This window comes from Monashia sp. NPDC004114, assembly GCF_053603855.1.
Genome location: NZ_JBSGGK010000012.1, coordinates 1 through 115343, shown reverse-complemented (window position 1 = coordinate 115343; position 115343 = coordinate 1). Strand labels below are relative to the sequence as shown.

Sequence of the window (115343 nt, the reverse complement as noted above, 5' to 3'; positions counted from 1 at the left end):
ATCACCTGCGGCGCACTGGAGTTCGTGAAGTAGGCCGCCCCGTCCGGGCCGATCGCGACGTCGTTGAGGAAGACGTTGTCACCCGGGGCTCTGAGAGCCGCGAGCAGCTCGCCGGACGGCGAGTAGACCCACAGGTCCGGGCGGCCCGGCTGCCCGATCCCGTTCGGCCCACCGGCGACGTACACCCGGCCTGCGGAGTCGGTCGTGACGCCGCGGGCGGTCCAGCGGCCGTCGGTGCCGTCGCCGCCGACCCACTCGCTCGTCTGCGTGGCCCCCGCGATGCCGCGGTGGATCTCGCCACCGGTCGTCTCGCTGACGTAGAAGACGCCACGCCGCTCGTCGGCGCCGATGCCCTCGAACTTCGACCCGCCCTCGTCCCCACTGAGGACGTAGCGGTCCGGCCGGCCCTCGCCGGACGCGGTCGCGGCGGGTGCCAGCACGGCGAGCGTGGTCGCCGCGGTGAGCACGGACAGGGTGGCGATGGTGCGCTTCATGTGGGACTCCTCGGGTCGGTGCCGTGGGTGATTCACGGGGTCGTCTCCCACTGTCGTGCGCGGCCCTGACCTTCCGCGTCGGGCAACCGTCCACTTCTGACTAGCCGATCGGATGATGCCGCCGTCGCCTGCCGTCCCTAGGCTGGCGGGTCATGGAGTCCGTCGGCATCCTCGCTCCCGCCCGGCTCGACCGGTGGCTGCAGGTCGTGCTCCTCGTGCTCCTCGTCACGTGCGCGGCGCGGTACCTCATGCGCCACCCCTTCGACGTCACAGCGGTGCTCATCCTCCTCGGGGCCGCAGCCCTGGGCGTCGCCTACTCCACCCGTCACCTGGTTGCGGACCGGCCGGCCTGGCCGACCGTCTGGGTGGTGTTCGTCGTCGTCCTCTGGATGGCTCTGACCCTCGTCGCGCCCTCCTTCGCATGGACGGCGGTGCCCGTCGCGTTCGCCGTGCTCCAGGTACTTCCCTTTCCGTATGCCGTCGGCGTCGTCGTGCTCATGACCGCGGTCGTCAGCGTGGCGTGGGCCCGGATCACCGAGGACGTCGACCCGACGGTCTTCGTCGGCCCGGTCGGCATTGCCCTGGTCACAGTGCTGTCGTACCGCGCCCTGGAGCGCGAGGCCCGAACTCGTCAGACCCTGATCGACGATCTCACCGAGGCGCAGGCGGATCTCGCTGCGGCACAACGACGCTCGGGCGCGCTCGCGGAGCGCACCCGGCTGTCTCGCGAGATCCACGACTCCGTGGGGCAGGAGCTGTCGAGCATCGCGCTGCTGCTCAACGCAGCGGAGCAGGAGTGGGACCGGCGCCCCGACGAGGCGCGGCGGCACGTGCACACGGCCGGCGACGCTGCACGGGAAGGGCTCGAGGAGGTGCGCCAGGTGGTCCGCGGCCTGGCACCGGCCGGGCTGGAGACGGACGGCGCCGACACTGCCTCGGCGCTGCCGGACGCGGTGCGACGAGTGGCAGAGACGACCACTCACGGTATCGACGTCCAGGTGCGGGTGCACGGGGTCCCGGTCCCAGTGCCGTCCGACGTCGCAGGTGCCATCGTCCGGTCGGCGAGGGGTGCGCTGGCGAACGTCGTCGAGCACTCCGGTGCGAGCCGCGCCGTGGTCAGCCTGACCTACAACCCCGACGAGGTCCTGCTCGACGTGCGCGACGACGGGAAGGGCTTCGATCCCGCACACCCTCGGGACCGCGGCGACCGTGGTCGTGGGCTGGACGGCATACGGGACCGGGCGACCGGGCTGGGAGGCCGGGCCACCGTCGAGAGCAGCCCCGGCGAGGGAACCGCGGTCTCCGTGGCCTTCCCGCTGGACGGTGAGCGATGAGCGCAGCGCAGGCGACCGTCCGCGTCGTCCTCGTCGACGACCACCCCGTCGTGCGAGCCGGCCTGCGGGCGCTCGTCGAGGGGCAGGACGACCTGACCGTGGTCGGTGAGGCGAGCGACCTCGACGGCGCGCTGCGCGTCGTCCAGCAGGAGCGACCCGACGTCGTCCTCATGGACCTCAACCTCGGCGCCGGCGTGGGCGGTGCGGAGGTGACGGCGCGGCTTCGCGCGCTGCCACACCCGCCCGACATCCTCGTGCTGACGACGTACGACACCGAGGCCGACGTGCTGCGGGCGCTGGACGCCGGTGCCGTCGGGTACCTGCTCAAGGACGCGCCACCCGACCAGCTCTTCGCCGGCATCCGCTCCACCGCCCGCGGCGAGACGGTGCTCGCGCCCTCGGTCGCGGCCACGCTCGTGCGGCGCGCGGGCTCGCCGGGCCCTGTCGTGACCGAGCGGGAGGTCGAGGTCCTGGAGCTGCTGGCACGTGGCCTCGGCAACCGGGAGATGGCCCGCGAGCTGTTGGTCTCGGAGGCGACGGTCAAGTCCCATCTGTCGCACATCTACACCAAGCTCGGCGTCGACACTCGCGCCGGCGCCGTGGCGGCCGCGATCGAGCGGCGCATCATCCGCCCGTAGGGACCCGGCGCTCACTCGACCGGGCCTCCCGACGGGGCGAGACGGCATACCCGGAGAGCGTCAGCGACGTCACCGGTGGCTGTGGAGCGGACGGCGCGCAGCGCATCGGCGCGACCGCGAGGCCGCGCCGATGCGATGGTGGAGGTGGCTGCACCAAGGCGCTGTCGTCAGCGGGCCGCGCCGACGAGCTCTGGCTCCGGCTCAATGGCCAGCGGCGCCGCAGGCGCGACGTCGTCGTCGATCATCGCGGCCTCGTCGAAGGGGAGACGCCCGGCAAGCACCAGATCCGCCTTGGCCTTGTCGATCTCACCGACCCAGGTGCCGATGAGCACGGTCGCGATGGCGTTGCCGGCGAAGTTCGTCAGCGCCCGGGCCTCGCTCATGAGCCGGTCGATGCCGACGATGATGCCGACGCCCGGCACGAGGTCTGGACGGTGCGACTGGAGGCCACCCGCGAGCGTGGCGAGCCCGGCACCGCTGACCCCCGCGGCGCCCTTGCTCGCGATGATCATGAACACGAGGAGCGAGATCTGCTGGCCGATCGTGAACGGCTTGTCCATCGCCTCGGCGATGAACAGGCTCGCCATCGTCAGGTAGATCGCGGTGCCGTCGAGGTTGAAGGAGTACCCCGTCGGGACGGTGATGCCGACGACCGGGCGGGACACGCCGAGGTGCTCCATCTTCGCGATGAGGCGCGGCAGGGCCGACTCCGACGACGAGGTCGACAGGATGAGCAGGAACTCGCGGCCCAGGTACTTCAGCAGGGAGAAGACGTTGATCCCCGTGACCGTCCGCAGGATCGCGCCGAGGAAGCCGAACACGAAGATCGCGCACGTCACATAGAAGGCGAGCATGAGCAGCCCGAGGCTCTTGAGCGAACCGAGACCGGTCGCGCCCACGAGCGCGGCCATGGCACCGAAGGCGCCGACCGGGGCGGCCCACATGATCATCGACATCAGCCGGAAGACGAGCTTCTCCAGGTACTTGACCGCCGTCAGGATCGGCTCACCGGACGGCCCCATCTTCTGCAGCGCGAAGCCGACGAGCAGGGCGATGACGAGGACCTGAAGGACCGAGCCGGAGGTGAGGGCCGAGACGAGCGTGTCGGGGATGAGCCCGAGGAGGAAGTCGACGGTCGTCTCCGCACCGCCGCCGGCCGCGCTCTGGCCGGCGGCAGCCGTCGCCTCCGTCAGGCCGAGACCGGCGCCGGGCTTGATGATGTTGCCGACGACGAGACCGATCGCGAGCGCGACGGTCGACATCGTGACGAAGTAGGCGAGCGCCAGACCGCCCACCTTGCCGACCTGAGCGGCCTTGCGGACGGATCCGATGCCGAGCACGATCGTGCAGAAGATGATCGGCGTGATCATCATCTTGATGACGTTGACGAACCCCGTGCCCAGGGGCTTGAGGCTCTTGCCGAGCTCGGGAAACAACGCCCCGACGACGATGCCGGCGACCATCGCGACGATGACGGCGACGTAGAGGTAATGGGTGCGGTCGCGCTTCTGCCGAGTCCCAGATGCCGGGGGCTTCTGGGCGTCGACGGCGCTGTCGGCGGTGTGGCTCACGGTGACCTCCGTTGGCGAGGCCCGGGCCGGTGCCGGGCTGGTGGATGCCCCGAGCCTGGTCGCGGGAGTGACTAGGGTCACGATTGTGTTCATTGAGTTCTCGCCGCGGCGGTGGAGTGTCGCGGCGCAGACCTTTGCACTCCAGGTCGGCATCGCGGTCATCGTCGTCGCAGCCGGTCTCGCCGGCGCCTTCGTCCAGGCCCAGCGGGCGGGCGACCAGGAAGCGACGGCCAGGGCGCTGGCCGTCGCGGAGACGGTCTCGGCGACCCCCGAGGTGGTCAGTGCCGTCCAGGGCCCGGACCCCACGACAGAGCTGCAGCCCTACGCGGAGCGCGTCCGCCTCGAGTCCGGCACCGACTTCGTCGTCATCATGAGCCCCTCGGCGGTCCGCTTCACGCACCCCGACCCCAGCCAGATCGGCGGAAAGTTCCTGGGCCACACGGCCGAGGCGCTCGCCGGCGGTGTGGTCGTCGAGGACTACACCGGAACTCTGGGGCCGTCGTCGCGCGTCGTGGTCCCGGTGAAGGACGGCGCTCGCGTCGTCGCCCTCGTCTCGGTGGGCATCCGCAAGGCGGCGGTCGGCGAGCGCGTCCGCGCCCAGCTGCCCGGCATCCTGCTCGCCGGGTTGGTCGCCGCGCTGCTGTCCGGCCTCGGCACCGCGCTCGTCGCCCGCCGCATCCGGCGTCAGACGCACGGCCTCGGCGAGCGGCAGCTGCGCGAGATGTACGAGTACTACGACGCCGTCCTCCACGCTGTCACCGAGGGACTCGTCATCACCGACGTCGACGGCACGCTGCGGCTGGCCAACGACGAGGCCGTCCGCCTTCTCGGGCTCGCACCGGACGCGGTGGGACGCGAGGTCGCCGACCTCGGGCTCGCGCCGGCACTCGCCGCAGCCCTGACCGACGACGAGCCCCACGAGGACGAGCTCCATGTGACTGCCGCGCGCGTGCTCGTGCTCAACCGAGGTCCGGCCATGTGGCGCGGGCGCCGGCTCGGTCACGTGGCGACCCTGCGCGACCGCACCGACCTCGAGGCCCTGACGGGAGAGCTCGACTCGGCGCGCGGGCTCACCGAGGCCCTGCGTTCGCAGGCGCACGAGTCGGCCAACCGGCTCCACACCATCGTCAGCCTCATCGAGCTCGGCCACACCGACCGGGCGCTCGAGTTCGCGACCGACGAGCTCAGGGTGTCCCAGGTGCTGACCGACCGGGTGGTCGACTCCGTCGACGAGCCCGCCCTGACGGCGCTCCTGCTCGGCAAGGCGGCCGAGGCCCACGAGCGCGGGATCGCCTTCGAGATCGAGCCGGGGGCACACTGGCCACGCGACGTCGCGCCGACCCGCGACGTGGTCACCATCGTGGGCAACCTCATCGACAACGCCCTCGACGCGGTCGCGAGCGACGGAGCCGTGCTGGGCGCAGAGCGACGGGTCGTCTTCGGCTCCCGGGTCGACCACGGGTATGCCGTCCTCGACGTCTCCGACAACGGGCCGGGCCTGCCGCCCGGTGCCGTCGCCGACGCCTTCCGGCGCGGCTGGTCGACCAAGGAACAGGGCAGTGCCGGGAGGCGTGGCATCGGCCTGGCGCTCGTGGCCCAGACCGTCGACCGGCTGGGCGGCTCGCTCGAGGTCTCGGGGCCGCCGGGAGCGACGTTCACGGTGCGGCTGCCCGTGCGGGGGTCGTCGTGACCGGGCCGAAGGTACTTCGGGTCCTCGTCGTCGAGGACGAGCCGGTCGCGGCCGACGCGCACACGGCATACGTCTCGCGAGTCGACGGCTTCGCCGTCGCGGCCACGGTCGGCACCACCCAGGCTGCGCTGAAAGCGTTGCAGGACAAGCAGATCGACGTAGTCCTCCTCGACATGAACCTCCCGGACCGGCACGGTCTCGACGTCGTCCGCGCGATGCGCGCTGCCGGGCACCGGGCGGATGTCATCGCTGTCACGTCCGCGCGGGACCTCGAGGTCGTGCGGGCAGCGGTGTCGCTGGGGGTCGTGCAGTACGTCCTCAAGCCGTTCGTGTTCGCGACGCTGCGCGACCGGCTGCTTGCGTACCGGGCCTACCGCGACCAGGTCAGCGGCGGTGCGCAGCTGGGCACCCAGGCCGAGGTCGACGAGGTGTTCGCCGGCGCTCACGCCGCCACGGAGCCACGGCTGCCCAAGGGCATGGGCGAGGAGCTCCTCGCACGGGTGTCGAAGCTGCTCCGCGAGTCGTCGAGCGGGCGGTCGGCGTCGGAGATCGGCGAGGCCCTGGGGGTCAGTCGGGTGACCGCGCGGCGGTACGCCGAGCACCTCTGCGACACCAAGCTGGCCGTGCGGCGTTCGAGGTATGCCGGCGCCGGCCGCCCCGAGGTCGAGTACCTCTGGAGCCGCTGACCTTCCCCGGTTCGAGGACGCGTTCGAGCCGCGCCCAGGGCTTCCAGCCACCCGTGGACGAGTGGCTTCGAGTCTCGAGGCTGGCGTCGCGCTCCCCGGATGGCTGGGTCAGGCGGGAGCCTCCTCGGCGAGCCACCGGCGGATGGCAGCGCCGTCCTCGTCGAGCCTCGGCGGTGCGTCGTGGTCGCGGCGGGTGACCTCGGCACCGTCGCCGTCGAAGAACCGCAACGGTGGCCCAGGCAACGTGAGGCGGCCGAGGGTCGGGTGGTCGACCTCGATGACCAGGCCCTGGCTCGCGGTCTGGTCCCACGCGTACACCTCGTCGAGGCTGCGCACCTTGCCCGCGGGCACGCCGACCTCGGCGAGCCGAGCGAGCAGCGGCTCGGCGTCCCATTCGGCGAAGGCCCGCTCGACCACCTCGATGACCGTGGGGCGGTTCGCCACCCGGAGCGCGTTGGTGGCGAGCCCGTCGGCCGCGGGGTCCAGCCCGAACGCCGAGCAGAACCGGTGCCACAGCCCCTGGCTCCCGACCGCGATCTGCACCGACCCGTCGCGGCAGTGGAAGAGGCCGTACGGAGCGATCGAGGGATGGTGGTTACCGGCCGACCGGCCGACCTCGCCGGCCACGGTCCACCGCGTCCCCTGGAACGCGTGGACGCCGACGACGGCTGCGAGCAGCGACGTGCGGACGACGCCACCGCGTCCCGTGCGGTTGCGCTCGTGCAGCGCGGCGACGACCCCATAGGCGCCGTACATCCCGGACAGCAGGTCCGCGATGGGCACGCCGACCCGCTGCGGGTCGTCCGGGCCGGAACCGGTCAGTGACATGAGTCCGGCCTCGCCCTGCGCGATCTGGTCGTAACCGGCCCGCCCGCCCTCCGGTCCGTCGTGGCCGAACCCGGTGATCGACAGGACGACGAGGCGAGGGTTGCGCTGCATGAGCTCGTCGATGCCGAGGCCAAGCCGCTCGAGGACCCCGGTGCGGAAGTTCTCGACGAGCACGTCGGCGCGGTCGACGAGGGCGAGCAGCACGTCCTTGTCGGCGGGCTCCTTGAGGTCGAGGGTGATCGACTCCTTGTTGCGGTTCGCCGACAGGAAGTACGTGGCCTCGCGGGCGTCGTCCGGACCGACGAACGGCGGCCCCCAGCCGCGGGTGTCGTCGCCGTGCCCTGGTGCCTCGACCTTGATGACGCGGGCGCCGAGGTCGGCGAGCATCATCGTCGAGTGCGGGCCGGCGAGCGCTCGGGAGAGGTCGACGACGAGTACGTCCGAGAGGGGTCCGGTCACGCGGTCAGTATGCCGTCCGCCCCGTCCCCGAGCACCGCCCCGCCCCCTCCCACTCCGTCCCCCACCCTCCAGTCGAGTGGGCGCCCCGTCCCACCCGTCACAGGGCCTCGCCGCCTCCACTACCCCGACACCTCCAGTCGAGTGGGCGCCCCGTCCCACCCGTCACAGGGCATCGCCGCCTCCACGACCCCGACACCTCCAGTCGAGTGGGCACTCCGTCCCTCTGGTCACTCGATGTCGTGGGGCTGGTGGGACGGCGCGCCCACTCGACCTGGGATGGGTGGGGCTGGTGGGACGGGGCGCCCACTCGACCTGGGATCGGTGGGGCTGGTGGGACGGGGCGCCCACTCGACCTGGGTTCGGTGGGGCTGGTGGGACGGCGCGCCCACTCGACCTGGGTCAGGCCGGCTCGATGGACGCGGACGTGCGCTGGGTACGCAGCGCGGCCCGATGCACCTCGACCAGACCCACGTAGACCTCGGCGTTGCGCCGGATCCGGGTCAGCCCGTCGTCGTCGATCTCGCGGCGCACCTTGCCCGGTACCCCGGCGACCAGGGACCGAGGCGGGACCACCACACCTTCGGGGACAACCGCGCCGGCCGCGACGAGGCTGCCGGCCCCGATCCGCGCACCGTTGAGCACGACGGAGCCCATGCCGACCAGGCAGTCGTCCTCGATGGTGCATCCGTGGAGCACGGCTCGATGGCCGACCGACACCCCAGCCCCGATCGTCGTCGGATGCGTCGAGTCGGTGTGCACGATGACGCCGTCCTGCAGGTTGCTGCGCTCGCCGACGACGATCGGGTCAAAGTCGGCGCGAAGCACCGCGGTGTACCAGACGCTCGAGCCCGCGCGGAGCTCGACATCGCCAAGGATCTGCGCACTGGGCGCAACCCAGGCAAGCGGATCGACGCGAGGGACCTTGTCTCCCAATGGAACCAGCATCTTTACTCCCTCAGTCGGCCTGTGGTGAGGTGCGTGCGACGCCCGCACGTAGCGCCAGTGCGTCGTGGACGAGGCCGGTCGCGAGGGCCGCTCCGACCCCCTCACCGGCGCGGATCCGAAGGTCGAGCAGAGGCTCGAGCCCAAGCTCGCGCAGCACGAGAAGGTGCGCACGCTCGCGCGACCGCTGCCCCGCGACGAGGTGAGCGGCCACGGCGGGTTCGAGACGCGCCGCGGCGAGTGCGCAGACCGAGGTCGCCAGCCCGTCGAGCACGACCACACCGCCGGCGCCCGCGACGCCGAGCACGACACCGGTCAGGACTGCGAGCTCGCCGCCACCGAGGCGACGGAGCGCATCGTCGGGGCCGCATCGACCGACCCGCGTGACGGCCCGGGTGACGACGTCGAGCTTGCGCTCCATCATCGCGGAGTCAGCCGACGACCCCCGTCCGACGACCTCGGCCGGCCGCACGTCGAGCAGCGCGGCAGCGACGGCGGACGCGACGGTCGTGTTGCCGACGCCGACCTCCCCGACTGCGACGGGGCCGGCCGCAGCCAGGGCGGCACCGCGCTCGCTGCCGAGAGTCAGCAGGGCGGCATACGTCGCTGGATCGAGGGCGTCTGTCGTGACGAGATCTCCTCTGCCACAACCGATCCCAGCGTCGATGAGCTCGATGTCCAGCCCGGCGGCGCGCGCCGCGACGGCGCCCATCGATGTCCCCTCGCGCGTCGCGCGGGCGATGTCGGCAGTCACGGAGGGGTCGAAGGCGGTGACGCCGTATGCCGTCACGGCGTGGTCCGCGGCCGCGATGACGAGCGTGCCGCGTCCCGGCGCCACGGGCAGCGCGGTGATGCGGTCCAGCACCGTGTCGAGGACGCCCAGCGAGCCGGGGACGGTGAGCAGGTCGTCCGCGCGGTCTCGTGCGGCGACGACATCTGTCTGGTGCGGGGCTCGCAGGTGCGAGACCGGCGCGTCGCGCTCGGTCCACCGCTCGCGCATGACGACAGCCTCGAGGGGCAGACGCTTCGACCAGCCGGCACGCTCGAGGCCCGGCTCGGGCGGCCGCTCGTCGGGCCAGCCGAGGCAGAGCCAGCCGAGGGTCTCGACACCGTCGGGCAGGCCGAGCAGGTCGGCGAGCTCGGACGGCTCGAAGAGGGTCACCCAGCCGAGGCCGAGACCGTGGGCCCTCGCGGTGAGCCACATGTTCTCGATCGCGGCGGCGCACGACCAGAGGTCGGTGTCCGGGAACGTGGCCCGTCCGAGCACACCCGCCGCCGGGGTGCGCCGGTCGCACGCGACGACGAGCCCGATCGGCGCCTCTCTGATCCCCTCGAGGCGCAGGTCGAGCAGTCCGCGCGCGGAGTCCTCGGTCATGCCCGCGGCCTGGCGCAGGCGCGCCCGGTCGGCCATGAGGGCCGCAGCGTCCCGGGTCGCCGGGTCGGTCACGACGACGAAGCGCCACGGCTGGCTGTGCCCCACGGACGGGCCACGGTGGCCGGCCGTGAGCACCGCGGTGAGCACGTCCTCGGGCACCGGGTCTGGCCGGAACCGCCGGATGTCGCGCCGCGCACCGATGACCCGGTCGAGCGAGTCGAGGTCGTCGGCCAGCGCCCACGCATCCGGCGCCTGGGCCCGTTCGGCCGCCGACGAGGGGTCACCGATCGTCGGGACGGGCCTGCGGAAGCTCACGGACCGACTCTAGCCAGGCCACCGGCATACCCCCGGAACCAGCCAGGGTCAGGCAGGGGTCAGGCAGGGGTCGGGCCAGGCCTCGAGGCCCGAGTCAGGCCTCGACGTCGTCGAGCCCGGCGATGACGATCTCGAGCAGGCGCGCGAGCTCGTGACGCTCCCCTGAGTCGAGGCCGCGCAGGGTGTCGCTCTCGACGACGTTCGACTCGCGCACCGCAGCGCTGAACAGGGCCCATCCGTCCTTGGTCAGCGACACGAGGGTGCGCGTGCGGTTGGTCTCGTCGGGGGTGCGCTTGACCAGGCCGCGCAGGGCCATCTTGTCGAGACGGTGGGTCATCGACGACGGCGCAACGTTGGACAGGTCGGCCAGCTGGCTCGGGGTCAGGCACGTGTCGCCCGCCTTGGCGAGGGCGGCGAGGACGGACCACTCACCCTGGGTGAGGTCGAGGTCGGCGAACTGACGGACGTACCACTGGTCGAGCTTCTTGGTCACGGCATACACGGCGGTGATGACGCGCTGGACCGACTCCTCACCGCCGGCCGCGACATAGGTGGCCACATCGGCCGCGTGCTCCTGCTGCGCCGTCTGCCGTCGTCTCGCCACGAAACCACATTGTTCCACCCGCGTCGGCCGTGCTAGCGTTTCGACGTCGAACTTCGTGTTCGAAATATTCGAGGTCGAAGCCGCGTTGTGCTGCTTCGGCCTCTGCTGCTTCCGAAAGGGTGTGAACCACATGCGTACCAAGCTGCTCATCGTCGCGTCGTCAATCGGCATGCTCGGATGGGGCACGGTACTCCCGTACCAGTACGCGTATGCCGCCAACACCCGAGGGTGGGGCGCGCTCGCCGCCGCCCTCGCCAGCACGCTCTTCTCCGTCGGCGCGCTCGTCGCGGCACCCTTCGCGGGCCGGCTGAGCGACCGCTTCAACCCGGTCACCGTCGCCGTGACCGCCAAGGTCCTCGCCGCCGCCGGCGTCGGCAGCCTCGTCTGGGCCGACACCGCGAACGCCTTCCTGGTTGGCATGTTCGTGTTCGGCTTCGGCCTGACTGCGTCGGGGCCGGCCGCGTCGGTCCTGGTGCTGCGGTGGGCCGGAAGCACCGACCGGCGAAAGGTCTTCGCCTACAAGTTCACCGGTGAGGCGATCGGCATGGCGCTCGGCGCCTTCGTGGCCGGGCAGCTCGTCGACCTCTCCCGCCCCGACGGCATGGTCTTCGCGTTCGTCGCCGCCGGCCTCGGCTTCGCGATCTCCGCCGGGCTGATCTGGGTGGCCGGCGTCGGCGCGCCCACCCTGGTGGAGGCCGACGTCGCGCCCGACGAGGCGGAGTCCCGCGTCGGCACACTCGAGGCGCTCCGGCGCATCTTCGCCATCCCAGCTCTGAGGTGGACCGCCCTGGTCGCGGTGACGCTCGCGCTCGGCTTCTACGCCCAGTTCGAGTCAGGCCTACCCGCTTACGCGCTCACGGTCCTCGACGTCGACGAGTCGGCGATCGGCCTCGCGGCGGCGGTCAACTGCATCGTCATCGTGGCCCTGCAGGTCGTCGTCGTGCGGCTGACGGCCCGGCGAGCAGCCGGTTCGCTGCTCATGGTCGTCGGCGGCATCTGGACCCTCTCCTGGATGGTGCTGTCCGCCGCGCAGCTCATGAGCCCGGCGGTCGCCTCCGCGATGTTCGTCACGACGTTCGGCATCTTCGCGGTGGGCGAGACGATGTACGCTCCCGTCCTCAACCCGCTCACGGCGAGCCTGGCGCCCAAGGGCCTGGTGGGCACGACGCTCGGCACGTTCACGGCGATCCAGACGACGTTCTCCGCGCTCGGGCCGCTCGTCGCGGGTGCGCTGCTCGGGCTGGGCCTGTCGGGTGGCTTCCTCGCGCTGCACCTCGGGCTCAGTGTCGCCGCGGTGTATGCCGCGTGGCGCCTACGCGCCGCGATGCGCACCCGGCCTGTGGCGGAGCCGAGCCGGACCGACGCGCCGGAGCCCGCTCCGGACTCGTCGCCGGTCGCTGTCGCGGCCTGACCGTGGCCCCGCCTGACCGCGGCCCCGCCTGACCGCGGCCCCGACTGACCACAGCCGCCGACCGCCCTCGTCGACTGACCGCGCGACCTGCCGCAACACACCGGCCAGTCGCCAACCCACCCGGTTATTTCCGGCGAAGTTTGCGACTGCTCGGTGTGTTGCGGGGTCAGGTCATGGCTGGTCAGGTCAGGGGTGGGCGAGGAGTGCCACGGGCGTGAGCAGCACCCGGCCGGCCATTCCCACCGTTCGCCCCAGCGTCGTGACGTAGTCGGTGCGAAGCGGCTCGGTCCCGTCCAGCCGCCACAGCACCTGGGCGTTGGTCCAGGCGGCGTCGCGGGCCCGCGCGATGCTGAACGAGCCGATCAGGTTGGCGAGTGGCGCTGCATACCGGTCGAGCTCGAGATCGAGGCCGTCGAAGAAGGACTGCCGCACCTGCTCCTGCACGGTGTCCAGCACCTCGGTCATGCGCTGGTAGTCCGCCTGCACGCCGGCACTGTCGAGGGTGAGCCCCAGCTGGCGGCAGGCCCGGACGAGGGCGATCGACAGGTCGTGGTTGATGTGCGCGTTGACCCCGGCGACCGCGAACTGGATCGACAGGATCCCGGGCGTGTGCCGGCTCTCGAAGACCGGTGCCCAGGCCGGGTCCGGGTCGGGCGAGGCGACGGCATCGAGGTAGAGGCCGGCGAAGACGCAGTCCAGCCGGTCGATGAAGGCGCGGTCGGTGAAGTCTCCGGCGGCGATCCGTTCGCGGACGAGCTCGGTGACCCGCTGGTAGACGACATGGAAGGAGCGCACCCCGTCCCCCTCGGGCAGGGTCGCGCCCACGTCGGCCAGCCTGGCGATGACGGCGTCGACCGAGGCGAGCTGGCCGGGCGCCACCGGCTCCGGCCGGCCGCCGGCGAGACGGCCGCGGATCGCGTCGACGATGTCGGAGAACCAGCCCATGGCTTGGACGGTAGCCGCTCAGCGCGCCTGGAACGCCTCGATCCGGTCGATGGCCTCGCCGACCGCGGTGCTGCCGGCCGCGAAGCTCAGCCGTACCGAGCGCCCGCCCGCTCGGTCGTCGAAGTCGCCGCCCGGGGTGATCGCCACCCCGGCCTGCTCGAGAAGCGCTCGCGCGTATGCCGCCGAGCCGCCCCAGCGGTCGAGCTGCGGTCCCAGGTCGGCCCAGTAGTAGAACGCGCCGTCGGGGGGCGCGGACTCACCCCAACCGAGACGGGCTGCGTTGTCCAGCAACAGTTTTCGCGTACGAGCGAACTCCGCGACCGCCTCGTCGCACTCGTGGTACGACTCCTGCGCAAAGGCCGACACGGCGGCATACTGGGCGGGCGCGGGAGGGCAGAGCGCGACGTTGCCGGCCAGCGCGTCGACGGGACGGACGAGGTCTTCCGGCAGCAGCATCCAGCCGAGCCGCCAGCCGGTCATGCCCCAGTACTTGCTGAACGACGAGATGACGACGGCCGTGTCGTCGGTCTCCCACGCGCTGACGCCGCGGGGGTCCGGGGCGCCCGGCTCGGGATAGGTGACGCCGTGGTAGATCTCGTCGCTGACGAGCCGCACGCCGTTCGCGGCGCACCACTGCGTCAGCGCAGCGAGCTCGGCGCGGTCGACCATCGTGCCGGTAGGGTTCGCCGGTGAGGCGACGATGAGCCCGCGCAGCGCCCCCTCCGACTGGGCCGCGTCGAGCAGCTCGGGTGTCGGTTGGAAGCGCGTCCCCGGCCCGCAGTCGATCTCGACGACCTCGCAGCCGAGCGCCGTGAGGATGTTCCGGTATGCCGGGTAGCCCGGTCGGGCGAGCGCGACGCGGTCGCCCGACTCGAAGGCGGCGAGGAAGGCGAGGACGAACCCTCCCGACGAGCCGGTGGTGATGGCCACGCGGGCGGGGTCGACGTCGACGGCATACCAGCGCGCGTAGTGCGCAGCGATCTCGGCCCGCAGCTCTCGGATGCCCAGGGCCGAGGTGTAGGTCAGTGCGCGGCCCGACTCGTGCAGGCGAGCGGCCGCCTCCGACACGAGCGTCGGGGCGCCCCCGGAGGGCTCGCCGGCACAGAGGGAGACGACGTCGCGACCCTGCCCGCGGAGCACTGCGACGTGGTCGAGGACGTCCATCACCTCGAACGGCGGCACCTGCGACCGCCGGGACGGGTGGAGGGAGGCGTTGCGAAGGGTCACCGGCACAGTGTCCCGCAGCGCGCGCCGGTCAGCAGACGGCCCGCCAGCACGTGCCGAGCGACGGCGGCCGGCCAGAAAGCCCCAGCAGGGCGGCGATCCGCGCAACGCGCTGTTCACATGCTGGGACTAACGTAGGGCCGCATGACGATCGCGTACCACGCAGACTCTTCCGCCCTCGTCGACAAAGAGATCCTGACCTGGGAGACCTTCGGCACGGCGACCCGTGAGCTGGCGACCATCGTGGCCGGCTCGAGCTTCCGCCCACAGATCATCGTCGCCGTCGCGCGCGGCGGCCTCATCCCCGGTGGCGGACTGTCCTACGCCCTGGGCATCAAGCTCACCGACGCCATCAACGTCGAGTTCTACACCGATGTCGAGGAGACGCTGCCGGACCCGGTCCTGCTCGCGCCGCACCTGGACATGGAGAGCATCTCCGGCCGGTACATCCTCGTCGTCGACGACGTCGCCGACTCCGGCCGCACCCTGGCCCTGGTGCTCCGGCTGCTTCGCGATGCGGGAGCGGAGGCCCGCAGTGCGGTGCTCTACAGCAAACCGGGGTCCGAGGTGACGCCGGACTACGTGTGGCGAGAGACCGACAAGTGGGTCGTCTTCCCGTGGTCGGCCGAGCCGCCGGTCCTGGCCGCATCGGTGCCGGAGAACATCACCCGCGCCTGAGCAGTGTGGCCCGGGACCATGTCCGGCGCCCCAGGCCACTGGTAGAAACCGATCATGCCCAGCGCCTTCACGTGCTCCATGGTCGAGACCTCACGCCTGCGTCAGAACGTCTGGACCAGCGGCCCCGACGACGGCGTCCCGCTTTTGCTCCTGCACGGCAACCTGTCGACCGGTGGCTTCTGGCGCTACGTCGCTGCAGAGCTCGGTGGCGACGTGAGGGTCATCGCTCCCGACCTGCGCGGCTTCGGCCGGACCGACGCTGTCCCGGTCGACGCGACGCGCGGGCTCGGTGACATGGTCGAGGACGTGCACGCCCTGCTCGACACCCTCGGGTTCGCGGGCCGGCGCTCGGTCAACGCGGTCGGGTGGTCGATGGGCGCTGGGGTGGTCGAGCAGCTCATGCTGGAGCACCCGGACGACCTGGCGAGCGTCACGCTCATCGCACCCCTGTCGCCCTATGGCTTCGGCGGCACCACCGACGCCGTCGGCACCCGGGCGTTCGCCGACGGCGCGAGCACCGGCGGTGGCGGCGCGAACCCCGACTTTGTGCGGCGCCTGGCCGCGGGCGACGCCTCGGAGGACGACCCGCAGAGCAGCCCGCGCGTCGTCATGCGCACCTTCTACGGCGGCGGCGCGAACAGCGAGAACATCGACGAGGACTTCCTCGTGGACGAGCTGCTCCTGACCCGGACCGGCGACGACTTCTACCCCGGCGACTCGACACCCTCACAGCACTGGCCGGGCCTGGCACCGGGCGGTCGCGGCGTCCTCAACACGATGGCCCCGACCCACTACGACGCGTCGGCCATCGTCGACCTCGACCACAAGCCGCCGGTCCTGTGGCTGCACGGCACCGTGGACCAGGTCGTCAGCGATGCCTCGCTGTTCGACCTCGCCACACTCGGCTCGCTCGGCGCCATCCCCGGTTGGCCGGGCGCCGACGTGCTGCCCTCCCAGCCGATGGTCGGCCAGATGCGCGCGATCCTCGAGGCGTATGCCGCGAACGGCGGCGTCACGAAGGAGGTGGCGCTGGAAGGCATCGGACACGGCATACCGCTGGAGGTCCCGGCCACCGTCGCCGAGGAGGTCACCGCGCTGCTCGTCCGCTGAGGCCGCCCGGCGATGGCCGGCCTCGGGAGGCGTTGTCGCCGTCAGTGCGACGAGAACGCTCCTCGACCCCTGGCCGTGACGGTCCTACAACCACCGGGCCGGGTGCTCGACCAGCCGGTGCAGCTCGCGCAGTGCGGCACCGGTGGCACTCGGAGCAGGGTCGCCGTTCGCGCGCTCGATCTGTGGCGGCAGCCAGCGGCTGGACAGGACGCGGGTGCGCAGCTGTGGCTCGACGAGGGGGCGCACCTGGTCGGCGATCTGGCCGAGGTGGCCGCCGAGCACGATGACCGGCACATCGAGCACGTTGACGACCCCGCCGAGCGCGATGCCCAGCGCCCACGCCGCGCGCTCGAGGGCGCGGCTGGCATCGGGCTCGCCGGACCGGATCCGCTCGAGGAGCTCGGCCGCACCCGCGTCGTGGGGAAGGCCGGCCGCGTCGACGAGGGCCTGCCGACCGGCATACCTCTCGAGACATCCCGTCGACCCGCACGGGCACGGCGGCCCGTCGGGGTCGACGCACACGTGCCCGATCTCGCCGGCCCAGCCGTGGCGCCCCGACATCACCCTGCCGTCCACGACCACCGCTCCACCGATGCCGATCTCACCCGAGAGGTAGATGAAGTCGGCCAGCTGTCCCGGCCGTCCTGGCGAGGTGTAGGCGACCGTGAGCGCGGCGAGGTCCGCTTCGTTGCCGACGCGCAGATCGACGTGCCTCGGCGCGCCGAGAGCACCGAGATGGTCCGCCGGGCGCACGTCGGACCAGCCGAGGTTGGGGGCGCGCAGGAGCGTGCCGTCGCCCACCGAGACGATGCCCGGAAGGGCGAGGCCGGCGCCGACGAGGCTGGTCCCGGGCTCGAGTCCGGCCGTCGCGTCGCCGGCCAGGCGGCCGAGCCGGGCCAGCACCGGCCCGGGCTCGCTGCCGACGAAGTCGCCCGGCTCGACCGCGCTGGACAGGACGGCCCCGTCGAGGCCGACCACCTTGACCGCGAGATAGCTGGCGTTCACCTGCAGGCCGAGGGCCGCCACCCGGCGCCCCGGCGCCAGTGGCGTGGCCGGGCGGCCGGGGCCGGACGAAACCACCTGATCGAGCTCGACGAGTATGCCGCCCGCGACGAGGTCGTCGACGAGCCGGGACACGGTCGAGCGGGTCATCGAGGTCAGGCCCGCCACATCGGCTCGCGACGGCGGGTCGGCCGCGCCGAGCACGGTCTTCAGGACGAGCGCGAGGTTCGACTCGCGCAGCGATGCCTGACGAGCACTCGCGGGCAGGGCTGTCATGGCGCACCTGCGCCGCGGTCCGGCGGCGCGGCACTGCCACGCACGGACAGGTGAGGCGCGATGAGCTGCTGCTCGCCGGGCTGCCCGCCGAGCTGGGCCATCGCGAGCTCCACGGCACGGCGGCCGACGTCGCCGGCGGGGATCGAGACGGCGTCGAGGGCGACCGACTGCGCTTCGGCGATGTCGTCGGGACACAGCGCGACGACGGACATGCGGCTGGGCACCTCCAGCCCCCGGGCACGCAGCGATCCGATGAGCGCGGGCAGCGCCGCCTCGTTGTGGACGACAAGGCCCGTGACGTGGGGCTCGTCGCGAAGCAGCTCGTCCACCATCGACTCGACGTCGCGGTGGCCGGCGGAAAGTGCGTGCACCGAGCCCCGAACGCCGGCCGCCACGACGGCATCCTCGAAGCCGGAGCGGAAGCGCAGCGCATAGCTCGTGCCGCGCTCGTAGACCGCGGGTGTGGCACCGAACAACGCGATGTCGGTGTGGCCCAGCTCGACAAGCCGGTCGACGCACATCCGGGCCGCTGCGGCGAAATCAAGGTCTACACAAGCGAACTCGCCTGGCGAGTCGGGCACGCCGATCAGAACGACCGGGAAGCCCGAGCCGCGCAGGCTCTCGAGTCGCGGCTCGTCGGCCTCGACGTCCATGACGATGAGCGCGTCCGCCATCGACCCCTGGACCACGCGGCTGACGGCCTCGGGCCCCTCGTCCTTGGTGAGGAGCAGGACGTCGTAGTCGAACCGCCGGCACTCCAGGGTGATCGCCGCGACGAACTGCATGATGACCGGCACGTTGACGTCGGTGCGCAGCGGCACGACGAGGCCCACGATCTTGGTGCTCGCGCTGGCGAGGGCGCGGGCTCCGGCGTTCGGGCGGTAGCCGAGCCTGGCGATGCCGGCCTCGACCCGGGCGCGGGTCTCCGCGGAGATGGCGCGCTTGCCGCTCAGCACGTACGACACGGTGCTCGGTGCGACCCCGGCCTCGCGGGCCACATCGGCGATCGTCGGCATGCGATCACCATAGGCGAGCGACGGCGCGCCGGCGGTCGGTGCCAGCGTGGGTCTCACGGTCGGCCTCCTTCGGGTCGGGTGCGCGCAGGTGCACCATCGCACAATAAGTCTTTTCGCGAAACTATTGACGCCCTCCGGTCGGGGATGGGACAGTCGAAGCGCTTCGACACTCCCCACCTCAACCGTAGTGGAGAACTCGCGGCTGACGAGTCGAAGCGCTTCGACAACACTCGACCAAGGAGCAACAATGAGGTTTTCCTTCCCCCGGGCGGCCCTGGCGGCAGCGGCCGCCGGCGTCCTGGCCCTCACCGCCTGCAGCGGCGGCTCGTCCGGAGCGGGAGGCGACGACTCGAGCGCCACCACGCTGCGCCTCTGGCACTACGAGAGCGCCAACGGCGCCATGGGTGTGGCCTGGGACAAGGCCATCGAGATCTTCAAGAAGGAGCACCCGGGCGTCACCGTCGAGTTCGAGCGCAAGGCGTTCGAGCAGATCCAGCAGAACGCCGGCATGATCCTCAACTCCGACCAGGCACCCGACGTCATGGAGTACAACAAGGGCAACGCGACCGCCGGCCTGCTCGCGAGCCAGGGACTGCTCACCGACCTCACCGACATCGCCAAGGACCGCGGCTGGGACAAGAAGCTCAGCCCCAGCCTGCAGACGACGGCCAAGTACGACGACAAGGGCGTCATGGGCGGCAACACGTGGTACGGCGTGCCGAACTACGGCGAGTACGTGATGGTCTACTACGACAAGAACCTCTTCACCAAGTACGGGGTCAAGCTGCCGACCACGTTCGCCGAGCTCGAGACCGCGCTGGCCGCCTTCAAGGCCAAGGGGGTTGCAGGGCTGGGGATGTCCGGCGCCGAGTACCCCGCCGGCCAGCTCTACTACCAGCTGGCCCTGTCCAAGGCGGACCGCACCTTCGTCAACAGCTACCAGCTCTACAAGGGCGCGGTCGACTTCCACTCCGACCCGCTCAAGTACGGAGCAGAGACCTTCGACAAGTGGGTCAAGGCGGGCTACATCGCCAAGGACACCGCGAGCGCCAAGGCCGAGGACATGGGCACCGCGTTCATCGCCGGCAAGACTCCGATGATCGTCTCCGGCAGCTGGTGGTTCGGCCGGTTCACCGACGAGATCAAGGCGTTCGACTGGGGCACGATGCTCTTCCCCGGCAACACTCTCGACGCCGGCTCGTCAGGCAACCTCTGGGTCGTCCCGACGAACTCCAAGGCCAAGTCGCTCGCCTACGACTTCATCGACATCACCATGCGACCCGAGGTGCAGAACCTCCTCGGTGAGAAGGGCGGCCTGCCCGTGGCCGGTGACCCGTCGACCATCAAGGACGCCCGCACCCGCCAGATGACGGAGAACTTCGCGACGCTCCTCAAGCAGGACGGCCTCGCCTTCTACCCCGACTGGCCCGTCCCCGGCTACTACGACGTCATCGTGGCGAGCCTGCAGGGGCTCATCAACCAGTCGCAGACGCCGAGCGCGGTGCTCGACTCGCTGGCCAAGCCCTACCAGGACGGCATCAAGGAGATCCAGGCCAAGTAGGCCTGGACCCGCGACTCGAGTGCCGCGGGGTGGGGCGGGCCGACCGTCCGTCCCACCCCGACGCCGGAGGTGACCTCAATGACGACCATCACCCACAGCCGCCGTCGGACTCGCGACGGCTCCTACTGGACCTACTTCCTGCCGGGCGCGGTGCTGTTCACCGTGGTCATCGCGATCCCGTTCGTCTACAACATCTACCTGTCGCTGACCCGGTGGTCGGGTGTCGGCCAGCCGCGGTTCGCCGGGCTGCACCAGTACACCAGGCTCTTCGCCGACGAGGTCTTCTGGCAGTCATTCCGCAACTCGCTGTCGATGATCGTGGCGATGGTCGTCATCCCGACCGTCATCGGGCTGGTCCTGGCCGCCGCCTTGTTCGACGTCCTCGGCCGGAGGTTCGGCCAGCGCGTCGTGTCGGTGCTGCGAGCGACCTTCTACCTACCGCAGATCCTGCCCGTCGTCGTCGCCGGCATCGTGTGGGGCTGGATCCTGCGCCCCGACGGCGCGCTCAACGGCATACTCGACGCGGTCGGGCTCGGCGGGCTGACGCAGGACTGGCTCGGCGACCCGACGTATGCGATGCCGTCGGTGATGCTCGTCATGGTGTGGGTGCAGATCGGCTACCCCGTCGTCATCTTCATGGCGGCACTGGGCCGCGTCGACCCGGAGCTCTACGAGGCGGCCGAGCTGGACGGCGCAGGCTGGTGGGCTCGCTTGCGCCACATCACGATTCCCCAGATCAGGCCCGAGGTCTACGTGGTGGCACTGACCTGCACGATCGCCGCGCTGAAGGTCTTCGGCCCGATCTTCGCGCTGACCCGAGGCGGCCCTGAGAACGCGACGATCGTCCCGTCCTACTTCGCGTACACGACGTTCTTCAAGAAGCTCGACGTCGGCTACGGCGCCGCGATCGCCACGGTGCTGACGCTCATCATCGTCGTCGTGGCCGCGGTCTTCATGTCCTTCCAGACCCGGTCCGAGCGAAAGGACGGCTGAGCCATGGCCACCATCGTCACGACGCCCACGACCACCCGATCGGTCGACGAGACGCCACCGAGGTCGCCGGTCGCACCCAACCCGTCAGGGGCCGGCCGGTTCACCCGGGGACCCCTGCGCTGGCTCGTGCTCGTCCTCGTCACGCTCTGCGCCCTGGCCGTGCTCGCGCCCTTCGTGCTCATGCTCCTCAACGCGTTCAAGTCGCCGTCGGACTACAGCACCAACGGCCCGCTCAGCCTGCCGACCGAGTTCTACACCAAGGGCCTGACGACCTACTGGACCCAGGTGAACTACCCGCAGAAGCTGTTCAACTCGATCCTGATCTCCGGCACGGTCGCGGTGGCAGCAACCCTCATCTCGCTCCTCAACGCGTTCGCGCTGGGCATCGGCCGGGTCCGCGGGCGGGTCTGGATCGTCGGCGTGTTCCTGCTCGCCAACATGCTGCCGCAGGAGGCCCTGGTCTACCCGCTCTACTTCTTCTCCAAGCAGGTCGGCCTCTACAACACGCAGCTGTCGGTCATCATCATCTTCACCGTCATCCAGAGCGCCTTCGGCACCTACCTGCTCTCCTCGGTGCTGAGCACATTCCCGCGGTCGGTGCTCGAGGCGGCAGCCCTCGACGGGGCGAGCCGGTGGCAGACGCTCTGGCGCGTGGTCTTCCCGATCGCGCGCCCGACCCTGTCGGTGCTGCTCATCTTCTTCTTCATCTGGACCTGGAACGAGTTCTTCATCCCTCTGGTCATGCTCATCTCCAACAGCACCCAGACCGTTCCGGTGGCCCTCGCGACGCTTCAGGGTGACCGCATCATGGATGCGCCGACGACCAACGCGGGTGCTCTCATCTCGCTCATCCCCTGCATCATCTTCTTCCTCATCTTCCAGCGCACCCTGACCCGCGGGGTCATGGCCGGCGCCGAGAAGTGACCCCAGGAAAGGGAACTCGGTCTCCTCATGAAGTTCACTGACGGTTACTGGCAGTCGCGCGAGGGCTACACGCTGCTGCGCCCGGCCGAGGTGCGCGACCTCGTGGTCGGCGACGACGGGACGACCCTGACGGCATACGCCCCCACCTCGCGCATCGGGTCGCGCGGCGACACGCTCAACCGCCCGCTCCTGACGATGCGGTTCAGCTCACCGATGACGGACGTCATCGGGGTGCGCGTGACCCGTCACGAGGGCGGCCTCCCCCGGCTGCCGCAGTTCGCACTGACGGGTGCTGATGGCGCCCGCGCCACCGCGAGCGTGGACGACACCGCTGGGGTCCTGCAGGCGGGGCGCCTCAGCGTCCGCGTCGCCAAGGGCCCCGGGTATGCCGTGAGCTTCGTCGCCGACGGACGCACCCTCACCGGGTCGATGCCGCGCGGGACGACGGTGGCGCTCGGGCCGGGTGGGGACATCTGGGCAGCCGAGCAGCTCGCGCTCGGGGTGGGCGATCTCGTCTACGGGCTCGGCGAGCGGTTCGGACCGGTGGTCAAGAACGGCCAGACGGTCGACATCTGGAACGCCGACGGCGGGACGAGCAGCGAGCAGGCCTACAAGAACGTGCCGTTCTACCTGACCAACGCGGGCTACGGTGTCTTCGTGCGCCACCCCGAGGAGGTGTCGTTCGAGGTCGGCTCGGAGGCGGTGTCGGCCACCCAGTTCTCGGTCGAAGGCGAGCAGCTCGAGTACTACGTCATCTACGGCCCGACGCCGAAGCAGATCCTCGCGAGGTACACGGCCCTGACCGGCCGCGCACCCCAGGTGCCGGCGTGGTCGTTCGGGCTGTGGCTCTCGACGTCGTTCACGACGAGCTACGACGAGGCGACGGTGACGTCGTTCGTCGACGGGATGGCCGAGCGCGGGCTGCCGCTGTCGGTGTTCCACTTCGACTGCTTCTGGATGCGCGAGTTCCACTGGTGCGACTTCGTCTGGGACCCAGCGACGTTTCCGGACCCGGAGGGCATGCTGCGCCGGTTGAAGGCCAAGGGCCTGCGGATCTGCGTCTGGATCAACCCGTACATCGCCCAGCGCTCGGCCCTGTTCACCGAGGGCATGGAGAAGGGCTATCTCGTGCGGCGAGCCGACGGCAGCGTCTGGCAGTGGGACAAGTGGCAGGCCGGCATGGGCCTGGTCGACTTCACCAACCCCGCCGCCGTGGACTGGTACACCGCTGCGCTCGGGCGGCTGCTCGACATCGGCGTCGACTGCTTCAAGACCGACTTCGGCGAGCGCATCCCGACGGATGTCGTCTGGCACGACGGCTCGGATCCCGAGCGGATGCACAACTACTACACGCACCTCTACAACCGCGCCGTGTTCGACCTGCTCGAGAGGCGCCGCGGCGAGGGCGACGCGGTGCTCTTCGCGCGGTCTGCGACCGCCGGCGGCCAGCAGTTCCCGGTGCACTGGGGTGGCGACTGCGACTCGACCTTCCCGTCGATGGCCGAGTCGCTGCGTGGCGGGCTCTCGCTGGCCTACTCGGGCTTCGGCTACTGGTCGCACGACATCGGCGGCTTCGAGGGCACGCCCGACTCCGCGGTCTTCAAGCGCTGGCTCGCCTTCGGGCTGCTGTCGAGCCACAGCCGGCTGCACGGGTCCGACTCCTACCGCGTGCCGTGGGCGTTCGACGACCAGGCGGTCGAGGTGACCCGGAGGTTCACGACTCTCAAGCTCGCACTCATGCCGTATCTCGCGCGTGTCGCGCGGGAGGTGACCTCGGACGGCGTGGGTGTCATGCGCCCGATGCTGCTGGAGTTCCCCGCCGACCCGGCCGCTGCCCACCTCGACCGCCAGTACCTGCTCGGCGAGTCCCTTCTCGTGGCACCAGTTTTCGCCGCCGACGGCAGGGTCGACTACTACGTCCCCGAGGGTCGTTGGACGTCGCTGCTCGACGGGTCGACGGTGACCGGGCCCCGCTGGGTGCGGGAGGAGCACGGCTTCGACTCGCTGCCGCTGCTCGTGCGCCCGGACACGGTGCTGCCATTGGGGTCGCGCACGGACACACCTGAGTACGACTGGGCTGACGGCGTCACCCTGGCCCTCGTGGAGCTCGCCGACGGCGACCGGGAGGTGGTGGTTCCCGGGTTTGCGGGCGCGGCCGACACAGTCTTCGCTGTGGCGCGCAACGGTGACCGCATCACGGTGCGTGGCGTGTCGGGTCCGTCGGGGAGCGTCCCGTGGCGGGTCATCGTGCCGGGAGCGACCTCGGCCGTCGTCGAGGGCGGCGTCCGGGTGGACCCGGCCGGTGACCTGCCGTATGCCGCCTCCGGCCTTGTCGTCGAGGCGTCGGGTGACGTTGTCACCATCGTGCTCGGACACGACTCGGGCGACATGGACGGAGGCGCTCGATGACCGGCCACGTGTCGCGCGAGGACCTCGCCGCGCGCTTCCCCGCGGGGTTCCGTTGGGGGGCGGCCACGGCGGCATACCAGATCGAGGGCGGCGTGCACGCCGACGGACGCGGCGCCTCCATCTGGGACAGATTCAGCCACACGCCAGGTCGCACGCTCGGCGGCGACACCGGCGACGTGGCTGTCGACCACTACCACCGCTGGCGCGACGACGTGCGCCTCATGGCCGATCTCGGCCTTCAGGCGTACCGGTTCTCCATCGCCTGGCCGCGCATCCAGCCCACGGGGCGCGGCCCGGCCAACCGGGCCGGTCTCGACTTCTACTCCCGCCTCGTGGATGCCTTGCTGGACAACGGAATCCAGCCCGTGCCGACGCTCTACCACTGGGACCTGCCCCAGGCGCTCGAAGACGCGGGTGGGTGGCCCGAGCGCGACACGGCATACCGCTTCGCCGAGTACGCCGGGCTCGTCGCCGAGCGGCTCGGGGACCGGATCCCGCTATGGCTCACGCTCAACGAGCCGTGGTGCACGGCATACCTCGGTTATGCCGCGGGCGTGCACGCTCCCGGTCGCACCGAGGCCGCCGCGGCGATGGCGGCGGTCCACCACCTCAACCTCGCGCACGGCCTCGGCGGCAGAGCGGTCCGGGCCGTGGCCGGTGAGCAGGCCGGCATCGGAGCAGCGCTCAACTTCCACGTGCCGCGGCCCGTCGACCCCGACGACCCGCGCGACCTCGATGCGGTGCGCAAGGTCGACGCCCTCGCCAACCGGGCCTTCCTCGCGCCGATGCTCGAGGGCCGCTACCCCGACGACCTGGTGCGCGACGTCGCGTCCGTGACCGACTTCGGGTTCGTCCGGGACGGGGACCTGCAGCAGGCGGCGATCCCGATGACGACGCTGGGGGTCAACTACTACGCGAGCTGTCTCGTGCGGCACTACTCCGGACAGGAACCACGCGCCACCGCCGACGGGCACGGCGAGGGCGCGAGCCCGTGGGTCGGCGCCGACGACATCGAGTTCCCCGCCACGGCGCCCCCGCACACGGCGATGGGGTGGAACATCGACCCTGCGGGCCTGACCGAGCTGCTCACCGGTCTCTCCCAGCGCTATCCCGGGCTGCCGCTGCTCATCACCGAGAACGGCGCCGCGTTCGCCGACACGGTGAGCCCCGACGGCCGGGTGCGCGACGACGGGCGCACCGACTATGTGCGGCGCCACCTCGGGGCGGTCGCCGACGCGCTCGACACCGGTGCGGACGTGCAGGGCTACCTCGTCTGGTCGCTGCTCGACAACTTCGAGTGGGCCTACGGCTACGACCGCCGGTTCGGCATCGTCCGGGTCGACTACGACACGCTCGAGCGGACCGTGAAGGACTCCGGCCGGTTCTATGCCGCCCTCGTCGCCCACCACCGCGCCACCTGACCACCCCACCCACCCACCCCGCCGTCCCAGCCCCCTGACCTCGCCCACGGCTCCGCAACACACCGAGCAGCCGCAAACCTTGACGGTTATTTCCGCAGAACTTGGCCGTTGCCCGGTGTGTTGCTGGGTGCGGGGCGACGTATGGTGCGAGGCATGGACCTTGGACTCCACCTTGCCAACTTCACCTGGAGCGGGGGGCCGGCCACGTTCGTCGACGACCTCACCCGCACCGCCAAGACCGCGGAAGACGTCGGCTACACGAAGCTGTCGGTCATGGACCACGTCTGGCAGATCGGGCCGGTCGGGCCGAAGGAGCACGAGATGCTCGAGGCCTACACCGCACTCGGCTTCCTCGCGGCGGTCACCGAGCGGATCCAGCTGCTGACGTGGGTCACCGCCGCGGTCTACCGCGAGCCGGGTCTGCTCGCCAAGGAGGTCACGACCCTCGATGTCCTCTCGAAGGGCCGCGCCTGGCTCGGCATCGGGGCCGCGTGGAACGAGGAGGAGTGCGCGGGCCTCGGGCTGCCGTTCCCACCGACTGCCGAGCGCTTCGAGCGGCTCGAGGAGACCTTGCAGATCTGCCTCCAGATGTGGTCTGACAGCGAGCAGCCCTACGAGGGCAAGCACTACCAGCTGGGCAGAACACTGAACTCACCCCAGTCCGTGCAGCGCCCGCACCCGCCCATCCTCATCGGAGGCGGAGGCGAGAAGAAGACGCTGCGGATGGTCGCGCAGTACGCCCAAGCCTGCAACCTGTTCGACAGCCCCGAGCTGCCGCGCAAGCTCGAGATCCTGCGCGAGCACTGCGACCGGCTCGGCACCGACTACGACGCGATCGAGAAGACCGTGATGTCGCCGATCGACCCGGGACCCAACGGCGAGAAGGTCGACGACGTGCTCGAGCACCTGCGCGAGCTCGCCGGCTTCGGCGTCACGCACACGCACATGCGGGCGCTCGACGGGTCGCGCACCGACTGGCTGGAGCTCATGGGTGAGCGGGTCATCCCGGAGGCCTCGAAGCTCTGAGCCCAGGACGTGCGCGTGCCGTCAGAGCAGGGCGCGCACGGCCGCCGGGTCCTCCAGGTGCGCGTTGTGCCCGAGCCCAGGCAGCGTGACCGGATCGGGCACCAGGGCGGCCAGCTGTGCATCGCTCACCATGGGGTCGTGCTCGCCACGCGCTAGGGTCACGACGGCCGAGGAGTGGTCCAGCAGCCCCGCCATGTCGGGTCGGCCGACGCCGAATGCCCTGGCGTCCAAGGCGAGTCGCCAGACACCACCGGCCTCGAGCACCCCTTCGTGTGCGACGCGGTCGTCCACCAGGTCGCCGACGCCGGAGATCTTGCGGTGCCGGGCGACGGCCTCGGACTCGGACTCGAACCACGCGATCGGGCGTCCCGCCAGCTCGCGCCCGCGGGCCAGCTCCTCGTCCGTCCACTCGACCTTGATCCCGAGACCCACGACCCGTCGCACCGCCCGGACCTGTCGTGCCAGCTCCAGCGCGACGACGCCGCCGAGCGAGTGGCCGATGACGGCATACGACGAGGCCTCGGGCAACCCCGCGGCAATCTGCTCCGCCATGGTCGCGAAGGTGTACGACTCGAGCCACGGCGCGGTGCCGTGACCGGGCAGGTCCGGCACGTGGACGGGACCGTGGACCAGCCGGGCGAGCCGATCCCAGACCCCGTGCGTGCCACCGAGCCCGTGCAACAGCACGACGACTTCCGTCACCGCGCCCTCCCCTCAGCTCAGGATGTCGGCGCGCCTGAACCGGCGGTAGCCGAGCATCGTGAAGGCCACCGCCCAAACGAGTGACCACAGTGTGCCGTGGATAACGGCGTTCCACTGCGGTTCCAGCGCGATGAGGTCCTGCCAGGCGCGCGAGTAGTGGCCCGGGAAGGCGTTGCGCCACGGGTCGAGCGCGTCGATCTGGTCGAGGATGTTGAAGAGGATCGCGGCGAGCACCGCACCGCCGACCGCGGCGAGGGGTGCGTCCGACCGCACCCCGATCCAGAACGCGATCGCGGCGGTCGGCAGGAGCGTGACGAACACGTAGAGCACCGCCACGCCGAGCCTCGGCAGCAGCTGGGCCCACGCGAGGCTCTCGCCGGTAGGGCTGGTCAGTGGCGCCCACCCGTAGGCCAGGCCACCGACGAGCATCGCCCAGCCGATGAGCAGGACGGTGGCGGCGGCAGTGGAGGTCAGCCCGATGACGAGCTTGCTGGTGAGCAGGCGGGTCCGCTGGACCGGGGCGACGAGCAGGTAGCGCAGCGACGACCAGGACGCCTCGGCCGGCACCGAGTCGCCGCAGAAGAGTGCAGCCACCAGGACGAGGAGCAGCTCGGAGGACGCGAACAAGGTGAAGAGCGTGAAGTTCGCAGATCCGTCCTGGGCGAGGTCGATGAACCGTGGCGTCGCACCCGGTCGCGGGGGGTCACCGAACGCGAAGGCCCCGACGAGGATGAGCGGCAGGGCGAGCACGAGCGCGAAGGCGACCTTGGTGCGCCGGCGTCCCCACTGACGCCCGAGCTCTGCCCGCCATGACAGTGGTTCCCGGACCATCGTGATGTCGCCGCCGCTCGGAGCAAGCGCCGTGTCCCCGTATGCCGTCGGGTTGCCTTCTCGTGCAAGCTCGCTCATCGGGCGCGCACCTGCCTCAGTCGGTCGATCAGGGACGCACCGGACTCGGCCGGCCTGCTGCCGTTGCCGGTGGACGACGCGGTGGAGATGACGCCGAGGAAGACCTCCTCGAGGTGGCGCCGGCTGCTCACGCCGACGACGGGCAGCCCCGTCTCGACGGCGGCCTCGACCACAGCCGCACGGCCGAGCTCCGCGACGACGACGAGGCGCGTGGGCGTGTCGACGCGCACGTCGGTGACCCCGGGCGTGGACTGCAGCGCGGCGGCCAGCTCCGTGAGTCGCGCCGGTGCAACGCCGTCCTCGATATCGAGCAAGGTGGTGTCGTCGCTGTCGACGAGGTCGGCCACGAGCCCTTGGGTGATGACTCGCCCTGCGTGCATGACGACGACGTGGGTGCAGGTCATCTCGACCTCGGCGAGCAGGTGGCTGGACACGACGACGGTCCGGCCGGTGTCGGCATACCGCCGCAGGATCGGCCGCATCGCGGCGATCTGGGGTGGGTCGAGACCGTTGGTCGGCTCGTCCAGGATGAGCAGCTCAGGAAGGCCGAGCATGGCCTGCGCGATCCCCAGCCGCTGCTTCATGCCGTGGCTGTACGACTTGACCGGCCGGTCGACGGCGTCGCCCAGCGCAGCGACGTCGAGGGCCTCGTCGACGTGGGCGTCCTCGGGGCGCCGTCCGGTTGCGGTCCAGTAGGCCGCAAGGTTCTGCCGCCCGGTGAGGTGGGGCAGGAACCCGGGTCCCTCGATGAGCGCGCCGACGCGGGCCAGCACCGGGGCCCCGGCAGCGACCGGCTCGCCCATCACGTGCACCGTGCCCGAGTCGGCCGAGATGAGTCCCATGATCATGCGCATCGTCGTCGTCTTGCCGGCGCCGTTGGGGCCGAGCAGGCCGACGACCTGGCCCTTCTCGGCTCGCCATGACACGTCGTCGACGGCGCGGTGGCCGTCGGAGTAGGTCTTGACCAGGCCCTCGACGACCAGCGGCACGTCGGCGAGGTCGGGCCGGGAGGCGATGTGCTGTCGCCTGCGCCGGCGCACGAACCAGCCGGCGAGCGCCAGGACGAGCAGGCCCGCGAGGACGGAGGCTGCCACCACCGTCTCGGTGTCCGGTGCAGACGAGGCTCCCCCGGCGGCCAGTCCGGCCGTGACGGGCAGGACAAGGCCGCCGTCGGCCTGAACGAGGACCCGGCTGGCCGTGCGGTCGTTGGCAAAGGTCGACTCGGTCGTCGTGAGCAGGACTCGCCACTGGCTGCCGCTCGGCATCGAGTAGGTCGCCGCCGGCAGTGACACGAGCACGGGGGTCGGCCGCCCGGGCTCGACAGTGAGCCGCAACGGCGCGACGAGGGCGTGCGGGAGGGTCGCGGGCCCGGTGCCGACGCGCCACAGCGATGCGAAGAGCGTGACGGTCGGGGCGTCGGAGGTGACCGTCAGGCGCAGGGTCGGAGAGCCGACGACGGTGACCGCAGTGGCGACCGGCGCCGTGTCGAGGGCGACCGACTGCCCCGGGAGCGCGGCGATCTGGTACGTCGAGAGGGCCAGGCCCAGGGCCGCGAGGCCGGGCACCGCGACCATCGAGGCAGGCTGGCCGCCGGGCGGGTGCACCATCGCGCCCTTGGTGACCGTCAGCGGGAGGCTGCTGCGAGGGTCGGCGCTGCCGCCGAGACCCGGGTATGCCGCCGCGGTCCACAGCGTGCCCGGCTGGCCGCGTCGCGTGGGGGCCAGCGGGTAGGTGAACTTCGCGGTGGGCAGCGCGGAGGCGTGCGGCGCCTTGTCGCGGACATAGTGGTCGAGCCAGGCGTAGGACGCCTCGGTCTCCTCGGCCTCGTGGGTGGAGGGGGCGTCGTGGCCGCCGTCGCTCCACCGCATCGCCCAGGGCGCCCCGGCGGCCTCGAGCGCGGTGGCCGTCGCGTCGGACTGGTCGAGCCCGAACAGCGAGTCGGCGATGCCCTGGACGAGCAGGGTCGGGGCCTTGACCCGGTCGAGGGTGGGCGCCGGGCTGTGTGCCTCGAGGAGCGCGAGGAGCTCGGCGCTGGGCGTGCCCGTCTGCGACGTCTGCAGGAACAGGCGGCATACCGTCGGGTCGAAGCGGCCGCACGACGAGGGCTGTGCACCCGACCCGTTGGAGCCGCCGGCACCGAGGAAGAAGTTCGTGGCCCAGACCTGCTTGAACGGCCCGGGCTGCCCCACAGCCGGGCGCCCGGCGGCAGTCCGGGGCTCGGCGGCGAGCGCCGACTGGGGAAAGAACGCGGTCGCGAGGTCGTTCCAGGTCACCGCCGCGACGACGCCGTCCACGCGCGGGTCGGCTCCGGCGAGCATGAGGCTGAGGGCACCGCCGTAGGACCCGCCCATCACCCCGAGGCGGGGGTCGCCGGGAGCGTCGAGCTCGACGTCGGGACGCTTCGCGGCGAGGTCGATCATGACCCGGGCGTCGGCCACCTCGTATGCCGGGTCGTCGAGGTGGATGCGCCCGCCCGACTTTCCGTGCCCGCGGGCGCTCCAGGCCACGACGACGTAGCCGCGGTCGTGCAGCTGGGCGGCCTGGCTGGCGACCGAGTCCTTGCTCCCGCCGAAACCGTGCGCGAGCAGCACCACGGGGTGCCGGCCGGTCGGCTGGGGCCAGATGCTGACGTCGAGCTTGACCGGGGTGCCGTCCGGTTCGGCACCCACCGGAACAAGCTCGGTCTGCGCGACGACCGGTGCAGACGGGTCCGAGGCGAGCGCCGGCACGGCCCGCGCAGCCACGGCCGATGACGCCGACGGTGAAGCCATCGCCGCCGGCATCGGGGCGGAGGTGATCGCCAGGCCCGCCCCGAGGACGAGCGCGGCGAGGAACGGGGCCCGGACCGGCATGGCCACATCACATCACGGCCGGCCCGGACTCCTCACATCACGGCCCCGGTGCACGCCGGCTTCCTTGGCCGCACGCCGTGGCTTCGACGGGACCTGATCGGGTCGGGCGCCTGTCACAGGTCTGCGTCAGTCCCGAACGTCTCGGTGACCAGCTGGGTATCCAGGTACTCCCGCACTTCCTGGATCAGTCCGTTCTGGAACCGGAACACCCAGCAGTAGTTGTTGTCGTACCTGCGGCCGTCAGCCAACTGGTTGCGTCCCGAGTGTTCGACCACGACGAAGTCACCGTCACCGTGGATGAAGTGCACCTCCACGCTCGACGACGGGCTGAGCGTCTCCCACGCTCCTCCGAAGAGGGTATCCACCACCAGCTGCTTGCCCTCGAACGTCCGGGACCACTGGCTGACCCCCATCCAGCGCCAGGTGACGTCGTCGGCCATGGCGTCGAAGAGTGGCCCGACCCTGCCGTGCGACATCGAGTCCATGACTCGCCGAACGCGTTCCTTGGGATCCATGAGTCGACACGGTAACGCCGCGCACGCATACAAGCGTGAGGCTTTCGGCGACGGAACCACGCTGCGTCTGCGGCCTGGACCTCAGTCTCAGCGCGGAGCGGCCCGGGGCTTCTCGAGGCGCTTCTCGAGCAGGTAGGCCACGACGATGCAGACGACGAGGACGATGACGGGCGGCAGATAGCGGGCGGCCCCGTCGAGCTGCAGCCAGTCGTACGGCGCGACCGCGAAGTCGAAGATCGACAGGTCCAGCAGGTAGTGCAGGATCGGCAGCACGCCGAACACGAGCCCGACCACGCCGACCATGTTGATGACGAAGCGCAGCCCGGCACCCGTCGACTCCCGAGACTCCGTCATGGCCCCAACCTACGCGGTCGCTCCGGTCTCTCGGCGGTCCCCTCGTAGTGCTTCGCTAGGCACCATCCGGCACCCGCGCCGAGCAGGTGCCACAGGGCGTGGCCCTGAAGCCAGCCGGACGGGTCGCACCAGGCACCAGTCTGGTCCAGGACCCAGACGAGGTATGCCGTCCCGAGCAGTCCCAGCCCGACGTACAGCCAGCGCGCCGACGTCGGTGACCTGCGCGCCCGGACAAGCTCGAGCACGATGCCCGGCAGCAGCACGGCCGCGAACAGCACCCTGCGCGACTCGGGCCAGACCCAGAGCGCGACCCCGAGCAGCACCAGCAGCGCCCCTCCCCCGAAGGCGGCTGCACGAGGGGCGACCCAGCCCAGGCGCACGACCGCACCGGCGAGCAGGACGCACCCGACGGCATACATCGGCAGCACGTCGACGAACTGCCCCCACAGCGTCAGCGTGGCGTGGAACAGGAAGCTGCCCACGCCCACAGCGACGAGCGAGCCGCCGAGCAGGACGACCAGCGTGCGCTCGCGGCGGGCGGGCGGGCGGAGAGCGAGGATGGCGGCGATGCCCGCGACGACGAAGCCGAGCGACGACCAGGCGTTCGCCGGCTGCGCGATGCCGTCCGGACGCACGAGCTCACAGAAGCAGCGGCTCGTCAGACATGTGGCCCCGTCACCCGGCATGGCTGCGACAGTACGGCGCGGGCGCCCGCCGACGGCGGTGAGTCTGGAAAGCAGCCTCGACCGCTGGCGCTGCGTAGCCGGCGTCGGTGCTAGAAACGGGCTATGGCTACGACTCTGCTCGGCGGCTCCCCGGTCCACACGGTCGGCGACCTGCCCGCCGTCGGCGCTCCCGCCCCAGGCTTCACCCTGACCGGCACGGACCTGCTCGACTTCGACCGTCCTGCGGGGGTCCGCCTGGTGCTCAACATCTTCCCCAGCATCGACACCCGCGTGTGCGGTCTCAGCGTGCGCACGTTCAACCAGCGGGCCGCCGGCCTCTCGGACGCGACCGTCGTCTGCGTGTCGCACGACCTGCCGTTCGCGATGCGCCGGTTCTGCGGAGCCGAGGGCATCGAGAACGTCACGGTCGGTTCAGGCTTCCGGTCGACGTTTGGGCGTGACTACGGAATGACCTTGGTGGACGGCGCTTTTCGCGGCCTGCTTGCGCGCTCGGTGGTCGTGCTCGACGCCGACGGAACCGTTCTGCACGCCCAGGTGGTGCCGAGCATCGACCAGGAGCCCGACTACGACGCGGCCATCGCGGCACTCGGCTGAGCCTCACCTTCACTCGTGGGGACGGAGGGAGCGCCGCCGCCACGAGTGAAGGCTCGGACACTGCGGATGAGCAGGGGCCAGCAGCCCGCTAGGAGCATCCACGCGGCGATGACCAGCATGAGCGGGGTGGTGTCGAGGCGCGCGCTGAGGGGCCCCGCCAGGAGGTTGCCGATCGGGAGCGCCACGAACGAGATGAGGATGTCCCACGACGCCACCCTGGCCAGACGGTCGTGCGGCACGCCCTGCTGAAGGGCGGTCTGCCAGCCGACGTCGAAGAACAGCAGGCCGGCCTGGGCCACGACGGCCAGCGCCAGGATCGGCGCGAGCGACGAGGACACTCCGAACGCGAGCGGCAGCGCGGGGAACAGTCCCAGTGAGACGAAGGCGGCCAGCAGCATGCGGCGTGGCTGCACGCGGATCCCGACGAGACCGCCGACGATGCCGCCGATGCCGAGAGCCGCGGTGATGAGGCCGAGGGCGTGTGCGCCGCCGAGGTCGCGCACAGCAGTCACCTCGGCCAGGACGATGAAGACCCCGCCGGCGACATGGAACATCGCCGCCGACACGAGGCTGGTCCAGAGCCAGTCGCGGCTGCGGATCTCCCCGAGCCCCTCGCCGATCTCCGTGAGCATGGAGCGGCGCTCGGCAGCATGGTCGGCGCGGGCGCTGATCCGGGCCACGCAGACGGCGGACCACACGAAGGTCAGTGCGTTGACGGCGAAGCCCGGCACCGGACCGAACTGCGCGACGACGAAGCCGGCGAGCACCGGGCCTGCGACCTGTGCCGCCGACTGGAGGAAGCTGATCACGGCGTTGGAGGTCTGGAGGCCGCCGCTCGGCACGATGAGCGGCCGCAGCCCGACGAACGCCGGGTAGAAGAACGCGCCGGCCCCGGATGTCACCGCGGCGAGAGCGGCGAGGAGCGCAACGGGCGGGTGCCCCACCGCGAAGGCCGCGGCGGTGGCTCCGACCGACAGCGCTCGCACGACGTCGGCAAGGACCATGATGCGGTGCGGTGTGACCCGGTCGGCCCAGACGCCGCCCAGCAGCGAGCACGCGAGGCGCGCGACGACGCCGGCGGCCAGGATCACGCCGAGCTCACCCGCGCCCCCGCCCGACAGGATGACCGCCACGGAGAGGGCGATGGGGTTGAAGGCGTCGCCCACCCAGGACAGGCCCTGCCCGGTGACCAGGAGCCTGAAGTCGCGCACGCCGAGGAGCCGCCGCGCGGTGAGGTGGGGGGCGGTATCGCTGCTCGTGTCGCTGCTCGTGTCGCTGTTCGTGTCCCTCTTCGCGTCCGTCATGGTCGTGACGTTAGTTAGTTATCTAACTATCTGTCAATGAACAGTTAGACTCTTGTGTCATGTGCAACGGCATCTGCGACACTGACGCCATGGCGGACGAGGGACAGGACTCGGTCGACCGGCATGTCGCCCGGTGGGCCGGCCTGTCGGGCATCAACCCTGAGGTCGAGGGCGCGACCACGCGAATGCAGGCGCTCATCAAGCACCTCGACCGCGGGACTCATGCACGCTTCGCCAACACCGACGACACCCTCGAGGACTACAAGACGCTGCACGTCTTGTTCGTCAACCACTACCCCGAGGAGGCGACGCCGGCCCAGCTCGCCGACGACTGCCACGTGACCCGCGCGGCCATGACCTCCCGGATCGACCGGCTCGTCGAGCGCGGCCACGTGACCCGGGACGTCGACCCGATGGACCGGCGACGCATCCTGATCCGACCCACGTCGTCGGGAAGGATGCTCTGGGAGCGCTCCTTGGCCGACGGCATCGAGGCCGAGAACCGCACCTTCGAGCCGCTCACGCAGCGCGAGCTCACCCAGCTGAACTCCTTGCTACGCAAGGTGCTTCGCCAGATCGAAGCGGATCGCTGAGGCGCGGGGCCCGGGCGTGACGCCTGGGACTGGGCGCTCACTCGACCGGGTGGTAGGCCGCGGCAGCGATGCTTCGGTCAGGCCGTGTCGTCGTCCACCCAGTCCAGGGTCCGCTCGACGGCCTTCTTCCACTGCCGGTAGAGACGCTCCCGCTCCGTGACGTCCATCTGCGGGCTCCAGCGCCGGTCCTCGCCCCAGTTCGCGCGGATGTCATCGGTGCTCGGCCAGTACCCGACAGCCAGCCCAGCCGCGTACGCGGCGCCGAGGGCCGTCGTCTCGGCGACCTGGGGGCGCACGACGTCGACACCGAGCAGGTCGGCCTGGAACTGCATCAGCCCTTCGTTGACGACCATGCCGCCGTCGACCTTGAGCTCGGTGAGCGGCACACCGGAGTCGGCGTTCATCGCGTCGAGCACCTCGCGGGTCTGGAATGCCGTGGCCTCCAACGCTGCCCGCGCGATGTGCCCCTTGTTGACATAGCGAGTGAGGCCGACCAGCGCGCCCCGGGCGTCGGGTCGCCAGTGCGGCGCGAAGAGGCCCGAGAACGCCGGGACGAAGTAGGCGCCGCCGTTGTCGTCGACCGTCGCGGCGAGCTCCTCGACCTCGGCGGCGTCCTTGATGAGGCCCAGGTTGTCGCGCAGCCACTGCACGAGCGAGCCGGTCACCGCGATCGAGCCCTCGAGCGCGTAGACCGGATCCGCGTCGCCGAGGCGGTAACAGACCGTCGTCAGCAGGCCGTTGCGGGACTCGACGATCTCGGGCCCGGTGTTGAGCAGCATGAAGTTGCCGGTGCCGTAGGTGTTCTTCGCGGTGCCCACGTCGAGGCAGGCCTGACCGAAGGTCGCCGCCTGCTGGTCACCGAGGATGCCTGCCACCGGCACGTCGATGAGGATGCCGGGCTTGCACGTGCCGTACACCTCGGAGGACGAGCGGATCTGCGGCAGCATCGACACCGGCACGCCCATCGCACCGGCGATCGACTCGTCCCAGGCGAGGGTGCGCAGGTCCATGAGCATCGTGCGGGACGCGTTCGTGACGTCTGTGACGTGGATGCCGCCGTCCGTCGCGCCACCGGTGAGGTTCCACAGCAGCCACGTGTCGATGGTGCCGAAGAGCAGGTCCCCGGCCTCGGCGCGCTCTCGCACCCCATCGACGTTGTCGAGGATCCAGCGGATCTTCGGCCCGGCGAAGTAGGTCGCGAGCGGGAGCCCGGTGACGTGCTTGAACCGCTCGGGCCCGGCGTCGCGCGCCAGCTGCTCGCAGATCGACTGAGTGCGGGTGTCCTGCCAGACGATGGCGTTGTATGCCGGCAGGCCCGTCGCACGGTCCCACACCACGGTCGTCTCCCGCTGGTTGGTGATGCCGACGGCGGCGACATGGGTCGCGTTGAGGTTCGCCTTGCCGAGAGCGCCACCCACGACGGCGCGGGTGTTCTCCCAGATCTCCATCGGGTCGTGCTCGACCCAGCCCGCGCGGGGGAAGATCTGGCGATGCTCGAGCTGGTCGACGGCCACGACCCGGCCGGACCGGTCGAAGACCATGGCCCGGCTGCTCGTCGTGCCCTGGTCGATCGCGACGACATGGCTCCGTTGCTCGGTCGGCATGACCAGACCGTAGCGCTGCCCACCCGGACAAGACCCCTCGTTAGAGTGGCGGTCTCGGCACCGAACGAAGGGGAGTCGATGACGAGCCCAGTGCAGCTCGACCCGGACTACCGCGTCAAAGCCTGGAAACGCCTGGCCACCAAGCAGTTCGACGTGCTCGTGGTCGGGGGCGGCATCACCGGCGGTGGTGTCGCGCTGGACGCGGCGACGCGCGGCTTGTCCACGGCGCTCGTCGAGCAGCGCGACTTCGCATCAGGCACGTCGTCGCGCTCCTCGAAGCTCTTCCACGGCGGCCTGCGCTATCTCGAGCAGATGAACTTCGACCTCGTCCGCGAGGCCCTGCGCGAGCGCGAGCTCATGCTGACCCGGATCGCCCCACACCTGGTCCGCCCGGTCCCGTTCCTCTACCCGTTGACGAGCCGCGGGTGGGAGCGGCCCTACGTCACCGCCGGGCTCACCCTCTACGACTCCATGGGTGGCACGCGTTCGACGCCACGCCACAAGCAGCTCACCCGTACCGGCGCGCTCAAACGGTGCCCGGCGCTCAAGCGGGACTCGCTGACCGGCGGGCTGCTCTACTACGACGCCCAGGCGGACGACGCACGGCACACGCTGACCACGGTCCGCACGGCGGCGGCATACGGGGCGACCGTCGTGTCGTCGGCCCGGGTCGTGGACCTGCTCCGAGCGGGGGAGCGGGTGGTGGGCGCGGTGGTCGAGGACGTCGAGACGGGCGAGCGGGTCGAGGTCAGGGCGTCGGCCGTCATCAACTGCACCGGCGTGTGGACCGATGACATCCAGGCCATGGCAGGTGGGCACGGCCGGTTCCACGTGCGCGCCTCGAAGGGCGTGCACATCGTCGTCGCGCGGGACCGCATCAGCTCCGAGACCGGCCTGATCCTGCGCACGGAGAAGTCCGTGCTGTTCGTGATCCCGTGGGGCACGCACTGGATCATCGGCACGACCGACACCGAGTGGGACCTCGACCGAGCCCACCCGGCCGCGACTCGCGCCGACATCGACTACCTGCTCGAGCACCTCAACGCGGTGCTCCGGGAGCCACTCACCTACGCGGACATCCAGGGGGTGTATGCCGGGCTGCGCCCGCTGCTGTCCGGCGAGAGCGAGGACACCAGCGCGCTGTCCCGCGAGCATGCGGTCGCCCGGCCCCAGCCTGGGCTGATCTCGATCGCGGGCGGGAAGTACACGACCTACCGCGTCATGGCCGCCGACGCCGTCGACGCCGCACGCGAGGACATCGGCGGGGACGTACCCGGCAGCGTCACCGAGCTCATCCCCCTCTCCGGCGCCGAGGGCTATGTCGCCCTCGTCAACCAGATCGACCGGCTGGCCCGCCACCAGGACCTCCCCGTGTGGCGGATCCGGCACCTGCTGGACCGGTACGGCTCGCTCGTGCCCGAGCTGTTCGCGCTCGCCGAGGGCGACCGCAGCCTCTACGAGCCGATGCCCGGCGCCGAGGAGTATCTCAAGGTCGAGATCCGGTATGCCGCCGACCACGAGGCGGCACTCCATCTCGACGACATCCTGGCCCGACGCACCCGGATCTCGATCGAGACCCCCAGCCGTGGGGTGGACAGCGCCCGGGCAGCCGCCGAGATCGTCGCTCCCGTGCTCGGCTGGGACGACGAGCGGGTCGATACGGAGGTCGCGGGATACCTCGCCCGCGTCCAGGCCGAGCTCGACTCGCAGAAGGAGCTCGCTGACTCCGAGGCGAACGAGGAGCGGCTCAGCGCACCCGACGCCCGGCGGATCCCGGTGAGCCGGGCCCCCGAGGTGCCCTGAGCGACCGTCCTCGGCCGATGGGTGACCACTCGACCACCCACCCGACCACCCACCCGACCACCCACCCGACCACCCATCCGACCGCGTGGGGTGAGCCGGCGTCCATGATGGGCGCATGACACTAGACGTCCTCGTCGTCGGCGGAGCGGGAGTCGACACCATCGTCCGGGTGCCGGAGCTGCCCGTGCCGTTCGCCGACTCGCACGTGGTGCCGCCGATCGACATGCACGTCGGGCATACCGGCAGCGGGGTCGCGCTCGGCTGCCACCGGCTGGGCCTCGAGACGTGGTTCGTCGACGTCATCGGCGACGACCACGAGGGCCGCCTCGTGCTGGACCGCTTCACGGCCGAGGGTCTCCCCTTCGACCACGTCGTGCACGAGAGCGGCACCCGCCGCGCGGTGAACCTCGTCGACGACCTCGGTCGGCGCATGTCGTTCTACGACCCCCGCCACCCCTACGACCTTGCGCCCGACGCCGCCCTGTGGCGGGAGCCTCTCGCGGAGGCCCGCCACGTCCATGCGTCGATCATGCCGTGGACAGTGCGGGCTCTCGAGGACGCGACGGCGGCCGGGGCGACGACCTCCACCGACCTGCACGACTGGGACGGGCACAACCCGCACCACCGCCCGTTCGCGTATGCCGCTGACGTCGTCTTCGTGTCCGGCTCCCGGCTCGACGGGGTTGAGGAGGACGTCGTCGCCGACGTGCTCGACCGCGGGCGGGCGCGCCTCGTCGTCGTCATGGACGGCGCCGCCGGCTCGCGGGTGCACGTGCGGGAGGGCGGCTCGTTCGACGTGCCGGCAGTCCAGATCGAGGCACGCCCGGTCGTCGACACGAACGGCGCAGGCGACAGCTACGTCGCCGCGTTCCTGTACACCTGGCTCGGCGGCGGCGACGCGCGGGCCGCAGCGAAGGCGGGCGCGGTCGCGGGAGCGTGGGCGTGCGGCACGGCGGGCACGCACACGAGCTTCATCGACGCGGACGAGCTCACCCGGCAGCTGGCCCGATCGAGGTAGCCGACCGGCCGACCGGCGACCCCGGCGACTCGGGCCCACCTGGCGACCTGGGTCGGTCTCCGACCGGTCTCGGGCCGGGGCCACCAGCCAACGCCATCGCCCTCTGATTCTGCTCCGGATTCCGGAGCAGAATCAGAGGGGCCAGGGCAAGGGGCCACGCAGGGACACGGCCCCAGGGGACCTGCTCAGGTAGCCGCTGCGGCGTCGCCCGGCGTGCCCGCGATGTTGACCATCCAGCCGATGCCGAACTTGTCCGTCACCATGCCGAACTCGTCGCCCCACATCTGCTTCTCGAGCGGCATGGAGACCGTGCCGCCGTCCGACAGCTTGTCCCAGTACCCCCGCAGCTCGTCACCGTCGTCGCCACTCAGGCTGACGGTGATGCTGCTGCCGGGCTCGTAGGTCATGCCGGGCGCGGTGTCCGAGGCCATGATCGTGTAACCGCTGGGCGACTCGAGCTGGGCGTGCATGACACCGCTGGCCTCGGGCCCGTCGGACCCGAACTCGCCGAAGGTGCTGACGTTCAGCTCGCCGCCGAAGACGGACTGGTAGAACTCCATCGCGTCGCGCGCGTTGTCCTTGAAGCTGATGTAGGGGTTGAGGCGAGATGCCATCACACTGCTCCTCACTGCACTCAGGTCATCGGGTCTCTCAGCCTAGAACGGTCCGCTGACATCGGCGCGAACTCAGAATGGCGGCTGGGTGCCGGGCTGGCAGGTCGGGCAGTAGTTGAGGATGCGTTCGCGCGGAGGCAGCCCGATGGGCGCGGCCCGCACGGTGGTCCCGCAGCGCCTGCAGGGGCGACCGGAGCGCCCGTGCACGTAGGTCGACTCCCCGGACCGGGTCGAGCCGGTGGTGGACTGCACACCGCTGTCCCTCGAACGGACGAGGAACCGGTGCACCCGGTCGACGATCCGCTCCACGGTGTCGCGGTCCAGTGCGGCGACCGGGGTCCACGGGCTCACGCGCTCGGCGAACAGCGTCTCGTCGGACCAGATCGTGCCGACACCGGCGAGGTTGCGCTGGTCGAGCAGAGCCGCCCCGATGGTCCCGGGGTCGGCCATCAGGTTGGTCACCGCTGCGGGTGCGTCCCAGTCCGGACCGAGCAGGTCCGGGCCCAGGTGACCGACGAGCTCGTCCTCTCGGGCCGTGCTGACGAGGTCGAGCATGCCGAGGCGCAGCCCGAGTGCCGTCCAGTCAGGTGCCGAGACGAGCGCTCGCAGCTGCGGGTTGCGCAGCCACCGGGCGGCCAGGGTCGAGGTCGCCTCGATGCGCCACTGGCCTTCCATCCGCAGGTGGGAGTGCAGCGTGAGACCGCCTTCGATCCGGTGCAGGATGTGCTTCCCGCGGCTGACCACCTCGAGCGTCGCGCGTCCGCGCAGGTCGGCGGTCGAGATCTCCGGCCACCGCAGGTCGGACTCGACGATCGGCTTGCCCGCGAGCGCCTGGTCCAGACGCGTCGCGGTGCGCCACACGGTGTCCCCTTCCGGCATGACGCTCACCCGTCCTTAACCCGACGTTCACCTGCGCTGCCCCGCGCCCGACCAGCCTATTCAACGAACCGGACTACCTTCGCCGGGTGCGTGACCTATCGGTGGTGGTATCCGCTCTCGGCTCGTGCAAGGGTGTCGCTGAGTGTATGGAATCCCTTGCCCGACAGTCACTTCCGCCTGACCGGTTCGAGGTCGTGGTCGTTCTCCACGGGGCTGGTGACGACGCGCGCCGCGCGGTCGAGCGAGTCACGCTGGGCCCGCTGGCGGGGCATGAGGTCGAGCTGGTCGACCGCCGAGCCGAGACGCGCGCCGAGGCGCGCAACGTCGGCGTCGGCCTCGCGCGCGGGGCCTGGACGACGTTCGTCGACGGAGCCGACACCGTCTCGGAGACGTTCCTCGAGCAGCTGTATGCCGCCCGGAGCCTCGACCGTGTCCCCGCCGGCCGCGTCGTGGGCACCCCCGCGCCGGACGAGGACGCGCACCACGTGCCGCCGGACCGGGCCCTCGGTGTCGCGCGGGCTCGCGGCGGCAAGCTGTTCCCGACCGACTGGCTGCGCGAGATCCCGTTCGACGGCCGCCTCCGCTCGGGTGAGGACGCCGTCCTCAGCGGCCACCTGTTCAGCAGGTTCGACCGCCAGTTCGTCACGTTCGACCTCGAGCCCGGTCGCACCGGCGCGGACTACCTCACGGGCGGCCCGACGCAGAGCGACGTCGAGGCCGAGGTCTCCGACCGCATCGAGGTGATCGCGGCGCTGACCACTGACACCCAGGCCGACCCCGCAGACCGCAGCACGCTGACGAACGCCCTCGTGGCGGCGGAGCTGGCCGACCTGCGCCGCTGGGCCGAGCGCCATCCCGAGCGCCGGCCTGAGGTCGAGCGCGCCATTCGCGCCGCTGGGGTCAGGGGCGTCACCTCGCTGCGCCCTGGTCCCCTCGACGGCGCGACCGAGGGGTTCGCGCTGTTCCACACACCCCCACCGGGGCTGCGCTCGCTCGTCGTCGTCGCGGGCAGCGCCCGAGCGATCAACGACAACGCCAGGATGGTCACCTTCCTGGCCAGGAACGGTTACGGCGTCAGAGTGCTGCACTACCGCGGACGACTCAAGCAGATGCTGCGCAAGCTCCCCGACGTCCACCGCGTCGGGCTGCTGCCCGAGACGGTGCCCTGGGTGGAGTCCCGCGTCCGCGCCGACTCGCCACGGCGGCACCGCGCCGTCCTGAAAGCCTCGCGCGAGGCCATGCGCGTCGGGCGCCGGGTGCTGCCCGCGGTCGTGCCCGCTGGGCTCGGCCGGCCGGCATACGCGCGCATCGACACGGAGGCGGCGGCGCTGCTCGCCGAGCCCGGCCCGCGGGTCATCCTGGACCGTGAGGGACGCACCCTCCTCAAGGCGTACGGCGACGGCGACTCCGTGTCGACCGCGCTCGACGCCCACGAGCTCGCGCTCCTCACGATGCGCACGGCCGGCAGCCAGCTCAGGGGATCGCTCGCGGACGCCCACGCCGCTCGGCTCGCATCGCGGGTCCTGTGCGACGACGCCACCAGGACCCGCGCCGAGGTCGAGCCGGGCCTGTGGGCCATGGTCGGCTACCGCCTCATCCGCGCAGGGCGGCTCGAAGCGTCGGCCGAGGTGCTCGACAACGGCCGAAACCTCTTCAGCGACAAGGAGGTCGAGGGCACCGGCCTGCCGGCTCTCGCGGCCCTCCAAGAGATCCTGACCATGGGCAACCGCGGCACCATCGACGTGCCCGGTGTCGTCGGCAGCACCCTGCGCGACGCCGACGCAGCGCTCGCGGACGACCTGGACCGCGCGGTCTTCCTCACGACCGTCGCCATCGACCTGCTCTTCACCCGACGGCTGCACACGGCCGAGCCCCGCTCCCCCATCGTCTCCGAGCCGGAGACCTTTCTCGCTCCGCTCCGCGAGACCGAGGTCGGCAGGCTCCTCGGTCGCACCACGCCGGCCCGACCGCCTCGCACTCCCCGCACCCCGGCACCGAACGGCAGGCCGCGGGTCACGGTGCTGCCCGGCGCGTACCCGAAGTTCGCCAAGCCGGTCGTCGACGAGCTGTCCGTGGCGGCGGACGTCGAGGTCCTCGACCTGTCGGAGCGGCAGAAGCGGTTCACCAACACCGGCGTCGACCCGGCGACCGTGCGCGAGCGGCTGCTCGCCGCGACCGGGCACCCGCCAGCCGTGGACGTCGCGACCGCTGACGCGCTCGCGGCCGACGTCATCTTCGTCGACTGGGCCGACAAGGGGCTGACCTGGGTGACCGAGGTCGTCCCGGAGGGCACGCGGATCATCGTGCGGCTCCACGGGGTCGACACGCTGAGTGCCTGGCTGCACACCGCCGAGTGGGAGAAGGTCAGCGACGCCATCTTCCCGGCCGAGCACATGCGGCGCTCCGCCGCCGCCGCCCTGGGCGGCCGGCTCGACCACGTGCGCCAGCACGTCGTGCCCCTGCCGCTCCAGGTCGACCGGTACGCCCTGCGGAAGTCGCCCGGGGCGGCCAAGACGCTCGGGATGGTCGGGTGGGCCCAGCAGGTCAAGGACCCGCTCTGGGCGCTCGACGTCCTCGCGGAGCTGCGACGGCACGACCCCGAGTGGCGCCTGCGGCTGATGGGCGCCGACTTCGACCTGTCGACCCGCAACCCCGTCGAGAAGGCGGCCGCGCGCGCCTTCCACAAGCGCATCGCGCAGGACGAGCTATGGGACGCCGTCGACTACGTCGGCTACACCTCCCGCCTGCCCGAGCACTTCCGCGACGTCGGCTGGGCACTCAGCACGAGCCGCCGCGAGGGGTTCCACACGGGCCTCGTCGAGATGGCGGCGAGCGGGGCCGTTCCGGTCGTGCGCGACTGGCCGGTCTACGCGGCGATCGGCGGCGCCAAGGACCTCTACCCGTCCGAGTGGGTCGTCCCGACACCGCAGGCCGCGGCCGAGCGCGTGCTCACGATCAGCGAGGCCGGCGAGTGGGCGGAGCTGACCGAGAAGACGGTCGCGTCGGCGCGCGCCAGGTTCAGCGGCGCCGACGCGGGAGACCGCCTCAGGACGATCGTGCTGGGCTCGCGCTGATCCGCGTCAGCACCTGCACCGCCGCACTGACGTGCTCCACCGGCGACCGGTGGTCCAGCGCCTGGTCGTCGAGCGCACTGCCCTCCTCGACGACGCCCCACACCGGGGTGCCGCTGCCGCGGTAGTCGCTCCACTTCGACGGTAGGTACGGGTTCCGCGCACCGCGGGGGCTCACCGCGTCGTTGACCAGGAGGCAGTCCATCCGCTTGGCCAGCGCGAGGAAGTCGAGGTAGCCGACGAACGGTCCCACGCGGACGCAGTCGCCCAGGCCCCGGCCCGAGACGACCTCCTGGAGCTCCTCCGGCTTCGAGGTGAAGACGTGGAGCATCACCGTGGACCGCACCGGCTTGGTCAGCAGCGCCAACGCGTCGAGCACACCCGTGACGCCGCGGTTGGCGTAGAAGTTGCCGAAGTAGCCGATGTGCCGTCGGGCCGGGTCGAGCCGGTGGTCCGACGGGCGAGCGCCGTAGAAGCGCGCCGACGGTGTCGGGTGCGGCGAGACGACCGCGACCTTCTCGACCCGGGCCGCGAGCTCCGGGTCGTGGCAGCTCTCCAGCATGAAGTCGCGCTGGCGCTCGTTGGTGAACATCACCGAGTCCGCGAGGGCGAACGCGATGACCTCGCACCACTCGAAGGCGTTGAGCCCTGACGGCGGCGCGAAGCCCGCGTCGGCCACGGCCGTGCGAAGCCGGGCGATCGTGCGGTCGTCGTTCGCCAGCGACTCGCGGACCTGACCCTCGACATCGTGCGACAGCGGGTCGGAGAACTCCGCGTCCCAGACGACACCCGGCCGGGCCAGCTTGATCTGCGCAGCGAGGAAGTGGGAGGCGGCGAACTGGGCCCGGCTGTAGACCGACTCGTACTCGCCCTGCATCGACTCCCACCGCAGGTAGGTCTCGAGGCCGAGGCGCTCGTAGTCGACGATCGCACCCCACGAGCTGAAGGCCGTCCGCGAGGGGACGGCGGCGAACCGGCGGACGAGACCGCCGCAGAGCTGGACGAGGCTCGGGTCCTGGTGCCGGATGGAGTCCATCGCGTTGCAGATCACGTCGACGGGCTCGCCACGGTCGAAGACCCGTTTCGCCGCGACGATGGCGGCCGTGTCGCTGTAGGGCGGGAAGCAGTAGGACGCGACGAGGCGCCGCGCGGTGTCGCGTGGGGTCGGGTCGGGTGCACTCAAGGTGTGGGCCTTTCAGACGGTGACGTGCTCGGTCGGGTCGCCGTGGAAGACGAGGCGGCCCCTTCGGGACAGCAGCTCCACGTCGGAGATCGGCCAGGTGTGCCCGTCCGGCGTCGCCGCGCGCACGGATACGAAGTTGAACCGGTCGGTCGAGTAGACCTTGGCGCCCTCGGCGCGGACCTTCTCAAGGAAGGTCGTGTCGACCCGGCGCGGGAGGTCCTCGAAGCGGAGCCGCGTCGCCAGGTCGCGCTCGAGCAGAAGCGTGCCGCCCTGGACCAGGTCGACGTACCGGTGCTCGGAGTCCGGGAACCGCAGCAGAGTGGCCCCCGTGGCGGTCAGGTGGGCGTAGTGCGCCCACTTCCCGACGACGCTCGCCTGGGTGTAGTCGAACGCCCGGACGAGGTCGCTGAGGTAGTGGGCGGCATACACGTTGTCGTCGTCCATCTTCGCGACGTACCGGCCGGAGGCAGCGGCGACGCCGGCGTTCATGAGCGCGCCGAGGGTCTCCCTGCTGTCACGGCTGACGAGAACAAGCCGGTCGGCGGACAGCCCGGCCTCCTCCGCCTGGACGCGAGCCTTGTCGGCGTCGAGCTCGAAACCGTGAGTGACGAACACCAGCTCGACGTCCGGGTGCGCCTGGGCGGCCACGAACCGCATCACGTGGCTGACCTGGTCTGGCCGCATCGTCGGCACGACGGCGGAGATCGACCGGTCGCGCGCGGGACGGGCGATCCCGACGGACTGCAGCACGGTATCCACCCGGTGCGCGTAGAGGTGCTCGTCGAACACCCGCCGGTGGGCGCGCAGGGCGAGGCGGTCGCGGTACTCGTCGTGCTGGAGCAGCGCCCGCAGCTCGCGCTCGGTCTCCTCGGCGTCGTGGCTGATCCTGACCGTGTCGCCGAAGAACGGCTCGATCGAGGCGGCCGGCCCGGACAGCACGGGCGTCTGCGCGGCCGACAGCTCGAAGAGCCGTCGCGCGCACATCGTCGGCGACTCCACGACGGAGTTGACGTTGAGGAACACCTTGTACGCCGTGTAGGCACCGAGCATGCGACGGTACGGGAGGCTCCCGACCAGCGAGCCGGCATACACCCTCGGGAACTGGTACCGCTTGTCCCGTCCGGCCATGCGGGAGAAGATCTCGAGGCCCAGCGGGAGCGCGGGCTCGAGGACGTACTCCATCTGACGGCGGCGCTCGTCGTGCTTGTCGGCGAAGTAGCTGCCTGCGAAGGCGACCTCACGGGAGCGGCCGGCGCCGTGCCGCACCGGGGTGTGGATGCGCGGCTGGGCGCCGAACGGCAGCAGGCCGACCCGTGCGTGGCCGAGGTCGCGCTCGTAGTCGGGGATCCGGCCCGCGTCGACGGTGAAGACGTGGTCGAACAGGCGCGCTGTGTCGATGAAGCGGTCGTAGTTCGGTGGGTCCTCCTTGTTCCAGAACACCGTCGGGATGCCACGAGACCGGCAGCCCTCGACGAGGGCGCGCAGCTCGTCCGAGGGCCCCTGTTCACCGGTCATCGCCAGGCGCCACGCGCCGGAGCTGCCGTTCCACGCCGACTCGACGAAGAGCAGGTCGGGGCGGGCGCTGTCCAGCTGGGTCTGCCAGCGCTCGGGGGTGACCGGCACCTGCCGCCACTCGTATCCGAGAGCGAGCTCGGAGAAGTCGTCGAGAATGACTGCCGCGGTCACGTCGGGGCGCGCCACCGGCCCGCTGGGGATCTCCGGTGCCGGGATGTCGACCCGGAGACGGGCCGACCGCACCTTCGGGAGCCGTCGTTCGACCTCCTTACGCACCTTGCGGGGCAGGTCCGCCCGGGCCAAGGGGTCACGGGCAGCGCGGACTGCAGCGGTCCGCGCCCGTCCTAGGTCCGCGAGCACCCGCTGTCGCGCGTTCACCACAAACTTCTCTCTCTGTTCGACTGACGTTCTGTCTGGGCAAGCCGTCTGTTCGGCGAGCGTCTGCAACGTTCCATGCGTGACCCCCAGACTCGGCGCCACTGTGGCACCTGCGCTTGGCGCGCCCGGCTCCCGTGATGTAACGGGAAGCCAAACAGTTGGTGACATCCCGTCCACGACAGCGCTCATGCTCGCGAACCTTCCCGTCGCGGCGTGCGTCGCGCGCGTCCATCTGGCGCGCAACCCGTGGCAGGCGGTCTGGGTGGGTGCGCGGCTGCTGCCACGCGGGGCCTCGCGTGAGCTCGCCCGCCGCACAACGGGGCCCGTGTCGGTCATCGCCGCAGCCGCGTCGGGGGAACGCGAGCTTGCGCGACGCCGCCTCACCGACGGGCTGCGCGCCGCGGACAGCCGGCGCGCCCAGGGGCTGCTGGCCGCTGCCGCAGCCACTGGCCAGTGGTCGGCCGTTGAGTCAGGGGACGGCCGGCCACCGCGGTCCTCGGCGCCCGCTCGAGGCGGCGCAGCGGCATACCTCGCGTATGCCGCCGGAGACGTCGCGAAGGCCGAACGGGCCCTCGTGGGCGTCCATTCGTTGTTCGCCCGGACCCACCGAAGGTGGCTGTCCGGTGAACGAGCGGTGCTCAACGGGTCCGTGCTCGATGACCTGCAGCCCAAGCGCGTGAGTGGCGCACCGGACGGCGGCGCCGTGGTGCACCTCGTCACCAACTCGCTGCCCGAGGTTCAGGCCGGCTACACCGTCCGCACCCAGGGGATCGTCGCGGGACAGCGCGCCGCAGGCATCGACGCCCACGTGTGCACGCCCCCTGGATTCCCGGTCGCCCAGGGACATCTGGCAGCCGCGCCGTTCGCCAGCCTCTCCGGGGTGCCCTACCACCGGACGGTCGCCGGCGCCTGCCGGGTCGACCGACCCGACGCCCACCTGGAGTCGTATGCCGCCGCAGTCGGTGCGCTCGCCGGCTCCGTCGGCGCCTCGGTGCTGCACGCACACTCCAAGCACGTCAACGCCCAGGCCGCGCTGGTCGCGGGCCGGCGGCTGGGCCTTCCCGTCGTCTACGAGGCACGCGGCTTCCTGGAGGAGACGTGGCGCAGCCGGGGCGGCCGCGCCGAGAGCGACTTCTACCGCTGGACGCGCAGCACCGAGACGCGGTGCATGGAGCTCGCCGACGCGGTGGTGACCCTGTCGGAGACGATGCGCGACGACATCGTGCGCCGCGGCATCGACCCTGACACCGTCCACGTCGTCGGCAACTGTGTGCCCGACGACCACCTCACGGCCGCTGTCGACCGGGACGGCGTGCGTGAGGGCCTCGGCATCGGCCCCGACGACGTGGTCGTCGGCACCGTGTCGACGCTCAACGACTACGAAGGCATCGACGTGCTCGTCGAGGCCGGCGGGATCGTGGACAGCCCTCGCCTCGTCGTGCTCGTCGTCGGCGACGGGCCCGCGCTCGACCGGCTCTCGGCCCGCGCGGCCGAGCTGACCCGGAGCGGGAACCGCACCCGCTTCGTCTTCACCGGCCGCGTGCCTCACACGCGCAGCCGCGACCACCACGCCGCGCTGGACGTCTTCTGCCTGCCGCGACTCTCGACGCCGGTCACCGACCTCGTCGCCCCGCTCAAGCCGGTCGAGGCGATGGGGCTCGGAGTGCCGGTGGTCGGCAGCGACCTCCCGCCGGTGCGGGAGCTGCTGCGCGACGGCCGCGGCGTCCTGGTGCCCCCGGCCGACGCCACCGCGGTCGCGCGGGTGATCGAGTCGCTCGCCGACGATGCGCCGCGGCGCAAGGAGATCGGCGAGCAGGGCCGGTCCCACGTCGCGCAGGAGCGGACCTGGTCCGCCGCCGCACGGACGTACCAGCGGGTCTACGAGGGGGTCGCCTCATGACGGGAAGCGCCACCATGACCGAGCAGCAGCGGTTCGCGCCCGCCACCATGACACCGGAGCAGGCCGAGGCGCTTGCCAGGTCCGCAGGACTCGACGAGCTCGGTGTCCGGCCGCCGTTCTGGTCGTACGTGCGGGAGGTCTGGCACTACCGGCACCTCATCTGGCACCTCTCGTCGGCCCAGTCCTACACGGCGAACCAGAACAACTACCTCGGGCAGGCGTGGGCTGTGTTCAACCCGCTGCTGCTGGTCGGCTCGTACTACCTGATCTTCGGCCTGCTGCTCAAGACCCGCGGTGGCACCGAGAACTACATCGCGTTCCTGACGATCGGCATCTTCGTCTTCGGCTACACCGCGTCGTGCCTCATCGCCGGGGCGCGGGCGGTGACGGCGAACATCGGCCTGGTGCGCGCGCTGCGCTTCCCGCGGGCCGTCCTGCCGATCTCGGTCACGCTGACGCAGTTCCTGACGAACGTGCCGGCCTTCCTCGTGCTCATGATCATGATCCCGATGACGGGCGAGCCGTTCTCGCTGCACTGGTTCCTGTTCCCGGTCGCCCTGCTGCTCGTGACGCTGATCAACCTCGGTCTCGCGTTCTTCCTCGCGCGCATCGTCAACGCGGCACGCGACACCGCCAACCTCGTGCCCGTGGGCGTCCGCCTCGGCCGGTACGTCTCCGGCGTCTTCTTCAGCATCCCGCACTACGCGGGCTACGGGCTGATCAGCGCGATCCTGCTCTACCAGCCGCTCGCTGTCGGCATGACCATCTCGCGAGAGGCGCTGATGGCCCAGTACCACCTCCAGCTGTCGAGCTGGATCGCCGCTGCCGTCTGGGGCGTCGTGCTCTGCAGTACCGGCCTGGTCTTCTTCTGGCGCGGGGAGGGTCGCTATGGCAGCAACTGACCCCCTGGCCCCCGCCGAGACGCGCTCGACCTACCAGGACCCGACCGTCGCCGGCCCGGACACCGCCGACTCGCCGCGACGCGACCAGAGTCATGAGACGACCGGGCCTCGATCGGCGCGACCGCGCCCGACGCCCCCCGTCTCGACGAAGCCGAGCGTCGTCTGCTCCGAGCTCGACATCATCTACACCGTCTTCGGCGCGAAGAAGCGGGCGACCGCCACCGAGGGTGAGCTGCCGTTCGTGGAGCGGATGTTCAGCAAGCGCAACGCCGTCTCCTCGGTCCGCAAGGTCCACGCGGTCAAGCAGGTCTCGTTCGTCGTCAACCATGGCGAGGCGGTCGGGATCATCGGGCGCAACGGCTCGGGCAAGAGCACGCTGCTGCGCGCTATCGCCGGGCTCATCCCGCCCAGCGGTGGCAAGCTCTGGGCGCTCGGCCGGCCGTCGCTGCTCGGCGTCAACGCGGTCCTGCTCCCGGGCATCACCGGTGCGCGCAACGTCATGATCGGTGGTCTGGCGCTCGGCCTGACGCCGCGCGAGGTGCGCGCGCGCTATGACGACATCGTCGAGTTCTCGGGCATCGGCGACTTCGTCGACCTGCCGATGAGCGCCTACTCCTCCGGCATGGGGGCGCGCCTGCGGTTCGCCATCTCGACCGCCGCCGCACCCGACATCCTCATGATCGACGAGGCGCTGGCCACGGGCGACGCGGACTTCCAGCAGCGGAGCAAGGACCGCATCGCCGAGATCCGCCAGGAGGCGAGCACCGTCTTCCTCGTCAGCCACTCGAACTCCGCGATCCGCGAGTCCTGCGACCGCGTCCTGTGGATGGACCAGGGCCGGATCATCATGGACGGCCCGACCGAGGACGTCGTGGGCGCCTACGAGGAGTCGCACCGGAAGCCGCCGAGGTGAGCCGGATGCCCGCTGACCGCGCCCTCGTCGTGACCGTGGTGCACCATCCGGAGGACGCCCGCATCCGCCATCGGGAGATCGGCGCGCTGCTCGACGCCGGCGTCCAGGTCACGTATGCCGCACCGTTCTCGGCGCACGGCCTCGACCTTCCCGACGTGCCGGGCCTGCGTCCCGTCGACCTGCCGCACGCCACCGGCCGGTCTCGCGGCGAGGCGTTCCGGGCGGTCCGTCGCCTGCTCGCCCATGAGGGACCCGAGCACGACGTCGTCCTGGTCCACGACCCCGAGATCGTCGCCGCCGCCGTCGGGCTGCGGATCGACAACCTCGTCTGGGACGTGCACGAGGACACCGCGGCGGCGATCGAGGCCAAGCCGTGGGTGCCCGAGCGGGCGCGGGGCGCGATGGCACGCGCCGCCCGGGCGATCGAACGTCGCGCGGAGCGCCGCCACGAGCTGATCCTCGCCGAGTACGCGTATGCGGAGCGGTTCGAGCGCGAGCACGTCGTCGTGCCGAACACCGTGAGCGTGCCGGCCACCGTCGAGCCACCGGGCGACACCCGCGCGGTCTATCTCGGGTCGATCACCATGGCCAGAGGTGCGGCGACACTGCTGCAGACCGGACGGCTGCTCACCGTGGCGATGCGCGGCTCGGTCCGCGTCGAGATCATCGGTGCCGCCCGTGACTCCCGAACCGCAGACACCCTCAGCTGGGGCGTCAAGTGCGGGCATGTGCGGCACCTCGGGTTCGTGCCGAGCGCGCGGGCCCTCCCGATGCTCGACGGCGCGCTGGCCGGCCTCTCCCTGCTCGAGGACCGCCCGAACTACCGGCACTCCATGCCGACGAAGGTCATCGAGTACATGGCGCACGGCATACCCGTCGTGACGACCCCGCTCCCCCTCGCCGCGGACCTCGTCAACGAGGCGGGCTGCGGCATCGTCGTGCCGTTCGACGACGCGGAAGCCACGGCGTCCGCGCTCGTGGAGCTGGCGCGCGACCCGGAGCGGCGCGCGGCGATGGGCCGGGCGGGTCATGAGTACGTGCGCGAGCACTACGACTGGAACGTCATCGGCCGCGACTTCGTGCGCCACATCGCCGATCTCGCCGAACAGTCCCGACGGCGCCGCGGCACGTCCTCGACCGCCGAGCCGGGCTCGCCGACCGACCCGCCACCGGAGGTGGGTCCGAGCGACGCACCGACGGTCTCATCCACCGTCGCACCCATCATCGCGGCCCCGGCACCGGCCGGGCCGGCGAGCACCCCCACCCCAGCCCGACCAGCAACCTCACCAGACACGGGAGTTCACGTATGTTCGACGACGGAATCGCCGTCATCGGTCTCGGCTACATCGGTCTGCCGACCTGTGCTGCCCTGACCCGTCAGGGGCTCGAGGTCACAGGCGTCGACGTCAACGAGCGCACCGTCAGCGAGATCAACGCTGGTCGGGTGCCGATCGTCGAGCCGAACCTCGACGTCGCCATCGCGAGCGCAGTCTCCAAGGGGCTGCTCACCGCGACCACCGAGACGCCGCACGCGTCGGTCTACCTCATCGCGGTGCCGACGCCCTTCCAGGGCGACCACGAGCCGGACCTCCGGTACGTCCGGGCCGCCACCGAGGCCATCGCGCCGATGCTCACCGGAGGCGAGGTCGTCATCCTCGAGTCGACCTCTCCGCCCGGGACCACGTGGCAGATCTCCGAGTGGATCTCGCAGCTGCGACCCGACCTCAAGCTCCCGCACATGGGGGGCATCCCGGATGTGCACCTGGCGCACTGTCCGGAGCGCGTCCTGCCGGGCCGGATCATGGTCGAGATCTTCTCGAACGACCGGATCGTCGGCGGTCTGACGCCCGAGTGTGCCACCAGGGCAGCCGAGGTCTACCGCACCTTCGTCACCGGCGAGATCCTGCTCACCGACGCCAAGTCAGCGGAAATGGCCAAGCTCACCGAGAACGCCTTCCGTGACGTCAACATCGCCTTCGCGAACGAGCTCGCCGAGATCTGCGAGCACCTCGGGCTCGACGTGTGGGAGGTCATCTCGATGGCCAACCACCACCCGCGCGTCAACATCCTCCAGCCGGGTCCTGGCGTGGGTGGCCACTGCATCGCGGTCGACCCGTGGTTCATCGTCTCAGCCGCGCCGAAGCAGGCGCGCATCATCCGGGCCGCGCGAGAGACCAACGACGCACGCCCCGGCTCGGTGCTGCGCAAGGTCGACGCGGCACTCGCCGACGCCGGCCTGCCCACTGACGGTTCGGGCGCGACGATCGCGTGCCTCGGTCTCGCGTTCAAGGCCGACATCGACGACCTGCGCGAGTCGCCGGCCCTCGCGATCACCGAGGCACTGGCGGCCGGACACCCTGACGCCCGGATCCTGGCGGTCGAGCCCCACGTGGACCAGCTGCCGGGCCGACTCGCCGACCTGCCCAACGTCACCCTGGCGCCGACGGACGACGCGGTGCGCGAGGCCGATGTCGTCCTGCTGCTCGTCGACCACGCGCCGTTCCGCTCGATCAGCCTCGGTGACCTGCGCGGCCGCCAGCTCGTCGACACGCGCGGCGTCTGGCGCTGAGGGGCTGACATGCACCGTGTCATGACCATCTACGGGACGCGTCCCGAGGCGATCAAGATGGCGCCGCTCGTGGCGGCACTCGTGGGTGACGAGCGGGTGGAGCCCATCGTCGCGGTCACGGGTCAGCACCGCGAGATGCTCGACCAGGTCAACACCCTCTTCGGCATCGAGCCGGCCCACGACCTCGACCTCATGACCCCGGGCGCCTCACTCGCCGAGATCACGTCGCGGACGGTCATCGCGACTGCTGAGCTGCTGAAGGCAGATCGGCCCGATGTCGTTGTCGTGCAAGGCGATACCACGACCGTGCTCGCCGCTGGGCTGGCCGCGTTCTACGAGCGCATCCCGGTCGTGCACCTGGAGGCCGGGCTCCGCACCGGGGACGTGCACTCGCCGTTCCCGGAGGAGGCCAACCGCCGCCTCACCGCTCCCCTGGCAGCACTGCACCTGGCGCCGACGGCGACGTCGAAGGCGAACCTCGTGCGCGAGTCGATCGCGGAGTCGATGATCCCCGTCACCGGCAACACCGTCATCGACGCGCTCCAGTGGACGACGGCGCAGCCGGTCGACTTCGCGGACCCGCGCGTGGAGGAGCTGGTCGCCGAGGCGAAGGCGGGCGCCGAGCTCGTCCTCGTCACGTCGCACCGCCGCGAGTCGTGGGGTGCCCGCATGGTCGAGTCGATGTCCGCGATCCGCGACCTGGCCGTCGAGCGTCCCGACCTGCGCATCCTGCTGCCGATGCACCGGAACCCAGTCGTCCGGGACGTCATCGAGCCGCTGCTCGGCCGCTTGGACAACGTGCTGCTCACCGAGCCCCTCGACTACCACCAGTTCGCGCACGCGCTAGCCTCCGCCACCGTCGTGCTCACCGACTCAGGTGGCGTCCAGGAGGAGGCGCCGAGCCTGGGCAAGCCGGTGCTCGTCATGCGCGACACGACCGAGCGGCCGGAGGCCGTCGAAGCGGGTACCGTCCGCCTCGTCGGCACCCACGGCGCCGCCATCCGCGCCGGGCTCGAGGAGCTGCTCGACGACCCGGCGGCATACGCGGCGATGGCGAACGCGGTGAACCCGTACGGCGACGGCCGGGCGGCCGAACGCTCGGTCGCGGCGATCGCCGAGCTGCTGGGCATCGGCCACCGGGCCCCCGACTTCGACCCGGCGCGCTCCGACCTCGGCATCGGCGACGACCTCGACGATGACCTTGTAACAGCCTGAGCTGTAGTGGGGGAGAACATGATTCGCCGCAGATATGACGCCGTGGTCGTCGGGCTGGGGTACGTCGGTATGCCGCTCGCCGAGGCGGCCGTCCACGCCGGGTTGCGCGTGGCGGGGCTCGACAGCAACGCTGCCGTCGTCACGTCGCTGGGCGCCGGCAGGTCGCACGTCGACGACCTCTCCGACGAGGACGTCACGAAGATGCTCAACGCGGGGTTCGAGCCGACGACCGACGCGAAGGTCCTCGCGGAGACCGCAGCGGTCGTGCTCTGCGTCCCGACGCCGCTGAGCCCAGAAGGCGGGCCTGACCTCACCGCGGTCCGCGCGGCGGTCGCGGCGCTCGCCGAACACCTGCAGCCGGGCACCCTCGTAATACTCGAGTCCACGACGTACCCGGGCACCACCGACGAGGTGGTGCGCCCGATCCTCGAGGTCGGGGGGCTCGAGGCCGGCGTCGACTTCAACCTCGCCTTCTCGCCCGAGCGCGTGGACCCCGGCAACCCGGTCTACGGCATCCGGAACACGCCGAAGGTCGTCGGCGGGCACACGCCCGCGTGCACCGAGGCGGCCTGCGACTTCTACTCGCTCTTCGTCGACACCGTCGTGCCGACCCGCGGGACCCGCGAGGCCGAGACCGCCAAGCTGCTCGAGAACACCTACCGCCACATCAACATCGCCCTCGTGAACGAGATGGCGCGGTTCTGCCACGACCTCGACATCGACCTCTGGGAGGTCATCGCCGCGGCGAGGACGAAGCCCTTCGGCTTTCAGGCGTTCTATCCCGGTCCGGGTGTCGGCGGGCACTGCATCCCGATCGACCCGAACTACTTGTCGCACAACGTCCGGACCCGGCTCGGCTATCCGTTCCGGTTCGTCGAGCTCGCGCAGGAGATCAACGCCGCCATGCCGTCGTACGTCGTGCGCCGCATGCAGGACGCTCTCAACACCGACGGCAGGGCGCTGCGCGGCTCGCGCATCCTGCTGCTCGGGGTCACCTACAAGGCGAACATCGCCGACCAGCGCGAGTCGCCCGCGGTGCCGCTCGGCCGCAAGCTCATCGAGAACGGTGCGCACCTGTCGTTCCACGACCCTCTCATCGCCCGCTGGGATGCCCTCGGCGAGCGCGTGACCGCGGTGACGGACCTCGACGCGGCCGTGGCCGAGGCCGACCTCGTCGTGCTGCTCCAGCACCACCGGGCCTACGACGTCGACGCGCTGGCCGAGCGGTCGCGGCGATTCCTCGACACCCGTGGTGCGGTCACGCCACGCGAGCGCGTCGAACGCCTCTGAGACCGGCCACCTCAGCGGCGCAGCCGGAGCCCACGCGGGGTCATATGGAAGCCGGCCTGCGAGAGTGCCTGCACCAGAGGGTGTTTCGAGCCCAGGATGGCTGCTCCGTCTGCCTTCTCGACGGTGAGGCGACCCAGCGCACCCTCGCGGACGGCTAGCGCGAGCGCGTCTGCCGCGGCCTGCAGCGCGTCGGGGTCGTCAGACCAGCAGAGCATCGTCTTGCCGCCGCGCTCGACGTAGAGCACGAGGTCTCCGTCGACGAGCACGACCAGCGCGCCGGCCTTGCGCCCCGGCTGGTGGCCCTTGGGGCGGCTGTCCTCTGGGTCGACGACTCCGCGCTCCGGCCAGCGGATCGCGGCGCCGTAGGGGTTCGCCGGGTCGCTCGCCGCGAGCACGAGCGTCGGGGGTCCGGACCGCTCGTCGCGCCGGCCCGGTCGCCGGTCCCGCCCCGCAGACCATGCCGGTATGCCGCCGGGTCCCGTCCGCGCTGACGCCCACTCGTCCCGCTCGAAGGGGTCGACCCGCCCACCGACGGCACCGGCGTGGCCGGCGTCGGAACCGCCTGGCGTGCCGTCAGCCGCTTGACCAGAGACACCGGCCGACCCACCGCCGGGGAGTCGCGACATCGACCTGAGCCGGTCGACCGCGCCGGTCGAGGCGAACTGCGAGGCGCCGAGCCCCTCGACGAAGTAGCCACGGCGGACCTTGCCTGCCTCCTCCGCGGCAGCCAGCACGCGGTAGACCGCGGCGAAGCCGCCTGGCACGTCCTCGCTGACGACCGAGCCCCGGGTCAGCACGCCGTAGCGGTCGAGCAGGAGCTCGGCACTGGTCACCGCACGCACGGTCGGGTCGGTCTCCGCCGGCGGCAGAGCGGTCCACCGGCCGACACCGGTCGACGGGCCTGACCCGGCAGCCCGCCCGGCCTGCATCGCGCGGGCGGATGCCGCGGTCTCGGCAGCGGCAACCCGGTCTGCTGTCACGCCCGGCGGCACCCCTTCCGGCGAACCCGCCACGCCTGCCGACGCGTCCGACGGGCCAGTCGATCCCGGTGTTCCCAGCGAGCCCAGCGACGAGCCTGCCAACGAGCCGCGCAGCGAGCCGAAGCGGCCGAGCGACCCGCGGCGGCCGGCATACCTTGTCGTGCGGGGACCGGCGGTCGACCGCTTGTGGGCGCTGCGGCCTCCGGCCAGGAGGGCGCGCAGGGGCGCGATCGTGTCGTTCGTGATGCGACCCGACCACAGCAGCGTCCACAACGCATCGTTGAGCTCGGTGTCGGCGAGGCCCGTGCGGTCGGCGAGGGCACGGAAGAAGTAGGCGCCACCGCCCGCGAGTGCGTCGAGCACGACGCGCTCGGCCTGGACTGGCTCGGTGTCATCGGGTGGCGTCAGCGTCAGCGGCGCGGTGTCGGACAGGTGCAGGCTGACCCACCCGTCATCGCCCGGCAGAGACCCGTGACCCCGCCAGACGACCTCGCCCGAGCTCATCACCTCGTCGAGCAGCGCCGGACGGTAGTCGACGACCCGCGTCGGCAGCACCAGGGTCTCCAAGGCGCTTGCCGGGACGACGGCACCCGTGAGCTGCTCGATCGCCCGCAACAGGCCCTCACGCCCTCGCAGCCCGCCACCCACGCCCTGCCACTGCGGGAGGAACCGGGCCAGGTCGGACTGGGAGACCGGCTCGACCTCGTGACGCAGTGCCGCCAGCGAGCGGCGGCGCAGCAGGCGCAGCACCTCGGCGTCGCAGAACTCCGGGCCGTGCCCACCGCCACTCTCGGTGGGCAGCAGCTCGCCCTCGACCACCCGCCCCATCGACACGAGCCGGCGCAGGGCGTCGTGCGCGACCGATGGACCGACACCCCACCAGGCGGCGACCGTGTGGACCGTGAAGGGGCCATGGGTGCGAGCGAAGCGTGCGACGAGGTCGCCGAGCGGGTCGGGCACCGGCTCCAAGAAGGCCTGCGGCACCCCGACCGGCAGCGCCGTGCCGAGGGCGTCGCGCAGTCTCGCGGCGTCCTCGATCACCGCCCATCTGTCGTCCCCGGCGATGCGCACGGCGATCACCCGTCGCGCCGCCTCGAGCTCCTTCAACGCCGCCTCGACGTCCGCCGAGTCAAACCCCTGCGCCGCCCGCGCGAGGATGTCGGTCGACGACAGCGGCCCGAGCACGCGAAGCAGGTCGGCGAGGTCTTCGGCGTCGCGCGCGCCCCGCTCGGGGGTGAGCCGCTGCAGCTCGGCCTCGGTGCGCGCCACGGCCTCGGGGTCGAGCAGGTCGCGCAGCGCGAGCGCCTCACCTTGCCCCAGCAGCTCGGAGAGCAGGGACGGGTCGAGTGCGAGCGCTGCCGCGCGCCGCTCAGCGAGGGGGGAGTCGCCTTCGTAGAGGTACTGGGCGACGTAGCCGAACACCAGCGACTTCGCGAACGGGCTCGGCTGCGCCGACTCGACATCGACGACCTTGACCGCGCGAGACCGGATCTCGGTCATGAGCTCGACGAGGCCGGGCACGTCGAAGACGTCCTGGACGCACTCCCGCACCGCCTCGAGCACGATCGGGAACGAGGGGTACTGGCTTGCGACCTGGAGCAGCTGGGCCGCGCGCTGGCGCTGCTGCCACAGCGGCTGCCGCCGGTCGGGGCGGCGACGCGGAAGCAGCAGCGCTCGTGCGGCGCACTCACGGAACCGCGCTGCGAACAAGGCGGACCCGCCGATCTCCTGCGTGACGAGCTCGTTGACCTCTTCAGGCTCCCGCGTGACCAGCTCGAGCAGCTGCTGTCCTACCCCGGCGCCGGCAGAGCCGCGACCGCCGGGTGCGCCACCCGAGCCGGCCGGGCCGTCGTCGTCGAACTCGAGGTCGGGCAACCGGAAGACTATGCCGTCGTCGCCGTGCATCGCCTGGACGTCGACGCCGAACCGCTCCCGCATCCGGGCCGCCACGCACAAGGCCCACGGGGCGTGCACCTGCCCCCCGAACGGCGAGAGCACGGCGACCCGCCAGTCGCCGATCTCGTCGCGGAAGCGCTCGACGACGATGGTGCGGTCGTCGGGCACGTGACGCGTCGCCTCGCGCTGCTCACCGAGGTAGCCGATGAGGTTGTCGGCTGCCCACTCGTCCAGCCCCGCGGCGCGCACCCGGTCTCGCGCGCGCTCAGGCCCGAGGCCCACGATCTCGCGCACGAACGCGCCGACCGCACGCCCGAGCTCGGCGGGGCGGCCCTGCTGGTCGCCCTTCCAGAACGGCAGCCGCCCGGCCAGACCGGGCGCGGGCGTGACGAGCACGCGGTCGTGGGTGATGTCCTCGATGCGCCAGGACGACGTGCCGAGCGTGAACACGTCGCCGACCCGCGACTCGTAGACCATCTCCTCGTCGAGCTCGCCGACCCGGCGACCGGGGCCGTCCCCGGAGGCGAGGAACACGGCATACAGCCCGCGGTCGGGGATCGTGCCACCGCTCGTCACCGCGAGCCGCTGCGCGCCACGACGCCCGGTCAACGTGTCGGTGACGCGGTCCCACACGATGCGCGGGCGCAGCTCGGCGAACTCGTCGCTCGGATAGCGGCCGGACAGCATGTCGAGGGTCGCCTCGAGGACCGAGCGCGGCAGCGACGCGAAGCTGGCCGACCGGCGGACCAGCGACTCGAGCTCGCCGACCGTCCAGTCGTCCATGGAACACATCGCCACGATGTGCTGGGCGAGGACGTCGACCGGGTTGGCAGGGACCCGCAGGCTCTCGATGGCCCCGTCGCGCATCCGCTCGACCACGACGGCGGTCTGGACGAGGTCGCCGCGGAACTTCGGGAACAGCACGCCCTGGCTGACCGCGCCGACCTGGTGTCCTGCGCGTCCGACTCGCTGGAGCCCGCTGGCGACGCTCGGCGGGCTCTCGACCTGGATGACGAGGTCGACCGCGCCCATGTCGATGCCGAGCTCGAGGCTGCTCGTGGCCACGACGGCCGGCAGGCGTCCGGCCTTGAGGTCCTCCTCGATGGCAGCCCGATGCTCCTTGCTCACCGACCCGTGGTGGGCGCGGGCGAGGACAGCGGGTGCGCCGCGACTCGCGCCGGACTGGGCCATGACCTGCGCAGGTGTGTGCCGCGGCTGCCCACGCGAGGTTGCGGTCTCGCTCGGAGCCGGGGACCCGCCGGGGGCGGAGGGCTGGGGCAGCTCGGCCGCCTCGGCGAGGCGGTCCTCCCAGATCTCGTTGAGCCGGGCGGTCAGACGCTCGGCGAGCCGGCGGGAGTTGGCGAACACCAGGGTCGAGCGGTGGTCGGCGATGAGGTCGACGATCCGCTCCTCGACGTGCGGCCAGATGCTCGCCTGTGGGGCGTTGCCCGCCGCTGGGCCGGACAGGTCGGGCACCCCGGGAGCGATCTCGACCGGGGAGCCCGCGAGCTCGGCCATGTCGGGGACCGGGACGACGACGTCGAGATCCCACTCCTTCGTCGACGGCGGCTGGACCACCTCGATGGGACGGCCACCGGCGAGATAGCGGCCGACCTCCTCGACGGGGCGGACCGTCGCCGACAGACCCACCCGCTGAGCCGGCTGCTCCAGCAGCGCGTCGAGCCGGTCGAGGCTGAGCGCGAGGTGCGCACCGCGCTTGGTGCCGGCCACCGCGTGAACCTCGTCGACGATGACCGTCTCGACCCCGCGCAGCGCCTCACGCACGGACGAGGTCAGCATGAGGAAGAGCGACTCGGGCGTCGTGATGAGGATGTCGGTCGGCGTGCGGGCGAAGGCGCGCCGCTCGTTCGCCGGGGTGTCGCCGGAACGGACCGTGACGCCGATGTCGGGCACCGGCAGGCCCATCCGAGTGGCGGCATGGCCGATGCCGACCAGCGGTGCCCGGAGGTTGCGCTCGACGTCGACGGCCAGGGCCTTCATCGGCGAGACATACAGCACCCGGCACCGCGACAACCGATCCTCGGGGACCGGCTCGGTGGCGATCCGGTCGATCGCCCAGAGGAAGGCCGAGAGCGTCTTGCCCGAGCCGGTCGGCGCGACGACGACACAGTGGTGGCCGGACGAGATCGCCTCCCACGCGCCCTGCTGGGCGGCGGTGGGCGCACTGAAGCTGCTCCGGAACCACGAAGCGGTCGAGGGAGAGAAGCGGTCCAGCACGTCTGCCATCACGCTCAGCCTGCCATCACCCACCGACAGCGTGACTCGGGCTGTGACACGGGCTGTGACACGGGCTGTGACACGGCCTGTGACACGGCCTGTGACAAGGACAGGTGCCGGATCGTGACCTCGTTGGGTCCCAGGTCCTGCGCCGCCCCTCTAGCATTCGGGCGGCGCACAGATCACACCCAGACTCGACCCAGACGAGGCACCGATGCACGACCCGCAGTCCGAGACCACGTCCGAAGCTCCCAGCGAGGCGACGGGCGACGCCCCTTCGTCCGGCAGCTCGACATCGTCACCGACGGCTCCGCCGATGGCTCCGGCGCTGCCGCCACCGACCGGACGTCCAGTGGTCGCGGAGGCGTACCAGTGGCCGCGCCCGGCGGCGGCGCCGATGGCTCCCGTGCCTCCCCCCGCAGTCGTGGGCCAGCGCACGGACACCTATCGCGGGCTGGCCATCGCCAGCTTCGCGCTCTCGGTCCTCGCCGTGATCGGGGTGCTTCTCTTCGGCCTCGGCGTCCTCGATCGACCGTCGTTCACCCCGTCGACGGCCGACTCTGTGTCGTCCCAGCCCGATGACGCGAGCGGCATGCCTGTCGGCCCGCTGACCGGCACCGTCCCGGTTGCGGCGGGCACGTCACTGCCCGGCGACGACCTCGCCAACGCCGTCGAGCAGCGGCTCGACGACGGGTCGAGCGACATCACGATGGACTGCCCGAAGACACGCAAGGTCGCCCAGGGGGTCGTCACGGTGTGCCACGGCCAGATCGAGGGCGAGGACTGGGCGGTGGTCGTCTACTTCGAGGACGAGCTCGGCACGTTCACGCTCAACCTGCTCTGACGCCGCCGGCCTCTCTGCCCCGCCTGCTCTGCCGGCTCGACTCCGCCTCCGCCGCGGCCGGCGCTCAGCGGCATACCTCGCGGTGCGATCCGTCGAGCCTGCGGGTCCAGCCCCGGGAGTCCAGGTGCTCGAGCAGGGGGATGACCGTTCGGCGCGTCGAGTCGAGGGCGACCCGCGCCTCACTCGTGGTGAAGGGCTGCGGAAGCGAGGCGAGCACGCGCATCGCGTGGGCGGGGGCGTTGGGCTGGAGCAGCACGTCCTCGGGCAGCCGCACGAGACGTCCGGCCCGGACGGCCGCCGCGATCTCTCGCGGACCGAGCCCTGCGGCATCGAGCTCCTTCTGCTCCGGTGAGGCGAACGGATGATCGGCGAGGCGCTGCTCGATGCCACGAAGCCCGAGCTCCGCCCGCTCTCCGAGCGCGGCGCCCTGCCCGTGTAGGCCGACACTGCCGTTCCGCAGCTCGAGCCCGGCTGCACCGGCCAGCTCCGGCATCATCGCGCGGTCGGGCACCCCGACCGCGGCGCGCGCCGCTTCGAGGGTCATCATCGGGTCCAGTGGCTCCTCGCTCGCCCGGGCCTCCACGGCAGCGCGAAGGTCGGTCGTCCAGCGCGACCACGCAGAGTCGGCAACCAGCCAACGACCCTGTCGTGCAACAGTTTCCGCGGGCCGGTCCCCGCCGGGGACCGGGATCCCCAACGCTTCGGCCTCGGCGACCGTCATCGCGTCCCGGCGCTCCACCTCAGCCGCCAGATCGGGTATGCCGTTCATCGCCCTCACGTCGACCGCTCGCCGCGACGCGGCGCCGCGTCGGGTCAGTCGGGGTGGGTCAGCGTCGACGACCAGCGCTCCAGCGATGCGGCGGGTGCCTGGGTCGCGCAGGATCAGTCGGTCACCCGCGGCGATGGGCAACGGCGCCGGGAGGGTGAGGCGGGCGGCTTCCCCGCCGAGCGCCCGCAGCCGCGCGTCGACTGCCACGGTGCCCGCGTGCACCATGACGTGGACGGGCAGCCGGTCATCGGAGGGTGTGAGCCGCAGGTCGAGTGTGGTGGTGAGGTGCCAGGCGTCGGGCGTCAGAAGAAGGTCGCCACGACGGACCTCGTCGACAGAGATGCCGCGCAGGTTGACGGCGACGCGAGCCGTCGCGATGACCGAGTCCTTCGGCTGCCCCAGGCTCTGGAGCCCGCGCACCACGGCTGGGCGGGTCCGGCCATCGGCACGCTGCACGACGACCTCGTCGCCCACCCGGACAGCGCCCTGTCCAAGGGTGCCCGTCACGACCGTCCCACTCCCCCGCACCGAGAACGAGCGGTCGACCCAGAGCCGCATCCGGTGCTCCGTGTCGGCTCGTGGCAGCGCGGTGACCAGCCGGTCCAGGGCCGAGCGAAGCTCCTCGAGCCCGGCGCCCGTCCGCGCCGAGACGACGACACTCTCGGCGCCCGCCATCGACGACCTGGCCGTCCGTGCCATCGCCTCGGAGAGCGTGCCTCGGGGGTCGGCGAGGTCAGCGCGGGTGATGACGACGAGCCCGTGGCGCAAGCCCAGCGCGTCGACCGCGGCGAGGTGCTCGCTCGACTGTGGCATCCAGCCCTCGTCGGCGGCGACGACGAAGACGACGGCCGGGGCGGGTCCGAGCCCCGCGAGCATGTTGCCGATGAAGCGCTCGTGGCCGGGCACGTCGACGAAGGCGATGTCCTCGCCCGAGGGCAGGGTCGTCCACGCATATCCCAGGTCGATCGTGAGCCCACGACGGCGCTCCTGCTCCCACCGGTCCGGCTCGATCCCGGTCAGCGCGCGCACGAGCGTCGACTTGCCGTGGTCGACGTGGCCGGCGGTGGCGACGACGTACACGTCAGCCCAGCCCCGACAAGGCGGTGCGGACGGCATACTCGACGTCGCCGTCCGAGTCGCTCGGGACGCACCTCAGGTCGACGAGACACTGGCCGCCCTCGATGCGCGCGACGACCCTCGGGTCGCCAGTGCGCAGCAGCTCCGCACAGCGCTCGGGCAGCGCCACCGCCCACCCGGGCAACGGGACGCCGGGCGCACCGCCGCCGCCCACGCGCCCGTCCACGGCGACCACCGGCATGCCGACCGCCTCCGCGAGTCGCTCTGTGCGAGAACGGAGCTCGCTCTCGGATGCGTGGAGGTAGCCCTGCACGGGTGGTGCCGGACCGCGCAGTGTGGCCTCCAGGGCCGCGAGCGTCAGCTTGTCGACACGAAGGGCGCGAGCCAGCGGGTGCCGGCGCAGACGCTCTACGACGTCGGCATCGCCGAGCACGAGTCCCGCCTGCGGGCCACCGAGCAGCTTGTCCCCGCTGGCCGTCACCACAGAAGCGCCCTCGCGAAGCGTCGTGGCGGCGTCGGGCTCGTCGGGCAGCAGCGGGTCGGGGGCGAGGAGACCGCTGCCGATGTCCACGACGACGGGCACGCCGAGGCCGGCCAGGTCGCGGACAGACGCCTTGCTGGTGAAGCCTTCGACCCGGAAGTTGCTGGGGTGCACCTTGAGGATGCAGCCGGTGTCGGGGCCGATGGCGGCGGCGTAGTCCGAGACGGTGGTGCGGTTCGTCGTGCCGACCTCGCGCAGGCGGGCACCCGTCGAGGCGATGAGGTCCGGGAGCCGGAAGCCGTCACCGATCTCGACCATCTCGCCTCGGCTGACGACCACGTCGCGGCCCGCGGCGAGGCACGTCGTCGCGAGCACGAGAGCAGCGGCGCCGTTGTTGACGACGAGCGCGCCTCCTGCCTCCGGCACGGCAGCTCGTAAGGCTGCGAGCGCGCCTCGGCCGCGGCGAGCGCGGGCGCCCGTGACGACGTCGTACTCGACGTCCACATACCGCGCAGCCGCGACCATTGCGTCGATCGCCGCGTCCGACAAGGGCGCCCGGCCGATGTTCGTGTGCACGACGACCCCGGTGACGTTGATGACCGGCCGCAGCGTGGTCGCGCGCCGGGGCAGCGAGGCCCTCGCCTCCGAGACGACGTCGCCTGGGGCGATCTCGCCGGCTCGCGCCCGTTCCTGAGCGGCGCGGACCACCGCCTTGACCGCCGCGACACCGTGGCGTTCGACGGCCGCCGCGACGGTCGGGTCCGAGAGCACGGCGTCGGTGCGCGGGATCCGGCGCCGAGGGTCGGTCTGGGTCACGGCGTCCTCCAGTCGCACGATCGGGCCGGGAGTCAGTTGGCGGAGGTGGACGGGAATCGAACCCGCCAGACCGAGATCCTCGGTCTCACCGGTTTTGAAGACCGGGGGGACCACCAGGTGCCCAGACACCTCCACGCTCACCGTACCCACCACCGGTCGCAGGGACAGCGACCACCCGCGCCAGGGCGTTCCTCGGGTGACAGCCCCTCGAGAGGGTCAGGCGCATCCTGAGCCTGTCCTGACCGGCCATCGGTGGTCCGCCGGCGTCAGCGCCAGAACTCGGCGAGCCGCTCGGCAAGGGCTCGCCCCTGCTCGTAGCCTCCTCGCGCGGCCGGCAGACGAGTCGACGGATCCAAGGCATTGGCGTCGAACACCTCCCCCGCGCCGCCGTCCGGAAAGACGGTCTCGACCCTGCTGCCCCCCGCGCGCAGCTCTTCGACCTGGGTTGCCAGATCCATGCCCCACTCCAGCGGCATGCGCGACCTGCCGCCGAACGGTGACAACACCAGCACGCAGCCGAATCCGGCCGCCAAGTCGGCATTCTCACTGCGACGATAGCCGCCGTTGATGTATCGCTTCTCGCCGATGCGGTAGGGCGTCATCGCCGAGGTGCTCGCGGCGACGGCGTCCACCAGGTCGACCCCGCTGCCCCGGTCGAACACAACCGGATCCCCGGTATCCGCATCGACAGCGGTGATGAGCACCGGCTGCTGCGGCCAGTCGTGTCCGGGGAGCCGGGACGCGACGATGTCGCGCCAGCGGGTCCCGGCAGAGCCGTCGGAAGCATCCCGCTCGATCGCCGCGGCGCCCATCCTCCGTCGCATGTCCGAGGCATCCTGAGCCGAACCGATGATGCCGTTCGACCACTCCAGATAGCTCGGTCCCGAGACGCTCGGACCCCGTCCCCGGCCCGAGCCGGCGCCGGCCGCACGTGGCCGAGGCACCTCGGCGAGGATGGCGGCATACAGCTCGGCGGGGCGTGTCCCGCTGGTGACCTGGGCGGCCACTGTCGATCCTGCCGAGGTCCCGACGATGAGATCGGCTCGGGTCACCTCGACCCCGGCGTCGGACAGCCCGGCGATGAGACCGAGCTCCCACGCGTTGCCGGCCGCTCCGCCGCCGGCGAGGACCAAGGCCCGTCCGTCCGGGCTGCCCGCCCGGCTACCGGTGTCGGCCTGCTGGTCAGGCGCCGGCCAGTTCCCCAGTCGAGGGGTTCGCGCCACCGCCCCGCCATCGGACGTCGTCGTCGAGCTGGGGCGCGGGTTCGAAGAAGGTGTTGTCGTCATGGGAGTCGCCTTTCGCGAGGTGCGGGCTGGGCGCTCCTGGTCAGGGTAGTTTCGACGTCCGACGATCGGCCACGTGGCGGCTTGTCGAGGACGCGAGACCAGGCAGGCCGCGACGAGTGCGCACGTGGTCGATTGTTGTGATGCGAGAAGGGAGGCGCCGGCCATGACCTCGACATCGTGGGCGGTGGTGGCGATGGCCGCGCTCGGCATCGCTGTGACCGCCGCGACGGTGGCGGTGGTGCCCTGGCGGGTGCCCAGGCCGAACCGCGCCGACCAGGCGGCGGCGCTGCGCGACGTGCCGGCCGACATCGTCATCAGAGGGCGGGCGCTGCACGCCGCGTTGCGGCCCAGCTCGTACGCCTCGGCTTTGCTCGGACTGGCGGTGCCCCTGCTGCTCGGGCTGACCCCGGCCGGGGCCCGGATCGTCACCTGGGCGGCACAGCCGTTCGGCGGGCACTGGCTGGCCCAGGCACTCCTCGGCGGCCTCGTCATCCTGATGATGCTGTGGGTGGTCTCACTGCCCTTCAGCGCCTGGCGCCACATCGTGCTGCGTGACTACGGGCTGTCCACCCAGGGCTGGGGTGGCTGGGCGGTGGACCTCCTCAAGGGCTGCGCGGTCGGAGCGGTGACCAGCGGGGTGGTGCTCGCCGGGTTCTACACACTGACCCACGTCGCGCCCGACTGGTGGTGGGCGTTCGGTGCGATAGGCGCCGCAGCGCTGGTGGTCGTGCTGGCTTTCGTCTTCCCGGTCCTGGTCGAGCCGGTGTTCAACTCGTTCACCCCGATGCCGGCGGGGCCACTGCGTGACGAGCTGGTCGCTCTGGCCGCTCGCGACGGTATGCCGGTGCGTGACGTGCTGGTCGCGGACGCGTCGCGACGCACCACCGGGCTCAACGCGTATGTCTCAGGGCTCGGGGCCACGCGGCGGATCGTGGTCTACGACACGCTGCTGCGCGAGGCACCGCCGGGACAGGTACGGAGTGTCGTCGCCCACGAGCTCGGCCACGCCCGGGACCGTGACCCCGAGCTGGGCGCGCTGCTGGGCGCGCTCGGTGCCGCCGCGGCGGTCGTGGCGCTCTACCTCGTGGGTCAGTGGGGTGCCCTGCTGGCCCGGGCCGGGGTCGGCTCCATCGGATCGCCGACGGCGATCGGCCTGGTGCTTGCCGTCGGCGCGGTGGCCGGCCTGGTCGGTGGTCCGTTGCAGAACCTGGTCTCCCGTCGGGTCGAGGCCCGTGCCGACCAGCATGCGCTGCGGCTGACCGGTGACTCCGCCGAGTTCGCGGCGATGCAGCTACGCCTCGCGGAGACCAACATCGCCGACGTTCACCCGCCCCGGATCGAGTACCTGCTGTTCGCCACTCACCCCGATACCGTCGAGCGCCTGGCCGCAGCGCGGGAGCCGACTGGCGCTCCCTGACCCGGCGCCCGCTCGTGAAGCTCCCGGGCGGTCACCAGAGGCGAGTGCGCGACGTGCCGGCCGGCAACGTGCCGATCGGGCCGGCGGGGTAGGTCGCGTTCGGGTCCTTGCGCGCCCCGAGGAGGTCCCGGTCGATCGTCACGGGCGAGCCGTCACGCTCCTCGAACTCGGCGTCGACGAAACGGACCCGCGGCAGATCCGCGCCCGTGACGACACCGACCTGCAGCCCGTCGAACGACGGGGGGAGGTCGGCCTCGAGCCAGACCGCGTCGCCCTCCTCGACGACCGCGAAGGTCGCCGACTCGAGTCGGAGCGAAGCGTCCTCAGCGGCATACGACCTGGCGGCGCCGGCATACGCGTTGTGGCGGATGTACACGGGCTGCGGCACATCCGGGAAGCGGTTGTGGTCGCCCGGAGGCTGGGCGTCGATGAGCGCGAGGTAGTCCTCGAACGTCGATGGGTGCCCGTCGTAGCCGGAGGTCCCGACCCAGGCGCCGCCGTGGGTGTGGGCGTCCGGGCCGTATGCCGCGTCGACGTCACCGCCGGCGAACACGTTGCCGATCCAGCGGTCGTCAGCGCCGTAGATGACGGCGTAGCCGGCGACCTGAGTGCTGTGGGGACGGTGGTACGGGGTGGCGCGGTCCATGACCCGGATCAGGCCCAGGGTGCCGCACACGAGGTTGCCGACATAGGCACCCCCCTGGCTGAAGGACTCGATCGACACCGGCGAGGCGAGGACGTTGTGGTCGACGACGTAGGGTCCGTGGCTCACCTCGACGAAGAGATCACGCGAGTTGCCGTAGAGGACGTTGCGCGCGACCCGGGTGCCCTGGGTCTGCCAGTCGAGCCAGATCCCGAGGGAGCAGGAGTGGATGCGGTTGTGCGTGATCTCGACGTCGATGGCCGCGTGGAGCTTGATGCCGGCGATCTCGTGCCCGTAGAACTCCCGCTTCAGGGCGATGTCGTGGATGTGGTTGTCCTCGATCGTGGAGAACACACAGCCGAGATGGCCTGCGATGGCGCACTGCCCGCAGTCGTAGATCGTGTTGCGGCGGATGACGTGAGAGCCGATGTGCTCCTTGTCCCAGCCGATCTGGCGGGCGGAGAAGACCGACTCGAGCTGGTACTGGTACCCGGGCTTGTCACCGCGGAACGTGTAGTTGTTGTCGCCGGTCGACGCCTCCTTGCCGATGGAGACGGCGACGCACTTGGCGTCGTGGATGACGTTGTCCTCGATGACCCAGCCCTTGGCCCAGTTCGGCCCGATGAGTCCGGGCTGGTCCGCCGTCGGCGGCGCCCACGGAGTCGCGGCCTGGCACAGCTCGAAGCCACGGACGGTGATGAAGTCGATGTGGTGCTCGGTGGGGTAGAAGACGGACCGTCGGACGTTGATCTCGACGAGCTGGGCGTTGGGGTCGGCTCCGTGGAAGTTCGCCCAGATGGTGGTCGCGTCGCGACCGACCTGCGCATGCCAGACGTATGCCGTCTGGTCGGGGTCGCGGACCGGCACCGTTCGGGTGGTCCAGTCGTCGACGATCTCGTCGCGGCGGGCTGCCGTCGCCACCTCGTCCGGGCTGCCCACCTCGTAGAAGCTGCGTCCCTCGAGGTAGACATCGCCCAGGTGCTTGCGCTGGCCGGCTTCGATCGGTCGCACGACCCAGTCGCCCACGATCTCCTCGGCGAACGGGTTGAAGGAGCCGAAGAGCGCGTTCGGCACCTCGACACGCCAGACCGTTCCCTCGGCGCGCTCCCAGCCGGTCACCCGCTCGGAGCCCTTGACGACGACGCGCTCGCCGTCGGCAGCCTCGTAGGTGATCCGACGAGAGTCGCTGAGACCACCACGAGCCGGGCGGACCCACTCGCGGTACTCACCCTCGTGGACGACGACCCGGTCGCCGGGTCGGGCCAGCTCGGCAGCGCGGCCGATCGTGCGGAACGGGCTGGAGTCAGATCCGTCCGCGTCGTCGGAGCCGGTAGTGGCGACGTGCAGCACGCTGGTCACGGCGCTGTCCTCTCGGTCGGGCTTTGGGTGGGGGCGCCCGGGTTGTGCCGGTCGAGCGGCTCGAACGGTGCGCGTTGACGACACTACGCAGATTGCATCCGGACACGCTGGATTGGCGCCACCTGGGTTTGCTCGTCGCTCTCCGGGGTGCCGGGTGTGACGACGCCCGGCACCGCCTGCCGACGTCCTCAGTCCGGCTCTCGACCCTCCCTCATCATGGATACATGCTGACTTCGAGTGACGTCCTGAACCGCAGCTTCACATCGACGTCCTTCCGGCGGGGGTACGACGAGCTCGAGGTCGACGAGTTCCTCGACGAGCTGGTCGAGACCCTGCGCTACTACGAGCGCGGCGGACAGCCCCCACGGGGAGTGCCGGCATCCCACGTCCTGCCAGATCCGAAGCCCCCTCTGGAAGATCCGACTCCGACGGGTCAGCGGGCGTCGGAAGACCAAGGACCCTCGGACCCAGAGCCGCTGGAACCTCCGGCATCGCCGGTCGGTGACGGGCCGGGGACCCCCGCGCCGTCAGCTCTACCGGTCGTGGTCTCCCCGACGTCTCGCAAGTACATCGAACGAGCACAGCGGGCCAGCCGCTGGCTGCGTGAAGACCCGCTGCCCTGAGCCGCGTCGTAGCGGTCCTTGCCTCACGGCTCGGTCTCACGGCGAGGCCCGCTCACCAAGTCGCCATTGCTGCGGCGTCGTTCCGTGGCGGTCTCGGAAGCGGCGCACGAGGTAGCTCGCGTCTCGAAGGCCGGTCCGCTCGGCGATCACGGCGAGCGTCAGGTCGGTCTCCCGAAGCATGCGCCTGACCTCGGTCATTCGCCGTTCGGTGATCCAGTCGAGAACGGGGCGGCCGGTGCGCTCACGAACCACGGTGGTCAGGTGTCCGGGCGTGTACCCGAGCGCGCGGGCAACGTCTCCGGCAGATACCGGCTCGCGAAACGTGGCCTCGATCTGGTTGAACACGCGCTCCACGAGCGGGTCAGGCGCGCGCGTCGAACCCGGCGACGCCAGACGTGCGGTGGCGACCAGGATCCTGGTGAGCAGCCCCGCCGCTGCCTCCCTCGCCCCGAGGCGTCCCGGGTCTGCCAGCTCCTCGGCCAGGTCCGCAAGCCACGCCGACCAGCGCGGCCGCTCCGGTTCGGCGACCTGGCCGCCCTCGGTCCCCGGCGCGAACATGGCGAGCAACGGATGGTGAGCCCAGGCGAGCGGAGACAGGGCGGCGAGGTCGGGCACCGCGTCCGGTGTGAACGCGACCGACCAGCCCCAGCACCGGGCCAGCTCGTCGATGGCCGAGATGCCGATGATCTGACCGGGCGGCACCGCATAGACCTGTCCGGCGCAGAGTCGGCGCTCGGCGCCGTCGAGGGTGAACGACCCCGTGCCCTGCTCGATGTAGACCAGGACGAGGAAGTCGTGGGCGTGCCGGTGACCCGGTGGGAGGCCCGTGTGGGCCTCGGTGTCGAAGCGGATCACCGACACCGATGGCACGCCAGGGCGATGCTCGTATCGGTAGACCGGGGTCCCGTCGGGACGCACCGCGCGCAGGCGCGCGGGAACCGAAGGCGAAGGCCTGACCGAAGAATGTGCCATGGTGCACGACCTCTGTGCTGTCGTGGAACCGAAGAACGTCGAACACTGGAAGGAAGCAAGACAGGTCTACCACGACCACCGATCTCACCAACACCGCACACACCGAACACATCTGGGGGCACCCGTGACGACAACCAAGACCAACGTCCGCATCCTCGACCAGCGCACCCCGGACGAGCGCGACCGCCCGTTCCTGCCGGGCATGGGCAAGACCTGGCTCCTGCCCCTGTATGACGTGTTCACCCGGACGGCAGGCGTCCACGCGCTGCACGTACGCGCGGTCGAGCTCGCGGGCATCGCGCCGGCCGACGCAGTCGTCGATGTGGGGTGCGGGACCGGGAACCTGTCGCTCGCGGTGCTCGCGGCCCAACCGGACGCGGTGGTCACCGGTCTCGATCCGGACGCGGCCGCCCTGCACCGGGCCGCGCGCAAGGCCCGGCGCCGCGGCATACCCCTCACCCTGGTCCAGGGATACGCCGACCACCTGCCGGCAGAGGACGCCACCCTGGACCACGTGGTCTCGTCCCTGGCGCTGCACCACGTCGACGACAACGGTCGCGTCGCGTTCGCCCGGGATGCCCTGCGTGCCCTCCGGCCGGGCGGCAAGGTCACCATCGTCGATATCGGGGGTCCGGCAGCCAGCGCGGAAGGTGGACACGACCACGGGCATGACAGTGGCCATGACAGTGGCCACCGTCCTGCCCATGCCCTGCGGCACCTGCCCAAGCTGCTGCGGTCCCGTCTGGCCAAGAACCCCGTGGTCGCACGCAACTTCGGCGACGGGATCGTCGCGCTCCTCACCGACGCCGGCTTCCAGAATGCCCGCGAGGTCGAGCACGTGGACCACCGCTTCGGGCCCGTCACCTTCGTGCAGGCGACCCGCCCCTAGACCCGCACGACCGCCTGCGCACCACTGCGTGACGTGACGGACCGGTCCTCATCCGTCCACGGACGAGGCCGCGGACGAGGCCGCGGACCGGGGGACCGGGGTTCTCAGCCGGCCGGCCTGGGGTCGCGCCCCTGCCACGTGCAGACGCATGCCTCGTTGCCCTCTGGGTCCGCCAGGATCCAGAAGGCCGGGGCGCGCTCGGCGGAGACCATTCGCCCACCGGCTTCAAGCGCCCGCTCGATCCGGCCGGCAGCTTCGTCATGGGCAACGGTGACGTCGATGTGGATGCGGTTGCGTTGCGGTCTCGGCTCGTCCATCTGCTGGAACCACACGGCCGGACCCAGGCGACAGCGGTCCTGGAGGTCGTCCGCGGCGACGGTGTCCCAACCGAGCACGGCCTCCCAGAACGGGCGAACCGCCTCTATGTCGAGTGCATCGATCGCGATCTCCAGCACCGTCAGGGCGTTACGGTCGCTGGAGAGACCCATCTCCTGGACGACGATCTCGATGGCCCGTCCGAGCATGACGTCGGCCTCGGTGACACCGCCGCCCGGACGCGTCGAGAGGACGACGTGGACGAGGTTGCCGCGCACATCCAGGTCAGGTGAGCTGCCCAGGCCGGCCGAGAGCCGGCCCACCCGGGCGACGAGCTCGAAGGCGGTGGCAACGTCCGGCGTGCGCACCGACAGGTGCGGGCGCTGGAGCAGGAGTCTCCACCCGGGCAGGGCGTCAGAGGCGGCCTGACGGCTCAGCTTCTCGGTCACGGCCCCAGCGTATGGGCCGACGGCATACCCGGCCCTGCGGGCGCCCGGGGCAGCTCGAGCGCCACACAGGACCAATGGTTGTCAGCGGAGGCTGACCGCCTGGGAGTACACGTCCTGGTTCGGTGTCCCCACGCCCGGGTTGCCGCGGAAGTCGGTCCACGTCGGGTGGGCGACGAGGTCGCTGCCCATGGCGATGGCCGTGTAGTCGCCGATGAACTCGCCCTGGAGCACCTCCCCGGACACCGCCCCGATGCCGACGAACTGAACCTGCGGGTTGCTCGTCTGCGTGGTGACTCGCGCCGTTCCCGAGTTCCTCAGGTTGCCGATGCCCGTCGCACTGTTCATCCCGACGTCGAGGCCGATCCCGTTCGCGTCGTACCTGCGGGTGTAGTAGGACACTGCGAGACGCCCGTTGTAGGCCGCCACCGCGGGGAAGACCTCGTCCTGGGGCGAGCCGAGGGTGAACGGCGCCTGCCACTGCACGCCGTTGCCGGAGGTCGAGACGAGGACGTCACCGTTGGTCCGCACCGAGGCGCCGGAGGCGTTGTAGATGCCGTTCCGGTCATCGGCCCAGGTGACGTAGAGACGGTTGTTCGTCCGGTCGATCGCCAGAGACGGGAAGCTGTTGATCCGGAAGTTCTCGCCGGTCAGGCTCAGGTCGCCGATGTCGGCGTTGAACGGGAAGTCGTAGTCGGCCGCCACCTGGGTGTTGACGAAGGTCGCGCCCCCGTTGGTCGACTTGGCGACGACGATCGCGTCGTGGTCGGTCGGCTGGTCGCACGCGAGGGTCTGGCACACGGAGCCCTCATAGGCGACGTAGAGCGCACCGTCCGAGCCCACGAGCGGGAACGAACCTTGGTCGTAGGGCGTGATTCCCCCGGCGCTGAATGCCGGCGTGACCGTGGTCCGGGGACTCCAGGTGACACCGCCGTCGACGGACTTCGACATGACGATCGGGTTGTCATCGGTGCCGTAGCGGGTCCAGGTCACGTAGACCGCACCAGAACTCTGGTCGACGCCGATCCACTCCTTGTCGTTGAAGATGGGCGTGGGGCTTGGGTTGCCGTTGGCGTCGACGCCGTCGAGCTGCACGATGGACGGCTCGCTCCAGGTCATACCGCCGTCGTGCGAGACGTTGACGGCGATGCCGTTGGCTTCATTGAGGCGGCTGAACACGATGTTCGCGTAGTAGACGGTGTTGTTCGGTCCGAACGCGACCGCCGGGTCACCGGCGCCGTCCATCTGCGACAGCGCTCCGGTGGCGCCGGTCTGGAACGTCAGGTGGGGCAGCTGCACATTGGTCCACGTGTGGCCGGCGTCTGTGGTCGTGTAGGCCCACCCGGACGTGTCGTTCCGGTTCTCGCGGGAGTTGAAGACGCGGTAGTCGTTGGCACCCGCCACGAGGTTGCGCGCGTTGTCCGGGTTCACCGAGATCGTGGTCTCGTTCTGGGCCGCGGAACACCCTGTCTGGGAGCCCACCGGCACGACGGTGTCACCGACGATCGCGTCGACGTTCGGCGCGGGGTTGCCATACGGGTTCGGCTGACCCAAGAAGTCCTGGCACAACGCAGAGAGCCTGGGTTCGCCTGGGCCCTCCTTGTCATGGCCTCCATTCAGCAGCGGATTGCGAGCCAGGGGATGGGAGTGTTTGAGCAGCGGCGACGAATGGGCGTGACCGGCAGAGGCCGCCGTGGCGGACAACTCGGTCGAGAACGACGTGAAAGCGAAACCGATAAGGCTGAGGGTGGCCAGCGACGCCACCCTTCGCCGACTCTTCTTGTCCATGAGGCACCTCCGGGTTCCGTGACTATCCCTGGGCCTCCCCCATCCTTGGGACGGTACGCCGGCCCCGACGGGGACCGCAGGCGATTCGACAACACCCTGCCGACCACGCCAGAGGCGCTGGCGGGACCGATGTGACTGGCGTCCATCCCGTGCCGTCAAGACGGCGAAAGCCCGACGTGAGGCGAACCCAGCCAGCGACGTATGCCGTCACCTGAGTCGCGTCGTTCGCTGGCGGTTCGCCTGGTTGGGCTAGGAAGGGAACAGCCTCCAGTGCCCTTCGGAGACGACCTCGACCAGGTCTTCGTTCACCATGATCGCGGTCTCGTCGTCGATCGCATACGCCGGGCCGTTGATGTCGGCAGCCCACTTCTCCGCCTCGGCCTGGGTGTTGCCCGGCATGCCTTCGGGATTCACGTGCGGACAGATCGAGAAGTCGACGAAACCGAGCGTCTCGTCGCCCCCGCCAGGCGGCTTCCACCCGACGAAGACCTCGCCGATCCGAGGGGTCATCACCATGCTTCCGGCGCTGAGCCCGACCCAGACCGTCTTGTCCAGCGACGGCAGGAGATCCGCCAGGCCCGACTCGCGCATCCAGTGACAGAGGTACAGCGCGTCGCCGCCTGCCGCGAGCAGGACGTCCGCCTCGCGGACCCTGGGGACCCAGCGCTCCTCGTCGATGCTGGGCAGCGCAGTGAGCTCCAGCACGCCGACGGACTTCCACCCCAGGCCGGTCATCGGAAGGTCGGATCGTCCAGCGATGAATCGCCAGGCTCCCGCGCCTGGCCCGAGCTGGGGGTGTCCGTACTGGGCGGTGGGGATGCACAGGGCGGCGGAGTCCTCGATCGGCTTGCCCAGCAGGTCGACCAGCGCGTTCTGGATGCTCGGGTTCTTGACGCCCGCGGACGTGAGAAGAAGTCTCACCATGCCTCCTGCCTCGAGTGCGATGGACTATGCCTACCCCAGCGAGGAGACAATGAGGTCCGCGACGGCGGCCTGTTCGTTGGCGAACGGGTGGAACGCCTGGGCCCGAGTCAGGTCGGCATGCTGGCCGTTGACCCATGGGTCGGCCGAGCACACGTCGTGGCCCTGGCTCGCCTGCCAGACGTCGATGTAGTCGACGTGCTCCTGCGCGGCCGCCTCTCGCAGCGCCCACGTCAGGCGCTGGTTGACCTGGTTGCCGTAGCGGTAGTCGCCGGTTGCGAGTGGCATGAGCGATGGACACGTGCCCTGGCGCGGCAGGATCTCGGGGTAGCCCACGACGAGCACCCGAGCGTGCGGGGCGCGCTCCTTGATCGCGTCGATGACCCCGTGGATGCGCTGCTTGGTGACGGCGACAGCGGCGAGGAGGCGGTCCTGCCCATCGCTGCGCATGGCGTCCCGGCACGGTGCCCCGGTCGGGTCGCTCGGTGCCAGGGTCGGACAGAAGCCGACGAGCGTGCCGAAGACCTGGAAGTCGTTGCCACCGATCCCCAGGGTGACGAGGTCGGTGTCGGGTGTCACCGTGTCGAGCTGGGCCGAGACGCCGGCCATCTGCGAGCCGAACATGTCCTTCGTCTGCGCTCCGCTGCAGCTCACGTCGACGAAGTCCGCGATGCTGAGGGTCCGCGCCACGACGTGTGCGTAGTTGTTCGTCGACCGGAAGCAGCCGTTGGCCGGGATGATGCTCGGCACGAGGGGAGCCGCCGTGTACGAATCACCCAGAGCGACATACCTCGTCACCGCTTGAGGTGCCGCGGTCGCGGACGTGCTCGCGGTCAGTACTGGCAGGAAGGCCGTGGCCAGGACTGCGACGTGCGCCATCCATCGAGGGAACCGGGCGCGACGGAACATTTGATCCTCCACCTCGTTGTGGCAGCCCCGAGCAACCGGACCAGTCTGCATCGCGCGGCGCCTCTGTGGCTGAATGCTGCCTGCGAAGTTCGAGTCGGCGATCAGCGGCCACCCTTGGCGATGTAGTCCTCGCCGTCGTAATGAAGGTCGAGTGTGTCGATCACGCCGTCGCGGTAGGTGAAGAACTCCGCGAAGCGCACGGTCCCGCCGGGCATCGTGGCGTCGTAGAGCACCGCGGAGCCGTGGTCGTCGTGGACCTCACGCACGATGTCGATCTGCTCGACGGTGGCGATGAACCCGGACACCCCGCGAAGGAAGCCGTCCGTCGAGTCGGGCCGATGACCGGCGAGGGATCCGGTGAAGTCGAGGTGTCCCGAGAGCAACGGACGCAGGTCGTCCCCGTCGCCGTATGCCGTTGGTCCACTGGTGAGGATCCGGTAGTAGCTCTGCAGGACCGGGGGCGCATTGGTGGAGATGCTGCTCGACATGAGTCAGCGTGCCTTTGCGTAGGCCTTCTGTATTTCCTGGCTGATCCGGCCTCGGTCCGAGACGTCGTACCCGTTGTCTCGGGCCCACTTTCTCATCGCCGCGAGATCTGCCTTGTTCGACTTGGGCTTGGCTGCGGCGGCGCCGCTGGACCGCCGACCGCCGACCCGCCGTCCGTGCTGCACATAGACCGAGAGGCTCTGGCGGAGCTTCTTCGCGTTCTTGTCGTTGAGATCGATCTCGTACGACACCCCGTCCACAGCGAAGCGGACGGTCTCGCCACCCTGCCTGATCTCTTTGCCATCGACGTCATCGACGAGCTTGGTAATGATCTGCTGCGCCACCTTTTCTCCCATCGAGTAAACCCTGTCCCAAGAAACAATAGGCGCGCGGACGGCCGAAGACGAAGACCCACACGCGATGGCCCCGACAATCGACCCGACAATCGACCAGTGGTGATGTGCTGCGGCGTCAGGAACGGTGCAGTCCCGTCTGCAGGACCCGCCTCGTGGAGGCCGGATGAGCGTCGAGCTGCGAAGCGGGACGAACCGGCCTGCGCTGCAGGTCCCCGCCACAGTTCGGGCACTGACCACCCAGGCACACCTCGACACACCGCGCGCACCAGGTGCACTCGAAGGTGCAGATCATGGCATCGGTCGACCCGGGTGGCAGGTCGACGTCGCAGCATTCGCAGTTCGGCCGCAGCTCCAACATGCCGCCAGTGTCACAGCCTTCGCCGACCGCCACCCGCTGACGGGAGTCAACGGGACCCTGCGGCGCGGCGAGACGTGGCCCGCGCTCCACGTGCCACGATGACCGCATGACCGCGCAGCTGCACGTCCTGTCCGCCGGATATGCCGAGGATCGGGTGGCCAGCACCGTGGTCCTCATCCTCGACCAGGGGCAAGCCGTGGTGGTCGACCCCGGCATGGTGTCGCACCGCGGCAAGATCCTCGATCCGCTGGCCACGCTGGCGCTCGACGCGGCTGACGTCGGCGATGTGGTGTTCAGCCACCACCACCCCGACCACACGTTGAACGCGGCGCTGTTCGCACGAGCCCGGTTCCACGACTTCTGGGCGATCTACCAGGACGACAGCTGGACGGACCGGCCGGCCGACGGGTTCCAGCTCTCGCCGTCGGTGCGGCTGATGGCCACACCCGGTCACACTGCCCAGGACATCACCACCCTCGTCGACACCGCAGACGGCCTCGTGGCCTGCACGCATCTGTGGTGGTCCAAGGACGGCCCCGCCGAGGACCCGAGAGCCGAGGACCAGGCCGCACTGGACCGCTCCCGGGCCGCGCTGCTCGAGCTCGGTCCGGCCCTGATCGTGCCTGGTCACGGTGAGCCGTTCCACCCCGCCGAGCTGGACCGCCGTTGACTGCTCGGCGCCTGCCGTGAGTCAGCGGAAGCCGAAGTGCTCGAGCGCACCCCACGTCGGCGGTCCGACGGAGTGGCCCGCCGCGTTGACACCCGGCCCCGAAACTCCTGCGCGACGCTGGAACTCGGCGATCACCCTGGCGGTCTGCGGGCCGTAGCGCTTCGGCGCGAGGTCGATGTGCGAGTAAGCGGGAAAGGTCTTGTTGAGGAATCGCTGCAGGGCGGCGACCACGGACCCGGTGTCGCCCTCACGGAGCGTCGGCCGCTCGGGCGGCGGCGCGGGCGCTGCAGCCAGGCTGTCCCGCCAGACCTGAAGGCGCTTCATCGCGTCCGTGGCGTAGGCCTCGGCCGCAGGCCCGGACCCGTTGTAGGCCCGGAAGCCGCTGCGCACTCCCTTGGCCTTGATGAGCCCGGAGAGGATCTCGAACCCGACGAGGGCGTTGACTCGCCAGTCGTAGCAGCCGCCGCGGACGTCGGCGCGGTCCTGGAAGGCCGCAAGGGTGAGCTGTGTCGGGCCCACCCCCTGGCTGCCCAGCACTCCACGGTGCTGCTTGTACTGCAGGTACGAGTCCTTGGTGACCGGGCCGCCCAGCTCGTAGAAACCTCCCGTGTCGACCGGGTCGTGGCCGTAGACGTTGCGGCCGCCGCTCGACTCCTTGTCCAGCAACGTGGCCGCGGCAGCGAGCTCCAAGCCCGTGATGGCCGCGAGCTCGATGACCTCCGACGGCCTCTGTATGCCGTGCTGAGTCAGCACCGTGAGCGTTGCCATAGCGGTCATCCCCTTGCCGCCGGTCCCGCCTCGTCCCGGTGGACCGGACCCCGGTGCCGGAGCCGACACGAGCGACCTCGGCGTGTCTCCCCATTGTCGAACCCGGCCGGCCCGCGTGTCAGGGCATTGGGAAGGAGCCGCGCAACGCCTCTTCGCGCAACCGGTCCACCTCGTCGCACAGCGCAGGCACGTCGTGAGTCATGATCAGCGGCAGCGCCCGATGGGCCCGTTCGGCCGCAGTGACCTGATGCTGGAGCCTGCGCCGGATCAGGGCCGTGTCGACCGTGCTGGCGATACGGCCGCCGGAGCCCGCGCGAGAGAGCGGCTCAGCGTCGTCGCTCATCACGCACCCTCGGAAAGAGCCGGCGAGCGTCCCTCCGCGCGGCGGGACGTGCTTCGGGCGGGCTCAGGGCACCGATGTACAGCCATCGCGGCCTCGACGCTCACGACGGGCCGCCCGCTGGAGTCGGTGGCGATCTTGCGCGCGGTGACCCGCAAGGGGATGCCCTCAGCGCAGTAGGGGCAGCCGACGACGGACACGTGGTCCTCCGCTGCAGGCTCGGGGCTCTGGAACCCAAACATCTCCGTCATGACCTTCCTGTCTGGTGGCCCGAGCGCGATCGACCCCGCTCGTCGGGCGCGGCCTCGTGGATCCGCCCACTCATGCGACGCAGGACGCGGCCGATCGTGACGGTGAAACCCAGGGTCGTCGCGAACCGCCCCGGCGCGCCCGCTGCGCCGGGCCGCATACGGTGGGGGAATGAGCGTGACCGACCGGGGCCCTCGGCTGACCCAGTTCGCCCACGGCGGTGGGTGTGCGTGCAAGATCCCGCCGGGCGAGCTCGAGCGGATGGTCAGCGGGCTGACGGGGCAGCCCGACCCCACCCTGCTCGTCGGCCTCGACTCCGGCGACGACGCCGCCGCGGTGCGCATCGAGGGCGGCGTGGCCGTCCTCGCGACCGCCGACTTCTTCACGCCCGTCGTCGACGACCCTTACGACTGGGGCCGCATCGCGGCGGCCAACGCGCTGTCCGACATCTACGCCATGGGGGGCCGTCCGGTCGTCGCCGTGAACCTGCTCGGCTGGCCGCGCGACGTGCTCCCGATGGAGCTCGCCGCAGAGGTCCTGCGCGGAGGCCTGGACGTCGGGCGGCTCGCCGGCTGCCCCGTGGCCGGCGGCCACAGCATCGACGACCCGGAGCCGAAGTACGGCATGGCTGTCACCGGCATAGCCGACCCAGATCGCTTGCTGCGCAACGATGCCGGCACCGCAGGTATGCCGCTCACGCTGACCAAGCCGCTCGGGGTCGGCATCCTCAACAACCGCCACAAGGCCACAGGCGAGGTCTTTCCCGAGGCCGTCGAGTCGATGACCCTGCTCAACGCGAGCGCGGGTGCGGCAGCGGTCGAGGCGGGCCTGCGTGCGGCGACGGACGTCACCGGCTTCGGGCTGCTCGGCCACCTCTACAAGCTGGCCCGCGCCTCCGGCGTCGCCGCCATCGTGGACTCGGCTGCCGTGCCGTACCTCGCGGGTGCGCGCGAGTCGCTGGCTGCGGGCTACGTCCCCGGTGGCAGCCGCCGCAACCTCGACTGGGTGCGGCCGCAGCTGCGCTCCGACATCGACGAGGATGAGCTCGTCCTGCTCGCCGACGCCCAGACCAGCGGCGGCCTGCTCGTCGCCGGCGAGCTGCCTGGTCACCCGGTGATCGGTGAGCTCGTCGTGCACCGCGCCGGGGAACCGGTCCTCGTGGTCCGCTGAGGGCCCCCACGTCCGCGCGCCATGGCGGTTCGAGGTATTCGGCCCGAGGTGATAGGTCGCCTCATCTCACGAGCCGGCACCTCGAACCGACCGGCGCCCGGCTACCGCGCCGTCGTGATCGAGTCCTCCACGACGCCCTCGGCTCGACGGCGCTCGAGACGCTGTCGCTGCGGCTCGACAGTGTACTTCGGGTCGATCGCGGAGGCCATGCCCGCCTCGAACACCCCGAACCGCGTGCACACCGAACCGGCCATGAGCGCAAGGCCGCTCAGCGCAGCGCCGACCCGACTGCGACCCAGCGCGACCGCGCCGACGGCGCCTGCCGTCGTGAGGATCTTGCTCGCCTTCAGCAGCCGACCGGCCCGGCCGGTGCGCAACGGCTCGGAAAGGGTCGGCCCGAGGCGCTCGGTCATGCTCTCGAACGCGACGAGCTCGGTGACCGCGCTGAGGGCAGCGAGCTTGCGGGCCGGCCCGTTCTGGCTCGTCGGGACGGTGATCATCGCCAGTCCCGCCGCGGATGCGTTGGCCGAGCTGACGAAGACGAACGGCAGCTCACGGTAGGACTCGTGCCAGGTCGGCGTGGCCGTATCGGCGAGCAGCACCGCGGTGTATGCCGCGAGCGGCGGCGCGAAGAGCGCCGAGCCGACCGTGGCGGACGGCCCCGCGAGTGCCAGCGCCTTCCCCACGCCTGAACGGCCGTCGGTCAGTGCGGCACCCACCTCCGACGCGAGCGCGAGACCGGAGAAGCCGCTGAAACCGGCAAGGATCCACGACCCGACCGACATCGGGGACGTGAGCTTGACGGTGCGCATCATGTTGAGGGCCCGGCTCGGCTTGCCGAGGTCCATGGCCAAGGCGCCCCCACCCGCCGCCGCCGCCAGGACCGCGGCGACGCGCCCGGCCCGCCGCAGCGCCGGGTAGCCGCGTGCCGCGCCCCCCGCTGCGAGCAGCTGCGACCCGGCCGCGATGCCCCCGAGAAACAGGTAGGCCGCGATCTCCTTCTTCCACGGAGCCGGCTTGACGATGTGGCGGCCGTAGTAGCTGTCGAACGTCACGTCGGGCACCATCATCGACTCGTCGCGGCGTGTCTTTGGCGCCTCATCACGTGGCGCCTCGCTTCGCTGCGGCGCGTGCCGCGGCGCCTGATGGGCGTTGCCTTCCTCCGCTGCGCTCGCTCGTTCCTCCCACGCAGAGCGTGGGACCCAGCTCGCTGCGCTACGTCCAGGCAACGCCGGCGCCGCGGCTGATCCCGATTCATTCTCCGGCGCCCTATGGGCGTCCTCGCTGGGTTGCCGGCGCCGACGGGACGGCTCGGGCGGCCGGTCCGCGTCGAAGGGGTTGGTCGTCATCGGCGCCTCCGGAGGAACGAGGCCGCGGCCATCGCGAGCATGGCCAAGCCCGCGTAGCCGGCCTTGCGGAACATGTCGGGCAGATCTGCAGTGGTCACTCTGGGGTCAGGTGGCAGGCCGTAGACCTCAGGCTCGTCGAGCAGCAGGAAGACCGACCCGGTCCCGCCGACGCCGTCGTCCGGGTTGGCGCCGTAGAGACGGGCCTCGGGGTAGCCGAGCGCGTGCAGCTCGCCCACTCGCCGCTGGGCCTCGGTGCGCAGGTCGGCGAGGTTGCCGAACTTGATCGATGTCGTCGGGCACGCCTGGGCGCAGGCCGGCTGCTGGCCCTCACCGATGCGGTCGTAGCAGAGCGTGCACTTCTGGGCGATGCCCACGTTCTTCACCTCTCCGTTCGAGGCCGCGTGCGACGCCGGGTTGCTGTGCGAGCCCCCACCCGACCCCCCAGCCGACCCGCCGATCGAGATGCCGTGCGACTGCGCGCCGCGCTCGTGCCCCTCGTCACCCCGTCGCCGTTCGATGACCCCGAACGGGCAGGCCGCGACACAGTACCCGCAGCCGTTGCAGATGTCGTCCTGCACGACGACAGTGCCGAACTCCGTCCGGAAGAGCGAGCCGGTCGGGCACACGTCCAAGCACGCCGCGTGCGTGCAGTGCTTGCACACGTCCGACGACATGAGCCAGCGCACGTCGGGCACGGCGGAGTCCGTCGGCCCCGGCGCGGCAGCGCCCAGCCGTGCGTCGGGGCCGGCCACCTGGCCGTCGGTCCCCGTCCCGGGGAGTGCGGTCCCGGCACCCGAGCGCAGGGACGGCATACCCAGGGAGACGAGCCGTCGGCCCGACTCGCGAGCCTGATCGATGCGCTCGCTCGACTGCTCGACGAACGCGACGTGCCGCCACGTGCTCGCGCCCAGCGCGCCGGTGTTGTCATAGGACTGGCCGAGCAGGTCGAGCCCGTCCTCGGGGATGGCGTTCCACTCCTTGCAGGCGACCTCGCAGGCCTTGCAGCCGATGCAGATCGAGGTGTCGGTGAAGAATCCCTTGCGCGGCTCGACGACGTCCCAGGCCGCGTCGCTCGCCGGGTCGGTGGGACCCGACAGCTGGTTGCGCCAAAAACTCATCCGTCTTGCCCTCCCTGTTGGCTGGCGCCTCCGCTTCGCTTCGGCGCGTGCCGCGGCGGCTCATGGGCGTTGCCTTCCTGCGCTGCGCCCGCCTGCTGTTCCATCCGGGCCGCGTGCCGAAGCTGTGCCTCCCGGGACGCCGTGACGGCCTGCGCGTCCGCGGTCGCGAGCGCGTTGGACGTCTCGGTGGTCACGCCAGCTCGCGACTGGTACTCGGACACGAACCGCAGCAGCGCCTCGCCCGTCGGCCGGCGGCCCGGGACGATGTCGCACGAGCCGGCCTTGCTCTCCTGGATCTGCACGTTGGGGTCGAGCGCCACGCCGAGCAGGTCGTTGGCCGCATCGCCACTGACCAGCGCGTCCCGGCCGACCCCCCAGTGGTAGGGCAGCCCCACCTGGTGGATCGTGCGACCGCCGATGAGCAGCGGCTTCACCCGCTCGGTCACGAGGACTCGCGCCTCGATCGCGGTCCGTGCCGAGACGATCGTCGCCCACCCGCCGTTCTCGAGGCCGCGCTCCGCGGCGAGCTCGGGCGAGACCTCGCAGAAGAACTCGGGCTGAAGCTCGGACAGGTACGGCAGCCAGCGGCTCATGCCGCCCGCCGTGTGGTGCTCGGTGAGCCGGTACGTCGTGAACACGAAGGGGTAGACCTCCGACCCGGGGGTGTCACCCGACGGGCTCCACAGGTTGTCCTTGCGCGGGAAGACCTTGCGCGCCGGGCTCGACTGCTGTGCGTAGAGCGGGTTGCGCACCGGCGACTCCTGCGGCTCGTAGTGCGTCGGCAAGGGCCCGTCGAGCATCCCCTTCGGCGCGAACAGCCAGCCCTTGCCGTCCGCCTGCATGACGAACGGGTCGTCCCCGGCGAGGCCGTCGGGCCCGCCCGTGTCCTCGTCCGGCCGGAAGGTCGGAGCCTTGTCCGGCACGAAGTCAGGCACGTCGTGGCCCGTCCACTTCCCCTGCTCCTCGTCCCACCACACGTACTTCTTGCGCTCGCTCCAGGGCCTGCCCTCCGGGTCGGCCGAGGCGCGGTTGTAGAGGATGCGGCGGTTCGCCGGCCACGCCCAGCCCCACTCGAGGGCGGTCAGGTCCTGCTCGCGCCCGGGCTTGCGACGGGCCGCCTGGTTGACGCCGTCGGCGTAGACGCCGGTGTAGATCCAGCACCCGCCGTCGGTCGACCCGTCCGCCTTCATCTCGGTGTACGCCGAGAGGGGTTGCCCCGCCTTGTCCCCGGTCAGGTGACGGCCGTTGATCTCGGCCAGCACCGCCTCGGCGTCGGGGTCGCCCAGGTGGTCTGCCGGGTAGTCCCACGTGAGGTCCAGCAGGGGACGGTCGCGCTCGTCGGTCGAGCCGGCGAGCAGCTGCCGGACCCGGAGACCGAGCTGGTAGAAGAACTGGAGCTCGCTGCGGGAGTCGCCCTGGGGCTCGACCGCCTGGTGGTGCCACTGGAGCATCCGCTGCGTCTGCGTGAACGAGCCGCTCTTCTCCGTGTGGGCGGCCGCCGGGAGGAAGAAGACCTCGGTCTGGATGTCCTCCGTGGCCAGCTCCCCCGTCGCGATCTCGGGGCCGTCCTTCCAGAAGGTCGCCGACTCGATCATCGTGAAGTCGCGGACCACGAGCCACTTGAGGTGCGACATGGCCTGTCGCTGCATGCGACCGTGCGCGGACCCGACGGCCGGGTTCTGGCCGAGCAGGAAGTACCCCTCCACCTCGTCGTCGAGCATCGCCATCGTCGTCTGGTACGTGCCGTGGGCGCCGGAGAGCCTCGGGAGGTAGTCGAAGCACCAGTCGTTCTCGGCGGTCGCGGCCTTGCCCCACCATGCCTTCAGCAGGCTCACGGCATACGCATCGGCGTTGGCCCAGAAGCCCTTCTGCTGCTTGTTGGCGATCGCTCGGAGGTACTCCTGCCACGTGTCGTGCTGGCCCACGACCGGCATGGCCAGGTAGCCCGGCAGGATGTTGTAGAGGGTCGGGATGTCGGTCGAGCCCTGGATGCTCGCGTGGCCGCGCAGCGCCATGACCCCGCCACCCGGCCGACCGACGTTGCCGAGCAGCAGCTGGATGATCGCCGACGTCCGGATGAACTGCGCGCCGAGCGTGTGCTGGGTCCAGCCCACGGCATACACGAAGCACGTCGTCCGGTCGCGGCCGCTGTTCTCCGTGACGGCCTTGGCGAGGTAGGCGAAGTCGTCGACGGAGATCCCACACACGTCGGCGACCATCTCCGGCGTGTAGCGGGAGTAGTGCCGCTTGAGGATCTGGAAGACCGTCCGCGGGTGCTGCAGGCTGTCGTCTCGCACGACCTTCGCGTGCTCCAGCGCGGGGCCGCCTGAGCCGTGCTGGTCGCCGGCGGCCCGCTCGGCACCGCTGTGGCCGTGCTCGTGCCCGGCTGCCGGCCCACCGATCGTGCCGAGCGGCGCCTCACCGTCCTCACCGCGGCTCTCGTAGGCCCACGTGTCGGGCTGGTAGCTGCCCTTCCCTGCGTCGTAGCCGGAGAAGAGGCCGTCGAGGTCCTCCGTGTCGCGGAAGTCCTCGTTGATGATCGTCGCAGCGTTCGTGTATGCGACGACGTACTCCTTGAAGTAGAGGTCGTTGCTGACGATGTGGTTGATCAGGGCGCCGAGCAGCACGACGTCGCTGCCGGCCCGGATCGGGATGTGCTTGTCGGCCGTGGCCGAGGTGCGCGTGAACCGCGGGTCGATGTGGATCACCTTGGCGCCCTTGAGACGTGCCTCGGTGACCCACTGGTAGGCGACCGGATGGCACTCGGCCATGTTCGATCCCTGGATGACGATGCAGTCCGAGTTGGACAGGTCCTGCACGTACTGTGTCGCGCCGCCGCGCCCGAACGAGGACCCCAGACTGGGGACCGTGGAGGAGTGTCAAATACGAGCCTGGTTCTCGATCTGGATCGCGCCGGCGGCGGTGAACAGCTTCTTGATGAGGTAGTTCTCCTCGTTGTCGAGCGTCGCCCCGCCCAGCGAGGCGATGCCCATCGTGCGCCGCAGCGGCCGGCCGTGCTCGTCGTGGTCCTGCCAGCCGTGCCGGCGCGACTCGACGAACCGGTGGGCGATCATGTCGACGGCCTCGTCGAGGTCGATCGGCTCCCACTCCGTGCCGCCGGGCCGGCGGTACAGCGCCTTGCGCTGGCGGCCGGGGTGGTTGACGAGCTGCTCGCTGGCCGAGCCCTTCGGGCACAACCGGCCGCGCGACACCGGCGAGTCGGGGTCTCCCTCGATCTGGACCACCTTCTCGTCCTTGACGAAGACGCGCTGGCCACAGCCGACCGCGCAGTAGGGGCAGATGCTCTTGACGACCCGGTCCGCGGTGGCGGTGCGGGGCCGCATCGACCGCGTGGTGTCCGAGGTGACCGCCGGACCGCGGGCGAGGTAGTCGCCCGAGCGGAGCTGCCGCACGACGGGCCACGAGAGGAACGTCTTCTTCGGGTCCATCACCGTCACCTTCCTTCGCGCAGGGCACGGTCGGTATGCCGTCGGCAGCCGTCCATGAGTCATCTTTCCCAGGCAGGGGGGTCGCCTAACACCCTAGGCCCGCACGGCGTGCATTTGGCGCCTCGCTTCGCTGCAGCGCGTGCCGGCCGACACGATTCGGCGCGGCCCCGGGCACGGCGGCATACTCGCCGGGTGACGACGACGAACCTCGACGGGCGCATCCCGGCTGACCCCGACGCCGATGCGCTCTACGACGCGTTCGCCGAGTGGACTGCGGAGCAGGGGCTCACGCTGTACCCGCACCAGGAGGAGGCGCTTCTCGAGATCCTCTCGGGGAGCAACCTGATCCTGTCAACGCCCACCGGGTCGGGCAAGTCGCTCGTCGCCACCGCCGCCCACTTCACGGCCCTCGCGGAGGACCGCGTCAGCTTCTACACAGCGCCGATCAAGGCTCTGGTCTCCGAGAAGTTCTTCGCGCTGTGCGACCAGTTCGGAGCCGACAACGTCGGCATGATCACCGGCGACGCGTCGGTCAACGCGGACGCGCCGATCATCTGCTGCACCGCCGAGATCCTCGCGAACCTCGCTCTGCGAGAAGGCAGCTCGGCCGACATCGGCCTGGTCATCATGGACGAGTTTCACTTCTACTCCGAGCCGGACCGCGGCTGGGCGTGGCAGGTGCCGATCCTCGAGCTGCCGCAGGCGCAGTTCGTCCTCATGTCGGCCACGCTGGGCGACGTGACGATGTTCCGCGACGACCTGACCCGGCGGACGGGTCGCGCGACGGCCGTCATCTCGGGCACCGAGCGGCCCGTCCCGCTGGAGTTCTCGTATGCCGTGACGCCCCTGCACGAGACCATCGAGGAGCTGCTCGAGCACGACCGTGCGCCGGTCTACGTCGTGCACTTCACGCAGGCGGCCGCGCTCGAGCGGGCACAGAGCCTCATGGCCGTGCGGATCACGAGCCGCGAGGAGCGCGAGGCGATCGCCGAGCGGATCGGCGGCTTCCGTTTCGGCGCCGGCTTCGGCCGCACCCTCTCGCGCCTCGTCCGGCACGGGATCGGGGTGCACCACGCGGGCATGCTGCCCAAGTACCGCCGGCTCGTGGAGCAGCTCGCGCAGGACGGCCTGCTCAAGGTCATCTGCGGCACGGACACGCTCGGGGTCGGGATCAACGTGCCGATCCGCACGGTCCTGCTCACCGGGCTCACCAAGTTCGACGGGACGAAGCAGCGGCTCCTCAAGGCGCGCGAGTTCCACCAGATCGTCGGGCGCGCGGGCCGGGCGGGCTTTGACGCCCGCGGCTGGGTCGTGGCCCAGGCGCCCGAGCACGTCATCGAGAACCTGCGGGCGGTCGAGAAGGCCGGTGACGACCCGAAGAAGCTCAAGCGGGTCCAGCGCAAGAAGGCGCCCGAGGGCTTCGTCGGCTGGTCCCAGGAGACGTTCGAGCGGCTCATCGCCTCGGAGCCCGAGCCGCTGCAGCCCCGGCTTCGCGTCTCGCACTCCCTGCTCGTCAACCTCCTTGCGCGAGAAGGCAACCCGGTGGCGCATGCAGTGCGCCTGCTCTCGGACAACCACCACGAGGTAAAGGACCAGCGGCGCCTGCAGCGGCACGCCCTGGTGCTCGCCAAGGAGCTGCTCACCTCGGGTGTGGTCGAGCGGCTGCCGACCGTCGAGTCGTCCGGGCGCCGGTTCGCCCTGACCATCGACCTCCAGCGCGACTTCGCGCTCAACCAGCCGCTCGCGCCGTTCGCCCTCGCCGTCATGGACACCCTCGACCCCGAGTCCGAGACCTACGCGCGCGACCTGCTGTCGATCATCGAGGCGATCCTCGAGGACCCCCGACAGGTCCTGTGGGCGCAGGAGTTCAAGGCCCGCGGCGAGGCCGTCGCGGCCATGAAGCTGGACGGAGTCGAGTACGAGGAGCGGATGGAGCGGCTCGAGGAGGTCACCTGGCCCAAGCCCTTGGCCGACCTCCTCGAGGTCACGCTCGCGGCATACCGGAAGTCCCACCCGTGGGTCTCACCCGAAGCGCTGTCACCGAAGTCGGTCGTTCGTGAGATGTACGAGCGCGGCATGACGTTCAACGAGTTCGTCTCGTACTACGGGCTGTCGAGGTCCGAGGGCCTGCTGCTGCGCTATCTCAGCGACGCCTATCGCGCCCTGCGCCGCACCGTGCCCGAGTCGCACCGCACCGAGGAGCTCGAGGACATCATCGAGTGGCTCGGCGAGCTCGTCCGCCAGACCGACTCGAGCCTCCTCGACGAGTGGGAGGAGCTGGTCAACCCGGCGTCGACCACCGCCACCACGGCCGATGTGACGCCACCGGCCCGGCCGCTCACCGCGAACGAGCGGGCGTTCACGGTGATGGTCCGCAACGCGATGTTCCACCGGGTCGAGCTCGCCGCCCGCGACGCCTGGGAGGCGTTGGGCGAGCTGGAGGCGCGGGTCGCGGAGCTCACGGACCCGCCTCGGCCGGTGGTCATGGATGCGGACGCGTGGAACGACGCCCTCGGCGCCTACTACGACGACCACGACTCGATCGCCACGGACCAGGCCGCCCGCTCCCCCGCGCTGCTCCAGGTCGAGAAGGTGCCGGGCGAGTGGCGGCTTCGGCAAGTGGTCGCCGACCCCGACGGCGACCACGACTGGGGCATCACCGCGGTCGTCGACCTGGCCGCGAGCGACGATGCGGGGGCGGCGGTCGTGACGGTCACCGGTTTCGCCCGCCTCGGCGGCTGACCCGGCTCGCCCACGCGCACGGGTCGAGGCCGCGCCCGCGGCAGACAGGTGGCCCACGGTGGCCCGCCCTAGGGTGGCCTTCATGGCGAACCACGAGGTGTCCGAACGCGAGCTGGCGGGGCCCGAGGGCCTGGTCGTCAGACCCGCCGAGGGCGGCACCGGGACGGGCGTGCTCGTGCTGTCCGGATCGAGCGGGCGCGTCGAGCGCGACCGCGTGAGGGTGCTGGGCCGGGCCGGCGCGACCGCGATGACGTACCGGTGGTTCGGTGACGACAGCCAGCCCGCGGCGATCCACGAGCTCCCGCTCGAGTCTTTCGACTGGGCAGTGGACCTCCTTGCGGGACAATGCGATCGGGTCGTCCTCATGGGCGTGTCCAAGTCAGCCGAGGCATTCCTGGCGTATGCCGCCGACGACCCCCGCGTGGACGCCGTGGTTGCGCTCGCGCCGAGTCACGTGGTGTGGGCGAACGTCGGGCCTGGACCAGACGGTGAGCTCCGTCCGCAGGCCTCGTCGTGGAGCCGGCACGGTGAGCCGATGTCGTTCGTCCCCTACGACGACGATGTGGAGGTGTCCGGCGAGCCGCCGGTCTTCGCTCCGATGTACCGCCAGAGCCTGCTCACCTTCGCCGACCGGGTCGGCGTGGCCACGATCCCCGTCGAGCGGTTCTTCGGCGACGTGTTGCTCGTGGCCGGCGGCGACGACCAGGTGTGGCCGTCGCTCGAGTCCGCCCGGGCCATCGAGGCCCGCCGACGCGCCGAGGGCCTCCCGACCACCGTCGTCACCCACCCCGAGGCCGGGCACCGCGTCATCCTCCCCGGAGAGGAGCCCGCCGGCGGCGGCCGGCCGATGGCACGGGGTGGCACCGATGCCGGCGACCGTGCCCTCGGCCGCCTCGCCTGGCCCGAGATCCTTCGAGTCATCGGCGCAGAGTGACGTAGGTACCTCAGGCCGGCCCGCGCGACCCGTAAGACACAGCGGGCGGCGAGAATACGGCATACGTCCGATGTGCGGGGCCACGCCTCAGACCGAGTCTGGAGACGTCACGAAAGCACCCACTCGAAGGACGAGGTCATGGTCTCCTACTACGTCTTCTCAGCCCTGGCCGCACAGCGCGAGGACGAGATCGAGCGCCAGGCCGCCCTGGCTCAGCGTCGTCGCGCACACGTGCAGCGGGACACCGCCACCGGACGGCTGCCCCGCGAGCGCCGACTCCGCTGGCGCCGGAGCCGTCACCTCCGTGTGGTCTGACCCGGCGCACCTCCGCCCGCACCCTCACCGCAGGGGCGCCAAGGGCGCAGCGGACGGGACGGACTTCAGGTCGTGGGAGCCGGACGGCATTCCTGGGTATGTTCCCGGTTGGCTGATCGGAAGACCCTCCACCGACAGGACAACCCATCATGGACTCAACAGACGTCAGGTCCGCCGCGACCCGTGCGGGCAACAACCGGGCTCTCGAGCTGACGGCGCGTGTCGGCTACGCGCTCAACGGAGTGCTCCACGTGCTCCTCGGAGTCATCGCACTGCAGATGGCGTGGCTCTCGAGCAAGGCCAGCGCCGACCAGTCCGGGGCCCTGGGCACGCTCTCCGACAACCCGGTCGGCAAGGTCGTCCTCTGGGTGGCGGTGCTCGGCTGGCTCGGCCTCGCGATCTGGCAGCTCAGCGAGGCCGTCGGTGGCGTCCGCAGCGCCGGAGACCGGGTCAAGGCCGCCGCGAAGTGCATCGTCTACCTCGCCCTGTCGTGGACGGCGTTCAGCTTCGCGACCGGCTCGGGCAAGAGCAGCAAGAGCCAGACCCGCGACTTCACGGCCACCCTCATGTCCAAGCCGGCAGGCCAGTGGCTCGTCGCGCTCGTCGGTGTCGTCATCATCGGTGTCGCGGTCTACCACGTATACAAGGGCTGGCGGCGCACCTTCCTCAAGGACCTCGAAGAGCACCCCGGGCGCTGGATCGAACGGGCCGGGCGCTTCGGCTACATCGCCAAGGGGGTGGCACTCGGCATCGTCGGGTTCCTTTTCGTCATCGCCGCGGTGCGGCACAAGCCCAGCGAGGCCGGCGGGCTCGACACCGCGCTGCGCAGCCTGCTTGGCGCGCCTGGTGGACAGCTGCTCCTGACGGTCGTGGCGCTCGGCCTCATCGCCTACGGGATCTACTCCTTCGGCCGCGCCAAGCACGCCCGCGTCTGAACCGTCAGACGCCTCCCCGGTTGCTTTCCGAAGCAGTTCAGCCGGGGATGAATCAGAACGGCCCGACCGCACTCTGTTGATGACCGCATCACAAGTGCAGGAGGGCACCAATGAACACGTACCTGAACGAGAAGATCGCTCGTCAGCGCAGCGTCGACCTGGACCGTCGGACGCGGCGCGCACAGCGACCGGTCACCGACACTCCGACCACGCCCCAGCGCGGCCTGATCCTCAGCCTCGGGATCCGCTGGGTGCGGGCCCAGGTGTCCGGCACCTGATCGGTCACTAGATACATCGGCGATCGCCGGGAGCCCGAGGGTTCCCGGCGATCGCCGCGTCCGGGGGCGTTGTGCCGCCCTGCCGGAGCTGGTATGCCTACACCGACGTGCGCGCCGTCGCCGCTGTGTCCGCCGCACGCGTGGTCGTCACATCACGACGCAGGTAGTTCCAGGCGAGCAGTGCGCAGACGATCCCGTTGAGCATGCCGATGAGGATGTCGCTCAGGTGGTGCATGCCGCGGTAGAGGCGCCCGTAGCCGACGAGCAGCGGGACGACGAGACACACGACGGTGACCAGGCGTCGCAGCCAGGCTCGGCGGATCCGCTGGGCCATGAGCGCGAACGTCAGGTAGAGCGCCGTCGCCGCGCCCATGTGCCCGCTGGGGTAGCTGGATGTCGGCGGCGCGGGGTCGAGATGATCCACGGGCGGGCGCTGGCGCCCGACGATCGTCGTCGCGGCGACGAACACGCTCGCCTGCGCGGCGATCGCGATGGCCGGGACGACGGCATACCACCATTGTCTGGTCCGCCACCAGACGAGGGCAGCGACGATGACGCAGGTCCCGATGATGATCTCGGTGTTGCCGGTGTGCGACCACACCGCCGTGACCGAGTCCCACGTCGCGGTCCGCAGCCGCTGCACGGCGCGGCTCACGTCGTTCTCGCTGGGCAGGCCACCGAGCGGGCCGCTGATGAGGAAGCCGAGGGCGGTGATCGCGCCGAACAGCAGAACAGCCGGCGCGAACACCCGCAGGGCCGCGTCGCGAACGGCGGACCCGAAGGTCGGGCGTGTCTGGTCGATCTCGTAGCGGTGGACGAAGCGGTTTCTCACGTGCTTCCTTTCGTCGGCTCGGGTCCCGTCCGGCCCTCCGGAGGGGGCGGGTCGTCAGGTTGGGCGGGGTTCCACCCGAGGTAGCCCAGGTACGACGCCGTGGCCAGGCCGACGCCGAAGAGGATGCCCGCCACGACGTCGGACGGGTAGTGGACCCCGAGGAAGACTCGGTCGAGCGCGGTCACGAGGACCAGGACCGAGAGGCACCCCACCAGCCAGCGTCGACCAACGGGGCTCAGCAGCGGCCACAGCAGCAGCACCATCACCGTGGACACGGCGGCGGCGTTCGCGGCGTGGCCGGACGGAAAGCTGTACCCGGGCGCGTGCGACACCGGGTCGCTGACCACGGGGCGGGCCCGCTGCACGATCTCCTTGAGCACGAGCTGGAGGTTCCAGGCGATCATCATCGTGATGAACGCCCACAGGGCGCGGGTCGCGAGGCCGTAGCGACGCCACACGACCAGGCAGACGACCGACGCGACGATGTAGAGCCACCTGGGCTGGGTCGCCTCCTGCCAGGCGATCAGGAAGGTGCGCAGCCAGGGGTTGTCGCGGGTGATGTCGGTGGCCGCGACGATAGCCCGCTCATCGAGCTCGATCACCGGCAGGAACTTCTCCCGGACGATGAACGCCAGCGCGGTGATCGGCACGGCGAACGCCAGCCCGTAGCCCACGGCCTTGAGCAGCCGTCGGCCACGGCCGAGGCGGTTGCTCCCGCTCCTCAGTGCCGTGCCCCGGACTCGTCTCAGGTCAGCCAACGCGCACCACCAGTGCCTCCGGCTCGACCCTCACGTCCAGACGGGAGCGGGGTCCGATGGCCTCGCCGTCGATCTCGGCCTCGACCGGGTGCCGCGCCTCGACGGTCAGGCGAGAGCCGCGCAGCCGGTCGAGGCGGCCATGGCCCGCGCGATGCCTGGTTGCGATGTCGACGATGACCGAGACCCAGCCGAAGGGCCCTTTCGGGGCGATCACGACCGCGTCGAGTATGCCGTCGTCCACGCGGGCGTCCGGCAGGAGCTCGATGCCGCCTTGGAGCGTGCCGCAGTTGCCGACCACGACCGTTCGCGCGTGGCGCGTGACCTTCTGGTCGGTCGTCGTGCCGACGTGGACCGGGAATCCGCGTCCTACAAGGCGTTTCGCACCTGCCAGGACATACGCGACCCAGCCGACGGCGGCCTTGACGGTCTCGTTCGTCTCCGCCATGACCTCACCGTCGAGGCCGAGGCCCGTCATGACGAGGAAGACGAGCTCGGAGTCGTCGGCCGTGCCGGCCGAGGTGCTCTCGGCTGTCGCTGGGCTGTCGTCGGACACCCAGTCCTCGGAGCGGGCCAAGCCGGTATGGGCCTGGGCGGTCCCGCCCTCTGCCTTGACGAACCCGACGTCGATCCGCCGGTCCGACCCGGTCAGCAGCGCCTCGACGGCCGCGTCCAGCCGGTCGACCGGCAGGCCGAGGTTGCGGGCGAGAAGGTTCCCGGTGCCGCCGGGCAGCAGGCCGAGAGCCACGTCCGATCCGACGAGTGCTGCAGCGACGGCACGCACCGTGCCGTCCCCGCCGAGCGAGGCGACGACCTGCGCACCGGCCTCGACCGCCTCACGAGACTGCCGCTCCCCCGGCTCGTCCTCGGTCGTCTCGATCCAGCACGGCGCGTCCCAGCCGTGCCGGGCCGCCGCATCCGCGACAAGCCGCTTCGCGGCGTCGAGATCGTCCACCTTGACCGGGTTGTAGACGACGGTCAGGCGACGACGCGCGGTGGCGGCGGCCGGGTCGGGGCCAGGGTCTTGCATGCATCGGATCCTAGGTACTGGGGGGACAGGTCAGCGGGCCACGCGAGCAGCCTTCAGTCGTCATACCCGCCGCGACGCTTCCCGTGTCACCCCAGCGGCTCGGGGTAACCTCCGGACCGTGCCCACCATCCGTCGGCGGCTCCTGGTCGCCCTCCTCGTTGCGATCGCCGCCGGGCTCGTCCCGATCGGCAGGGCCGGCAGCCTCCTCGTGCACTCGCTGATCGGGTTCATCGCGGGCGGCCTCTCGTTCGCCATCCCACTGCTCGTCCACCTCCTGAGCCACGACGCGCCCGCGACGCGGGACAAGGTCGCGGGCCGGGACGGCGACGCCGCGTGGTACGACGTGGTCGTCATCGTCGTCGGGCTCGCCAGCCTGTTCGGCGTCGCGGTGCTGCTCATCGCGACGAGGGCCAAAGGCACCGAGCTCGTCTTCGACGCACTCGTCGGCATCTTGGCGGTCGGTGTCGGCTGGCTGTGCGTGCACACCGTCTACACGCTGCGCTACACGCGGCTCTACTACGCGAGCCCGGCTCCGCCGATCGACTTCAACCAGTCGGAGGACCCGCAGTTCTCCGACTTCGCCTACTTCTCGTTCAACCTCGGCATGGCCTACCAGGTGTCCGACACCAACCTGCGCTCCTCCGCCGTGCGTCGTGTCGTGCTCGGCCACACGCTGCTGGCCTATCTCTACGGCACGATCATCATCGCCTCGACGATCAACCTCGTCGTCGGCATCGGCGGGTCGCTCTGAGGCCAGCGCCGGCCGCACGGGATCGTGGGCGGGGCCCCGGTGCGCTTACTCGGCGACCGCGAGGCGCGCCTCCTCGTCGCGCACCCACATCGCGATGAGCCCACCGAAGTGCGCCATGAACTTGTCCCGCTCGTGGGCGGGGTACGTCGTGACCACGGTCGTACGAAGCAGCTTGTCGAACGCGTCCGACCGGACCCACTCGAGCACCGCACGGTCGAGGTGCGACAGGTGCCGGTCGCAGAAGGCCCAGTAGTCCTTGGTCTCGAAGTACTCGTCAGCGATCGCGAGGTAGGCGTCGAGCTTCTCACCGTCGGTGAGGTCCTCGCGGTCCGCGACATCGAAGTAGCGCCGCATCTCGAGGTCGACCCGGCCCTGCCGCCCGGTGACGAGGCAGTACGCCGACCAGCGCACCAGCGCCTTGATGGCCCACGGGAAGTAGTAGTGCAGCGAGGTCACGGCGACGTCGGGGCACGCGTTCGCGTAGTCGATCGGGTAGACGTCATCGCCCTTGACGAGCATCTCCGCCGAGTTGAACTCCCAGCCGAACATCGCGTTGACGATGCGGCTGATCGCGGCCGCCTGGCGGCCCGCGGAGGGGTTGAGGAAGTCGTAGCTCACGGCATACCGGTTGTGCATCGGCTGCTCAGGGCGGAAGTCCATGACCATCGTCTCGGGGCCGATCGACAGCGCCCGCGCGAAATGGTCGTACTCGACGGTCGACTGCAGGTGCATGAGCATCTCGCCCGACTCGTCGTACGCCTTGACGAGGTCGGACTCGTCGTTGATGCGGGAGACGCCACGCCAGCCACCACCGTCGAACGGCTTCATGTACATCGGGTAGCCCAGCTTGTTCGCGATCTGCTTGAGGTCGAACGGGCGGTTGTACTTCGCCGACGTGTAGGCCCACCGGACGTTGTCGACGGGGTTCTTGTACGGCACTAGCCACGTCTCTGGGACCTTGAGACCGAGCCGCATGAGGGCGCAGTACGCGCTGTGTTTCTCCATCGACTGGAACGTGAACGGGCTGTTGAGCAGGTAGGTGTCGTTCATCAGCGCGGCCTTCTTCAGCCACTCGCGCGGGTGGTAGTACCAGTACGCGAGGCGGTCGATGACCAGGCCCGTCCGGACAGGTTGTCGCAGGTCGAACGGCTCGATGGTCAGGCGCTCACTGCTCAGCTCGTGGGTGACTCCGTCGTCGGTCGTGATCGGGCCGACCAGCCTGAGCAGCTCCTCGAACGCTGTCGGCCAGTCCTCCTCGGCTCCCAGCAGCAGACCGATGAGGTGGTTGCGGGTCTCAGCCATGTGCCTCTCCTGCTCGATCGTTCGGGTGGTCCGATCCTTGCAGGAGTGTCAACAGCAGGGGGTCGAACGCGGCTTGCCAGCTCGGCCAGTCGTGTCGCCCACCAGGGATCTCGGCGAACGTCACCTCGCAGCCCTGCCTGCCGAGCGCCGCGGCGAGCTGCCGGTTGTTCGCCAGGTTGCCCTCCTCGCTCCCGCACGTCAGGACGATCCGCGCCCTCGTGCGGCTACGACGCGCGCGTCTCACCGAGGCCACGAAGGCTGTGACCTGCTCCCAGAACTCGAAGTCCTCCTCGTCGTCGAGCCCCTTGCGGAAGAAGGACCCGGACTGCAGGAAGAGCCCGCCGAAGGTGCCGGGCCGCAGCCACTCGGCCTGGAAGGCCGCGAGCGCACCCAGGCTCGCTCCGACGATGGCGGGCCTGCCCACCGTCCCGTATGCCGCCCGCACCCGTGGGAGCACGTGCCCGGTGAGCGCTTCGGCGTAGTCGGGATTGGCGGCATACCGCTCGTTCCGCGGGCCCGGCTCGAGCAGGACCACGCGGTGGGCTGGGACTCGGCCGGCGGCATACCACTCGCGAACCACCTTGAGCAGGTGGGCTTTTCGTGAGTAGTCAGGACCGTCGTGGACGAGCAGGAGCGGTAGCGGGTCGGCACGACGCGTGCCCGTCGGCGACACGACGGCGAGCTCGATGCCGCCGACCGGTGTGCCGGTGACGCTCAGCCGGGTGCGACCCACGTGCGGCGCAAGCTCGGCGCCGGCCTCAGGCCTTGGCCTTCTTCACCTTCGGCGGCAGCGTCGCGACGTAGTCACGCGCCCGGTCGAACCACGCTGTCTTGTCGGCATCGCTGAGGTCTCCGGGCAGCGAGAGGTAGCCGCCCATCGGGCGCTCCTCCGGACCGAAGGGGCCGCTCCCCGGCAGGGCGCGCAGCTCGTCGAGTCCAGCGCCGTCGAGCTTGACGCCGACGTTCTCGCCGAAGAGGCCGGCGAACATGTTGCCGTTGACGAACGCGCCGAGGCTGCCGAACATCGGCTTGACCTCGACCCCTGGAGCGTCGGTGACGAGCGTCCGGAAGTGCGCTTTGGCCTCGTCGCTGTGCTTGGGCATCTTCATGGTGCCCATCACACACCAGTCACACGCCGCGAACCACTACATGGGCTCGCTCCGCTCGCCGTGTCCGGCGCGCCCTGACGTCACACCATCCCTGTTTGTCTGGGCTCGCTCCGCTCGCCGGGTTCGGCGCGCCCTGACGTCACGCCTTCCCTCCTCGGCTGGCTCGCTGGCGCTCGCTTCGCTCGTCAGTCCAGGCGTGACGCGCCCCGAACCCTCGGCTGGCTCGCTGGCGCTCGCTTCGCTCGTCGGTCCAGGCGCGACGCGCGCCGAACATCACATGGGCTCGCTCCGCTCGCCGTGTCCGGCGCGCCCTGACGTCACGCCTTCCCTGTTTGTCTGGGCTCGCTCCGCTCGTCGGTCCAGGCGTGACGCGCGCCGGACTGGCTCGTCGGTCCAGGCGTGACGCGCGCCGAACATCACCTGGGCTCGCTCCGCTAGCGTGGCTGGATGGAACGGGTGACCGGGATCGGTGGCTTCTTCTTCCCTGCCGAGGACCCTGAGGCGTTGAGGTCCTGGTACGCCGAGCAGCTGGGCGTCGATCCTCCGCCGGCCGCCGAGGGCGAGGAGCCCTGGATGCAGGCCGCGGGACCCACCGCGTTCGCGCCGGCCGACGTCGGCGCCGAGCACCTCAGCGGTCGAGCGTGGGCGATCAACTTCAGGGTGCGCGACCTCGATGCCATGGTCGAACAGCTCCGCAGGAACGGCGTCGAGGTCCGGGTCCACGAGGAGGAGTACTCCTACGGGCGGTTCGCCGAGCTCGCCGATCCCGAGGGCAACCCGATCCAGCTGTGGCAGCCCTCCGACGACGAGCCCGGCTGACGCACCTCAGGCCGCGACCGCCCGGCGCGCGGCCGCCGGGGAGCCCGGCGTGGGGGCGAACCGCCAGACCAGCCCCTGCTGCACGAACGTCCACAGGTTGTTGAGCAGCCAGTAGATGAGCAGCCCCGCGGGCACGAACCCGGCTGCCGCGAGGATGCCGACGGCACCGACCCACGGCATGAGCCGCTGCACTGAACCCATGACCTCGGGCAGATCGGTCGGATCGGTCATCGGCAGGACAAACCATCGCTGGGTGGCGAGGCTGAGCGTCGCGGCGGCCACTGCGACCGCGACCATCACCAGCGCGGCCGGAAGGCTCTGGCTCAGGACCGGTCCGAGATGGCTGGTCAGGTGCAGACCGAGCACGGACGCCGCGGAGGCGGATGCGACGAGCCCGACGTCTAGAGCGCCGACCGACTGCCCGGCGGCCAGGTCGGACACGACGCGGTAGACCGCATAGAAGATCGGCACCTGGAGCAGGACGGGCGCCAGGCTCCAGCTCGAAACGCCGTGCTCGGCGTGGATCCGCTTCTGCTCCTCACGCATGGCGGTCAGCTGTGCGAGATCGCGGCTGCCGGCATACCTCGCGCGCAGCTCGCGCAGCTGCGGCGCGGCATGCGCCCTCGCGTGGGACGCCCTCACGCCGTGGATCGTGATGGGGAGCAGGAGGGTTCGGACGGCGACAACGAGCAACAGCAGGGCGACGAGCCATGCGCCCGCCGATCCGGGTGCGAGGCCGATGGCGCCGGCGGCGTCGTGGGATGCGGCCAGCACGAACGAGACGGCTGTGGTGAACGGGGACATGAGGTCAGGCATGGGTGAGCTCCTCGGCTCGGCCGACCGCAGGGGCCGGCGGGGTGGACGGGTGGGCGCAGGCCCGTCATGCCGCGAGGGCGGCGAGACGGGTCAGCTCCGACCCGGAGCCCGAGGTCGCTGGGGGCAGGTGGGTGCCCCGAGGGCGCACCAGTATGCCGTGGGCGCGTCCACCTCGCCCGCCCGCGCGTGTGGCATGACGACGGCCGGGGTGGCCCGCACCGCGATGCGGCGTGCTGTCGCGAGCAGGGCGGCGAGGGCGGCGACGGTCGCGGCGACGATGAGCGTCTGGCCCACGCTCGGGCCAGAGACCGCCGCGCCGACCACGGCCAGCAGGAAGGCGAGACTCGCGAGCATCGAGACGATCGACATGGTGGACCCGGCCCGGGATACTCCAGCCCCAGCCGCTTCGTCACGCCGAACGGTCACCTGTGCCCCCTCCCGGACGCCTCGATGGATGAGACCGACAGCTGTCGCGTCGGGTTCCCTTCTCTTCGAGAGTACGTCAGCCGACGCCGCGAGCCCACGCGACCGCCGTCTAGAGTGCCCGGATGACCGACCGCGACCTCGTGCCCGGCTGCTACCCCTGCGACCGTCAGGCGTCCGGCCCGCTCCCACCGCGCGAGGACGTCGTGCACACCGACCACTGGCGGGTCGCAGTCGCCTTCAACAGCACCCTGCCGGGCTGGCTCGTCGTCTTGCCGACACGACACGTGACGTCCTTGACGGAGCTGTCGCCTGATGCGGCGGACGAGCTCGGTGGGCTGGTGCGCCGCCTTGGCCTAGCCCTCGAGGCGGTCACCGGCTGCGTCAAGACGTACCTCATGCAGTTCTCGGAGGCAGAGGGGTTCTCCCACCTCCACATCCACGTGGTCCCCAGGATGGGAGACCAGCCCGAGCTCGTCCGCGGGCCAAGGGTGTTCGCCTATCTGGTCGATCAGGAGGCGCAGTGGCCGCCGGAGTCCGAGCGCGACGCGGTCGCCTTGTCGGTGCGCGCTGCCCTCTGCTGAGCGGGCCACGTGGCAGACGCCTCCTCGGCCGGGCCTGGTCCGGCCAGCGCTAGCCGCTCGAAGGCACGACCGCTGTTCTGGTCTCCGAGGCGTGCACGACCAAGAGGAAGATCGCGGCGACAAGAGCCGTGATCCCGCAGATGGCCCAGACCGTCATGTAGCCGGAGAGTGACGCGTGGGCTGTGGCCTCCGCGTCGACGGACCCGGCCGACGCGAGCGCGATCGCGAAGACACTCGACGCGAAGGCGCCGCCGATGGTCTTGGTCGTGTTCGTCATGCCAGTGGTCATGCCGGTGTGGGTGCGCGGTGCCTGGGCGGCCGCCGCGGTCGGCAAGCCGGCCACCAGTGCACCGGAGCCGAGCCCGGCGATCACCATGTTCGTCATGGTCTGGGCCAGGGTGTCGTGGAACGGCAGGAAGAGCAGGTATCCGAGAGCAACGAGAAGTGCTGCCACCACCATCGCGATCCGGGTGCCGACGCGACGCCCGAGGACGTGGAGGAGCATCGCGCCGACGGCGAGCGACAGCACGTAGCCGCCGATGATGATCGACACGCGTCCCGCGGAGGCGCCGAGGCCGTAGCCCGTCACGGCAGGGTCGGTCCGGGCGAAGGTCGACAAGGGGATCTGGGCGCCGAGCACCGAGACGCCGAAGAGGAACGCAGTGGCCTGGACCGGCCACTGCCCTCGGGCGCCGAGGATCCTCAGGTCGACGAGTGGCTCGGGATGGGCGAGCTCGGCTCGCGCGAAAGGCACGAGGGCGGCGAACCCGAGGACGACCACGAACCACGGCCACGGGCTGCCCGGCCCCATCACTCGGAGCATGACCAGGCCGCCCATGACGAGACCCAGCGCCAGGGTGATGAGCCAGAAGCCACGCCAGTCGATGCGGCCCTGGGCGAGCACCGGCGACTCCTCGACGCCGAACCAGATCGCAAAGAATGCCAGGGTGACCACGACTGCGGGAACCGCGAGCAGCGCTGTCATGCCGAGGGACTCGGCCAGGGCACCGCTGGTCAGCGCACCCGCGATGACACCCAGCTCGAGCCCGGCGACGAGCAGTCCTGCGGCTCCGCGGACCCGCGACTCGTTGCCCGCCGTGCGGCGGTGGATGATCGCCACCTCCATCGGCAGCCACACGACGTAGAACCCCTGGATCGCCCAGGCGACGAGGAAGAGGCCGAACGTGGGGGCGAAGGCCACGCCCCACGACGCCAGCGCCGTCACGACGGTCGACAGAAGCAGCACCTTCCGGTGGCCGATGAGGTCGCCGAGCCGGGCGAGGAGTGGCACGACGAGCGCCGAGACGATGAGCTGTGCCGCCTCGAACCAGTTGACGTCGGCATCCTTGATCGACAGGTGTCGGGCGATGTCGGTGAAGATCGGGGTGTAGTAGCCCTGGAGCACGCCGCTCGCGAGCTCGACGCAGATGAGGAAGCCGACGACCTTGGTGATCGGGCTGCGCGCGAGGGCTTTCGCGGCGTCGGCAACGGCGGTGTTGTCGGTCATGTGGTCCTCACTCGTATCTGCTGTGGACTCAGAGCCGCTCGATGAGGCGGCGGTACCACGCGACGCCGTCGCGCAGGTCGTCGACGCCGATGCGTTCGTCGATCCCGTGGATCGCCGCGCGCTGCGCGTCGGTCATTCGGAACGGCGTGAACCGGTAGACCCGCGGCCAGACCTTGTGGAAGTGGCGCGAGTCGGTGGCCGCCATCATCACGTAGGGCACGGGGACGGTCCCCGGGAAGACGTCTGCCAGGGCGGAGGCGAGCACCGTGTATGCCGCATCGTTCGTCGGCGACACGGGGCTCGGCTCGTCGCCGTTGACCAGCGTCACCTCGACGCGAGGGTCCTTGATGGTCTTGCGAACTCGCTGCACAGCGCCGTCGACCGTCTCCCCGACCATGACGCGCATGTTCACGTGAGCGCGCGCTGTGTCGGCGATGACGTTGGCTCCTTGGGAGCCCTCCAGCATCGTCACCGCCATGGTCGTGCGTGTCATCGCCTCCGTCTCGTGACCGAGCCGGACGAAGACGCGTGTCAGGATCGGGCGGAGGCGGCGGGCGTTCGAGAACACCGGTGCGAACGGCATACGGGAGTGGGGGCCGAGCCGCTCGATCATGTCGATGGTGGGGTCGGGCAGCCGAGCCGGGAACGGGCGCTTCTCCAGCCGCATGACCGCGCGGGCGATGCGCGCCGTGGCCCCCATCCGCTTCGGAGCGGATGCGTGGCCGCCGTCGCCCCGGGCGGTCAGCTGCACGTCGACGCAGCCCTTCTCGGAGACGCCGATGACCGCGATCGGATCGTCGACACCCGGCAGCGCGCCCTGCACGATGGCCCCGCCCTCGTCCATCACGAACCACGGCTCCGCACCCCGCTCGCGAAGCAGCCGGACAGCCTCCTTGGCGGCGCCTCCGGACACCTCTTCGTTGCAGCCGAACGACAGCCACACGTCACGTCCCGGTGTGAAGCCGGCCTGGATGAGCGACTCGACCGCCTCGCACGTGGCGACGAGAGAACCCTTGCAGTCCAAGGCTCCTCGCCCCCAGATGTGGCCGTCTGCGATCTCTGCGGCGAACGGTGGATGGGTCCACATCGACTCGTCGCCCACCGGGACGACATCGAGATGGGCCATGAGGACGACCGGTCGCTCCGGCGAGCGCCCGGCCCAGTGCACGAGCAGTGCGTCGCCTGCGATCCGCTCCACCTCGCACGTCTCGTGCAGGCGCGGGAACAGGCGTCTCAGCTCGTCCAGGAGTGCCGTGAACGCTGCGCGGTCCTCTTGCGCGGGGTCCCAGCTCGAGACGGTCGGGATGCGGATGCACGCGCGCAACGCCTCGACGACGTGGTCGTCGGCGACGGGCACCCGCGCGGCGTCGGCCTGGCTCTGCATGGACGGAGCGTATGCCGTCTTCCCGGTCGAGGTATCAGCACGGGCTATGTCCCGACCGTTCACCTCGACCGGAACACCTCGAACGGCCCACGGCCGCCCTGGACACGCCGACGTGTCCGATGCACTGCTCCGGTAACGCTGAGCGGGTGCCGAACGTTCTGTAGACAGGCGCCGTTCGGCCCCCTCCTCCCGAGAGTGGACGGCGCCGGCTCCCGGACCGGTCCCACCCGATCCGGGAGGCAGCGAAGCGGGGGCACCCCAGTCAGGGGTGCCCCCCGCTCGCCCCCGGAGGGGGCGATCACCGGAGGATCAGAGAGCCTCGAGGTCGTTCATGCGGACTGCTCGAAGGTGCGGCGGGCGATCCGACTGGCTGTCGTTCTGCTGTGGTTTCCGGCCCGCTCCGGTCGGCGTTGGACCCCGGACATGGAGAAGGCCGGGTGCCGCCCCCACGGCCCCGGCCTTCGGTCCCGCCCCTAAGACAGCTACATCGCACTCACGCCGTCGCGCGTTACAACCCGCCACGGGTGGCGCCGGCCTGGTCGTCGATGGTGATACCCCATCCGGGCGGTTGGGGTAGCCGGCCATGGCAGTCAATGCCGTACTTCCCCTTCTTGGGCGTTTCCTGGCCGTGGTCCTCGCGTGATGAGATGGACGTCGGCGAGGAGGTGCGGTGACGGACTACGGGCACGAGGTGCAGTTCGGGATCTTCGCCAGCCCTGAGGCCGGCCACGTGCGCGACACCCTCGAGCTCGCACAGCTGGCCGACGTCGCGGGGCTCGACCTGTTCACCGTCCAAGACCACCCGTACAACGCTCGCCACCTGGACACGCCGACGCTGCTGACAGCCGTCGCGGCCCGCACGTCCACGGTCAGGGTCGCCGCGAACGTCGCCAACCTGCCCCTGCGCTCCCCCGTCGGGATCGCCAAACAGGTCGCCACGCTCGACATCGTCAGCGGCGGCCGCGCCGAGCTCGGCCTCGGCGCGGGGGCCTTATGGGACCCGATCGTCGCCGCCGGCGGACCGCGCCGAAGCCCCAAGGAGGCCGTCGACAGCCTCGTCGAGGCGATCCAGGTCGTGCGTGGCGTGTGGGGCGCCGACCCGGCCGACCCTGGTGCGCGATCCTTCACCTTCGAGGGCGAGCACTACTCGGTCACGGGACTGCACGTCGGCCCGCGCCCGGTCCACGACGTCGAGATCTGGCTCGGCGCGATCCGCCCTCGCATGCTCCGAGTCACCGGACGCCTGGCCGATGGCTGGCTGCCGAGCATGGGCTACGTGCGGCCGGAGATGCTGGCCGACCTCAACGCCGTGATCGACGATGCCGCCGTCCGGGCCGGCCGCGGGCCACAGGCGGTGCGGCGGATGTACAACGTCTTCGGCCAGTTCGGAACCGGCAGCGGGCTCCTCGAGGGCACGCCGGCCGACTGGGCGGAGCAGCTCGCCGCGCTGACCCTGGAGCACGGCATGAGCACCTACGTCCTGGCCACCGACGACCCGGACACCGTGCGACGCTTCGCCGAGGAGGTCGCGCCGGCGACGCGCGAGCTCGTCGACGCCGAGCGGGCCCGCCGCGCCAGCGAGACAGCCCCCTCCGAGCGGCCCGAGTCCACCGCCATCGGGGGACCTGTCGCTGCCCCAGGGGGCCGTGCTCCGGCATTCCCGCTCGCGGTCCGGCCGACGCCGGACGACGGCACTCGCCTCAGTCGGGAGCTCCCCTGGCGTGAGGACGACCGACCCGTGGCGCCCGCCCCGGGCGACGCGGCATACACCGTCGCCGAGCAGGCGGTGCCGCAGCACCTCGTCGACATCCACGACCACCTCCGCACCGAGCTCGACCAGGTTCGCGACGTCGTCGACCAGGTCCGACGCGGTGCCTTGAACACCGGCGCCGCCCGTTCGGTGATCAACACGATGGCGATGCGCCAGAACAACTGGACGCTGGGCGCCTACTGCGAGTCGTACTGCCGCGTCGTCACCGGACACCACACGCTCGAGGACCGCAGCATCTTCGTGCACCTGCGCCGCACCGAGCCCGAGCTCGCCCCGGTGCTCGACCGACTCCTGCAGGAGCACCATGTCATCGCGGACGTCCTCGAGCAGGTCGACGAGGCCCTCGTCTCGCTCGTCGGCGTCGACGCCTACGGCCACGCCGGCGTCGAGGCCTTCGACGAGATCCAGCGCGCGCTCGACCTGCTCACCGACACGCTGCTGTCGCATCTGGCGTACGAAGAGCGCGAGCTGCTCCACCCGCTGGCGCGCCACGGCTTCGGCTGAGCCCCCAGGAACCCGTCAGCCGGAGCGGGCGGCCGCGCCGTGCGAGAGGGACTCCACGACCGCACCGCAGAACTGGGGCAGGTCATCGGGCTTGCGGCTTGTGATGAGGTTCCCGTCGATGACCAGCGGCTCGTCGACCCAATCGGCACCGGCGTTGCGCAGGTCGGTCTGAAGACTCGGCCACGACGTCATCTTCCGGCCTTTGAGGACGCCCGCCTCGACGAGCGTCCAGGGCGCGTGGCAGATCGCCGCGACGGGACGCCCTGACGCCATGAAGTCCCGCACGAACGCGACAGCGTCGCGATGGGTGCGCAGGTTGTCGGGGTTCGCCACCCCACCTGGAAGCACGAGCGCGTCGTAGTCCTCCACCCGCGCATCCCCGACCGTGGCATCCACCGACCTCGTGTCGCCCTTGTCGAGATGGTTGAACATCTGGACCGTCCCGGACGACGGGCTGATCAGGACCGCCTGGTGCCCCGAGTCGCTCACGGCCTTCCACGGCTCGGTCAGCTCAACCTGCTCGATGCCCTCAGCCGCTACCAGGAACGCCACCTTCTTGCTCATCTCGCCTCCTGTCGGGCGCCCCCAGGACGCCCGGCTCGTCGATCACTGCGTGTACCCAAGCCCTACCCAATAGCCCTCGGCTCATCCGGCATCGCACGTCGTGGCCGCACTAGAGTCGGGCCATGGCGAGGGACCCAGTCATCGCTCTGGTGCCGGGCATCTGGCGCATCCCGCTCGTGCGTGACCTCGTCAACGGCTTCATCCTGCGCGACGCGGATGGCCAGGTGACGCTCGTCGACATGGGCATCAAGCCGTCCGGGCCGAAGGTCATGGCCGCCCTGGCCGCGATCGGGTCCGGACCGTCCGACGTCACCCGGCTGCTGCTGACGCACGCACACCCGGACCACGCCGGCGGCGCCGCACACGTCGCGGCAGCGACGGGCCGCGCCTTCGCGGTGCACCAGGCGGACGCGGCATACGCCCGTGCAGGGAAGTCGCCACCGCGCGACCGGTCGTTCCTGCTCGGGAGGCTGTTCGACCGGTCGTCGCGGCCCGGCACCGACTACCCGCCGGTGCCCGTGGAGCGCGAGCTCCATGACGGTGAGGTGCTTGCGGTCGCCGGGGGCCTGCGCGTCGTGCACACGCCCGGGCACTCACCCGGCCATGTGTCCTTGCTCCACGAGGAGACCGGGCTCCTGATCACCGGTGACGCCATGTTCAACGTGCTCGGCCTGCGCTGGCCGATCAAGGCCTTCTGCACCGACTTCGCGATGACCAAGCGGACGGCCCACGTGCTGGGCGAGCTCGACTACACCCTTGCGGCGTTCACGCACGGGAAGGAGCTGCGCGACCGACCTCGCGAGGCGATCCGCGCCTTCCTCATGAGGCAAGGATCACGAGGAGACGGCTGAGCCGACCTGGCGGCGCTTGGTGATGTCGGCGCACTCGAGGCAGATCTCGTCGGGGATGACCCCGACCCGCATCAGCCCCGAGAACAGCAGGCACCCGACACAGATGCCCAAGATCGACTCGAGGGCCGGGAAGACCACCATGATCGCGCCGATGGCAACGACCAGGCCCAGCGCGACCGCCGAACCCGTGACGAGGCTGACCACCCACAGGGCGGTCGCGGCCAGCGTCAGGACGGCCCCGATCGTCGCCGCGAACCGCTTCGGCGGACCGGGCGTCGGCCGCTTCGGCGCAGAGACGGTGGGTCGGATCCACCGCTGGACGAGCTGAGCGATCGGGCTGAACTTCGGACCGAGGGCTGCACGCAGGCTGAAATCGACCGCGAGCACGGCATAGAGCCACCACTGCTGGGTCGCCAGGGCGATGACCCCGATGACGAGGACGACCGCCGCGATCAGCCGGACCGTGACGTCGTCGACGACCGCCGGGAAGCGCGAAGAACTCATGCTGACATTATTGACTGCATAAGGAGTGCTTATGCAAGGGCGATTCAGCTGGTGGACGCCGCCAGGGGCTCGCCGGCGACGGCCCGGCGAGTCAGGACCCGGTGGGTGCCGAGCAGGAACGCCAGGTCGAGGACGGTCTTGGCACCCATGAGGAGCACCACGGCGCCGACGTCGTGCGCGGTGCGACCGTCAGGGCCCCCGAGGAAGAAGAAGCCGAGCAGGACCGTCAGGTGCAGCGCGAGAAGCCGCGGATACGGCGCGACCATCACCCAGCCGGCGCCGACCACGGCGCGCTCGCCGCGCCCGAACCAGTTCAGGCCGAGTGAGAGCGTGTGGCTGAGCAGCAGCGCCGACACCGAGGCGACCCAGTCCAGCGGGCTGCCGTGCAGTCCCGCCAGTGCGGCCAGGATGGCGGTGAAGACGCCGTGGACGATGGTGAAGATCCCGTAGTGCAGCGCGAAGAACACCGCGAGCGCCGGATCGCCCGTGACCCACGACGTCCGGGCGAGCCGCCGGGTCAGGCCCCCCAGGTCGATGCTGAGGCCTCGAGCCTGCGCCGCTGAGCCCTTGGTCGTCGTGAGGATCCGGACCGTCGTGGTGAACCAGATGATGACGTTCTCGAACCAGTAGATGACAAGGACGTCGCCCATGCCGAGGCGCCCCTCCATGGCCGCCCAGATGGGCATGAGGTTCGCCCCGACAAGCATGACGGCGCTCAGCAGCCGCGCGGCCGGGGTGGGCAGCCGCCGTCCCAGGTGGGCCATCAGCTCGACCCCGAGGACCCGTAGGAGCACAGTCACGGGCGCCCATGCTGCCATGGACGCCCGCCCGTTTCCTCCCGAGTCATCCCTCGCGTGTCGCAGCCACGGTGCCCCCGAGGACGTATGCCGTCACTCCGCCGCTGCGGCCTACCCGCGCTCGCGCAGCACGCGCAGTGCCACCAGCGCGACCACGACGAAGAGGGTCGCCCCGACCCCGGCCACGACGTTGAGGCTCGTCGTGAACGCGCCCTGCGCCGCGGAGACGAGCTCCCGCGCGGCCGCTGACGGAAGCGCACCGGCGGCGTGCACCGCACCCGCGAGGGAGTCGAGCGCGACCGAGCCGGCGCTGGAAGCGTGCTCGGCAGCATTCCAGCGCAGAGCGCTGGCTCCAGACGCCAGCTGCTCGCGGTAGACGAACGTGGCCAGGGAGCCGAGGCCCGCGACGCCGACGGCGATGCCGAACTCGCCCGAGGTCTCCGAGAGGGAGGCGACCGACCCGGCGCGCTCCGGCGGCGACGACTGCATCATGACGGACATCGTCAGCGTCGAGGGGAGCATGATGCCGAACGACGTCAGGCACATCCCGAAGATCAGCAGGCCGAAACCGGCCGTCGGGCCGACGGTCATGTAGAAGCCGAGTCCCACCGCGCAGAGGCCCAGCCCGGCCGCCATGGTCCGGCCGGTGCCGAGCCGACGGGCGATCGAGGCCGAGGACGACGAGCCGATGAGCAGGGCGACGTTCGCCGGCAGCATCCAGAGGCCCGCCCCGAGCGGGTCCAGACCCGCCACGAGCTGGAGCCACTGCGTGCTGAGGAACGAGACCCCGGCCATGACGACGCCGCCGACGAGCATGACCGCCAGGGCCGTCGAGAAGGCTCGGCTGCGGAAGAGCGACAGGTCGATCAGCGGGTTGTCGATCCTGCGCTGACGACGGACGAAAAGGACACCCATCACGACACCTGCTGCGGCGATGGCGAGGGCAAGAGTGGTGTTGCCGCCTCGGGCGATCTCCTTGAACCCGTAGATGACCGGCAGGATCGTCATGAGCGACAGCACCGAGCTGGCCAGGTCCACCCGCGCTCCCGGCTGGCGCTCCGACTCCGGCAGCACGCGGCGACCGACCACGGCCAGGACGACCATGAACGGCACCCCGAGCAGGAAGGCCGAGCCCCACCAGAAGTGCTGCAGCAGCACGCCGCCGACGAGCGGGCCGACCGCCATGCCGCCCATGAAGCAGCTGAACCAGATGCCGATGGCCGTGGTCATCGACTTCTCGTCGCTGAAGATCGTACGGATCAGACCCATCGTCGACGGCATCAGGGTGGCGCCGGCGATGCCGAGCACGGCGCGCCACAGGATGAGCTGCTCCGGCGAGGACGCGTATGCCGCAGCAACCGATGCGATGCCGAACGCGACCGCGCCGGTGAGCAGCAGCCGCTTGCGGCCGATGCGGTCGCCCAGCGCCCCCATCGTCACGAGGAAGCCGGCCAGGACGAACGAGTAGATGTCGAGCATCCACAGCTGCTGCGTGGTCGAGGCCCCGAGGTCGGCTGACAGCTCGGGGAGCGCGAGGTAGAGGACGCTGACGTCGAGCGAGAGCAGGAGCGCGGTCAGAGCCAGTACGCCGAGGGCGACCCACTGGCGACGCCTGGTCGTCGTCGATGCCGTGGCTGTGGTGGTCGCCGGGGTCCCACGCTCGGCAGAGCTGGCGGTGCCAGGGGTGTCGACGGTGGCCTCGGTGGCCACTCGCTCGGTCGTGGAGCTCATCGGTGTGTCCTTCCGGTCTGTCTGGCTTCGAGCCCTGGTTCGGGGCCTTTCACCACCACGTCGACCGGTCCGGCGGGCTTTCGACACGGGCCGCGAGATTTCTTGGCGTCGTTGCCCGGGCAGACCCGGTCCGGCGTCTCGGGGTCGGGCCCGGCGCGGGCTGCCGAGGCCTGGTGGGGCGACGGGGAGAGCCCCGTGACGGGCCGTCACGCTGTCGGCGCGGCGGCATACCCTGTGTGGCATGTCGAGAGGCGCAGGTGTGCACATCGGAGCCCATGTCGAGCAGGAGGACCCCATCGCGGAGGCCGCAGCCCGCGGGGCGACGCTGTCGCAGTTCTTCCTCGGCGACCCGCAGAGCTACAAGGGTCCGGTCGTGCGCTTCGAAGGCGGCGCGGGCGCCCTCAAGGCGGCAGCCGAGGCAGCCGGCATCGACCTCTACGTGCACGCGCCCTACCCGATCAATGTCGCCTCGCTCAACAACCGCATCCGCATCCCCGGCCGCAAGCTGCTCCAGCAGCACCTGACCATGGCAGGCGAGATCGGCGCCAAAGGGGTCATCGTCCATGGCGGGCATCTCGGCGTCGACGAGGACGCGGCCGTCGGCTTCGACAACTGGCGCAAGTGCATCGACGGCCTCGACATGCCGGTGCCGCTGCTCATCGAGAACACCGCCGGGGGCGACAACGCGATGGCTCGCCGTCTCGAGGCCATCGCCCGGCTGTGGGACGCGATCAGTCAGGCCAAGGGTGGCGATCGCGTCGGCTTCTGTCTCGACACCTGTCACGCGCACGCCGGCGGCAACGACCTCGGGACGGTCGTGGACGAGGTGCGGGCTGTCACCGGCCGGATCGACCTCGTGCACGCCAACGACTCCCGCGACGAGTTCGACTCCGGCGCCGACCGGCACACCAACTTCGGGTCCGGCCACATCGACGGCGAGGCGCTGGCGGGCGTGATCCGTGCGGCCGGTGCACCGGTCGTGTGCGAGACGCCCGGTGGGGTCGAGGGACAGGCAGCCGACATCGCCTGGCTCCGCTCCCGCGTCGACTGATCGCAGGCCCGGGTCCGGAACGTCGGGGGTGCTCCCACGCTGTCGCGCATTTGCACTCTGAGCCATAAGGGTGCAAGACTGCACTCTTGTGAGCCAGAGTGCAACCGTCAGGAAGCTGTCGACGCGACGCCGGATCAACGTCGCGGCTCAGGAGCTCGCGATCGAGCGCGGCTACGACGGGTTCACCCTCGAGGAGCTCGCCGAGGTCGTGGGTGTGTCGCGGCGCACCCTCTTCAACCACGTCGCAGGCAAGGAAGAGGCCGTCCTCGGCGTGCGGCCCGAATTCAACGACGAGGTCGTCGACCGCTTCCGTGCGGGGGGCCCGACCGGTGATCTTGTCGACGACCTGCTCGTCGTCATCATCGACGTGCTCGACCGCGACGACCCGGATCGCGCTGATGCCCAAAGGTTCCACCGGGTCTTCGAGCGCAACCCGGAGCTCATGCACCGCGCACTCAAGGAGCTCGAGCAGATCTGCGCCGAGGCGGTGGCGATGGCGTCGGACCGACCGGGTGAGACCGACCCGCAGCGCACGCGCGTCGTCGTCACCCTGCTCGTCGCCCTCGTGGCCCACGCGATGAACGAGTTCGTCCTCGCCGAGGACGACACCACCGTCGTCGAGCACCTGCGTGCCGCAGTCTCGACGGCACGCGCCCTGCTCACCTGACGGCACGCGCGCTGCTCACCTGACGGCACGCACCCTGCTCACCTGACGGCATACACCCGACCGCCCAGACGGCATACGTCCTGCGTCCTGACGGCGGGCGGCCCAACAACCACCCGCTCTCGTCCCGCCACAGCGTCGTGGCCACGACCGCCCACCACACCCCAGAAAAGAGTCATCGTGGCCACACGTCTCTACCGCCTCGGCCGCCTCGCCTACCGGCGCTGGCCGATCTTCCTCGTCGTCTGGCTCGTCGCACTCGTCGGCATCGCCGGCGTCTCCAAGGCCATCAGCAAGCCGATGGTCGACGAGTTCAGCATTCCGGGCATCCCCTCGGAGCAGGCACAGACGCTGCAGCAGGAGCTCTTCCCGGGAGCGCGCAGCGCCTATGACGGTGCGACCGGCACGCTCGTGATCGCGGCTCCTACGGGCCACACCCTCGCCGAGCCGACGTACCGCAAGGCCGTCGACGTGCTCCTCGCGGACATGCAAGACACACCTCAGCTCGCGCCCGGCACCACCTTCGTCAACCCCGTCGACGCCGCCCAGGCGCAGCGCACCCAGATCGTCGAGGCCGCCGTCAAGGCCGGCCAGCCGAAGGCCGTCGCCGAGGCCAACGCGGCCGCACTGTCACCGCTCAGCGCGGACCAGCGCGTCGGCACGGTCAGCTGGAGCTTCGACGTCGAGTCCCCTACCGACGTCAAGAAGGCGAGCCAGGACGCAGTGCTCGGCGCCATGGACGACGCTCGTGACGCGGGTCTCACCGTCGAGGTGAACGGCAGCGGTATGCAGTCGTTCGAGATGCCCGGCGGGTCCAGCGAGCTCATCGGCATCGCGATCGCAGCCCTCGTCCTCGTTCTGACGTTCGGGTCCCTCGTGGCGGCTGGCCTCCCGATTCTCACGGCACTCGTCGGTGTCGGCATCGGCGCCCTCGGTGTCACCGGCGCGACGGCGTTCGTCAACCTCGGCAGCACGACGCCCATCCTGGCGACGATGCTCGGTCTTGCTGTCGGCATCGACTACGCGCTGTTCATCCTCTCCCGTTATCGCGCGGAGCTGCACCACACCGACGACCGGGAAGAGGCCGCAGGGCTCGCCGTGGGCCGTGCCGGCTCGGCCGTCGTCTTCGCCGGACTCACCGTCATCATCGCGCTGTCCGCGCTGACTGTCGTAGGCATCCCGATGCTCTCCGCGATGGGAATCGCTGCCGCCGCAACGGTTTTCGTGGCTGTGCTCGTCGCCCTGACGCTTCTGCCCGCCATCCTCGGCATGCTCAAGGGGAAGGCATTCGCCGGCCGGGTGCGCCGCGACCGGATCGTCGACGACGGGGACGGCGCGCGTCCCAACGGTGGGTCGCGGTGGGCACGCTGGGTCGGCAGGCACCCGATCGTCATCGGCATGCTCGGCGTCATCCTGCTCGGCTCCCTCACGATCCCGGTGGCGGATCTGCACCTCGCCCTGCCGACCGACTCGACCGCATCGACGGAGACCTCGGCCCGTCGCGCGGCCGATCTGCTCGACGACGCGTTCGGCCCGGGACGCAGCGCACCGCTGCTTCTCGTGGTCGACGCGCGGGAGGCAGGCGACCCGGCGGCAGCAGGCAAGGCCATCGGCCAGGTCGCCGCGTGGGCCGGCTCTCAGAGCGATGTCGCCAACGCACAGGTCATCGCGATGAACCCCGACGGCAACGGCGCCCAGATCCTCATCACCCCGAGGAGCGGGTCCGACGACGTCGCCACCGAGCAGCTGCTCACCGACCTTCGCGACGGCCAGGCGGCCCAGGAGGAAGCCACTGGGACGACGCTCGGCGTCACTGGACTGACTGCCATCCAGACCGATGTGTCCGAGCGGCTGTCCGGAGCGCTCGTGCCCTACCTCGCGATCGTCGTCGGTCTCGCGTTCGTGCTCCTGGTGATGGTCTTCCGCTCGATCCTCGTGCCGCTCACGGCGACCCTCGGCTTCCTGCTGTCGGTCCTGGCGACCCTCGGTGCGACTGTGCTGGTCTTCCAGAACGGGTTGTTCGGCCTCTTCGAGCCGGCGCCGATCATGAGCTTCATGCCGATCCTCGTCATCGGCATCGTGTTCGGTCTCGCGATGGACTACCAGGTGTTCCTCGTGACCCGCATGCGGGAGGCGTATGTCCATGGCGAGTCGGCCAAGGACGCGATCGTCGACGGCTTCCGGTGGAGCGCTCGAGTCGTCACGGCCGCGGCTGCGATCATGATCTCGGTCTTCGCCGCGTTCATCCTGCAGGACCAGGCGCTCATCCAGTCCATGGGCTTCGCTCTCGCGATCGCGGTCCTCTTCGACGCCTTCGTGGTGCGGATGACCCTGATCCCGGCGGTGATGAACCTGCTCGGCGACAACGCCTGGTGGCTGCCGAAGTGGCTCGACCGGATCTTGCCGAACGTCGACGTCGAAGGCGAGTCGCTGACGCGGCACGTGTCCGGCCCGGCGTCGGCCGAGCCCGATCGGGAGCTCGCCGGCACCCACTGACCCGAACAGCACCGCCCGTCCACTTCGACCACCTGGACCACCGTGTCGACCACGACCACTGCCGGGACCGTCGAGGCCATGTCGGGCTAGCGCACCACGTCGCCGGACCCTTTTGCCGCGCTCCGAGCATTCGCCACCGCGACGGTCATGACCGTCAAGGCGTGCGACTGCTCGGGCTGTTGCGGTTGCTCGGTCGGTTGGGGCTGGGTCGCCGGCCTAGACGTGCGGGCGGGGTGAGCGTTGTCGACCTGTGCTCGCGCCGCTGGGTCGCCGGCCTAGACGTGCGGGCGGGGTGAGCGTTGTCGACCTGTGCTCGCGCGGAACGGTTGCGCTGCGTGGGCCGGCGGGTCGGGGTCGGGCTCGGCGGGGACGCGGGCCGGCGCCGGGGGTGGCGGTGGCGGTGGCGGTGGCGGTGGCGGATGCCAGCTGACCAGCTCGGGTGTCACCTCGGCGGTGAGATCGAGCTCGTGGACCCTGGTGTGGTGTCGACCGCACAGCAGCGCCCCGTTGAGCAGGTCCGTGGGCCCGCCGTCGACCCAGTGCACGACATGATGTGCCTCGCACCACTGCGCCGGCACCGTGCAGCCCGGGTACGAGCAGCCGCCGTCGCGGACCGC

Annotated in this window: 99 protein-coding genes, 1 tRNA gene and 1 pseudogene (1 of these 101 running past the window's edge); 44 read left to right on the top strand and 57 right to left on the bottom strand. The window is 70.9% G+C overall.

Translation table 11 applies throughout. The features are described from left to right. A protein-coding gene (locus ACWEOW_RS16180; RefSeq protein WP_452270244.1) for an SMP-30/gluconolactonase/LRE family protein crosses the window boundary here: on the bottom strand, window positions 1-494 show its 5' portion. Its footprint begins 469 nt before the window's first position; only the first 494 of its 963 coding nucleotides appear in the window; the start codon lies at window positions 492-494; its stop codon lies beyond the left edge, outside the window. A 152-nt stretch (window positions 495-646) separates the two neighbouring features. On the opposite strand from ACWEOW_RS16180, the gene ACWEOW_RS16175 reads away from it, so the two are divergent. Both ACWEOW_RS16175 and ACWEOW_RS16170 read left to right on the top strand, forming a co-directional pair. Then, window positions 647-1828 carry a sensor histidine kinase gene (locus ACWEOW_RS16175; RefSeq protein WP_452270243.1) on the top strand — a complete coding sequence of 394 codons (1182 nt, stop codon included), beginning with the start codon at window positions 647-649 and terminating at the stop codon, window positions 1826-1828. After that, window positions 1825-2466 (top strand): response regulator, encoded by a 642-nt coding sequence (locus tag ACWEOW_RS16170; RefSeq protein WP_452270242.1) that lies wholly within the window; start codon window positions 1825-1827, stop codon window positions 2464-2466. Before ACWEOW_RS16175 ends, ACWEOW_RS16170 begins: the two co-directional genes overlap by 4 nt. 167 nt (window positions 2467-2633) lie before the next feature. Here ACWEOW_RS16170 and ACWEOW_RS16165 read toward each other — a convergent pair whose 3' ends face one another. Next, window positions 2634-4037 (bottom strand): cation:dicarboxylate symporter family transporter, encoded by a 1404-nt coding sequence (locus ACWEOW_RS16165; RefSeq protein ID WP_452270241.1) that lies wholly within the window; start codon window positions 4035-4037, stop codon window positions 2634-2636. Between the two features lie 85 nt (window positions 4038-4122). On the opposite strand from ACWEOW_RS16165, the gene ACWEOW_RS16160 reads away from it, so the two are divergent. Continuing rightward, the gene (locus ACWEOW_RS16160; RefSeq protein WP_452270240.1) at window positions 4123-5727 is read left to right on the top strand and encodes a sensor histidine kinase; all 1605 of its coding nucleotides are present in this window, start codon (window positions 4123-4125) and stop codon (window positions 5725-5727) included. Beyond that, window positions 5724-6413, top strand: a complete 690-nt coding sequence (locus tag ACWEOW_RS16155; protein WP_452270239.1) for a response regulator — start codon at window positions 5724-5726, stop codon at window positions 6411-6413. Before ACWEOW_RS16160 ends, ACWEOW_RS16155 begins: the two co-directional genes overlap by 4 nt. Before the next feature lie 108 nt (window positions 6414-6521). Here the strand turns inward: ACWEOW_RS16155 and ACWEOW_RS16150 are convergent, their stop codons facing one another. From ACWEOW_RS16150 to ACWEOW_RS16135, 4 genes are all read right to left on the bottom strand, one after another. Continuing rightward, a complete protein-coding gene (locus ACWEOW_RS16150) occupies window positions 6522-7700 on the bottom strand; it encodes a CaiB/BaiF CoA transferase family protein (protein WP_452270238.1) in 1179 nt (392 codons plus the stop codon). Between the two features lie 399 nt (window positions 7701-8099). Then, window positions 8100-8645 carry a gamma carbonic anhydrase family protein gene (locus tag ACWEOW_RS16145; protein WP_452270237.1) on the bottom strand — a complete coding sequence of 182 codons (546 nt, stop codon included), beginning with the start codon at window positions 8643-8645 and terminating at the stop codon, window positions 8100-8102. Between the two features lie 10 nt (window positions 8646-8655). Beyond that, entirely contained in the window at window positions 8656-10332 is a 1677-nt protein-coding gene (gene bluB / locus ACWEOW_RS16140) for a 5,6-dimethylbenzimidazole synthase (protein ID WP_452270236.1), read from the bottom strand. 94 nt (window positions 10333-10426) lie between these two features. Then, complete coding sequence (locus ACWEOW_RS16135) at window positions 10427-10936, bottom strand: MarR family winged helix-turn-helix transcriptional regulator (protein ID WP_452270235.1); 510 nt, start codon at window positions 10934-10936, stop codon at window positions 10427-10429. Window positions 10937-11066: 130 nt separating this feature from the next. Here ACWEOW_RS16135 and ACWEOW_RS16130 point away from each other — a divergent pair, with 130 nt between their 5' ends. Beyond that, complete coding sequence (locus ACWEOW_RS16130; RefSeq protein ID WP_452270234.1) at window positions 11067-12347, top strand: MFS transporter; 1281 nt, start codon at window positions 11067-11069, stop codon at window positions 12345-12347. Window positions 12348-12533: 186 nt separating this feature from the next. On the opposite strand, the gene ACWEOW_RS16125 is transcribed toward ACWEOW_RS16130, so the two are convergent. Further along, the gene (locus tag ACWEOW_RS16125) at window positions 12534-13292 is read right to left on the bottom strand and encodes a DUF5995 family protein (RefSeq protein ID WP_452270233.1); all 759 of its coding nucleotides are present in this window, start codon (window positions 13290-13292) and stop codon (window positions 12534-12536) included. 18 nt (window positions 13293-13310) lie between these two features. Then, window positions 13311-14456, bottom strand: a complete 1146-nt coding sequence (locus ACWEOW_RS16120; protein ID WP_452270300.1) for a pyridoxal phosphate-dependent aminotransferase — start codon at window positions 14454-14456, stop codon at window positions 13311-13313. A gap of 204 nt (window positions 14457-14660) precedes the next feature. On the opposite strand from ACWEOW_RS16120, the gene ACWEOW_RS16115 reads away from it, so the two are divergent. Both ACWEOW_RS16115 and ACWEOW_RS16110 read left to right on the top strand, forming a co-directional pair. Next, window positions 14661-15194: a phosphoribosyltransferase gene (locus tag ACWEOW_RS16115; protein ID WP_452270232.1), complete on the top strand. Its 534-nt coding sequence runs from the start codon at window positions 14661-14663 to the stop codon at window positions 15192-15194. A 54-nt stretch (window positions 15195-15248) separates the two neighbouring features. After that, window positions 15249-16304, top strand: coding sequence for an alpha/beta hydrolase (locus ACWEOW_RS16110; RefSeq protein WP_452270231.1), 1056 nt, complete (start codon window positions 15249-15251; stop codon window positions 16302-16304). A gap of 84 nt (window positions 16305-16388) precedes the next feature. Here the strand turns inward: ACWEOW_RS16110 and ACWEOW_RS16105 are convergent, their stop codons facing one another. Both ACWEOW_RS16105 and ACWEOW_RS16100 read right to left on the bottom strand, forming a co-directional pair. Further along, window positions 16389-17582, bottom strand: coding sequence for an ROK family protein (locus ACWEOW_RS16105; RefSeq protein WP_452270230.1), 1194 nt, complete (start codon window positions 17580-17582; stop codon window positions 16389-16391). Next, a complete protein-coding gene (locus ACWEOW_RS16100; protein ID WP_452270229.1) occupies window positions 17579-18598 on the bottom strand; it encodes a LacI family DNA-binding transcriptional regulator in 1020 nt (339 codons plus the stop codon). The genes ACWEOW_RS16105 and ACWEOW_RS16100 overlap by 4 nt, the downstream gene beginning before the upstream one ends. 247 nt (window positions 18599-18845) lie before the next feature. Here ACWEOW_RS16100 and ACWEOW_RS16095 point away from each other — a divergent pair, with 247 nt between their 5' ends. The 6 genes from ACWEOW_RS16095 (at window position 18846) to ACWEOW_RS16070 (ending at window position 26932) form a co-directional block, all read left to right on the top strand. Then, window positions 18846-20159, top strand: a complete 1314-nt coding sequence (locus ACWEOW_RS16095; protein ID WP_452270228.1) for an ABC transporter substrate-binding protein — start codon at window positions 18846-18848, stop codon at window positions 20157-20159. Window positions 20160-20237: 78 nt separating this feature from the next. After that, entirely contained in the window at window positions 20238-21152 is a 915-nt protein-coding gene (locus ACWEOW_RS16090) for a carbohydrate ABC transporter permease (protein ID WP_452270227.1), read from the top strand. Between the two features lie 3 nt (window positions 21153-21155). Then, window positions 21156-22076, top strand: coding sequence for a carbohydrate ABC transporter permease (locus ACWEOW_RS16085; protein ID WP_452270226.1), 921 nt, complete (start codon window positions 21156-21158; stop codon window positions 22074-22076). Window positions 22077-22103: 27 nt separating this feature from the next. Then, entirely contained in the window at window positions 22104-24485 is a 2382-nt protein-coding gene (gene yicI / locus ACWEOW_RS16080; protein WP_452270225.1) for an alpha-xylosidase, read from the top strand. Next, on the top strand, window positions 24482-25906 hold the full coding sequence (locus ACWEOW_RS16075) for a GH1 family beta-glucosidase (RefSeq protein ID WP_452270224.1): 1425 nt from the start codon (window positions 24482-24484) through the stop codon (window positions 25904-25906). Before yicI ends, ACWEOW_RS16075 begins: the two co-directional genes overlap by 4 nt. A gap of 153 nt (window positions 25907-26059) precedes the next feature. Beyond that, window positions 26060-26932 carry an LLM class F420-dependent oxidoreductase gene (locus ACWEOW_RS16070; protein ID WP_452270223.1) on the top strand — a complete coding sequence of 291 codons (873 nt, stop codon included), beginning with the start codon at window positions 26060-26062 and terminating at the stop codon, window positions 26930-26932. Window positions 26933-26953: 21 nt separating this feature from the next. On the opposite strand, the gene ACWEOW_RS16065 is transcribed toward ACWEOW_RS16070, so the two are convergent. From ACWEOW_RS16065 to ACWEOW_RS16040, 6 genes are all read right to left on the bottom strand, one after another. After that, window positions 26954-27634 carry an alpha/beta fold hydrolase gene (locus ACWEOW_RS16065; RefSeq protein WP_452270222.1) on the bottom strand — a complete coding sequence of 227 codons (681 nt, stop codon included), beginning with the start codon at window positions 27632-27634 and terminating at the stop codon, window positions 26954-26956. 12 nt (window positions 27635-27646) lie between these two features. Next, window positions 27647-28543 (bottom strand): ABC transporter permease, encoded by an 897-nt coding sequence (locus ACWEOW_RS16060; protein ID WP_452270221.1) that lies wholly within the window; start codon window positions 28541-28543, stop codon window positions 27647-27649. Continuing rightward, window positions 28540-31395: an alpha/beta fold hydrolase gene (locus ACWEOW_RS16055; protein ID WP_452270220.1), complete on the bottom strand. Its 2856-nt coding sequence runs from the start codon at window positions 31393-31395 to the stop codon at window positions 28540-28542. Before ACWEOW_RS16055 ends, ACWEOW_RS16060 begins: the two co-directional genes overlap by 4 nt. A gap of 113 nt (window positions 31396-31508) precedes the next feature. Next, on the bottom strand, window positions 31509-31910 hold the full coding sequence (locus tag ACWEOW_RS16050) for a nuclear transport factor 2 family protein (RefSeq protein WP_452270219.1): 402 nt from the start codon (window positions 31908-31910) through the stop codon (window positions 31509-31511). 87 nt (window positions 31911-31997) lie between these two features. Next, window positions 31998-32264: a hypothetical protein gene (locus tag ACWEOW_RS16045; protein ID WP_452270218.1), complete on the bottom strand. Its 267-nt coding sequence runs from the start codon at window positions 32262-32264 to the stop codon at window positions 31998-32000. Next, window positions 32261-32950 carry a ceramidase domain-containing protein gene (locus ACWEOW_RS16040; RefSeq protein ID WP_452270217.1) on the bottom strand — a complete coding sequence of 230 codons (690 nt, stop codon included), beginning with the start codon at window positions 32948-32950 and terminating at the stop codon, window positions 32261-32263. Before ACWEOW_RS16040 ends, ACWEOW_RS16045 begins: the two co-directional genes overlap by 4 nt. Window positions 32951-33052: 102 nt before the next feature. Between ACWEOW_RS16040 and tpx the strand changes: the two genes are divergently transcribed. Further along, window positions 33053-33544 (top strand): thiol peroxidase, encoded by a 492-nt coding sequence (tpx, locus tag ACWEOW_RS16035; RefSeq protein ID WP_452270216.1) that lies wholly within the window; start codon window positions 33053-33055, stop codon window positions 33542-33544. On the opposite strand, the gene ACWEOW_RS16030 is transcribed toward tpx, so the two are convergent. Further along, a complete protein-coding gene (locus ACWEOW_RS16030; RefSeq protein WP_452270215.1) occupies window positions 33514-34848 on the bottom strand; it encodes an MFS transporter in 1335 nt (444 codons plus the stop codon). The genes tpx and ACWEOW_RS16030 overlap by 31 nt on opposite strands. A gap of 59 nt (window positions 34849-34907) precedes the next feature. On the opposite strand from ACWEOW_RS16030, the gene ACWEOW_RS16025 reads away from it, so the two are divergent. Further along, window positions 34908-35441, top strand: a complete 534-nt coding sequence (locus tag ACWEOW_RS16025) for a MarR family winged helix-turn-helix transcriptional regulator (RefSeq protein ID WP_452270214.1) — start codon at window positions 34908-34910, stop codon at window positions 35439-35441. 77 nt (window positions 35442-35518) lie between these two features. Here the strand turns inward: ACWEOW_RS16025 and glpK are convergent, their stop codons facing one another. Then, a complete protein-coding gene (gene glpK / locus ACWEOW_RS16020) occupies window positions 35519-37045 on the bottom strand; it encodes a glycerol kinase GlpK (RefSeq protein WP_452270213.1) in 1527 nt (508 codons plus the stop codon). A 78-nt stretch (window positions 37046-37123) separates the two neighbouring features. Between glpK and ACWEOW_RS16015 the strand changes: the two genes are divergently transcribed. Continuing rightward, complete coding sequence (locus tag ACWEOW_RS16015) at window positions 37124-38848, top strand: glycerol-3-phosphate dehydrogenase/oxidase (protein ID WP_452270212.1); 1725 nt, start codon at window positions 37124-37126, stop codon at window positions 38846-38848. 115 nt (window positions 38849-38963) lie between these two features. After that, the gene (locus tag ACWEOW_RS16010; protein ID WP_452270211.1) at window positions 38964-39866 is read left to right on the top strand and encodes a carbohydrate kinase family protein; all 903 of its coding nucleotides are present in this window, start codon (window positions 38964-38966) and stop codon (window positions 39864-39866) included. A gap of 185 nt (window positions 39867-40051) precedes the next feature. Here ACWEOW_RS16010 and ACWEOW_RS16005 read toward each other — a convergent pair whose 3' ends face one another. Together ACWEOW_RS16005 and ACWEOW_RS16000 are read right to left on the bottom strand one after the other, a co-directional pair. After that, window positions 40052-40480, bottom strand: a complete 429-nt coding sequence (locus ACWEOW_RS16005) for a VOC family protein (protein ID WP_452270210.1) — start codon at window positions 40478-40480, stop codon at window positions 40052-40054. Between the two features lie 72 nt (window positions 40481-40552). Beyond that, window positions 40553-41359, bottom strand: a complete 807-nt coding sequence (locus tag ACWEOW_RS16000; RefSeq protein ID WP_452270209.1) for a DNA-formamidopyrimidine glycosylase family protein — start codon at window positions 41357-41359, stop codon at window positions 40553-40555. 86 nt (window positions 41360-41445) lie between these two features. On the opposite strand from ACWEOW_RS16000, the gene ACWEOW_RS15995 reads away from it, so the two are divergent. Further along, the gene (locus ACWEOW_RS15995; RefSeq protein WP_452270208.1) at window positions 41446-44433 is read left to right on the top strand and encodes a glycosyltransferase; all 2988 of its coding nucleotides are present in this window, start codon (window positions 41446-41448) and stop codon (window positions 44431-44433) included. On the opposite strand, the gene ACWEOW_RS15990 is transcribed toward ACWEOW_RS15995, so the two are convergent. Both ACWEOW_RS15990 and ACWEOW_RS15985 read right to left on the bottom strand, forming a co-directional pair. Further along, window positions 44405-45613: a hypothetical protein gene (locus ACWEOW_RS15990; protein ID WP_452270207.1), complete on the bottom strand. Its 1209-nt coding sequence runs from the start codon at window positions 45611-45613 to the stop codon at window positions 44405-44407. The genes ACWEOW_RS15995 and ACWEOW_RS15990 overlap by 29 nt on opposite strands. Before the next feature lie 12 nt (window positions 45614-45625). After that, entirely contained in the window at window positions 45626-47506 is a 1881-nt protein-coding gene (locus tag ACWEOW_RS15985; protein ID WP_452270206.1) for a glycosyltransferase family protein, read from the bottom strand. 187 nt (window positions 47507-47693) lie between these two features. Between ACWEOW_RS15985 and ACWEOW_RS15980 the strand changes: the two genes are divergently transcribed. From ACWEOW_RS15980 to ACWEOW_RS15950, 7 genes are read left to right on the top strand one after another with little or no spacing between them, the layout of a single operon-like run. Next, a complete protein-coding gene (locus ACWEOW_RS15980; protein ID WP_452270205.1) occupies window positions 47694-49406 on the top strand; it encodes a glycosyltransferase family 4 protein in 1713 nt (570 codons plus the stop codon). A gap of 14 nt (window positions 49407-49420) precedes the next feature. Further along, on the top strand, window positions 49421-50308 hold the full coding sequence (locus ACWEOW_RS15975; RefSeq protein WP_452270204.1) for an ABC transporter permease: 888 nt from the start codon (window positions 49421-49423) through the stop codon (window positions 50306-50308). After that, entirely contained in the window at window positions 50295-51221 is a 927-nt protein-coding gene (locus tag ACWEOW_RS15970) for an ABC transporter ATP-binding protein (protein WP_452270203.1), read from the top strand. The genes ACWEOW_RS15975 and ACWEOW_RS15970 overlap by 14 nt, the downstream gene beginning before the upstream one ends. A gap of 5 nt (window positions 51222-51226) precedes the next feature. Then, window positions 51227-52594: a glycosyltransferase gene (locus ACWEOW_RS15965; protein ID WP_452270202.1), complete on the top strand. Its 1368-nt coding sequence runs from the start codon at window positions 51227-51229 to the stop codon at window positions 52592-52594. Then, complete coding sequence (wecC, locus tag ACWEOW_RS15960; protein ID WP_452270201.1) at window positions 52528-53790, top strand: UDP-N-acetyl-D-mannosamine dehydrogenase; 1263 nt, start codon at window positions 52528-52530, stop codon at window positions 53788-53790. Before ACWEOW_RS15965 ends, wecC begins: the two co-directional genes overlap by 67 nt. Window positions 53791-53811: 21 nt before the next feature. Beyond that, entirely contained in the window at window positions 53812-55005 is a 1194-nt protein-coding gene (gene wecB, locus ACWEOW_RS15955) for a non-hydrolyzing UDP-N-acetylglucosamine 2-epimerase (protein WP_452270200.1), read from the top strand. Window positions 55006-55023: 18 nt separating this feature from the next. After that, window positions 55024-56295 carry a nucleotide sugar dehydrogenase gene (locus tag ACWEOW_RS15950; protein ID WP_452270199.1) on the top strand — a complete coding sequence of 424 codons (1272 nt, stop codon included), beginning with the start codon at window positions 55024-55026 and terminating at the stop codon, window positions 56293-56295. Between the two features lie 11 nt (window positions 56296-56306). Here the strand turns inward: ACWEOW_RS15950 and ACWEOW_RS15945 are convergent, their stop codons facing one another. Continuing rightward, entirely contained in the window at window positions 56307-61418 is a 5112-nt protein-coding gene (locus tag ACWEOW_RS15945) for an Lhr family helicase (protein ID WP_452270198.1), read from the bottom strand. A gap of 205 nt (window positions 61419-61623) precedes the next feature. Here ACWEOW_RS15945 and ACWEOW_RS15940 point away from each other — a divergent pair, with 205 nt between their 5' ends. Continuing rightward, window positions 61624-62253: a hypothetical protein gene (locus tag ACWEOW_RS15940; RefSeq protein WP_452270197.1), complete on the top strand. Its 630-nt coding sequence runs from the start codon at window positions 61624-61626 to the stop codon at window positions 62251-62253. Window positions 62254-62317: 64 nt separating this feature from the next. On the opposite strand, the gene selB is transcribed toward ACWEOW_RS15940, so the two are convergent. The 4 genes from selB to ACWEOW_RS15920 form a co-directional block, all read right to left on the bottom strand. After that, window positions 62318-64102, bottom strand: a complete 1785-nt coding sequence (gene selB, locus ACWEOW_RS15935) for a selenocysteine-specific translation elongation factor (RefSeq protein WP_452270196.1) — start codon at window positions 64100-64102, stop codon at window positions 62318-62320. A 1-nt stretch (window position 64103) separates the two neighbouring features. Then, window positions 64104-65396, bottom strand: coding sequence for an L-seryl-tRNA(Sec) selenium transferase (gene selA, locus ACWEOW_RS15930; protein ID WP_452270195.1), 1293 nt, complete (start codon window positions 65394-65396; stop codon window positions 64104-64106). Between the two features lie 37 nt (window positions 65397-65433). Then, window positions 65434-65529: transfer RNA gene (locus ACWEOW_RS15925), tRNA-Sec, on the bottom strand. Window positions 65530-65662: 133 nt separating this feature from the next. Further along, window positions 65663-66529 (bottom strand): patatin-like phospholipase family protein, encoded by an 867-nt coding sequence (locus ACWEOW_RS15920; RefSeq protein ID WP_452270299.1) that lies wholly within the window; start codon window positions 66527-66529, stop codon window positions 65663-65665. A 316-nt stretch (window positions 66530-66845) separates the two neighbouring features. Here ACWEOW_RS15920 and ACWEOW_RS15915 point away from each other — a divergent pair, with 316 nt between their 5' ends. Next, a complete protein-coding gene (locus tag ACWEOW_RS15915) occupies window positions 66846-68099 on the top strand; it encodes a M48 family metallopeptidase (protein ID WP_452270194.1) in 1254 nt (417 codons plus the stop codon). Window positions 68100-68130: 31 nt separating this feature from the next. On the opposite strand, the gene ACWEOW_RS15910 is transcribed toward ACWEOW_RS15915, so the two are convergent. Next, complete coding sequence (locus ACWEOW_RS15910) at window positions 68131-70101, bottom strand: right-handed parallel beta-helix repeat-containing protein (protein WP_452270193.1); 1971 nt, start codon at window positions 70099-70101, stop codon at window positions 68131-68133. Between the two features lie 224 nt (window positions 70102-70325). On the opposite strand from ACWEOW_RS15910, the gene ACWEOW_RS15905 reads away from it, so the two are divergent. Further along, complete coding sequence (locus tag ACWEOW_RS15905; RefSeq protein WP_452270192.1) at window positions 70326-70724, top strand: DivIVA domain-containing protein; 399 nt, start codon at window positions 70326-70328, stop codon at window positions 70722-70724. A gap of 36 nt (window positions 70725-70760) precedes the next feature. On the opposite strand, the gene ACWEOW_RS15900 is transcribed toward ACWEOW_RS15905, so the two are convergent. Continuing rightward, window positions 70761-71594 (bottom strand): AraC family transcriptional regulator, encoded by an 834-nt coding sequence (locus ACWEOW_RS15900; RefSeq protein ID WP_452270191.1) that lies wholly within the window; start codon window positions 71592-71594, stop codon window positions 70761-70763. Window positions 71595-71820: 226 nt separating this feature from the next. On the opposite strand from ACWEOW_RS15900, the gene ACWEOW_RS15895 reads away from it, so the two are divergent. Continuing rightward, a complete protein-coding gene (locus ACWEOW_RS15895) occupies window positions 71821-72585 on the top strand; it encodes a class I SAM-dependent methyltransferase (RefSeq protein WP_452270190.1) in 765 nt (254 codons plus the stop codon). Between the two features lie 104 nt (window positions 72586-72689). On the opposite strand, the gene ACWEOW_RS15890 is transcribed toward ACWEOW_RS15895, so the two are convergent. From ACWEOW_RS15890 to ACWEOW_RS15860, 7 genes are all read right to left on the bottom strand, one after another. Continuing rightward, window positions 72690-73349: a VOC family protein gene (locus ACWEOW_RS15890; RefSeq protein WP_452270189.1), complete on the bottom strand. Its 660-nt coding sequence runs from the start codon at window positions 73347-73349 to the stop codon at window positions 72690-72692. Between the two features lie 81 nt (window positions 73350-73430). After that, window positions 73431-74915: a sialidase family protein gene (locus ACWEOW_RS15885; protein ID WP_452270188.1), complete on the bottom strand. Its 1485-nt coding sequence runs from the start codon at window positions 74913-74915 to the stop codon at window positions 73431-73433. Between the two features lie 468 nt (window positions 74916-75383). Further along, window positions 75384-76055 carry a Type 1 glutamine amidotransferase-like domain-containing protein gene (locus ACWEOW_RS15880; protein WP_452270187.1) on the bottom strand — a complete coding sequence of 224 codons (672 nt, stop codon included), beginning with the start codon at window positions 76053-76055 and terminating at the stop codon, window positions 75384-75386. 33 nt (window positions 76056-76088) lie between these two features. Continuing rightward, complete coding sequence (locus ACWEOW_RS15875; protein WP_452270186.1) at window positions 76089-76934, bottom strand: SGNH/GDSL hydrolase family protein; 846 nt, start codon at window positions 76932-76934, stop codon at window positions 76089-76091. Between the two features lie 131 nt (window positions 76935-77065). Continuing rightward, on the bottom strand, window positions 77066-77452 hold the full coding sequence (locus ACWEOW_RS15870; RefSeq protein ID WP_452270185.1) for a hypothetical protein: 387 nt from the start codon (window positions 77450-77452) through the stop codon (window positions 77066-77068). Between the two features lie 3 nt (window positions 77453-77455). Beyond that, entirely contained in the window at window positions 77456-77794 is a 339-nt protein-coding gene (locus tag ACWEOW_RS15865; protein WP_452270184.1) for a histone-like nucleoid-structuring protein Lsr2, read from the bottom strand. Window positions 77795-77921: 127 nt separating this feature from the next. Then, on the bottom strand, window positions 77922-78164 hold the full coding sequence (locus ACWEOW_RS15860; protein ID WP_452270183.1) for a DUF1272 domain-containing protein: 243 nt from the start codon (window positions 78162-78164) through the stop codon (window positions 77922-77924). A gap of 106 nt (window positions 78165-78270) precedes the next feature. On the opposite strand from ACWEOW_RS15860, the gene ACWEOW_RS15855 reads away from it, so the two are divergent. After that, the gene (locus ACWEOW_RS15855; protein WP_452270182.1) at window positions 78271-78834 is read left to right on the top strand and encodes an MBL fold metallo-hydrolase; all 564 of its coding nucleotides are present in this window, start codon (window positions 78271-78273) and stop codon (window positions 78832-78834) included. Window positions 78835-78855: 21 nt separating this feature from the next. On the opposite strand, the gene ACWEOW_RS15850 is transcribed toward ACWEOW_RS15855, so the two are convergent. The 3 genes from ACWEOW_RS15850 to ACWEOW_RS15840 all read right to left on the bottom strand — a co-directional run bounded on the left by ACWEOW_RS15850 (window position 78856) and on the right by ACWEOW_RS15840 (window position 80193). Then, complete coding sequence (locus tag ACWEOW_RS15850) at window positions 78856-79602, bottom strand: peptidoglycan-binding domain-containing protein (protein WP_452270181.1); 747 nt, start codon at window positions 79600-79602, stop codon at window positions 78856-78858. Between the two features lie 118 nt (window positions 79603-79720). Beyond that, a complete protein-coding gene (locus ACWEOW_RS15845; protein WP_452270180.1) occupies window positions 79721-79945 on the bottom strand; it encodes a hypothetical protein in 225 nt (74 codons plus the stop codon). After that, window positions 79945-80193, bottom strand: a complete 249-nt coding sequence (locus ACWEOW_RS15840; RefSeq protein WP_452270179.1) for a hypothetical protein — start codon at window positions 80191-80193, stop codon at window positions 79945-79947. The genes ACWEOW_RS15845 and ACWEOW_RS15840 overlap by 1 nt, the downstream gene beginning before the upstream one ends. Window positions 80194-80362: 169 nt before the next feature. Between ACWEOW_RS15840 and selD the strand changes: the two genes are divergently transcribed. Then, complete coding sequence (gene selD, locus ACWEOW_RS15835) at window positions 80363-81361, top strand: selenide, water dikinase SelD (RefSeq protein ID WP_452270178.1); 999 nt, start codon at window positions 80363-80365, stop codon at window positions 81359-81361. Between the two features lie 101 nt (window positions 81362-81462). Here selD and nrfD read toward each other — a convergent pair whose 3' ends face one another. The 3 genes and pseudogenes from nrfD to fdh all read right to left on the bottom strand — a co-directional run. Continuing rightward, entirely contained in the window at window positions 81463-82416 is a 954-nt protein-coding gene (gene nrfD / locus ACWEOW_RS15830) for an NrfD/PsrC family molybdoenzyme membrane anchor subunit (RefSeq protein WP_452270177.1), read from the bottom strand. Window positions 82417-82706: 290 nt separating this feature from the next. Beyond that, window positions 82707-83828, bottom strand: coding sequence for a 4Fe-4S dicluster domain-containing protein (locus ACWEOW_RS15825; RefSeq protein WP_452270176.1), 1122 nt, complete (start codon window positions 83826-83828; stop codon window positions 82707-82709). 149 nt (window positions 83829-83977) lie between these two features. Continuing rightward, window positions 83978-87277: pseudogene (gene fdh, locus ACWEOW_RS15820) on the bottom strand (formate dehydrogenase); the annotation flags it as partial. A gap of 192 nt (window positions 87278-87469) precedes the next feature. Between fdh and ACWEOW_RS15815 the strand changes: the two are divergent. The 5 genes from ACWEOW_RS15815 (at window position 87470) to ACWEOW_RS15795 (ending at window position 92481) form a co-directional block, all read left to right on the top strand. After that, window positions 87470-90019 carry a DEAD/DEAH box helicase gene (locus tag ACWEOW_RS15815; RefSeq protein WP_452270175.1) on the top strand — a complete coding sequence of 850 codons (2550 nt, stop codon included), beginning with the start codon at window positions 87470-87472 and terminating at the stop codon, window positions 90017-90019. A gap of 82 nt (window positions 90020-90101) precedes the next feature. Further along, entirely contained in the window at window positions 90102-90953 is an 852-nt protein-coding gene (locus ACWEOW_RS15810) for an acyl-CoA thioester hydrolase/BAAT C-terminal domain-containing protein (protein WP_452270174.1), read from the top strand. Between the two features lie 138 nt (window positions 90954-91091). Next, window positions 91092-91268: a hypothetical protein gene (locus tag ACWEOW_RS15805; protein WP_452270173.1), complete on the top strand. Its 177-nt coding sequence runs from the start codon at window positions 91092-91094 to the stop codon at window positions 91266-91268. Between the two features lie 149 nt (window positions 91269-91417). Then, a complete protein-coding gene (locus ACWEOW_RS15800) occupies window positions 91418-92203 on the top strand; it encodes a DUF1206 domain-containing protein (protein ID WP_452270172.1) in 786 nt (261 codons plus the stop codon). A gap of 110 nt (window positions 92204-92313) precedes the next feature. Beyond that, on the top strand, window positions 92314-92481 hold the full coding sequence (locus tag ACWEOW_RS15795) for a hypothetical protein (RefSeq protein ID WP_452270171.1): 168 nt from the start codon (window positions 92314-92316) through the stop codon (window positions 92479-92481). 97 nt (window positions 92482-92578) lie between these two features. On the opposite strand, the gene ACWEOW_RS15790 is transcribed toward ACWEOW_RS15795, so the two are convergent. Genes ACWEOW_RS15790 through ACWEOW_RS15780 form a run of 3 tightly spaced genes read right to left on the bottom strand, consistent with a single transcriptional unit; the run spans window position 92579 to window position 95098 of the window. Beyond that, window positions 92579-93313 (bottom strand): phosphatase PAP2 family protein, encoded by a 735-nt coding sequence (locus ACWEOW_RS15790; protein ID WP_452270170.1) that lies wholly within the window; start codon window positions 93311-93313, stop codon window positions 92579-92581. Further along, complete coding sequence (locus tag ACWEOW_RS15785) at window positions 93310-94071, bottom strand: phosphatase PAP2 family protein (RefSeq protein WP_452270169.1); 762 nt, start codon at window positions 94069-94071, stop codon at window positions 93310-93312. The genes ACWEOW_RS15790 and ACWEOW_RS15785 overlap by 4 nt, the downstream gene beginning before the upstream one ends. After that, complete coding sequence (locus tag ACWEOW_RS15780) at window positions 94064-95098, bottom strand: diacylglycerol/lipid kinase family protein (protein ID WP_452270168.1); 1035 nt, start codon at window positions 95096-95098, stop codon at window positions 94064-94066. The genes ACWEOW_RS15785 and ACWEOW_RS15780 overlap by 8 nt, the downstream gene beginning before the upstream one ends. A 118-nt stretch (window positions 95099-95216) precedes the next feature. Between ACWEOW_RS15780 and ACWEOW_RS15775 the strand changes: the two genes are divergently transcribed. After that, window positions 95217-95849: a DUF1345 domain-containing protein gene (locus tag ACWEOW_RS15775; protein WP_452270167.1), complete on the top strand. Its 633-nt coding sequence runs from the start codon at window positions 95217-95219 to the stop codon at window positions 95847-95849. A gap of 45 nt (window positions 95850-95894) precedes the next feature. Here the strand turns inward: ACWEOW_RS15775 and ACWEOW_RS15770 are convergent, their stop codons facing one another. Genes ACWEOW_RS15770 through ACWEOW_RS15760 form a run of 3 tightly spaced genes read right to left on the bottom strand, consistent with a single transcriptional unit; the run spans window position 95895 to window position 98260 of the window. Next, complete coding sequence (locus tag ACWEOW_RS15770; protein WP_452270166.1) at window positions 95895-97151, bottom strand: ATP-grasp domain-containing protein; 1257 nt, start codon at window positions 97149-97151, stop codon at window positions 95895-95897. Further along, window positions 97144-97884 carry an alpha/beta hydrolase gene (locus ACWEOW_RS15765; protein WP_452270165.1) on the bottom strand — a complete coding sequence of 247 codons (741 nt, stop codon included), beginning with the start codon at window positions 97882-97884 and terminating at the stop codon, window positions 97144-97146. Before ACWEOW_RS15765 ends, ACWEOW_RS15770 begins: the two co-directional genes overlap by 8 nt. A gap of 25 nt (window positions 97885-97909) precedes the next feature. Continuing rightward, on the bottom strand, window positions 97910-98260 hold the full coding sequence (locus ACWEOW_RS15760; RefSeq protein WP_452270164.1) for a TfoX/Sxy family protein: 351 nt from the start codon (window positions 98258-98260) through the stop codon (window positions 97910-97912). A gap of 447 nt (window positions 98261-98707) precedes the next feature. On the opposite strand from ACWEOW_RS15760, the gene ACWEOW_RS15755 reads away from it, so the two are divergent. Continuing rightward, the gene (locus tag ACWEOW_RS15755) at window positions 98708-99079 is read left to right on the top strand and encodes a VOC family protein (protein WP_452270163.1); all 372 of its coding nucleotides are present in this window, start codon (window positions 98708-98710) and stop codon (window positions 99077-99079) included. Window positions 99080-99085: 6 nt separating this feature from the next. Here the strand turns inward: ACWEOW_RS15755 and yidC are convergent, their stop codons facing one another. Together yidC and ACWEOW_RS15745 are read right to left on the bottom strand one after the other, a co-directional pair. After that, window positions 99086-99895, bottom strand: a complete 810-nt coding sequence (yidC, locus tag ACWEOW_RS15750; RefSeq protein WP_452270162.1) for a membrane protein insertase YidC — start codon at window positions 99893-99895, stop codon at window positions 99086-99088. Between the two features lie 90 nt (window positions 99896-99985). Beyond that, complete coding sequence (locus ACWEOW_RS15745; RefSeq protein WP_452270161.1) at window positions 99986-100264, bottom strand: hypothetical protein; 279 nt, start codon at window positions 100262-100264, stop codon at window positions 99986-99988. 179 nt (window positions 100265-100443) lie between these two features. On the opposite strand from ACWEOW_RS15745, the gene ACWEOW_RS15740 reads away from it, so the two are divergent. Then, a complete protein-coding gene (locus ACWEOW_RS15740; RefSeq protein WP_452270160.1) occupies window positions 100444-100902 on the top strand; it encodes an HIT family protein in 459 nt (152 codons plus the stop codon). A 49-nt stretch (window positions 100903-100951) separates the two neighbouring features. Here the strand turns inward: ACWEOW_RS15740 and ACWEOW_RS15735 are convergent, their stop codons facing one another. Beyond that, on the bottom strand, window positions 100952-102409 hold the full coding sequence (locus ACWEOW_RS15735; RefSeq protein ID WP_452270159.1) for an MFS transporter: 1458 nt from the start codon (window positions 102407-102409) through the stop codon (window positions 100952-100954). A gap of 28 nt (window positions 102410-102437) precedes the next feature. Further along, a complete protein-coding gene (locus ACWEOW_RS15730) occupies window positions 102438-103793 on the bottom strand; it encodes a M20/M25/M40 family metallo-hydrolase (RefSeq protein WP_452270158.1) in 1356 nt (451 codons plus the stop codon). A gap of 670 nt (window positions 103794-104463) precedes the next feature. On the opposite strand from ACWEOW_RS15730, the gene ACWEOW_RS15725 reads away from it, so the two are divergent. After that, the gene (locus ACWEOW_RS15725) at window positions 104464-106068 is read left to right on the top strand and encodes an LLM class flavin-dependent oxidoreductase (RefSeq protein WP_452270157.1); all 1605 of its coding nucleotides are present in this window, start codon (window positions 104464-104466) and stop codon (window positions 106066-106068) included. 15 nt (window positions 106069-106083) lie between these two features. Here the strand turns inward: ACWEOW_RS15725 and ACWEOW_RS15720 are convergent, their stop codons facing one another. Further along, window positions 106084-106632 carry a type 1 glutamine amidotransferase domain-containing protein gene (locus tag ACWEOW_RS15720; RefSeq protein WP_452270156.1) on the bottom strand — a complete coding sequence of 183 codons (549 nt, stop codon included), beginning with the start codon at window positions 106630-106632 and terminating at the stop codon, window positions 106084-106086. 122 nt (window positions 106633-106754) lie between these two features. On the opposite strand from ACWEOW_RS15720, the gene ACWEOW_RS15715 reads away from it, so the two are divergent. After that, a complete protein-coding gene (locus ACWEOW_RS15715) occupies window positions 106755-107483 on the top strand; it encodes an MBL fold metallo-hydrolase (RefSeq protein WP_452270155.1) in 729 nt (242 codons plus the stop codon). On the opposite strand, the gene ACWEOW_RS15710 is transcribed toward ACWEOW_RS15715, so the two are convergent. From ACWEOW_RS15710 to ACWEOW_RS15700, 3 genes are all read right to left on the bottom strand, one after another. Next, a complete protein-coding gene (locus tag ACWEOW_RS15710; protein WP_452270154.1) occupies window positions 107466-107987 on the bottom strand; it encodes a DUF4395 domain-containing protein in 522 nt (173 codons plus the stop codon). The genes ACWEOW_RS15715 and ACWEOW_RS15710 overlap by 18 nt on opposite strands. 44 nt (window positions 107988-108031) lie before the next feature. Further along, a complete protein-coding gene (locus ACWEOW_RS15705) occupies window positions 108032-108787 on the bottom strand; it encodes a DUF6498-containing protein (RefSeq protein WP_452270153.1) in 756 nt (251 codons plus the stop codon). A 108-nt stretch (window positions 108788-108895) separates the two neighbouring features. Then, complete coding sequence (locus tag ACWEOW_RS15700; RefSeq protein ID WP_452270152.1) at window positions 108896-110515, bottom strand: MFS transporter; 1620 nt, start codon at window positions 110513-110515, stop codon at window positions 108896-108898. 241 nt (window positions 110516-110756) lie between these two features. Between ACWEOW_RS15700 and ACWEOW_RS15695 the strand changes: the two genes are divergently transcribed. From ACWEOW_RS15695 to ACWEOW_RS15685, 3 genes are all read left to right on the top strand, one after another. Further along, window positions 110757-111566, top strand: a complete 810-nt coding sequence (locus ACWEOW_RS15695) for a deoxyribonuclease IV (protein ID WP_452270151.1) — start codon at window positions 110757-110759, stop codon at window positions 111564-111566. A gap of 88 nt (window positions 111567-111654) precedes the next feature. After that, a complete protein-coding gene (locus tag ACWEOW_RS15690) occupies window positions 111655-112233 on the top strand; it encodes a TetR/AcrR family transcriptional regulator (protein WP_452270150.1) in 579 nt (192 codons plus the stop codon). 177 nt (window positions 112234-112410) lie between these two features. Next, on the top strand, window positions 112411-114726 hold the full coding sequence (locus ACWEOW_RS15685; protein ID WP_452270149.1) for an MMPL family transporter: 2316 nt from the start codon (window positions 112411-112413) through the stop codon (window positions 114724-114726). 275 nt (window positions 114727-115001) lie between these two features. Here ACWEOW_RS15685 and ACWEOW_RS15680 read toward each other — a convergent pair. Beyond that, window positions 115002-115343 (bottom strand): HNH endonuclease signature motif containing protein (locus ACWEOW_RS15680; protein ID WP_452270148.1); only part of this gene is annotated, 342 nt, incomplete at its 5' end.

Excerpts from the sequence above, each read along its gene's own strand:
- ACWEOW_RS16175 (WP_452270243.1), top strand. The coding sequence starts at position 647 with ATGGAGTCCGTCGGCATCCTCGCTCCCGCCCGGCTCGACCGGTGGCTG.
- ACWEOW_RS16170 (WP_452270242.1), top strand. The coding sequence starts at position 1,825 with ATGAGCGCAGCGCAGGCGACCGTCCGCGTCGTCCTCGTCGACGACCAC.
- ACWEOW_RS16145 (WP_452270237.1), bottom strand. The coding sequence starts at position 8,645 with ATGCTGGTTCCATTGGGAGACAAGGTCCCTCGCGTCGATCCGCTTGCC.
- ACWEOW_RS16130 (WP_452270234.1), top strand. The coding sequence starts at position 11,067 with ATGCGTACCAAGCTGCTCATCGTCGCGTCGTCAATCGGCATGCTCGGA.
- ACWEOW_RS16125 (WP_452270233.1), bottom strand. The coding sequence starts at position 13,292 with ATGGGCTGGTTCTCCGACATCGTCGACGCGATCCGCGGCCGTCTCGCC.
- ACWEOW_RS16120 (WP_452270300.1), bottom strand. The coding sequence starts at position 14,456 with ATGGACGTCCTCGACCACGTCGCAGTGCTCCGCGGGCAGGGTCGCGAC.
- ACWEOW_RS16115 (WP_452270232.1), top strand. The coding sequence starts at position 14,661 with ATGACGATCGCGTACCACGCAGACTCTTCCGCCCTCGTCGACAAAGAG.
- ACWEOW_RS16110 (WP_452270231.1), top strand. The coding sequence starts at position 15,249 with ATGCCCAGCGCCTTCACGTGCTCCATGGTCGAGACCTCACGCCTGCGT.
- ACWEOW_RS16105 (WP_452270230.1), bottom strand. The coding sequence starts at position 17,582 with ATGACAGCCCTGCCCGCGAGTGCTCGTCAGGCATCGCTGCGCGAGTCG.
- ACWEOW_RS16100 (WP_452270229.1), bottom strand. The coding sequence starts at position 18,598 with ATGCCGACGATCGCCGATGTGGCCCGCGAGGCCGGGGTCGCACCGAGC.
- ACWEOW_RS16095 (WP_452270228.1), top strand. The coding sequence starts at position 18,846 with ATGAGGTTTTCCTTCCCCCGGGCGGCCCTGGCGGCAGCGGCCGCCGGC.
- ACWEOW_RS16090 (WP_452270227.1), top strand. The coding sequence starts at position 20,238 with ATGACGACCATCACCCACAGCCGCCGTCGGACTCGCGACGGCTCCTAC.
- ACWEOW_RS16085 (WP_452270226.1), top strand. The coding sequence starts at position 21,156 with ATGGCCACCATCGTCACGACGCCCACGACCACCCGATCGGTCGACGAG.
- yicI (WP_452270225.1), top strand. The coding sequence starts at position 22,104 with ATGAAGTTCACTGACGGTTACTGGCAGTCGCGCGAGGGCTACACGCTG.
- ACWEOW_RS16075 (WP_452270224.1), top strand. The coding sequence starts at position 24,482 with ATGACCGGCCACGTGTCGCGCGAGGACCTCGCCGCGCGCTTCCCCGCG.
- ACWEOW_RS16070 (WP_452270223.1), top strand. The coding sequence starts at position 26,060 with ATGGACCTTGGACTCCACCTTGCCAACTTCACCTGGAGCGGGGGGCCG.
- ACWEOW_RS16060 (WP_452270221.1), bottom strand. The coding sequence starts at position 28,543 with ATGAGCGAGCTTGCACGAGAAGGCAACCCGACGGCATACGGGGACACG.
- ACWEOW_RS16055 (WP_452270220.1), bottom strand. The coding sequence starts at position 31,395 with ATGCCGGTCCGGGCCCCGTTCCTCGCCGCGCTCGTCCTCGGGGCGGGC.
- ACWEOW_RS16050 (WP_452270219.1), bottom strand. The coding sequence starts at position 31,910 with ATGGATCCCAAGGAACGCGTTCGGCGAGTCATGGACTCGATGTCGCAC.
- ACWEOW_RS16045 (WP_452270218.1), bottom strand. The coding sequence starts at position 32,264 with ATGACGGAGTCTCGGGAGTCGACGGGTGCCGGGCTGCGCTTCGTCATC.
- ACWEOW_RS16040 (WP_452270217.1), bottom strand. The coding sequence starts at position 32,950 with ATGCCGGGTGACGGGGCCACATGTCTGACGAGCCGCTGCTTCTGTGAG.
- tpx (WP_452270216.1), top strand. The coding sequence starts at position 33,053 with ATGGCTACGACTCTGCTCGGCGGCTCCCCGGTCCACACGGTCGGCGAC.
- ACWEOW_RS16030 (WP_452270215.1), bottom strand. The coding sequence starts at position 34,848 with ATGACGGACGCGAAGAGGGACACGAACAGCGACACGAGCAGCGACACG.
- ACWEOW_RS16025 (WP_452270214.1), top strand. The coding sequence starts at position 34,908 with ATGTGCAACGGCATCTGCGACACTGACGCCATGGCGGACGAGGGACAG.
- glpK (WP_452270213.1), bottom strand. The coding sequence starts at position 37,045 with ATGCCGACCGAGCAACGGAGCCATGTCGTCGCGATCGACCAGGGCACG.
- ACWEOW_RS16015 (WP_452270212.1), top strand. The coding sequence starts at position 37,124 with ATGACGAGCCCAGTGCAGCTCGACCCGGACTACCGCGTCAAAGCCTGG.
- ACWEOW_RS16010 (WP_452270211.1), top strand. The coding sequence starts at position 38,964 with ATGACACTAGACGTCCTCGTCGTCGGCGGAGCGGGAGTCGACACCATC.
- ACWEOW_RS16005 (WP_452270210.1), bottom strand. The coding sequence starts at position 40,480 with ATGGCATCTCGCCTCAACCCCTACATCAGCTTCAAGGACAACGCGCGC.
- ACWEOW_RS16000 (WP_452270209.1), bottom strand. The coding sequence starts at position 41,359 with ATGCCGGAAGGGGACACCGTGTGGCGCACCGCGACGCGTCTGGACCAG.
- ACWEOW_RS15980 (WP_452270205.1), top strand. The coding sequence starts at position 47,694 with ATGCTCGCGAACCTTCCCGTCGCGGCGTGCGTCGCGCGCGTCCATCTG.
- ACWEOW_RS15975 (WP_452270204.1), top strand. The coding sequence starts at position 49,421 with ATGACCGAGCAGCAGCGGTTCGCGCCCGCCACCATGACACCGGAGCAG.
- ACWEOW_RS15970 (WP_452270203.1), top strand. The coding sequence starts at position 50,295 with ATGGCAGCAACTGACCCCCTGGCCCCCGCCGAGACGCGCTCGACCTAC.
- ACWEOW_RS15965 (WP_452270202.1), top strand. The coding sequence starts at position 51,227 with ATGCCCGCTGACCGCGCCCTCGTCGTGACCGTGGTGCACCATCCGGAG.
- wecC (WP_452270201.1), top strand. The coding sequence starts at position 52,528 with ATGTTCGACGACGGAATCGCCGTCATCGGTCTCGGCTACATCGGTCTG.
- wecB (WP_452270200.1), top strand. The coding sequence starts at position 53,812 with ATGACCATCTACGGGACGCGTCCCGAGGCGATCAAGATGGCGCCGCTC.
- ACWEOW_RS15950 (WP_452270199.1), top strand. The coding sequence starts at position 55,024 with ATGATTCGCCGCAGATATGACGCCGTGGTCGTCGGGCTGGGGTACGTC.
- ACWEOW_RS15945 (WP_452270198.1), bottom strand. The coding sequence starts at position 61,418 with ATGGCAGACGTGCTGGACCGCTTCTCTCCCTCGACCGCTTCGTGGTTC.
- ACWEOW_RS15940 (WP_452270197.1), top strand. The coding sequence starts at position 61,624 with ATGCACGACCCGCAGTCCGAGACCACGTCCGAAGCTCCCAGCGAGGCG.
- ACWEOW_RS15915 (WP_452270194.1), top strand. The coding sequence starts at position 66,846 with ATGACCTCGACATCGTGGGCGGTGGTGGCGATGGCCGCGCTCGGCATC.
- ACWEOW_RS15905 (WP_452270192.1), top strand. The coding sequence starts at position 70,326 with ATGCTGACTTCGAGTGACGTCCTGAACCGCAGCTTCACATCGACGTCC.
- ACWEOW_RS15875 (WP_452270186.1), bottom strand. The coding sequence starts at position 76,934 with ATGGCGCACGTCGCAGTCCTGGCCACGGCCTTCCTGCCAGTACTGACC.
- ACWEOW_RS15870 (WP_452270185.1), bottom strand. The coding sequence starts at position 77,452 with ATGTCGAGCAGCATCTCCACCAATGCGCCCCCGGTCCTGCAGAGCTAC.
- ACWEOW_RS15860 (WP_452270183.1), bottom strand. The coding sequence starts at position 78,164 with ATGTTGGAGCTGCGGCCGAACTGCGAATGCTGCGACGTCGACCTGCCA.
- ACWEOW_RS15855 (WP_452270182.1), top strand. The coding sequence starts at position 78,271 with ATGACCGCGCAGCTGCACGTCCTGTCCGCCGGATATGCCGAGGATCGG.
- ACWEOW_RS15850 (WP_452270181.1), bottom strand. The coding sequence starts at position 79,602 with ATGGCAACGCTCACGGTGCTGACTCAGCACGGCATACAGAGGCCGTCG.
- ACWEOW_RS15845 (WP_452270180.1), bottom strand. The coding sequence starts at position 79,945 with ATGAGCGACGACGCTGAGCCGCTCTCTCGCGCGGGCTCCGGCGGCCGT.
- ACWEOW_RS15840 (WP_452270179.1), bottom strand. The coding sequence starts at position 80,193 with ATGACGGAGATGTTTGGGTTCCAGAGCCCCGAGCCTGCAGCGGAGGAC.
- selD (WP_452270178.1), top strand. The coding sequence starts at position 80,363 with ATGAGCGTGACCGACCGGGGCCCTCGGCTGACCCAGTTCGCCCACGGC.
- ACWEOW_RS15825 (WP_452270176.1), bottom strand. The coding sequence starts at position 83,828 with ATGAGTTTTTGGCGCAACCAGCTGTCGGGTCCCACCGACCCGGCGAGC.
- ACWEOW_RS15810 (WP_452270174.1), top strand. The coding sequence starts at position 90,102 with ATGGCGAACCACGAGGTGTCCGAACGCGAGCTGGCGGGGCCCGAGGGC.
- ACWEOW_RS15805 (WP_452270173.1), top strand. The coding sequence starts at position 91,092 with ATGGTCTCCTACTACGTCTTCTCAGCCCTGGCCGCACAGCGCGAGGAC.
- ACWEOW_RS15800 (WP_452270172.1), top strand. The coding sequence starts at position 91,418 with ATGGACTCAACAGACGTCAGGTCCGCCGCGACCCGTGCGGGCAACAAC.
- ACWEOW_RS15795 (WP_452270171.1), top strand. The coding sequence starts at position 92,314 with ATGAACACGTACCTGAACGAGAAGATCGCTCGTCAGCGCAGCGTCGAC.
- ACWEOW_RS15780 (WP_452270168.1), bottom strand. The coding sequence starts at position 95,098 with ATGCAAGACCCTGGCCCCGACCCGGCCGCCGCCACCGCGCGTCGTCGC.
- ACWEOW_RS15770 (WP_452270166.1), bottom strand. The coding sequence starts at position 97,151 with ATGGCTGAGACCCGCAACCACCTCATCGGTCTGCTGCTGGGAGCCGAG.
- ACWEOW_RS15760 (WP_452270164.1), bottom strand. The coding sequence starts at position 98,260 with ATGAAGATGCCCAAGCACAGCGACGAGGCCAAAGCGCACTTCCGGACG.
- ACWEOW_RS15755 (WP_452270163.1), top strand. The coding sequence starts at position 98,708 with ATGGAACGGGTGACCGGGATCGGTGGCTTCTTCTTCCCTGCCGAGGAC.
- yidC (WP_452270162.1), bottom strand. The coding sequence starts at position 99,895 with ATGCCTGACCTCATGTCCCCGTTCACCACAGCCGTCTCGTTCGTGCTG.
- ACWEOW_RS15745 (WP_452270161.1), bottom strand. The coding sequence starts at position 100,264 with ATGTCGATCGTCTCGATGCTCGCGAGTCTCGCCTTCCTGCTGGCCGTG.
- ACWEOW_RS15740 (WP_452270160.1), top strand. The coding sequence starts at position 100,444 with ATGACCGACCGCGACCTCGTGCCCGGCTGCTACCCCTGCGACCGTCAG.
- ACWEOW_RS15735 (WP_452270159.1), bottom strand. The coding sequence starts at position 102,409 with ATGACCGACAACACCGCCGTTGCCGACGCCGCGAAAGCCCTCGCGCGC.
- ACWEOW_RS15730 (WP_452270158.1), bottom strand. The coding sequence starts at position 103,793 with ATGCAGAGCCAGGCCGACGCCGCGCGGGTGCCCGTCGCCGACGACCAC.
- ACWEOW_RS15720 (WP_452270156.1), bottom strand. The coding sequence starts at position 106,632 with ATGAGCAAGAAGGTGGCGTTCCTGGTAGCGGCTGAGGGCATCGAGCAG.
- ACWEOW_RS15715 (WP_452270155.1), top strand. The coding sequence starts at position 106,755 with ATGGCGAGGGACCCAGTCATCGCTCTGGTGCCGGGCATCTGGCGCATC.
- ACWEOW_RS15710 (WP_452270154.1), bottom strand. The coding sequence starts at position 107,987 with ATGAGTTCTTCGCGCTTCCCGGCGGTCGTCGACGACGTCACGGTCCGG.
- ACWEOW_RS15700 (WP_452270152.1), bottom strand. The coding sequence starts at position 110,515 with ATGAGCTCCACGACCGAGCGAGTGGCCACCGAGGCCACCGTCGACACC.
- ACWEOW_RS15695 (WP_452270151.1), top strand. The coding sequence starts at position 110,757 with ATGTCGAGAGGCGCAGGTGTGCACATCGGAGCCCATGTCGAGCAGGAG.